Source organism: Thalassotalea ganghwensis (assembly GCF_053485795.1).
Window position 1 is genome coordinate 1 of sequence record NZ_JBQRUM010000015.1, and the last position, 113,802, is coordinate 113,802.

The following is a 113,802-nucleotide window of genomic DNA, read 5'->3' on the forward strand; positions in this document are numbered from 1 at the left end:
AAAATGCACTAACGAAGATAAAAATCAGCAGGTTTAGTCAGTAGCCAACTAAGAGCTTATCGCTCGCTTAATAGATTTGACAACCTGTTCGCGTAAATATCAAAGAGCCAGAGATAGCTTCTCAATGTAGAGCTCGTACATAAGTATGCATTTATTTCTTTGTACTTGATTTTTGTTGTTGACGAGAGGGAGTCCACATAAGTTGGCTAAAATAACGAACGCAGTGAGGAAAAGCCAACTGTTAAAAGTCCCACACTGCAATGGCTTGTTATGAATCACCGACTTTAGGCAAAGAACTTTTGTTTCTGACCTTGAACGTAATTAAATCTATAACCATTGAATACACTTCATTATTAGTAATGAATACAACAAAAAGGTTACCTTCAGAATTTAAGCTAGATTCAACTATGCGATTGTACCCTGAAATAATTTCTGTATACCCTGAGCCGTCAACTTTGCTTAAAGCGAAAGTACGTTTATCGGTGTAGTCCAATTTAGTATCTTTATTTGTATCGCTATTAATGACCTCATAGGAAATTCCACGCGTAATGGTGTTATCTTTAAATTCACGATCAACTAGTGGTTTAATATCAATAATTAATTGTTCAATCGAATCAAACAACCATACCGCTTGGTTTGTATTTCCATTAATTAAAAGAACATTTTTTGACCGAGTGGGAGTGTAACTTCCACTACTAAATTCGTACATTCTTCCTCGTTCTTTTTTCTCTACTGAAAGTTTCTCTGACTCTAGTGGGATAAAATAGAAATCAGTATTACCAACTTTACTCGGGTAACCCAAACTCCATTTTTCTTCTTTCTTTTCATCCTGAGCCAAATTTAATGTCGGTTGGTCTACAACATCATCTTTAAGAAATGCCGATATTAATTGATAGGATATAAGTAGCGTACCTATAACAATCCCAATGAATAAAATTAATCCATTAAAATTCCAAATCCATTTAAAAAATCTATCCGTCTTCATATGACTCCATGTGATTCATAACGCTTATTATCGAGAAGTACACTTTTGCATTTTGTGTAAATCAAAATCAAAGTTAAACGCATCGATAATAATATATTGATTTATATTGAAATATTCCATCACATTAATATCATCCTTGCAAACGAATTAAAAAACAAAGCGAGACCTTATTTAACGAGACTTACTTTACTTCCTATTAAATCAAAATTACAGGTGAATTTTATTATTAATATTAGCGGCTTATGATTTGTTAAAAAACAAAGCGAGCGTGGTTGAGTTTATTTAGTAGGAAGCAAAAGTTGGCATTTTGGAAAACCTGAATTATACCTGCATATATACACAGTTGTGATAGTTGGGAAGTATCTGATGACTAAACCACCATTTATCGAATCAATTCGAAATACGACTTAAGGACGAAACGATATCATTTAAAAGCTGAAAAACCTTATTTGTACTAGGTAAAACGCTTTATCTTTTTTCATTCTAGACGGCATCCTAAGATTCAACCTTTACCGCAAGTTTTCAGATTAAACTTAGCTTAGCTTATAGGTAACTAATTTTACAGGTCTGCTCTCGGGCAATTGTTGCTACCATTTTTGTCAGCTCGAAGGTCCGTTTCTCACTCATATCTACCAGTCAGACTCAGTCCTACCTACTTAGCAAAAGTGTAAGATCAGATATGAACTATTGCAGTTCAAAAATTTTAAGCAACTTGCACTTGGTTTCTGCCTAGGTGTTTGGCGCGATACAAAGCGTCATCAGTGCGCTTGAGTAATTCATCACTACTGATCCCTTTAGTTAGGCTCGCAACGCCTAAACTGACGGTAATATTCAGTGTATCTTGTTCAATTTTAAAGCGATGCTCTTCTACGGCTTCTCTGATCCTACTTGCCAAGCTAACAGCACTTTCGGTATTTTTACCTAAACAAGTGATGGCAAATTCTTCGCCGCCGATACGAGCGATATTCTCTGATGGTCGGGTATTTTTAGTAAATATTTCAGCAAGCTCTTTCAGTATCCGGTCACCGGCAGCATGACCATAAGTGTCGTTGACGGTTTTAAATAAATCGATATCAATATAAATGATCGAGAGATCCATATTATTACGCTCAGCTATCGACATATCATGCTCTATTGATTCTAGGAATTTTCGTCGGTTAGCTAATTGGGTTAATGGGTCGGTTCGAGCATCTCGCTCAGCTTGCTCTTTTGCTTGTTGTAGTAATTTAGTATGTTGTTTTATTTCAATTTTTAAGCTGCGATTATGCCATATAAGTCCTACACCAAAGATGAGGATCAACGCCGCTAGAATTTGAGAACGATATTGGCGAATTAATGCTAATGAGCTCTGTGGTTTTGGTGGGCTGTATATAAATCGGTTTAAGTCAACAGATTTGCCTTTAAAGCTTCCCAGTTCTCTTAGGGCATGTTCAATGCGCTGCCAGCGTTTTGGGTTCATATAACCAACGGGAATGATATCTGCGTAAATTAATTTGATTAATGAGTCTGCTTCAAACGCTAATTCCTGTTGACTCTTATTCTGTGTATTGTACTTTTCTCTAATAAGTTCAATAGCTTCATCAACATGGTTAATGGCATACTCCCATCCTTTTATGGACGCAGCAATAAAGGCTTCAACTTCTTGGGGATTATCACGAATATTTTTTTCCATGGTTAGTAGGACATCACCATAAAAGTCGATCCCATAGTCACCTGGATAAAAAACGTAAAATTTAAGATCGGATTGATTCAGCTGATATAACTCATTAGAAGAATAAATATTATAAGCGTCGATATTACCATCAGTAAATTCAGACAATGCTTGTGTCGTTGGCACAATATTAAGTTGCTCTATTGCGATATTGTTTTGTTTAAATAGGGCAATGATTTCGGCATTCATGAGCCCTTTAGTGAGCATTACTTTATTGTTGATCAAATCAGCGAGTTTTGGGTAGCGACTAATTAATATCGAAGGTGATTTTTGGAAAATGGTCGCCAATGCGGATAAAGGCACATCATTAGCGCGATAAATCATGGCACCAACACCGCCAATCGCATAATCAGCTTCACCGTACATCAGCTGCTCAATGGGGCCTGGCCCAGGTAATCGCTCTAATAGTTTGACGTCTAAACCTGCTTGCTGATAAAAGCCTTTTTCCTTGGCAATATAGTAGCCCGCAAATTGAAACTGATGACGCCACTTTAATTGTAAAGTAACCGTTTTTAGCGTTTTATTGTCGATATCTTGCTGATAAGAGAGCGCCTGACACGTATGTATCAGCACAAGAAATACAATTAAAAATAGGTTAAATGCTTTGGCGATCATCCCGTATCCATCAAACTAAAAACCATCCCAAATTTTAGTATAGGTGTTTTTAGAATGATCGCTATTTAGGTGCGGATAATTTATTAATCCATTTGCGTGTTAGCGTAGCTTTCTTGGTTTAAGGTGAGAATGTTTTGTTCGGAACGCTCACTAAATCCAAAAGTAGAATCAAACGTTGAGCCGCTTTCTTCCAGAGTTTGCACGAGTCGCTGATGTATCACTTGGTAAGTTGAACGACTAAACCCATGAGCTTTAACGCTTAAAACAATATAGGCTCGACCTTTTCCAGAGAAAGTTAATTCGGAGGATATAGGAACACCTTCATCATCAATAACCACTTCAAAGTTACTCGAGAACTTACTCACGTATTCCCGAGTTCTTTTATCGTTAATGATGGCTTGCATTGGTAAATCAAATGAAAGTTTTCGCAAGGTTTGGTTATCTTGCTCAAAAGACTGTTCACCAATATATGTAGCTTGCGCAATCATTCTTTCTATTGATGAGGCCGCAGATAAGGTGTTTTTTAATTCGGTAGCGCTATTACGATTGATAGCATTTAAGGTAGGAGTTGGCGCATTTTCATCTTTTATCTGGGCACGGGCTTCTTGTTCTAATTTTAGCAATGTCTCATCACTGTAGGTCACCTGTAATCCAGTAGTATTGGCACTGAGGATAACTTCTCCTAAACCATTTTTTATCACTTTATCTTTACCGTCACCTTGCTGATAAGAGGTTTGGGTATTTAGGGTAGCTTTGATTGGTTGAGAACCTTTGAGTAAAGCAAGTTTTGACGTTAAGTCAGAGAGTCCATCGGCTAATGCGATTGGTGTTATTGAGACAGAAATAAAAACGCTAAGTGCTAACGGGATAAAACGCATGAAAAATCCTTACAGTCGATAAAAGCTAAATATTAGGCGGTATCACATTATTGGTAGTTAATGCTTATCTGGTTTTACGTTGAAACAGTATTTTCTTTGTTACCTACTATGTTTCTGTAACAATTCAAGCATTAACTGTCGTGTTTATTGTTAATATTACGGCTTGATACACTAAAAGTTCAACCGGCCTATCATCTTAATAAGAGTAGAGAACCGTTAAAAAGTTTCCTTTAGCTTTTACTTGGTTAACTAAGCGCTAAAAAGGTGCTTTACGATGTTTAGTTGCCTGCTCGTATGAAAATGCAGCCTCGATTAGCGTTGGCTCAGAAAGCTTAGTACCAAAAAAAGAAATGCCAACAGGTAATTTATGAATGTAGCCCATCGGAACGGTGATGTGTGGATAACCAGCAACGGCCGCGGCCGACGAAGCAGCGCCGAGGTAATGATCACCATTTACCCAGTCAATTTTCCAAGCTGGGCCCGTTGTCGGGGCAATAAGAAGATCTAATTTATGCTCAGCGAGCAGTTTATCTATGCCATCCGCTTGGCTCGCCTGTTTAGCTTGTTTAAGCGCAGTCAAATATTCTTTTGAAGTCAGATCTCCCTTAGCTTGGGCCATTTCAAAAATTTCTTGATTAAAGTATGGCATCGCTTTTGAAGCATTAGCCTGATTGAAGGCTATCAGTTCATTGAGTGATTTTGGTAGCTCACTTTTCGTTGTTTTTAAATACGCATTAAGGTCGGTTTTAAACTCATAAAGCAAAATATCAAATTCGGCAGAAGCCCAATCTTTCTCACTTTCAATAGCCAGTTCATCAACGATAATTGCGCCTTGCTCCCTTAAATCAGCGATTGCTTGCTCGAATACTTGGTCAAGTTGATGATGATAGCCGGTTAAGCTGCGCACAACACCAATACGTTTCCCTTTAAGACCATCATGCTTTAAGTGCTGGCTATAACGAGTAGTCACCTTTAGCGCATCACGGTCGTTATGATCAAATGCGGTGATGGCATCAAGTAAAATCACTGCGTCAGAGACAGTTCTGGCCATTGGCCCCGCGGTATCTTGACTATGAGCGATGGGGATAATGCCATCGCGACTAACGGTTCCTAAGGTAGGCTTTATCCCTACAATGCCATTAATGGCTGATGGGCAGGTGACTGAGCCGTCGGTTTCTGTGCCGATAGCCACAGTGGCAAGCTCTGCCGCCACAGCGACACCAGATCCCGAGCTCGAACCACACGGTGAACGCGTGATATCATAGGGGTTTTTAGTTTGTCCATAAAGGCTACTCCATCCACTTGACGAGGCAGTTGAGCGAAAGTTAGCCCATTCACTGAGATTAGTTTTACCAAGAATAATAGCCCCAACGTTTTTTAGTTGTTGCACTAAAAATGCGTCATCTGCAGGAAAGTGTTGTGCTAAGGCAATGGAACCTGCGCTGTTGCTCATGTCGTCAACGGTATCGATATTATCTTTGAGTAATACAGGAATTCCATGCATCTCACCTAAAAGCTCACCTTTTTTACGCATAGCATCAAGCGCTTTTGCTCTCGTTATCGCGTTAGCATTCAGCTGAGATACAGAATTTAACGTGGGTCCTGCTTGATCAACCTGCTTAATGCGAGTGATGTAATAGTTGACCAATTGTTCACTGGATATCGTTCCTTCAGACAATTGTTGTTGAAGACCTTTTATCGTGCTGGCAGGTTGTTCTATAGCGTTAGTATTAAGTGCGTAAAGGGCAGTAATGAGTACAACAAAGCGAATGAGCGACATAACCAATCCAATTAAATTTTTTATTGATGTTATACCGTGGCTTACGATTGCTGTCTAGCGCTAACCCATTAATTCGCGTTAGGGTCTGTTTACCTATGTTTACCTATGTTTACTGCAATAGGCTATGTTTGCGGATAGTTAAGCGGGGAAAATGAGGCTGTGCCCAGTGAGTTTCTAAGCACAGATTCATCATTATTTTTGCATAAAAGCCGTGATTTTATCGATAATACCCTGGCTATCTAAGCCAAGCTCTTGATGGATTTCTTGCTGGGTACCATGCTTTATAAATTGATCAGGAAGACCAATGTTCAGTACTTTTTTAGCAATACCTTGGCTGAGCACATATTCATTTACTGCTGAGCCTGCACCACCAGCAATGGCATTATCTTCAACCGTAACCAAGAGCTGATGACTTGATAAAAGGTCGTCAATTAATGCTTGATCAAGCGGTTTGACAAAACGCATATCCACTAGGGTCGCATCTAAGTGCTGGGCGGCAACTTGAGCTTCAGCTAACATGGTACCAAAGTTTAAGATAGCGATATCTTTTCCTTTTGATATCAACTTTCCTTTACCAACCTCGATTGTTTCATTGATATCAGGAAGGTCTGCGCCAGTGCCACCACCTCGCGGATAACGAACCGCAGCAGGTTGATTTAACTTGTGTCCGGTGGTGAGCATGAGTTGACATTCACGTTCATCACTTGGTGTCATGATCACTAAATTTGGAATGCAACGCATGAAACTTAAATCAAATGCACCTTGGTGGGTAGGACCGTCAGCACCGACAATACCAGCGCGATCTATCGCAAATAATACCGGTAAGTTTTGTATCGCGACGTCGTGAATAAGCTGATCGTAGCCACGTTGCAGAAAACTTGAGTAAATGGCAACAATGGCATTGTGACCACCAATAGCTAACCCTGCAGCATAGGTCACTGCATGTTGTTCGGCAATGGCAACGTCAAAGTACTTTTCAGGAAAGCGTTGACTAAATTCTACCATTCCTGAGCCTTCGCGCATCGCTGGCGTAATGGCAATTAACTTTTCGTCGAGCTCCGCGGTTTTACACAGCCAATCACCGAAGATTTGTGAGTAGCTTGGTAAGCTAGGCTTACTTTTTGGTAGCGAGGTATCTTCAGGATTAAATTTAGGTACGGCATGATATTTAATCGGATCTTGCTCTGCAGCTTGATAGCCCTTGCCCTTTTTCGTGGCAATGTGCAGTATCTGCGGGCCCTTAAGATTACGCATGTTGCTGATGGTATCAACTAAACCATTGACGTCATGACCATCAATAGGGCCAATGTAATTAAAGCCTAGCTCTTCAAAAAAGGTGCTAGGAACCACCATTCCTTTTAAGTGCTCTTCTGCTCTGCTTGCTAATTCTTTAATAGGCGGGATATTCTGTAATATCTTCTTACCGCCTTCGCGGATGCCAGCATAAAAGCTGCCAGATAGCATTCTCGCTAAGTGATTGTTTAACGCGCCAACGTTCTCAGAAATTGACATTTCGTTGTCATTCAATATGACTAACATGTCCTTATGAATATCACCCGCGTGGTTAAGGGCTTCAAACGCCATACCAGCTGTCATCGCACCATCGCCAATCACAGCAACGACTTTGCGATTTTCACCTTCTTTTTCTGCGGCGACGGCTAAACCTAATGCTGCAGAAATAGAGGTGCTTGAATGACCAACACTTAAAACGTCATATTCACTTTCTTCACGCCAAGGAAATGGGTGCAAACCGTCTTTTTGACGAATCGTATGTAATTGATCTCTACGTCCCGTCAGTATTTTGTGAGGGTAGGCTTGGTGTCCTACATCCCAAATTAAGTGGTCGAACGGCGTATTGTAAACATAGTGAAGCGCAACGGTTAATTCGATTGTGCCTAGGCCAGAGGCAAAATGGCCACTACTTTTACTTACTGAGTTTAATAAATAACGACGTAATTCTTCACTTGCTTGTGGCAACTGTGAACGACTCAGTTCACGCAAATCGCTTGGCAAATCAATTTTTGCCAATAATGGATAGTCGTTAAGGTTTATAGTCATATCTTTTTCTGCCAGCTTAACTGGTACGTTTTATTATAAAAGTGGCAAATTCTGCCAGAGATTGCGTATTGTAAGGCAAACGAGCCAAAGCTTGAAGTGCTTGTTGATATAACTGTTCAGCTTTTTGCTGAGCGCCCTCTAATCCAAGCAACATCGGATAGGTGCTTTTATTGGCTGCGACATCTGAACCGCTGGGCTTGCCTAACTCTTCTTCACTGGAGGTAATATCAATAATGTCATCTCGTACTTGATAGGCAATACCAATACAACGAGCGAAGGTTGTAAGGTGTTGTTTATCTGCGGCGCTAACGTTTTCAGCACATTCTGCTACCATCAAGACACTCGCTTCGAGCAGTGCGCCGGTTTTAAGCGAATGCAAGTGTTCAAGTTGTTCTATGCTAATTGCTCGATCTGTTGCTGCTAGGTCTAATGCTTGGCCACCGCACATGCCTTGGTAACCTGCGGCTTTAACTAATTGTCTTATTAATTCAAGTTGTTTGGTTTGACCAAAGTCAGAAAATTTGTGATTAGCAAGGATATCAAATGCAAAGGTTTGTAAACTGTCGCCAGCCAATATTGCTGTCGCTTCATCAAATGCCTTGTGACAGGTAGGTTTACCGCGTCTTAAATCATCATCGTCCATTGCAGGCAAATCATCATGCAATAACGAGTAGGCGTGAATACACTCTAACGCTGCGCCGATAGCATCAATATCTTGTGAGGCAACATTTAACGCATTGCCAGTAATATAAGCTAAATAGGGCCTCATTCGCTTACCGCCAATTAATAAGCCGTAGCGCATCGCTTCATACAATTTTTCGTCATTAACGACGAGTTCATTGAGCTTGCGATTTAAAAAACGGTCAATATGCTGCTGCAAATAATCGAGTTCGGGTAGTTTGCTCACGAATTATTCTCAGTGATATCCAAATCAAAATCGGTAAGTTGGGTTTGGCCATTCTTACTGACCAACATTTGGATCTTTTGCTCTGCTTGTTGAAGTTTTTGCTGGCTGGCATGGCTTAAAGACAAACCGCGCTCGAATAAACTCATCGCTTCTTCAAGACTAAGCTCACCAGCTTCGAGGTTATGAACAATTTGTTCAAGTTCACTGATGGATTCTTCAAAGCTCAAATTTTCAATCTTCTTTTTTGCCATAATCTCTTTCAGCACGTTAATAACTTGATGATAAATAGTGTAGGGCGCAAAGTTAACTTAGTCATTAAGTTGGGTCAATGTCCTACCAATGATATTTTACCTTGCTATGATACTAAATATTTTTATTTTTTTCGCCTATTTAAGTTAAGTTATTGAGATATTGGGCGATAATAAGAGAAGAACAATAATTTGCTCTTATTGAGCTTAATAGTCGCGCATCTTTTAAGGTTATTGTATTATCAAATGGCAAGGTGTTTAGCGCGATATATTTAGGAGACTTTTCGTGGATTTAGCTACGCTTCTGGGAATTTTGGGTGCCATCGGTTTCGTAGTCATGGCGATGGTGCTTGGTGGCGATATCAATATGTATATTGATACCCAATCAATTTTGATCGTATTTTGTGGCTCAATATTTGTTGTCTTATCGAATTATAATTTGGGGCAGTTTTTTGGTATCGGAAAAGTTATCGCAAAAGCTTTCATGTTTAAAATTGAACAACCAGAAGAGCTTATTGAAAAATCAGTTGAAATGGCTGATGCGGCTCGAAAAGGGGGGTTTTTAGCTTTAGAAGAAGCAGAAATTTCTAATTCATTTATGCAAAAAGGCGTCGACATGTTAGTCGATGGACACGATGCCGATGTTGTGCGAGGGACCTTGCAAAAAGATATTAATTTGACTACGGAGCGTCATGAAACCGGTATCGGTATGATGATGTCATTAGCAGAAATAGCACCTGCGATGGGGATGATTGGTACACTAATTGGTCTAGTTGCCATGCTATCGAATATGGATGACCCTAAAGCGATAGGCCCAGCAATGGCGGTAGCGTTATTAACGACGTTGTACGGTGCATTTTTAGCCAATATTATTGCGATTCCAATCGCCAATAAGTTGAAACTCAGACTTGCTGAAGAAAAACTAAATCAAGAGCTTATTTTAGACGCCGTGTTAGGTATTCAAGATGGTCAAAACCCGCGGGTTATTGAAGGGTTATTGAAAAACTATATTGCCGAAGGTAAGCGCGTCGTCAATACGACAGAAGAGTAGGAATAAAGCATTATGGCTAGTAATCCTCCAGAGTGTAAGTGCCCACCACCAGGCTTGCCGCCATGGATGGGAACTTTTGCGGATTTAATGTCACTATTAATGTGTTTTTTCGTGCTGCTGTTGTCATTTTCTGAAATGGATGTATTGAAATTTAAACAAATTGCTGGGTCAATGAAGTTTGCTTTTGGTGTGCAAAATAAAATTGAAGTTAAAGATATTCCTAAGGGAACTAGCATTATTGCTCAAGAGTTTCGTCCTGGAAAACCTGAACCAACGCCGATCGAAGTGATTCAACAACAAACCGTCGAAATGACTCAACAAATGCTGGAGTTCCAAGCGGGGGATGAAACCTCGGCGGGGGGGCGTCAGGAACAGCGCGGTACAGAACGCGGTGGTCAATCACAAAGTACTGCTGATGAGCAATCCGCTCAAGCCAATCAACAAGCAAAAGACGAGCTAGAGCAGGCATCGCAAGAGCAAGTAAATGAGCTGGTGAAAAAAATCGCAGAGCAAATGGAACAGCAAATTCAAGATGGCGCTATTGAATTAGAATCCCTTGGTCAGCAAGTGATTATTCGCATTCGTGAAAATGGCTCCTTTGCCGCAGGTTCAGCATTTTTACAACCTCAGTTTAAACCTATTATTCAGGAAATAGGTGAGCTGCTGGCAACTATTCCTGGAGAAGTAACAGTTTCAGGTAATACCGATAATCAAGGGATAAATACTGAGCTGTATAGTTCTAATTGGGATTTATCGAGTAAAAGGGCGGTTGCTATTGCTCATGAACTTATTAAAGTCTCAGGGTTTGATCCTACTCGGATGATGGTTGTTGGCCGCGCTGATACCAGACCACTAGTGCCTAACACCAATGCACTTAACCGTAGGCGTAATCGCCGTGTTGAAATTGCGATTAATCAGGGGAAGGCGAAGGAATCTCAACCAATTTCAATCTCTGCTGATAGTTCGACTGAGAACCAGTAACCATTGAACCAAAAGATGATCATAGCCCATGTGTTCTGCTAGAGCACATGGGCTATTTGCTTTAGCTAATTTAGTCAAACTTGTGTATAATCCGCGCCACTAAATTTTACTGGGTCGTTGTTAACATGAAGTTTATCGTTAAATTACAAGCTGAAATCACTATCAAAAGCCGTCCTGTGCGCAAACGTTTCACAAAGATCTTAGAGTCTAATGTGAAAAACGTGCTGCGCCGTGTTGATGAACAAGTCACAACACGCATGCACTGGGACAGTATTGAAGTTAACAGTAAAAACGAAAGCCCAGAAAATCGCGATAAACTCATTGAGACGTTAAAGTGCATACCCGGTGTACCGGCCTTTATTGAGGTAGAGCAGCTAGAATTTACCGATTTACATGATATTTTTGAAAAAACTCTCGCGGTTTATGCAAAAGCCATTGAAGGTAAAACCTTTTGTGTTCGTGTTAAACGAACCGGAACGCATGATTTTTCTTCATTGGAAGTTGAGCAATATGTTGGTGGAGGTTTAAACCAAAATGTTGAGAGTGCTCGCGTAAAATTAAAAGATCCACAAGTAACGGTTCGCTTAGAAATTCGCAATAATATCGTCAGTATTGTTACCAATAGCTTTAAAGGTTTAGGTGGTTTTCCAATTGCAACCCAAGAAGACGTTTTATCATTGATGTCTGGTGGATTTGACTCTGGCGTTGCTAGCTATCAGATGATTAAAAAAGGCTCTCGTACTCACTTTTGCTTTTTTAATTTAGGTGGCACGGCACATGAAGTTGGTGTTAAACAAGTGAGTTATTACTTGTGGGATAAGTTTGGTGCATCTCATCGGACAAAGTTTTATTCGGTAGACTTTGATCCTGTCGTCGCCGAAATTCTAGAGAAAATCGAAAATGGTCAAATGGGGGTGATCTTAAAGCGAATGATGATGCGTGCCGCATCTAAAATCGCTGAGAAGAAAGGCATCCAAGCATTAGTAACAGGCGAGAGTGTAGGACAAGTGTCCAGTCAAACATTGACTAACCTAAATGTCATAGATCGCGTCACTGAAACATTAATTCTTCGCCCGTTAGTCGCTTATGATAAGCAAGAAATCATTGATATAGCCAGAGCCATCGGCACTGAAGATTTTGCTAAAACTATTCCTGAGTATTGTGGCGTAATTTCAAAGAAACCGACAGTTAAAGCGGTATTAAGCAAAATTGAAAAAGAAGAACAAAACTTCGATTTCTCCATTTTGGATAAAGTGGTTGAAGAAGCGCGGGTTTATGATGTTCGCGATATTGGGCAAGAAACAGAAGCGGAAATTAGCGCCGTTGATACTGTCGAAGAAATTGGTGCCAATGACATTGTGTTAGATATTCGTAGTGCTGAAGAAGAGGATGAAAGCCCATTAGCGATCGATAATGTTACCGTTAAGCATATCCCATTTTATAAGCTTGCGAGTAAATTTGGAGATTTAGATCAAAGCAAACAATACTTACTGTATTGTGATCAAGGGGTAATGAGTAAGTTGCAAGCCTTGATTTTAAAAGATAACGGATACCAAAACGTTAAGGTATATCGTAAATAGCGATACAATGGCGTCTGTAGCACTATATCAGACGTTCACCGTTTTTCGTTACTCGCAAAACGGTGAAGCTTGAGATAACGCTAAAATTTGTTGTGTAACTTGATGATGGGCTGTCGTTTCGATGCCATGCTTTTGTCCAAGCTGACATATATAGCCGTTGATGGCGTCAATTTCTGTTGGTCGTTTAGCAAGGATATCCGCACGCATCGAAGAGGTGTTTTTGGCGGTTGCCTCTGCTACAGATTTTACCTGAGTAAGCAAAACCTCTAGCGTTAAGTTAACTCCTTGTTGATGAGCTGCAACAGCGACGAGCTCGGTTAATAGTTGTCGCGTAATCGATCGGTATTTTGCTTGATTAATTACGCCATTGTTAACGTTGTCGATAGCTGTTAGTGGGTTTATCACACAATTAATCGCCAGTTTTTGCCATTGCATTTGTAACATGTTGTTTTGCCAAAGCACTGGTTCTACCGCGTTATTGAGAACGTTGACCAATTCAATTTTACGTTGGTGAGTTAATGTGCCATTAACAAGGCCAATATCTGATTGTCCGTAACCTGTGTGTTGAACATAAAAGGGTGAAAGTCGTTTAGCACCATGAGTGGTGACCATCGCCAAAAACGTATAGCGCTTAAGCCATTGCTCTGGCATGTTATCGAGCACCCCTAAGCCATTGTGACAGAGTACGATAATAGCCTTGTCATTGTCAGTTGTTGTTAATGGTTGTAGTGCGTTGACGACATCAAATGATTTCACGCAGCAAAGCACCAGATCAGCATTCCTTAAGTGTTCAATTGAGGAACGGCGGCACGCTGACTGCTCCTCTTGTTGATTTTGATTTAAAAACTTTATCGATTTTGGCACCGCTTTGATACGAGGAGAGCATTGTAAAGAGATTGCGCTGTGTAGCTTGGCGAGCTGGTGATACCATAAAAGACCAACAGCGCCTTGGCCAATAACGACGATATTCATATTCGTTGTTGCCGACGATAAAGCGTGGCGCCCCATTTGATAACCGCAAAGAAGCCAATGCCAACCAGATCCGCAAAAAAATCGCTTAGTTCGCCATTTCGAAAGCCTAAATATAGCTGTGCAAGCTCGGTAAGCCCTGCGTAAATACTCAGGGTAATGATAATGTTTATCAGGGGAAATCGACCAACGCTGCACAATAGCCAAGAAAGTAAGAAGAACCCAATGATGTGTCCTATCGAATCAAGCTTGGTGGCTCGAATATAAATTGCTTGAATATCACTCGACAAAAAATAGCCAGCAATAACAACGATAAAAAGCAGTAAAAAAGAGATTAATAAAAAGTGGCGCTTCATGATCAAAAGGGTTGTTGAGCAGGTGCGAGTAGTTTATCAGCCTGAGATGAAACAACAACATTTATAGTTTGGCATGTTTTAAGATTTTGCTAGAATCATGATTATTTTTAGCTACAACCTGTAGTAAATCATTTTTTTTACCGAGGAGCTTGTTATGCCGTCAATGGACATAGTGTCGGAAATTAACTTAGAAGAAGTACGTAATGCGACCGAAAATGCGAGTCGAGAATTAGACACCCGTTTCGATTTTCGAGGGGTTGACGCAAGTTTTGAATGGAAAAAACCTAATGTGGTTATTACCGCAGAAGGTGAGTATCAAGTTCGCCAGTTAACCGATATGTTGAGATCTCAGCTAACTAAACGCAACGTAGATGCTAAGGCGATGTCTGTCGGATCTCCAGAAATCACCGGTAAACGTTGTACGGTTAATGTCACCTTTAAAGAGGGCATTGAGCAACCTGTGGCCAAAAAAGTGGTAAAGTTGATTAAAGATAGCAAACTTAAAGTGCAAGCAGCGATTCAAGGTGAGCAAGTGCGTGTCACCGGCAAGAAAAGAGATGATTTACAGATGGTTATGCGATTGGTTAAAGACGCCGATTTAGAGCAAACCTTTCAATTTACAAACTTTAGAGATTAAACGCTAACTCCATCCTTTTATTCGTAAATCGAAGCGGTGCGTTTTTAACGTACCGCTTTTTTTATAACAGTAGGCTAGGGTCTGTAGGCCTTTGTTTAAAATTTATGCTGAGTGATAAAATGACGTTAATCGAGGCAAGGCCATATAAGATTTGTCAGCACAACAACAATGTTTATCGATAAGATAGTGCTTGAAATGATATACATTGAACTTTTTTTTATGCCTAACGTATTTAACAACAATAGTTGATTAAAACGGAGAATGATGTGAAAAAGTTAGTCAACTTTGGCTTTTTCTATTTGATTTGGTTTGCATGTGTCTTGTATGGCAATGCGGCGGTGCCCTTTGTTTTGCTTGCTGTTACCTTGCATTTATTCAAGTTTGGTGATCGTCAAGAGGTGATGTTGGTGATGGCGATAACGATACTTGGCATCATCGTCGACTCGTTCTTAATGTTTTTTGACGTCTTTGTTTTTGCTGAGCAAGTGTTGGTGATCCCGCTCTGGTTAATCGCTATATGGATGGCATTTGCTTGTACATTACGCCATAGCTTGAGTTTTTTTTATTCCCTTCCTCAATGGCAAATATTAGCGGGTGCGATTGCAGGTCCTCTTAGCTACTACTCTGGATACCTGCTTAATGCCGTCGAATTTGGTCGGAGCACAATGTTGACCTTAGGTGTATTGGCTATAATCTGGGGAGTTTTATTTAAATTATTTATGGTATTAGCAGCTTATTCTGTAAAGGAAGTGCGTTATGGTTAGGTTATTACAAGTTACGATACTAATTGGCTATTTATTGAGTGCGGTGAATGCACAACCGCTACAAATTAATGGCGCTTCATATACTCCGGTGGGTAAGGCGACGTTTTCAGTACTTTGGTTTGATATTTATCAAAGTGAGTTGTTCACGCGTTCCGGAAGATTTAGTGACGGTGAAGTCGATTTTGTTTTTAAAATCGACTACCTAAAAGCGATTTCTCGTGACGAGTTACTTGAGCGCACCATAGAGCAATGGCAACACATAAAATATCAAGAGCACCAGTACCAAAGTTACCTACCCACACTGAAATCTATTTGGCCAGATATTGACGCTGGCGATCAATTGATGATGGTTACCAGCCAAGATAAAAGTGAATTTTTTTACAATGGTCAGCCCATAGGTGAAATCAATGATGCTAACTTTGGTCGCATTTTTATTGATATTTGGGTTTCTCCAAATACCAGTCAACCGAAATTAAGAAAACGTTTATTAGGGGAAATTTAATTATGGTAGCACCAGTTGTTTCACGTTTTTTCATGGTAATGTTTTGCGTTTTCATATTCGGGTGTGGTGCTTCATTGTTAGATTACCGCAACACCACACCTAAATTAAAACTCGACGATTACTTTAATGGTCCAATAGTCGCTTGGGGGATGATACAAGATTACCAAGATAAGGTGACGCGACGTTTTTGTGTCGAGCTCAATGGTAGTTGGCAAAAAAATGAAGGGCTTCTTAAAGAGACATTTTATTTTGACGATGGTGAAGTATCTTACCGTGATTGGTATTTGACTAGACAAGTCGATGGAACGTATACCGGTAAAGCTGATGACGTCATTGGTCAGGCATCAGGGCGAAGTTCGGGCATGGCTTTTCGTTGGAACTACACCTTAAGTATTGATATCGATGGTAAAAACTATCAGTTCAATATGGATGATTGGATGTATCAGTTAGATGACTATCGTTTGTTTAATCGAACTGCGATGAAAAAATTTGGGATTGAAGTTGCCCACATCACCTTGTTTTTCGACAAAGAGCAGCCATTACGTCAATGCCAAGGTTAATGAAAACAGCGTGTTGAAGTTTTACCTTAGACTAAATCACTAAAGGCTTCTGTTAAGTGGCTAAAACGAAATTTAAAGTTTGTATCAATAAGTTTCTTTGGAACAACATGTTGACCGTAAAGGAGTAAGTCAGCCATTTCCCCAAATAGTAGTTTAGCGATGATCGTGGGCATCGGAAAAATACAGGGACGTCTTAATGCTCGAGCATAAGCCTTGGAAAATGCTAAATTTGTCGCTGGGTTAGGGGCCGTCATATTTATTGGGCCGTCTAGCGCAGGCGTATCGATAATATGGATGATAGCAGCAACCATGTCATCGATGTGGATCCAAGACATGTATTGCTTTCCTGTGCCGATAGCACCGCCAAGACCTAGTTTGAACGGCATTGCCATTTTTGCGAGTGCGCCACCATTTTTGGACAGTACTATGCCGGTTCTCAACAAACACACTCTCGTATTTTCGCTTTTTGCTTGTAAGGCTATTTCTTCCCAGCGTTGACAAACCGTGTGTGAAAACTCTTCATTGATATCTTGATAGTTTTCATCGATGTGCAAACAAGTTTGTCGACCATAATAGCCAATAGCACTACCTGAAATGAAGGTGGACGGCTGATTAGTTGCTTGTGCTATTTTCTCCACTAGCTGCTCGGTTAATTGCCATCTACTTTGACAAATCCGCTGTTTCTGTTGGTCAGTCCAACGCTTATCAGCAATTGGTTCCCCGGCTAGATTGATGACGATATCAACAGTGTTGAAGTCGACATCTTCTAAGGTGTCGACAAAGGTTATAGAGTTGCCATTATTATTTACGCTCGCTTTTTTGCCACGAGAGAGCACAATAACTTCTGTGTTATTTAGCTGCTTAATTAGTGCAGAACCGATTAAGCCAGTGCCACCAGTTAGTAAAAGCTTCATGACACCTCCACGCATCATTTATTAAATTTGCTAAATTTAGGGTTCAAAACGCCCTCGTTAATTCTAGTCCAATATGACTACGAACAATGACGAGTTTTAGTTCATCTCGCGATTAAACATTTATTTACTTTTCAACAAAAATTTGTGATCCGCTTGAATTGAAGTGCGTATTTTCGGATGAACTTAACTTAAGAGGACTAGGCAAGTGAAAACGTTAAAAACGACTTTGATAATATTGTTTAGCTTGGTTTGGCTACAAGCGTGTAACGATGATGATGACCCAATTACGACCCCTCAACCCGATCCGAATACCATTGTTGATGTTGCCGTTGCCGATGGTAATTTCACAACCTTAGTTGCTGCATTGCAAGCGACAGGCCTTGATGAAACACTTGATGATGAAAATGGTTCATTTACTGTTTTTGCCCCCACTGACGCAGCATTCGCGCTGTTGGGACAAGAGACGATTGACGCTTTATTGGCTGACACAGATACACTTAGCGATATTCTATCTTATCACGTGATCGCTGGTGAGGTTGATTCGAGCGCGGCGATTGCAAGTGCTGGTACAACTGTAGAGATGGTCAACGGTGACTTCGTCGGCTTATCACTTTCTGGTGATAACTTATTAATTAATACTGCAACCATTACCACCGTTGATATTACAACGGATAATGGCATCATTCATGTGATTGATGCTGTGTTAATTCCACCACAAGACAAAGGAACACCGACTGCAAACATTGTCGAAACTGCTGTGGCTGCAGGAACTTTTAATACATTAGTTGCTGCGCTCCAAGCGACGGGACTTGACGCAACGTTAGCAGACGAAAGCGCTTCGTTTACCGTTTTCGCTCCTACCGATGCAGCGTTTGCCGCGATTGGTGAAGAAACAATCGCGACATTGTTGGAAAATCCAGACGTTTTATCGAGTATCTTACTTCAACATGTCGTGGCGACAGAAGCTAATTCTATTGCTGCTTACAGCTTAAGCGGTAATGATCTTGAGACCGCTTCAGGTGCGATGATCCCACTAGCTATCAATGCTGACACCGACATGCTAACGTTTGGTGGCGCCAACATTGTCACTAAAGATATTTACACTACTAACGGTGTTATTCATGTTATAGACACGGTAATTGTTGCCGACGTTGAAATTCCAACAACAGCGCAGTCGATTGTCGATGTCGCTGTTGCAAATGGTAATTTCACTACCTTAGTTGCTGCCTTACAAGCAACTGGTTTAGACACTGTGTTAGCTGATCCAGATACAGATTTTACCGTATTTGCTCCAACGGATGATGCATTTGCTCTGTTAGGTCAGGAAACCATTGACGCTCTTCTCACTGATACTGACGCGTTACGTAATATTTTACTATACCATGTGATTGTTGGTGCAGAAGTGTTGCAAGATGCTGCCGTAACAGTGGCTCAAGGAAGTGACAGTAAGGTGACCATGGGTAATGAGCAACAAGTTGCTTTATCTTTTGCTGACTCGATGCTGTATGTGAATCAATCAAAAGTGTCTGCTGCCGATGTTATGGCGGACAACGGTGTTATTCATGTTGTCGACCAAGTTATCTTGCCACCAACAATGAAAGATGAACCTACGCAAAGTATCGTTGATGTTGCCTTAGCTGACGCTAAATTTTCGACGCTAGTTGATGCTCTGACTGCAGCTAACTTGGTTGATACTTTGGCCAATGAAGATGCTACATTTACCGTTTTTGCCCCAACGAACGACGCATTCAATAAAATAGAGTCTTCGACTTTAAATGCGCTTTTAGCGGATACCGACGCATTGACTGCGGTATTATTACAACACGTTGTTGCTGAACAAGAGATTAGCTCAATAGATGCCTATGCAGCCAATGGTGGCTCAGTTAATACCGTTGCTAATAACGATGTGACTGTACGCCTTGTCAATTTTACCGACTATGCAAATTCGAGTATGGATGAAGTTGCTTATGATGCTTCACATCAGATATTAGTAGGCGGACAAGGTTCATCAATGGCAGGTAAAACGCTCTATGTATTTGACAATGATTTAGGAACAGCAGGCAGTGTCTGTAATGACACGTGTGCAACTAACTGGCCTCCTGTGCTTGTGACAGACGGGCAAGTTTCTGCTTTACCAGGTTTGTCAGTTATCACACGAGATGACGACACAATGCAAGCCGCTTTCATGGGACGTCCATTGTATTTTTACATTGGTGATGAAGCAGCGGGTGATATGAATGGTGATGGCTTAAACGGCGTGTGGCATAAAGTCATGCAACCACAGGTGTCATTACAAATTCAAGGCAGTAATGTCATCACTAAGGATATCTACACCACTAACGGCGTTATTCATGTAATCGATACTGTGATTACTGAAACCCTTGAGTAGCGTATTTAATCTTAAAAAAGCTCTCAAATTTATTTGAGAGCTTTTTTTATTTTTTGTGATCTTAGTGAAAATTTTTGCGTATTTAAGATTAAGTGTTTAATTTAGGAACTACTATGCTTGAAATAGAAAACTCAAGATACGGCAATAACCCAAGGAATGTTAGTCCTAAATATATGTTAGATAATGAACAACACCAGCAACTCAGTGCGTGGCTTTGTGAAGTCGCCTCTGAACGAAGTAAAGTCGCTTTCACCCATTTGTTTAAGTTCTTTGCCCCAAAGATACAGCGGATATCGCAAAGTAAATTGAATAATGAAGCGTTAGCTTCAGAGGTCGTTCAAGAAACGATGAGTAACGTGTGGAGAAAAGCCCATTTGTTTAACGCCGACAAAGGAGCAGCGACAACATGGGTTTATACGGTCATGAGAAATGTGACTTTTGATTTACTCAGAAAAATTAAGAGTAAGAAAGAAGATAACTTAAGTGATGATATTTGGCCGGTTTTTGAAGCAGAATTAACGCAAGACGAATTGTTTGGTGACCATTTAGCAAGTGAACAAATGAGTAAAGCATTAAACAAATTACCAGAACAACAACAAGAAGTCGTTCGTGGTTTTTACTTTTTAGAGTTGTCTCAAGAGCAATTGGCGACGAATTTAAATATACCGCTTGGAACGGTGAAATCACGTTTGAGATTAGCTTTAGCGAAGTTAAAGCAAGAGATAGGAGCTGATCATGATTAAACATCATCCTAAAAGTGAACTACTTGAGGTCTACGTCAGTGGCGAATTACCTGCATCATTGTCGGCGGCAATTGCGATTCATGCAGATATGTGTCCAGAATGTCAGCGAAAAATCGCGGCGATGACTGAATATAACGCGAATGCATCTTTTGAAGAGGCTTTTTTACATACCTTTCAGGTTGATGACGCTAGTATTGATGTAGACTTTGACAGCATGATCGAGAGTATCACGTCAAATGACGATATTGCGTTAGCTAATGACGACGTTTCTGTAACGTTAAATATTAAAGGTAATCAATATCAACTGCCGCGTGCTTTAAATCATATGCCCATTGGTAGTTGGAACAGTATTGGCAAGCTAACCCGAGCTCGTGTTAATTTGGAAGAGGGCGAAATTCGCTCGAGCCTTTTGAAGATTCATCCAGGGGGAAGCGTTCCTGAGCACACGCATAAAGGTTTTGAGTTAACCGTGTTGTTAAGTGGTAGCTTTAAAGATGAGCTGGGAGAGTATGTTCCTGGTGACTTTATCATGCTCGATGGTTCACATACCCATCATCCAGTAAGCGAAAGAGGGTGTTTGTGCTTCACCGTTGCGAACGATGCACAACATTTTACCCAAGGTATTAATAGGTTATTAAATCCGATTGGAACCTTTATCTATTAAATAACGCACAACTTAACTTGAAAATAAAGTCCATCAACATCTTTATCATAGGCTAAAATTTTAAAAAGATTGATCTGAACAGGGAAGTTCCCCGTACTTAACTATTATTCGTTTGCTTTTAAGCAACGCCTTTGCTGGGAGTACAACTCATGACATCACCTATCAACATAGGTATCAGTGCGTGTTTAGTAGGACAACAAGTGCGCTATGATGCCAGTGCTAAAACCTCCAATTTTTGTGTTAAAGAACTAGGGAAACACGTTCAATATCGAGCGTTTTGCCCAGAGGTCGCTATCGGTTTGCCGGTTCCAAGACCAACGATTAGACAAATACGTAAGGGAGATGTGATCCGTGTATCACAACCTGATGGCAGTGGCGATGTGACTGAGGCTTTATCAGAATATGGTCAAAGAGTAGCTAAAATCGCTTCGAAATTAAGCGGTTATATATTTTGTGCCAAGAGCCCAAGCTGCGGAATGGAAAGAGTTAAAGTGTATCAAGAAGATGGCAAAGGGTCGAAATCCGATGGAATAGGTGCATTCGCTAAAGAAATTATGGCAGCGAATCCGCTATTACCCTGTGAAGAAAATGGCCGACTTAATGATGCGATTATTCGTGAAAACTTTGTTGCTCGAGTGTTTGCATACCGAGATTGGCAAGACTTAGTAAAATCAGGGTTAACTAAGCATAAATTATATGCATTTCACAGCCGTTATAAATATACGGTGATGAGCCACGACTTGGTTGCTTATAAAGATCTGGGGCGTTTACTAGCTGGGAATGAATTAGATTTAGAGACAGTAGCGCAACGTTATATTGCTGGGCTAATGGCTGCCATGAAAATAAAAGCAACCCGCAAAAAACACGCAAATACGTTACAACACATTCAAGGGTATTTCTCTAAAGAGTTAACACCGGAAGAAAAGCAAGAGCTGGTCACACAAATTGAAGAATACCGTAAGGGCTTGGTTCCCCTTGTTGTGCCGTTAACATTACTGAAACACCACCTGATGAAGTTTCCAAAGAAATACCTGGCAGAGCAGTTTTATTTAAACCCGTATCCACCAGAATTAAAACTTAGATATGGTTACTAGTACAAGGACGTTAAATGTTACTTTGGTTTCGAAACGACTTACGTATCGAAGATAATCCTGCGTTGTTGTATGCATTACAGCATCAAGCAACGACGGCTATCTACTTTACAACACCTAAACAATGGCAACAGCATGATATCTCGCCGATTAAGGTTGATTTTACCTTACGACATGTTCAACACCTTGCCATAGAGTTGCAGCGCTTTGGCATTAACCTTGTGGTAAAGGAAGTTGAAGATTTTCAACAGCTTCAGGATTATCTGTTATCGTTTTGTCATCATTATGGCTTTAAAGATGTGGTCGCGAACGCAGAACTTGAATTAAATGAACGCAAACGAGATCAACAGTTAATTGAAGGTGGTTTGTCACTGAAGTTATTTGAATCCGATGTGATTGTTAGCAAGGGCGAAATACTCAATAAAGATGGCCAAATGTACAAGGTTTTTACGCCATTTAAAAAGGCGTGGTTATCCTATGTTATTAAGCATGGCTATCAATGTATTGATGATCACGCCTTGGCACCTTTTGATAGTCAGCAAAAAGATATCAACCTAGAAGAAAAGCAAGCGATTAAAACGGGGTTTCCGCGAGTTTCTTCGGCTAACTGGCCTTTAGCAGATGTGTATTGTCAAGAGCAATTGCCGGCTTTTCTTGATGGTACAATTCATCGTTATCATCTCGATCGAGACATCCCAGGTATTGATGGTACCTCATCCCTTTCCCCCTACCTTGCAATAGGTGCCATTAGTGTACGAGATGTCTTTAGACGTTTGTTACTTAAAAACCCCAGCTTGCTTGTTGAACCAGACAATGAGGCTAACAAGGGGGCAATGACCTGGTTAAATGAACTGATTTGGCGGGAGTTTTATCGTCATTTACTTTTTCATCATGAAAAGCTTTGCCGTCATCAACCTTTTATTGAAAAGTACGTTCAATGGCAATGGCCTAATGACAAACAGTTAATCGAAGCTTGGCAGCAAGGAAAGACTGGCTACCCGATTGTTGATGCGGCGATGCGTCAACTGACGACAACAGGGTGGATGCATAATCGGTTAAGAATGATTGTGGCGAGTTTTTTAACAAAGCATTTGTTAGTCGACTGGCGAATAGGAGAGCGTTTTTTCTCTGAGCATTTAATCGATCTTGACTTAGCAGCTAATAATGGTGGCTGGCAATGGGCAGCAAGCACAGGTTGTGATGCACAACCTTACTTTCGTATTTTTAATCCGATAACGCAAAGTGAGAAGTTTGATCCTCAAGGTAACTTCATTCGTAAGTTTTTACCAGAGTTACGTGATATACCAGTAAAAGAAATTCACTTTCCTCACAACTATATTAAAAGGCATCAGCTTAATGTTTATTGGCCGGCGATAGTAGAGCATAAAGTTGCGAGGGAGCAAGCGTTAAGTTTTTATAAAGTTTAATGTTTTTCGAATAATATCAACGGTAAAACTCGCAAATTTCGCTCATTATTTCTACTATTACTAAAAGGTTGTTGAAAAGTTATGGAGACGGTAATTAATCAACCGCACGATGAACATCAAGTCCAAGCGAGCCACAATGATCCGCAAGGTCAGCCCGTTTGGCTGAAAAGATTTGTTGAAGCTTATCAACAGTTGGGGGTCAAAGACTTTACCAGCTTAGAACGAGTGTATCATGATGAGATTGTCTTTATTGATCCTTTACACCGACTGGTTGGTAAAGCGGTGTTACTTGATTATTTCAAGGGCTTATATACCCATCTGGTTTCATGTCAATTTAGTATCGACTCAGTCTTTGTTAGTGATGACCAAGCTGCCGTTTATTGGCGGATGACATATCAACATCCTAAGCTTAACCGGGGACAACCAGTAGAGGTTTCAGGCCACTCTCACCTTAAAGGGAATGGAGAGCAAGTATATTATCATCGCGATTACCTTGATGCAGGCGCCATGCTTTATGAGCATATTCCGTTATTAGGTTCATTAGTTAAATTGGTTAAGAAGAGAGCCGTGGCATGAAGCAGATTGTCATTACCGGAGCCTCGTCAGGTATAGGGCAAGCGTTGGCGAAAGCTTACGCTGAGCGAGGTGAAAATGTTTACGCTTGTGGGCGCAATCAGAGCAAGTTAGCACAAATGGCCAAAGATAATGAACACATTCATCCTGTAATCTTTGATGTCACCGAGCCAGAACAGATTAAACAAGCGGCTAGCGACGTTCCTACTATTGATTTGTTAGTGCTAAATGCTGGCGATTGCCAATATATTGATGATGTTATTAATTTTGAGTCAGAGAAATTCAAACAGGTCATTAAGGTAAACCTTCTTAGTTTAGGTGATTTGCTACACGAATTTTTGCCGAAACTGTCTCAAGGAGGGCGGGTTGTTTTTATTAGTTCGCTAGCCACGGTTTTACCTTTTACGCGCAATCAAGCCTATGGTAGTTCTAAAGCCGCTATTAATTATCTTGCTGAATCTTTAGCGGTAGATCTGGCCAACACATCAATAAATGTCACTCTCGTGCAGCCTGGTTTCGTTAAAACGCCATTAACCGATAAAAATGATTTTGAAATGCCTTTTATTATGACTCCCGAAGAAGCTGCTAATCGAATTATTTCTGGACTAGATCATGGAAAATCGTCAATTGTCTTTCCCAAACGGTTGGCGTGGTTACTAACGTTTTTGTCATGGCTCCCGTCAAGCTGGGTTCAGCCAATATTGCAAAAGGATAATAAATGAAGAAGATTGCTGTCATTGGCTCAGGAATATCGGGCTTGGTTAATGCTTACTTGCTTTCAAAGAAACATCAAGTAACAGTTTATGAAAAAAATAATTATATTGGTGGCCACACGGCAACCGTCGATATTGAGTATGGTGGACAAGCGTATGCCATAGATACTGGCTTTATCGTATTTAATGATAGAACGTACCCAAACTTTTTAGCGTTACTGTCGCAACTCGGCGTCGATAAGCAAGCAACTGAAATGAGTTTTTCCGTTCGTAATTGCCAATCTGGATTAGAATATAATGGCCATAACCTTAATACCTTGTTTGCTCAAAGAAGAAATGTTTTTAGCCCAAAGTTTATCGGCTTAGTCAGGGAAATATTGCGTTTTAATCGCCTGTGTAAGGATATTTATCATCACAATCGTTATCGCGATGCAATGACGTTGGGACAGTTTTTAACAGAACAAAAATTTAGTCAGTTTTTTGCTGAGCATTACATCTTACCGATGGGCGCTGCAATTTGGTCAAGTTCTATCGCGCAAATGGAAGCGTTTGAATTTAAGTTTTTTGTTCAGTTCTTTTATCATCATGGCTTGCTGAATGTCACCGATAGACCTCAATGGTATGTTATTCCAGGAGGTTCAAAGAATTATATTCCGCCTCTGGTTAAACCGTTTGAAGAGCGCATACACCTCAATAGTCATATAACTGAAATTAAAAGAGTTAATGATAAAATCGAACTTTATTTTGATGATAATAGCATGGAAGTTTTTGATGAGCTGGTACTGGCTTGTCATTCTGACCAAGCACTTGCTTTACTCGCGGATCCAACCGAGCAAGAACGTCAAATATTATCGGCAATGCCATATCGTGCTAATGATGTTGTTTTGCACACCGATGAGCGTTTATTGCCGAAGAGAAAACTAGCATGGGCCAGTTGGAATTATCAATTAAATCAAGATAGAAGTGTGCCAGCCAGCGTCACTTACAATATGAATATTTTGCAAGGAATAAAAAGTGATACCACATTTTGCGTTACGTTAAATCAGCGACATGCAATAGCAGAAGAGAAAATAATAAAATCATTTACTTATCATCATCCAGTCTTTTCAGTGACATCGTTAGCAGCGCAACAGCAACGATCACTTATATGTGGTAAAAACCATACGCACTTCGCTGGCGCCTATTGGTATAACGGATTCCACGAAGATGGTGTAAAAAGTGCCGTTGATATTGCTAATCGTTTCGATTGCTCATTAGAGGCGTAAAGTCGTAATGAAGATGGAAAGACGACATGATTGACCTCAACAGTGCGGTATATGAAGGACAAGTGCGTCATCGACGCTTTGCCCCCGCTGAGCTCGATTTTAGTTACCCCTTATATATGTTGGCCTTAGATATTAACGAGGTCGAGCAAGGCGTATTGGAAAACTGGCTTTTTGGTTGTCAATGGTACAAACCTTTGCGCTTTGTCGCTAACGACTATATCAAGGGTGATCCGAGTAGTTTGAAAGCCCGTATTACCGAAAAGATTGTTGCTTTAGGGGGAAAGGCGTTAAGCGGCAGGGTCGTGATGTTAGTCCAAGTGAGATGTTTTGGCTTGTACTTTAGTCCAGCCAATTTCTATTTTTGTTACGATGAAAATGATCACTGTCACTATATGCTCGCTGAAGTCAGTAACACCCCGTGGAATCAACGTCACTATTACCTGGTTGACGTTAATGACGAAGATAGTATTGAACCCACAGAAAAAGCCTTTCATGTTTCTCCATTTATGGATTTAAACATGAAATATCATTGGCAAATCAAGGCGCCTAAAGTGGACACTGATCGCTTGTTGGTTCATATCGAAAATCAAGTGGAAAAAAAAGGTAAAGTGTTTGATGCAACCCTGGCGTTAAAGAAGAAGTCGTTTGCATCTAAGGCATTGTTTAATGTTTGGAAAAAGCTACCAATAATGACATTGAACATCGTGTTAGGAATATACTGGCAGGCATTAAAGCTGTGGGTAAAGAAAGTCCCCTTTGTGCCTTATCAGTACCCAAAACAGCACTAATTTTGGAAAGTTTGAAGATAGGAGTAATTCATGGAATCAACTCAAGTATTAAGTAATTCGCTTAAAACATCTTGGTTCGCGAAGCGTTGTCGAGATGTTGTTTTTTCAACTTTTTCAAAGTTGTCATCGGGGCGTTTAGAAGTTTTTGAAAATGGTAAAAGTTATGTATTTGGTGATAACGCTCCTTCAAACCATGAGCAAAGGTTAGATGCTAAAATAATCATCCATCATGCAGATGTTTATATTGCGATGGTGCAACGAGGTTCTATTGGCGCTGCTGAAGCTTTCATTGAACAGCAGTGGACGACACCTGATTTAACTCAAGTGATACGTTTAATGGCCAGAGAGCAAAAGTCGCTTGACCAGCTAGAGAAGAAAAGTTCTTGGTTGAACCGTGTGAAAGAATTTTTGTTGCATGCGCGCAATCGAAACTCTGTTACTGGTTCTAAGAAGAACATTATGGCGCATTACGACCTTGGCAACGAGCTATACACTCGGTTTTTAGATCCTCAAATGATGTACTCTGCTGCGATATATCCGCATCAAGAGGCGTCCTTAGCTGAAGCTCAGTCACATAAGCTTGAAATGATATGTCAACGCCTTGAATTAAAGCCAAGCGATCATCTCTTGGAAATAGGCTCTGGCTGGGGAGGTTTAGCCATATATGCAGCCAAGAACTATGGCTGTAAGGTAACGACGACAACGATTTCTGAAGAGCAATTTGACTATGCTCAAGCGCAAATAAAAAAACAGGGGCTCGAAAACAAAATTACCCTGCTTAAAAAGGACTACCGATTACTCACAGGCCTTTACGACAAAGTGGTTTCTGTTGAAATGATTGAGGCTGTCGGTAAGCAATACATGAAAAGTTTCTTTGAGCAATGCAATGAACGTCTAAAACCTGGTGGTAAGCTGTTGATCCAAGCCATTACCATCGCTGATCAGCGCTTTGAACACTATTCTCGTAATGTTGATTTTATTCAGCGCTATATTTTCCCAGGCGGCTTTTTACCTTCAATTCATTTTATGAGTGAGCACATTAAAGAAAACACCCACATGGTTATCGAATCTTTACACGATATTGGTATTGATTATGCCCGCACCTTGGCTCACTGGCGAGATGCATTCCTCGATGCGTGGCCAGAAATTAAGCCTCATGGTTTTGACGAAAAATTTAAGCGCTTATGGTTGTATTATTTTGGTTACTGCGAGGGTGCCTTTCTTGAGAGGGCAATAAGTACGGTACACTTAGTTGCTCGAAAATAATTATCTTGAAAAACGTTGAAATTTACAAATTTGGTAAGTGATTCGTTACAAAATGATGCCTGTTTTTCGTTTATTACGCTGACAGAATCACAAAAGAACTGTTTTTTTGATGCAACATTAAGTAAATTAGTGCCATTAATAATAATAAAGATGGTTTTCAATGGCAGCTTCAAGAGGGGAGTTTAGCTCTCGATTAGGTTTTATTATGGCAGCGGCAGGATCTGCCGTCGGGTTAGGGAATATTTGGGGGTTTCCTACACAGACCGCCAGCAATGGCGGTGCAGCCTTTGTCTTGGTCTATTTATTTTTAGCCTTTTCTCTCGCATACCCAGCCTTTATGGCCGAATTATTGATTGGCCGGTATGGCCAAGCTAATGCGGTTACGTCTTTACAGAAAATGTCTCGTACATTATTTCATAAACGTTTTGCCTTCTTAGTTGGTTTTTCTGGTGTCGTTTGTGCGTCACTAATTTTAAGTTTTTATGGAATTATCGCCGGTTGGATGATGTCTTACGCAGTTGAACCGCTATTTAACGTTGCAGGCCTTCAAGATAGTGCTGGTTGGGTTATCAGCCAATCGATGGAGCGAAATATACTATTTACCGCATTATTTATGTTTTTGACCATTTATATTATTCGCCGTGGTGTTGAACAGGGGATTGAGAAATGGTCAAAGCGCTTAATGCCGATGTTAATTACATTATTAGTCTTGTTAATTATTTATGTTTTTACTTTAGATGGGGCTTCTGAGGGGTTAACGGCTTATTTAAACCCTGATATATCCCGCGTTCTCGAGCCTAATTTAATTATCAGTGCGTTAGGACAAGCATTCTTTTCTCTTTCTTTGGGAACCAGTGTCATGGTGATTTATGGTTCATATATTTCCAAGAAAGAAAATTTAGTGACAATTGGTGCTCAAGTTACCTTAATTGACGTATCTATTGCCTTTTTAGCCGGTTTATTAATTATTCCCGCAATGTATGTTGCGCAAGCGCAAGGCGTAGCAATATTTGCCGAAGACGGTAGTTTAATTTCTGGCTCGGGTTTGGTTTTCACTGTCCTTCCTGCGTTGTTTGACACCATGGGCAGTGTCGGTTTGTTTGTCAGTTTTGCATTTTTTGTTCTGATGTCAATTGCAGCGTTAACCAGTTCAATATCGATGTTAGAAGGCCCTGTATCTTATGTGGTTGAACGTCACAATGTTAGACGTGAAAAAGCAACTACCTTTATAGGTATTGCTATTTTTATCATCAGTGCGGTAATTATTAGTAACCTTGGTGTATTGCTTGATTTTGTTGCAATGTTAGCGACGCAATATGGACAACCCATTATTGCCATGCTGTGTTGTATTTTTGTTGGCTGGATCTGGCGCAGAAATGAAATACTTAAAGAGTTACAACAGGGCAATAGTGATGTCGAGCAGGGGATTTTTTGGAAAATTTGGCCTTGGTATACTAAATTCGTCTGTCCAACAGCAATCGCGATTGTTTTCCTTCATTCACTCTAAAGAAGAAGAGTAGAAGAGTTTAGTTTTAAATAGCGTCTCATGTAATCTCCATTTTTGTTTATTTGTGAAACCAAATTGAAGATTACTGTGAGCGGGTATAAACAATCATCACACCTGTATAAGCTAAGGACAGGTGATATCGTTATAAAATGTTAAGTAGCGGCGCTACTTTGTTGATTCAGTAGGAATTAACCAAAAAACAATCAAAAGTTAAGCCTGCTTTATCGGTGACAATAGAAGTCAAAAACGGGCTTGTGATAATGAACAGCCCTTCCTTGGTAGATCTTTACCCCTTTTTATGGGAGCGCATGACCACGAGCTGAAACATAAAGTGCGTACCAATCTTCGCGAGTTAACTTAACCTTAACTGCATCGACACAGCGTTTAATACGCTCTATATTCGTCGTACCGATAATGGGCTGAATATTGGCAGGGTGTCGCATGATCCAAGCAAGAACAATGGCATCACTATTGGTATGATATTTTTCCGCTAAATTTTCAACTAAGCTTGCCGTTGCTTGAATATGACTTGCTTGATTGGAGACATCTTTACCGGAGAAAAGCCCTTGCGCTAAGCTTCCCCAAGATTGAATTTGAACATTATTACCTTGACAATATTCAAGGGTACCAGCACAAAAATTACCATGACTCCCATTCGGGTTACCTGCTAATACCCCATGCTCTAGCCAGCCGAGTTGATTGAGACTAAGTTCAACTTGATTGATCAGTAAAGGTGAGCTTAACGCTGATTGCAAATATGCGATTTGATGATGATTCATATTTGAAACACCAAAGTACTTTACCTTTCCTGATTGGTTAAGCTGTTCAAGTGTTTCTGCGACGATATCAATTTCCATTAGGGGATCTGGGCGATGTAATAGCAGTATGTCTAATTGTTCGATATGTAAACGCGATAAAATTCCATCGACTGATTGCTTGATCCAAGTCGATGAAAAATCGTATCGGCCAGGTATAGAAGAATTTGCGAAACGAATACCACATTTAGATTGAATGATTATTTGATCTCTAAGGCTTGGTTGAGTTTTAAGAACTTCACCAAAGACCTGCTCGGCTTTACCATGAGTATAAATATCGGCATGATCAAAATAATTAATGCCATTTGCTAAGGTAACTTCAATGATTTCATGTGCTTGCTTAATATGTTCAGCAGTCACCGGGTTTTTATCCCAGCCGCCTCCTAAACCCATGCACCCATAGACCAATTCACTCGCTTGGTTAATGGTTTTGCTTATCGCTTGTTTGTTCATGATTGACTTCGCTTAAAGGTATTGATTGACGGATTTGATAGAAAAGTAATTACACCATAATCGAACAAGTAAAGCACATCGTGCTTTAGCAATGAGATGTTTTTCTATTGGTTAACAAAAAATTGAGGCGATCTGATGATAAATTGTAGAGTCAATTATAGAAAATCAGTACAATCTTTTGGTTAACGTTAAGACCGCAAGTTATACAATTAGTTTTAGAAGGGATTTCATTTGATCAATCGTAAATTGTTAAAATCGTTTTTAGATTTTAGTCAGCAACAAAAGCCTGCGCCGAGTTTTGTGTTAATTTACCTAACTACTTGGTTAGTTTGGCACAATCAACTATTTTCAGCGTTTTTTTTAACCCCAGGTAATGGAATTGAAAGGTTGATGGCGGCTTACCATTCCATCGAAAATAACCAATACGTTTTGGTATTATTTTTAACCACACTTTTTTTGACGATACGACTAGGTTACAACTATATCGTTTATAAATCCCACCAGGTCGTGATGAGTGTTGATGAAGATGAGTTAATGATCAGAGGTGATCAGTTAGCGAAAGAAAATGAAGATGTTAAAGCCTTAATGCAAACACTAGAGCGCACTAAAGCTAAGCTAGAAAAAGTGAAACTTAGCGAAGAGCAAGCGCAGCAAGAGAAAAAAGAAGCCATTGCTAAAATGCTCAATTATCAAGTGCAACTTGAAGAAGCGCAAGCCGACCTAGCCATACTACAAGCGTCAATTCAAGATGAAAATACTAAAGCATAGCAATAAGATAATCTTACTTAGTCCTTAGTCGCTAAGTACGAGAGTTATATTACATTTTTGACTACTTTTAGCGTAGCCTACAAAAAAAAATAGAATATGAAACTAAAATTACTGTTATTTCTTCTTCTGCTTCCATGTTTCTCATACGGACAAGAACTTCCTGTCGTGTTAAGTGAAACGGAGTTCGTTATTGGTAAATCGATTACCATCGAATCAACTATTCTAAATGAGAAAAGAAACTTAAACATATATTTACCAGCAAGCTATGCTAACGATAAGAATAAAAATTATCCTGTTATTTACTTATTCGACGGTTCAAAAGAAGAAGATTTCATTCATGTATCAGGCATAGTCCAATTTGGTTCTTTTTCATGGATAAACATGCTTCCAGAGTCCATTGTGGTAGGTATCAGCAATATTGATAGAAAAAGAGACTTTACTTCACCATCAGAGAATAAACTCGATCAAAAAGAGTTTCCTACCTCGGGTAAATCGGAACACTTCATTGCTTTTATCGAAAAGGAACTGCAACCATTTATAAACTCAACATATCGAACAGGGCATAACAATACGCTTATTGGTCAGTCTTTAGGTGGACTTTTGGCGACTGAAATATTATTTAAAACCCCCTACCTATTTGATAACTATATTATTGTTAGCCCAAGCTTATGGTGGAATGACGAAAAGTTACTCGACATAGCAATGCAAGAATACAGCGCTAATAAGTCCATATATGTAGCGGTAGGTAAAGAAGGCGAAGTAATGGAAAGAACGGCGAAAGCGTTATTTAACAAATTGACAAAACAGCAAAAACAAAATTCAAAGGTGTACTTTGAATTTTTGGAGGATAAATCACATGGGGATGCACTTCACATGGCGGTTTATAATGCTTTTGAAAAAATCTTTGCATCAGAAAAGAATTAAGTTGATTTGATCAAACGAGCAGGGGCTAAAAGTTTAACAATTATAGGTGTCTGCTTCTTCTATTTTTTTTTGGAGCGAGTCACAGGAGCAATTATGTGTATGAATCAATGAATAGAACCAGTGAGTACCAGTCAGGTAGTGTGGTGATATATAGTAGAGGAGATGCCCCTTGTTGACACCCAATACTCTTGTCTAGAAAATAACCAGTTAGCGAACTATACTCATACCTATTCTAATAAAATTAGCACTGTATCTTGTGTCTTAGTGCAATGGGTTGGTCGATGGATCCCAAACTAATCTCTGGATTTGCTTATCTATTCGTCGCTACGATGACAGGCGTCATTGCAACCTTGTATTTCTCGTTTAGCCCGTTGAAGTTTGATTATAATCAGCGAACGACTATTCGATACTTCTCTTTATTGTTTTTAAGCTACTCTTGCTTTTATGTTGTTTATGCTACACGCCCCTTTATTGATGCTGATTTATCGGTTCTGTTAGCGAATTTCTTTTTTACTTTAGCAATGCACTGTTTACGCTATGGTTTAATGTGGCGGGTTGGGCGAACCCACAAACATATCTATCAAGATATGGCTTTTTGGGTAAATCTAGGCGTAATTATTGTAATAAACTACATTCTATTGTTTAAACTAAGCGACTCATTGTCCTCCAGACAAATGGTCAGTTCTTGGAACCTATTTTTAGTTTACATTGCTGCTAGTCGATTTATCGTCGACAAAATTGATAACCCGAGTAAAGGCGAGAAAATATTTAGGACTACGGTTTGGGTGCTAATGCCTTTTCCCTTGATTGTGTTAATTCCGAGTGTTTTTTATCATGATCCTTTTATTAATGCGTCTCTTGTTTTGGTGTGGTTGACCTTACAAACGATTGCTTTGTTTGGTGGCTTAACGTTTCTTTTATTATCTGATGTTATTGATATGCACTACCGAAACTCGGTAACTGATCCATTAACTAAGCTGTTTAATCGCCGCCACTTTATGGCGCAGGCCAGTGCGATGATAAGTTCTGCTCATCGGCATGCTTTTCCGATGTCGGTTATCTTGTGTGATATTGATCACTTTAAACAAGTTAATGATAGTTACGGGCATAACATTGGTGATAAGGTGATTGTAAAGTTTGCTAATATTCTTAAAAATCAAGCTCGAGAAGAAGATGTTGTCGCGCGATTTGGTGGCGAAGAGTTTATTATTTTATTGCCGCAGACTAATGCGGATGGCGCTAAGGCGTTAGCCACGAGAATGTGTGAAGCAACAAGAAAGCTGGTGATTAATTGTCCACAAGGAGAGTTTCAATTTACCGCCAGCTTTGGTGTTGCTACCTTTGATAGCACCATTAATATCGAAGAAAATATTAAAAATGCTGATGAAGCATTGTATTTAGCAAAAGAGAGTGGTCGAAATCAAGTCGTGGTATACTCTTCATTGTCTTTTGCTCGATAAACATAAGTTAATTCATGAAATATTCAAACTATTTACTTTTATTTATTGTCACTATTGTATCCATTGGTTGCACTCAAAAACGGTTTGATGACGACATTAGTGAATGGGACTTTGATCATCATGTTCGTTTTGAGCAGAAGAAGCTGAGTGATAACCGTTTTTATATTAAAGTTCATCGTTTTGATAACACGCATTTTCCTCAACTGGCGACATTTTTACTGAGGCAGTCTTTTAAGGTTTGTCAGGGATATGGTTATACCATTGAAGTCCTCGATGGGGTAGAAGCTTTTGATGATAAAAAAGCTCGTCCTAATTGGATCCCACCTTCTTTAGCTGCCAATGTTGAGTGTTTGTCAAAATAGGCTATCTTTACACTACGGTAGACATGAGTGTGGTTAACCAGTTGATTGGCTAACATTATGATAAATAATGTTTATTCATGGTGGTTATAACAACTATAACCACCATGATTAATTGTTTGATTTAAAAGCTAATCTGCTTCACGTATAATCACGCCGAAAATTTTCTAATCAAGACTCTGACAGACATAGCACAATGTCTAACATCAGATCTTTTATATTAAGGGAGATCGCTGTGCTTCAAGAATATCGTAAACACGTAGAAGAACGTGCTCAAGAAGGTATTGTTCCTAAGCCACTAGATGCAGAACAAACGGCTGCTTTAGTTGAATTAATTAAAAACCCACCTGCAGGTGAAGAAGAGTTTATTTTAGACCTTTTGACTAACCGTGTCCCGGCTGGTGTAGATGACGCTGCTTATGTGAAAGCCGGATTTTTAGCTGCAGTTGCCAAAGGCGAGACGAGCTCTCCAATCTTGTCTGCTGAAAAAGCGACGGAATTATTAGGTACGATGTTGGGCGGTTACAACATTCAGCCGATGATCGACCTATTGGATGATGCTGACCTAGCTGATACAGCAGCAAAAGGCTTATCTCACACATTATTGATGTTTGACGCGTTTTTTGATGTTAAAGAAAAAGCTGAAGCAGGTAATGCTGCCGCCAAAAAAGTAATGCAATCATGGGCTGAAGGTGAATGGTTTACTTCGAAGCCGAAAGTTGCAGAAAAAATCACGGTTAAAGTATTTAAAGTAACAGGTGAAACCAACACCGATGATTTATCTCCAGCGCCAGATGCATGGTCTCGCCCGGATATTCCATTACACGCAAAAGCGATGTTAAAAATGGAACGTGAAGGTATTACTCCTGATGAAGACGGTGTTGTTGGTCCAATCAAACAGATTGAAGCATTACAAGAAGATGGTATCCCATTAGCTTATGTAGGTGATGTTGTTGGTACCGGCTCTTCACGTAAATCTGCAACTAACTCAGTGTTGTGGTTTATGGGAGATGATATTCCTTGCGTACCAAACAAGCGCGCTGGTGGTGTATGTTTAGGTGGTAAAATTGCACCAATTTTTTACAACACCATGGAAGACTCAGGCGCTTTGCCAATTCAATTAGATGTTCGCAAAATGAACATGGGCGACATCATTGATATTTATCCATACGAAGGTGTGGTTAAAAAAGGCGATGAAGTTATCGCTGAGTTCAAATTAAGCTCAGTACTATTAGATGAAGTACGTGCCGGTGGCCGTATTCCATTGATCATCGGTCGTGGTTTAACGACTCGTGCACGTGAAGCGCTGGGCTTAGGTGATAGTGATTTATTTGCTAAGCCAGTAGATGTTGAAGGTTCAAGCAAAGGCTTTACTTTAGCACAAAAAATGGTGGGTAAAGCATGTGGTGTTGAAGGTGTTCGCCCAGGCCAGTACTGTGAACCAAAAATGACGACAGTTGGTTCTCAAGATACCACTGGCCCAATGACTCGTGATGAATTGAAAGACTTAGCTTGTTTAGGTTTCTCTGCTGATTTAACCATGCAGTCTTTCTGTCATACATCAGCCTATCCTAAGCCAGTTGATGTCAATACCCATCACACACTACCAGATTTCATCATGAATCGTGGCGGCGTTTCATTGCGTCCAGGTGATGGTGTTATCCATTCTTGGTTAAACCGTATGTTGCTTCCTGATACTGTAGGTACGGGTGGTGATTCACATACGCGTTTCCCATTAGGTATTTCATTCCCAGCAGGTTCTGGTTTGGTGGCATTCGCAGCAGCAACGGGTGTTATGCCATTAGATATGCCTGAATCAGTGTTGGTACGTTTTAAAGGTAAGATGCAACCAGGTATCACTTTACGTGACCTCGTTCATGCGATCCCATACTACGGTATTCAAAATGGCCTATTAACGGTGGAAAAATCAGGTAAAGTGAATGAGTTTTCAGGTCGCGTGCTTGAAATCGAAGGCTTAACTGGTTTAACGGTAGAGCAAGCGTTTGAATTGTCAGATGCTTCAGCAGAGCGCTCTGCAGCGGGTTGTACGATTAAGTTAGAAGAAGAGTCAGTTAAAGAGTACTTAGAATCTAACATTGTGATGCTTAAGTGGATGATCAGCGAAGGTTATGGCGATGTTCGTACGATTGAACGTCGTATCCAAGCAATGCAAGACTGGTTGGCTAACCCATCATTGATGGAAGCTGATAGTGATGCAGAGTATGCGCACGTGCTTGAAATTGACTTAAATGAAATTAAAGAGCCTATTGTTTGTTGTCCAAACGACCCTGATGACGCTAAGTTACTTTCAGAAGTCGCTGGCGCTCACGTAGATGAAGTGTTTATTGGTTCATGTATGACTAATATTGGTCACTTCCGTGCAGCAGGTAAGTTAATTGATAAATTCAATGGTACATTACCTACGCGCTTGTGGGTTGCTCCACCAACGAAAATGGACCGTGATCAATTAACTGATGAAGGTTACTATAGCATTTATGGTCGTGCTGGCGCGCGTATTGAAACTCCAGGCTGTTCATTATGTATGGGTAACCAAGCACGTGTTGCTGATAAATCAACAGTGCTTTCTACTTCAACGCGTAACTTCCCTAACCGTCTAGGTACAGGAGCAAACGTTTACCTAACATCAGCTGAGTTAGCCGGTGTCGGAGCGATTCTTGGTAAGTTACCAACTCCAGAAGAATACATGGAATATGCGAAGCAAATTGACGCGACAGCGGCAGATACCTATCGCTACTTAAACTTCCATCGCATGGAGTCTTACACGAAGAAAGCTGATTCGGTTATCTTACAACAACCAGCATAATGGTTGAGTAAAGAAAAAAAAGCATTGCTTAGGCAATGCTTTTTTTAGACCAAAATTCAAACGTTCATAATGTTCTTTATTGAATTTTAAAATGGGCAACCAGTTCAAATAAGCGTTTGTTGGCGCTGGAGAGTTGTGTTTGGCAAGCGACAAGTTGCTCTGAGCGTTCCATTTGACCATTCACTTCATCATTGAGTTGGTGTAGTAACTTATCTAATTCAGCACTGGTATTGGCCTGGTCTTTAGTTTGCTCTGCGATCACGCCATTATTGGCAACACAAGCTTCAACGTCGCTTTCAGCTGTACTGAGCGTTGATGCTATGCTTTGAGAATGCTGCTCAAAGGCATGAATTCTTTGGTTGGCCGCTTCCATGGATTTACTCGCTTCAAGCGCTTGAGATTGCAGCTTTTCGATAATCGCTTGAATTTGTCCCGTAGATTGCTGACTGGTTGCGGCCAGTTGTCTTACTTCATCTGCGACAACCGCAAAGCCTCTACCATGCTCGCCCGCTCGTGCAGCTTCTATCGCAGCGTTAAGCGCTAATAGATTGGTTTGTGCGGCAACACCCTCGATGACTTCGAGTACTTCGGTAATTGCCTGAGTATCTTTATGCAGCTGATTAACGACATTACCGGTTTGGGTAAAGTCATTTACTAACGACCTTAAATCATTTTGATTTTCAGTTAGTAGCGTGCTGCCCTGATTAATACCTTGTTTGGCTTGCAAAATCGATTGGTTTGCTTGAGCTGCTTGTTCATCAATATGTTGTGCTGATTGTGCGAGCTCTGAAATCGCATTAACCACCATATTCATGTTTTCTCGCATTTGGTGGTTGCTAGTATCATTGGCTTTTGCAAGATGATCGACATGTTGAACTGACTCGTCAAGTTCATTACTTGCTCCGACAATAAAGCCGATCATTTTTTGCAGTGACGAGAATATTCGGTTAACAGCATTTGCCATAAAGGCTGTTTCATCATTGCCTCTCACCGTTAAACGTTGGGTCAAATCACCTTCACCCTGAGATACTTCTTCGAGCGCTTGTTGAACACTGACTAACGGTTTACATAACCAACTAGCGATCACTTTGACTAAAACCCCGATAATAAATAATACAATAAAGGCGGCGACAACTATTTGCCCAACCGTTTCTTTAACTGGCGCATTAATCACGTCGATTGGTACCATTAACCCTAGCTGCCAATCCAAGCCAAAGCTCTCGTTGCTAACGTGATCGATAAATACGCGATACTCAGTATCGTGCCATAAGACGTTACTCAAAGGTTTTGACTGTTCAAGGCTTTGTTGTAGCGCTTTAAAGCCAGACGTTGCTTTTTCCTGATCAAGATCTGCTAACGTTCTGCCTGCTTTGTATTCTGAAAGTCCTTGAAAGTGTATAATCTCACCATGAGGGTCGATCAGAAAAGCCAAACCGTTGCCCTGATATTTTACTCGCTCGACAATGGATGAAATGGTATCTAGTAAGATGTCTGCTCCGGCTACACCGAGAAAACGTCCGTTATCAGTAACTGGCATATTAATGGCGGTGTAGAAGGTATTAAATGCTGGGTGAAACTCTATCTTAGAAACATTAGTTTTACCGGTTTTTTTGATCTCTTCCCACCAAGGGCGACCATAGACAGTATAGCCATCGTCGTTATAGATGCCTTGTTCAAAAAAGTATTCTCCTGATAATGCCGAACCAAAGAAAACTGACTTTATCGTCTTGTCATGACTTGATTCAACTGATAATTGGTCGATGAACTGTTGCAGGGTATCAGCAGCAATATCGCTTGGCTCAGTACGTTGCTTTATCCAGTTGAGCATAGGGGGTTGGCGAAATAGTGCTTGTAGTACCCGTACCTTTTCTCCGATGAATTGGCTGATTTTGTCGCTGTTTGCGCTCATCGTTAAGTGCACTTCATTAACAACTTCTTGTTCTCGCTTCTCTGCACTGGTAATGGCGACAGAAAACGTGATCAGTGTTAGCAGTAGAGAAAACGCTACTGAAATGGCAATGACAAGTTTGCGGCTGATTGAGCCTTGGCTAAAGAATTTCATTTATTACGACTTCATTTAATGGTGGTTACAGTTCTTCCTTGTACAAAGATCCTATATATTTTATACAATATAAGATGGCTGGGTATTATACCAATAATATTTAGTTATTTTATAGGAGTTATTTAAGCCTATTAGCGATAGTTGGTTGTTTATTAAGTGAGTAACTCGCATTATTATTAGAGTGTAGACAAAAAGAAGGAGTACTAGCAATGGCAGGCGTTAAATTTAATTTAAAAGAGCGGTTACCTGATATTCTGTTAGAGTCATTATTTATCGTCGTAGCACTATTGTTGGCACTTGGTCTTGATCAATGGCGTGATGACCAAAAAGCTCAGCAAGTCGCAGAGAATGCTCGAAAAGCGATTTACACTGAATTAAAAGATAATCAAAAAAAGTTAAACGATAAACTGTCTGTTCATCAGGAGATTTTGGCTCACTTAACTCACTATATTGAGGAGAAGGAGCAAGCATTAGCTAAGAACGATCTGGATGATGTTGAGATCTCATTTGAATATCAAATGGTCCTGATCTCCAGTGCGGCGTGGGACTCAGCTAAGGTCACTCAAGTTGTGCAAAATTTTGCTTTTAGCGAAATCACCAACTTTTCTCAAATCTATCAAATGCAAAGGTTATTTTTGAGCAATCAAACGCAAATTATTGAGAAAGTGATGGCAATGGGGGAGTTGCAACCTGAGCAATTGTTAGGATTTGCTAAAGGTTTGGCGCATCGATTAACGATTTTGATCGAGTTAAATCAAAACTTCGCTAAAGGCATATCATCCGTTCTTGCTGAGCAAAATAGTCAGACAAAATAATCATTTTTTGCAATGTTTGCTTACAGAATCTCGCTACCTTAAAAATAAATTTTTTTATAAAGTAACTCGGTTAGCGAGAGTGAGGGCTTAAAGCATGTTTAAATATATTATTTTGATATCGATGTTAATATTAAGCGTTGCAGTGAATGCGGAGCAGGCCGAATATCGAGTTGTAACTAACCACCCAATAAAAGTGTTTGATGGCGGCAGTATAGATGAAATGCTTTCTTTATCTCAACAATGGAAAAATAAAGTTTTACTTAAAAACCCTCATATGAAACAGGTTGATTACTTGTTGTCAAAACACTCTGAAGATCGGTATGACTTATTAGTGGTCTACCATTATCAAAATGAGCAACTGGCTGCATTAGCCAACCAAGAAATCCCCTCATTAATTGAAAACGCGTGGCCCGATGTTGAGCAGCGACAAGCGTTTTTTAAACGGATGCAGTCATATATTATTCAATCAGAAAAGACTACTCAGGCTTATCATGTTTTGCCTTAACGAAGGCGCTTTATTTCGTTTATTATTGCCTGTTTATTGAAATGACTATCCCAAAAAGTACCATATTATCAACAAATTATTGTAGTACCTTATATTGATTACTAAAGCGGTTAGGTTTTAACCAACTCACTATTGTTATCAATTTCGAGAGTGCGTATGTCTGGCTATCGTTTGGCATTAACAGTAAATTCTTGTCGAGCTGTGTTATTGAACGATTAATTTTTTCGGCAACTTGTTAGGTGTTCATTCGATAAAAATTAGCGTATCTTGTGTTGCATAGTGTAGGCAAAGATTTATCTCTGAACATGCGTAAAACCGATAAAAAAATTGATAATCAGCTAAGAAGAGTTTTGACGGATGTTTGTCAGCAAGCATTAGAAAGTATTGAGGGCTTCCAGTGGCTAACTCATCAAGTTAATTTTACTCGCTTTCCTAGTAGTTTGAAGATTGTTTGCGTGTTTGATACTACTCAGCAGCTGGAAAGTTTTCAAGCCTCTTCCGATAAAGCTATGCTTGAAGCAATGGTCAATGCAAAGTTGCGACAAATAGAGATTAATTTAACCGTCATCGGTAAACACCTTATTTATGATAGTGAAGAAGCTTGTCTAAAAGATCATAAAGGGAATTGGGCTAAACGATTAGCCTAACTAAATAAAAAAGGTTAAATAAGAAAGTGATTCATCAAAAAGTCGTGATTGTTACCGGTGGTGGTCGAGGTATTGGTGCAGCAACAGCTAAGTTGTTTGCACAACATGATTATGCTGTTTGCATCAATTATCGCTCAAATCATGAAAGTGCAAACCAAGTGGTAGAAGAGATTAAAGCCGCAGGAGGACACTGTGTCGCCCTGCAGGCTGATGTCTCAAAAGAGGCTGATGTTGTTAGATTATTTAACGAGGTTGATCAGCAACTTGGTATGGTTAACGTACTTGTTAATAATGTCGGTATGCTAAGACCTCAAAAAAGGCTAGAGCAGTTAACCGCAGAGCGCATCAATAACATGCTAATCAATAATGTTACGAGTTATTTTTTATGTAGCCGAGAAGCGGTCAAACGCATGTCGACTAAAAGCGGTGGTTTAGGCGGTGCGATCGTCAATGTCTCTTCAGCTGCATCCCGCACTGGGGCTCCTAATGAGTATGTTGATTATGCGGCTTCTAAAGGTGCTATTGATACCCTCACTACTGGACTCGCAATGGAAGTTGCTGCAGAAGGTATTAGAGTGAATTGTGTGCGTCCCGGACTCATTTATACAGACATGCATCGTGATGGAGGAGAGCCGGGACGAGTTGACCGATTAGCATCAAAAATTCCGTTACAACGAGGGGGACAAGCCAGTGAAGTAGCGGAAGCTATTTTGTGGCTAGCAAGCGATAAAGCGTCTTTCTCTACCAATAACTTTCTTGACCTTGCCGGTGGGCTTTAAGTTAGCATAATCTAGGCATGGTTTTTTTCTTATAGGATTTTTATGAAACGACTTTCGTTATCTCTACTGTTATTAGCATTTTTTATTCCAAAGCAAGCGAGTGCTAATCAAGCCATACCGCCACTAGAAATTAAGTCACTCACTGACGATGTTTACCTGCATATTTCTTATCAAAATATTGAAGGTTTTGGTTTAGTAAGCTCAAATGGCCTGATTGTGATCAATAACCATGATGCTTTTATCGTTGACACTCCTTGGTCAGAGCGAGACACAGCGCAATTATTGACGTGGTTGCAAGATAAAAACCTTAATCTCGTTGGTAGCCTGTCAACCCATTCACATGAAGACAGAACCGCGGGAATATCGCTACTAAATAATAAAGGGATCAGGACTTACGCGACACAACAAACCAATGAATTTTTAAAGATTAAACAACAAGCACAAGCAATTCATACCCTTAATACACCACAAGATACCTTATTAAATGACCAAATAGCGGTTTACTATCCTGGAGGAGGCCATGCCGCAGACAATATAGTTGTTTGGCTTCCCAATGAGAATTTGCTTTTTGGCGGCTGTTTGGTTAGAAGTAAACAAGCTAAAAGTCTTGGCTATACAGGCGAATCAAAATTAACTCAGTGGCCTTTGTCAATTGAAAAACTCTTGGGCAAGTACCCTAACGTTAGCCAAGTAGTGCCAGGTCACGGTAAGGTTGGTGGTCGAGAACTGCTCACACATACTTTAGCTCTGACTCGACAATCAAAGTAACCATCTTTGAGTTAAAGTTTTATTGAAATAAAAGTCAAGCTTAGCGATGCTGGTCAATCAATATTGAATTGCCATCAGGATCTTCCAGTGTAATGCTGGCCGGTCCTGTAGTGCCTTCATCGACTTCCTTGATCAGCGTTATACCTTGAGCTTTAAGTTTTTCTTGTAATTCTCTTACGTCATCAAATGCTGCTAATGCTTTAGCATCTTGATCCCAACCAGGGTTGAAGGTCAAAATATTTTTATCAAACATCCCTTGAAATAAGCCAATAATATGGTCGCCATTCTTCATTATCGCATAGCCATACTCGATATTGCCTGACCATTGCTCAAAGCCTAGTTTCTGATAAAAATCGATTGATTTAGTTAAATCTTTTACTGTTAAACTAATTGAAAAAGCACCTAGATTCATTTTGAATTCCTTGTGTTAGTTTTTATGTAATGAGTTTTCAGGCTAACTTAGTTTGACTGGCTGTCAAGTTTTTCGCAGAGAATCAGCTTGGAGCTCTTCTACTTAAATGATTTCCATATCAAGTGCTTTCAGTACAGCACGGGTGCGATCTCTGGCATCGAGTTTAGCCAAAATAGAAGAGACTTGATTTCTAATCGTGCCAACAGATTTATACATAGCGTCAGCTATTTCATTATTTGAATAGCCTGCTGCGACAAGCTTTAACACTTGTAGCTCTGTTTTTGTCAATGTAGGTACCGCTCCTTTGAGCCAACTTGTTGTTTCGGTCGTTTTTAAATGATTATTGGCATTGTGACTGATTCTATCGCTAAGACCAGGTTGCAACCAAGTATGACCTAAAGCAAGTTGTTCTATGGCATTAGTTAAATCATTAAAATTAACATCTTTGCGCAAGTAGCCCTTAGCGCCAAGTTTTATGCAGTTGAGTACCAACTCATGATCGTCAAAGGTGGTTAACACTAACACCGCTGGCGAGTAGGTCGCGCTGGCCAAAGACTCGAGCACTTCTACACCGTTCATTTGTGGCATACGAATATCAAGTAATAGAATCTGTGGGCGATGAAGCTGAACGAGCTCAATGGCTTCGAGGCCATTTTGGGCTTCCGCTATGACGTTAAAATGCGGCTTAAGCGCCAATAATGAGCGGATACCTTCTCGAACTAGTGTTTGGTCGTCAGCAATTGCGATTGAGATACTCATAAATATTCCTGCGGATCGGGTAAGGTAATCGTTAAACAGCAACCTGATGAATTAGTGGTGATCCTCACTTGGCCATCAAGGTGGTGAACTCTTTCATGCATGCCTTGAAGACCATTACCCAATTTGATTTCTTTTGTCGGTGCACCGTTGTCATGAACTTTTAAGTTGATAATGTCATTTACTCTTTCGAGCCTAATTTCACAGGTTGAAGCGTTACTGTGTTTGAGAATATTGGTTAATGCTTCTTGAATCGCTCTAAAAATAGCTTCGGCGACACGAGCATCATTAATCGTTAATTGATTTGATATGTGTAAATTAATCGTAATACCGTCAATATCTGCAGTAAGTGCTGCTAATGCCGCTTTTATATCCAGAACTTTTTCAGTACGCAGTTCACTAACGGCTTCACGGACATCACTTAATAGCAAGCGGGTGATGCTTTGAGCTCTGATTATATGTGTATTTGCAGGGGCAGGCGATAGTTGTTGGGCAACTTCGAGCTGTAAACTTAACGCGGTGAGATGATGGCCGATAACATCGTGTAAATCTCTAGCGATTCTCATGCGCTCGTCGCGTTTACTGGTAATGGCAAGCAATTGTTGAGTCGCTTTAAGCTCTCGAACAAGATGAGCAGATTGCTCTTTAGCTTTTTTCACTTGGCGTAACCTATCGCTAATAAAAATCGCAAAAAGGTTAAAAACGGTAAAAAGTGAAGCGTTAACCCATACATTTTCGTCGAGCGAAAGCGGAAAATAGGTAAATGGAATGACAATGCCGAGCATTACTGCATATTTTAATGGAATGTGCTCTGACAGATCTGACACAAAAATAATAGCCAAAATGAGGATAATACCGTTATTAAACTGCATCATTAACATCGCAAGCGCTGCCGCGGAAATGCCAAAACCTATCGATTTGATTTGGCTAAAGTGAGTTAGCAACCAACCGAAAGCATAACCAATAAACAGGAAAACCGCGATGGTTATGGTGTTAGTGGTTGCGGGCAAAATATTGCTTTGTGGGCTGGTATGGTTTAACCATTGATACATGCTGAAAATAGTGACTAGAAGCCAAGTTAAGAAGCCTAAACCTAATTCCCTTTTTGTTTTTATCATATTGATCTCTTTCATATTATTAGCATCTCATGAACGTTGGCTGTTATCCAATAGGTCAAATGTCACGTTATAGCATGTTAACGAAATAAAATGACATTTGTCACATGCAGCTTTTAACTGCAAGCCATAGGCTAATGCTTTATTTTTACTTTACATCTAGGAAGATTATGAAAATTGTTTGCATAGCCTTAGGCTTCATTTGTTCTGTGATAAGCTGTTTTAGTGCCGCATATGAACAGAATTGGTCGTTAGAGTATGGTGGATTGGTTAATTATCAAAGCACTATTTACCAAGGTCAACCATCAGAAATCCAAGCATTACCCTATATCAATGCTGCATATGGCCAATGGGAGTTTGGAATGAAGCATGGCATTGCTCGTTATCGACTTACCAACAGTGCTAACTCACTGCAAGCCTGGCTTGGTATTGGTTTACGAGATCAAACCTATGATGGACTTTTTAGCTCCGACAGTGATAAATCAGACCATCCGATTTTTTTCGGCTATCAAGACGGGGATTATGACATAACCGCCACGGCAAAACTTGCCTGGCAAGGGATTAATGTCCAACTGGAGCAAGATATTTCCAACCACTCTCAAGCGCTGGCTGGCGCGATTTCCTATGACGTTTTTAGCCAGCCACTGACCAGAAACTTGATCTTAAAAGCAAATATTGGAGCCCGTTGGTATAGTCAAGATTATGTTGATTATGTTTATGGTATCAATGGTAGCAACATCAATGAGCAGCTTGGCCGCGTAGCTTATCAAGGAGACGCAGCTCTGAATCCACTTATTAATTTGAGTATGATTTACCAAATTGATCGACAGTGGACAATCGTCGCTAGGTTAGAAGCAGAATCGATAGACGATGGCATCGTTGATAGTCCATTGGTAGATGAGGATAAGCGTTATGGCGCAACTATTTTACTAACCTACAGAGGAAACTAAACCAATGAAATGGATTGTGTTAAGTGTTTATTTATTCATGTTTACCGCTTGCAATAGTGAAGATATTGAAACGGCTAACTTTGGGAGTGGTTATTATAAAAATGACTATCAACTCGTGAATATGACGGATTCTTGGCTAACATTGTTTATCGCCAATACAGAATTGGGTGGTGAGCAAAGAAATCCTTTTGAAGTAAAATATCAGATCAGTAATGATGTACTGCGCTATGATTATTTGCGTTTTCGTCATGAACATAATGTTGAGCGCAAGTTTACTTTGGGTGTGCAATCTAGCACCGCACAGTATCGTCAACATATTAAGGTAGATAATGATAGCGAATATCACCTTGTCGTTTGGCAAGATAATAATCAGCTGGCTATTTCATCGTTTAAGCGTGCTAACCGCACTAAAAACAATTATATAACTGTACGGTTATTTTCCACCCAAGAAAGTGGTGTTGTTAAGCTTAATGACCAGCAAAAATTCGTTGAGCAAGGCAAAGTAAGTCAAGCATTTACTTTGGCAAATTGTGCCAACGAATTGTATTTCAACGATCAAATGATAGATGTGTGTGAAGGTGATTATGGACGGGCTTATTTACTTGTCATCGATCAGGAGGAGCAGCTATTGGTGCCAGAGCAATAACTTAATTCTCAATAACATCAACACGATCAGGGAAAGATAGCAGATAAACTTTATTGAAGCCGTTGGCTGATAATGAATGAAGCATTTGGTTATGTGTGTTACTTAATTTAAACAAGACATTACAAACCAATAGTAAACGAACATCATTGATATGCTTTGAATAGCGGTTCAGCTTAGCGGACTTTTCCTTAATTTTGTCGACGATTCTATTTTTGGTGAGAAAGGGGAGCTCTTGTTCATTGTCGGCCGCATAAAGCCAGCGTTCGTGGTTACTTGCATTGGTAGGTAATGCACAAATGTATAAATGCGTGTTTTTACATGGTGAAACACGCATCTGTTCAAAATCATTGAGTGTCAGCGCACATTGGTTTAGTGCTTTTATGATAGGTTGTGAATGATCAAGGTCGCCAATAAAGTTTACCCTTAAAGGTCGTAGATTATTGTGTTCGTAAGCTTGCTTTATTGCTTCAATTTTCGCTTGTTTGCCATCGGTGACTATCGCTTGACTATCAGCGAGTAGTTGCTCAGGATAGATTTCCCTTACCTCTAAACCAAAGTGCTCTTGTGGGCCAGTAACGAGAAGATCTGGCCAGTGTAATTCATTGGGTGCACTAGCGACTTGCCAATGATAGCCAAGTATTTTTGCAACTTGGTTGGCATAAGCCATTTCACTATTTTTCTGATAGCGCGTCGTCATAATAAGTGTCCATTAGCAAAAGAAGTACGCAAATCTCTTTATCCTTTCATTTGTTGACGCAGATTGCACGAGTATTGATAAAACGGTTAGCGCCAACCAACTGTAATTATTGCCGTTCTTTATTATGATAAGGTAACACGATTAACGTTTTTTATCTTTACCTAGTTTTGCTCTTACTTTTTCCATATGTTCTCTAAAATTACGATTAAACTTTGTCTCACCGCAGCTAAACGAGCTTACCGCGGTAATGCCCTCCATACCGACTGTCGATAAATCTTCAACCAAGGTACAACTGCCATCATCACCTTTAATGATTTGTTTGGATGGACCAACACTGCTGGTTGCATTCTTACGTTTCTCATCTGCTGACTCTTGTACTTGCGAATGAGGTACCAACTTTGGCGTTCCATGCAGTATCGAGCCACTATTGGGTTGGGCTCGCTCTAATTCAACTTGCTGGTAGTGTTGCTCATTTATACTCTCTCTGAGTTTACTTAATTGATTGATACTAAAGGCTGACCGAGTTGTTTTTGTTTTATTATCAAGGTCGAGCGCGCTAACGTGTTGGTTGTTGTTTTGTTGTGTGTTTGCATTATCAACGAGGGGGGCGGACTCCTGTTCGATTTTCGGTGCGGGGTCAGTTGGTGGTGGCGATTGATTTTCTTTTGATTTTTGGGCATTGATTTGCTCAGAGTTAGTTGCTGCTACATTTTGTTCTTGTTCTTGTTCTTGCTCTGGTTTTGATTCAACTTTTTGAGGTTCGGATTTCGGTTTTGGTTGTTGATAAAGGTAACTTTTTATTGGTGTTATCGGCTTTTCTTTGGGTATTTCAATAACGGTATGATAGCTGCCCAGCAAAAGCAACATAACGGCATGCACAGCGAGAGATAACGAAAATGAAAAAGAAGAACGACGATTCACAACAAAACTAATTGATAACTAAGGAATAACATAGACGCCTTATTTGATTGATAGTTCCCTCATTAACAAAGATAATATGTCTTTAAGGTAATTGAAGAGAAACGGTTTGGAATACGAATTTCGGCGTGATGTTGTTACCGGTAACGCAACGGTTAACTTTTCGGACGACCATCGGGCGTTCGGGGTATGGTTTGAAATTGAACTAGGTGCTGATCTCAATAGAATCGCTAAATTAATCGAAACAGTGAACCAAGTTATTGACGGAAGCTCATCAGAGCAAAAGTTTATTGGCAGTGAATATTCGCTTGTGATTAATCGAGATGATGTACTAGTTTATGCCAATGCTTTACACAATGGCTTAACCTTATTACCTGAGCATTTGCTTGAGCAACAACTTGCGTTAGACAGTGACGGAGAAGCGAGTTGCGGACCTGAAGATTTTCTTGAGTTATTAACTTCATGGCAGTCGTTTATCGCGTAACTGTATGGTTAATTAGGTCTGTAATACCAATTGAAATAAATAGTTAACTCAATTGGTATAAATTAGCGCTATCTTCTATCAAGTCTTGATATTGCTCTTCGTCGAGATCAAGCGTTGTCAAAATAGAATCCTTTAAGAACGCCCAATCAGCACAATCTCGAAAATGCTTGTGATTATGAACGAGATTTTCCGCCATTTTTAATGTCGCAAAGTAGCATTGTGGCAAGCTTTGATCGATAACATGTAAAAAACTGCGATCATGGTGCGACAATATTAATTGACAAATATCTTTGGGTAATCGCCACGAAGAAGCAACAAAATAGCCTATGGTTGCATGGTTGACTTGATAAACACTTTCTTCTATTGACGTTAAGGTTTCACTGGGCGTGTTATAAGCATGTTCATACGTTTCAGTGTAATCATTGTAGCGCATTGCCATCACAGGTATTCCACAGTCATGAAATAAACCTAAAGAAAATAACTTATCTTTTGACAATGATTGTTTTAAAGATTGTCCGATAAATACGCTGGTGTTGGCGATGTTGGTAGCATTTTGCCAAAATTCTTCTAGGGCAATATTGCAATCGTCTTGTTTGAAACTGTCTTTTAGCAAGGCATTACTGACCAACATCATAATGCCATTCAAGCCGATGTAACGTGTTGCTTTGTGTATATCAGAAATACTACGTGCTAAGCCGTAAATTGGCGAGTTAACGGTTTTTAGAATTGTCGCAGATACAGCAACGTCCTGACTTATCGTGTCAGCAATGGCAGACAAGTCCGGCTCTGGCTGTGCCATTAAGTTTTGCAGCTTTAACAGTAACTCAGGTTGAGCAGGTACTGAAAACCCTTTGCTTATATCTTCTAAGACCTTTTCATCAACGGTTAACATAATTGCTTTTATGGCTAATTTGAAGTTTGATAACGTCTGCAATAAGTATAGTAACGCTTGGACAGACTTATTGTTTTATTTTTATGCAACTACTATCGACTAAATTATATTTATTTGCAATGCTAACGCTTAAAAAGCTTTAAAAATAATATCTTACTAGTACTATTGAATCATCTTATTACTCAAATATTATCCAAGGACTTTTTGTGAATTCGACATTAAAAAAGGCTGCTATATTGGCAGCTATGATGTTGCTACCGACATATTCCAGTAATGCGACCTCTATGGTTGATTTACCTAAATGGCAAAACATTACCCTGAATGAAAATTTATCTTTTCGTGGTTCCGCTGTTTTTCAAAATACCTTGTGGGTGACGGGGTCGAAAAATAGTGTTTATGTGAGTTTTGATGCGGGTCAAACATGGCATGATAAATCAGTACAAGCTGAGTTAATTACTGATTTTCGTGATGTTGAAGTGTTTGATCAACAAACCGCTATTGTTATGGGGGTTGGCAGTGGTCAGCAATCAATACTTTATAAGACCATAGATGGTGGCGATAGTTGGCACTCACTTTATCAAAACACAGATAAAGAAGGTTTTTTTGATGCGATTGATTTTTGGGATAGAGATAATGGCCTTTTGATGGGAGATCCCGTGGATGGCTTCTATGTGGTAAAGAGAACAAGCGATGGTGGTAAAACATGGCAGCGAGTTGAAGAGCAAAACTTACCCAAAATACGTGAGAAAGAGGCCGCCTTTGCGGCGAGCGGTAATACCTTAATTGTCGGTAAACAAGGTAAAGCGTATTTAACCACTGGCGGCTTTTCAGCATCAGTTTATATTAGTGATGATTATGGTACGAGTTGGCAGCGTCAAAGTGTGCCATTGTACACAGAAACCCAAACTGCTGGGGGCTATGGGCTGGCATTAAATCATCAGCAGCAACTGTTTGTTGTTGGCGGTGATTATCTGCAGCGCCCTGCGAGCTACGCCAATATGGCCAGTTTAATCGATGGAAAATGGCAAGCAATTGATGCTGGTCAGCGAGGGTTAAGAACGGCGATGTCATGTCAGGGGAATTTGTGTATAGCAACGGGTAAGACAAGTTCTGATATTTCTTATAACGGGGGGAAATCGTGGATTCCGTTAGCCAATGAATCGGCTAAAGCAGGAGATAAGGGGTTTTATACGCTTGCGAGTGATCATCAGCTATTTTTAGCGGCGGGTGCTGACGGAAAAGTTGGCGTCTTATCGTTTCGAAAGTAAAGAGTTTTAGGAATAGAAACAATAAAGGCACTTCATAGTGCCTTTAAGTTTTTTTATGCGCTCGTACTAAGCGCGTTTACGTCGACTGCCCGCTAATCCTGCTAATGCTAGACCAAACATAACAATAGTGGTCGGCTCAGGAACCTCTGCTACATTGATATCCCAGCCCATAACGTCAAAGGCGATCAAATCCATTACGGTTACATCACCAAATTCACCAAAGGCAATAGACGGATCCATAATGCCAATGTCTAAATTGTCTTTAAAATGACTTGCTTGCCAACCATCGCCACCAAAACTACCCGTAGAAAAATCAGCTAAGTTGGTCATACCACCATCAATTGAAAAATAGGCCTCTGATCCAGGGGTCCAATCACGAACACCGGCTCCTGTGGCTACACTGGCTTCCGAGAAGCGAAATAAATCTAATACTGAAGCAACAGCGTAAGGGTCTACGTCAAATTCAGGATCTCTTTCGCCAGAGTTGTAGACGAAGTCGTAAGTATCTACACCACTAACAAAACCTAACGCATGACCGATTTCATGAATAGCTACCGCAACGAAATCCATTTTATCGAAATCGATACCATCAGTTCGGTCAAAATCAAAAGCAAATTCACTACTAAATGTTACTTGACCGTCTAAGTCACTCCAGCCACCAAAACCTTCGCCCAATCCTAATGCTTTTGCATTAGCTTGATTCACCACCATCGCAAAGTTATCAACTGAGCCATCTTGATCTTGCTCTGGAGAAACAGGGGCACTTGGGTTTTCTTGATCTAAAAAGCTTAAACTACATGCGCCAGCACCTTGATCTTCACAAGGTAAGCTATTTGTTGCCATATTATCTAATGCAGAGGTGCGATCATTAAATAAAGCCGTTGCAACGTCTTGATAGAGGTAGACATCTTGTGCAGAGCGTGTTTCACCGATAGTATTTGGCTTAAGAGCTGCAAAGCCTATTCCCAAATTAATAGTGATATCATCAGCAAATACACTTTCCCAAAACATTGCTGCTTCTTGAAAGCCAGCCAGTGCTTGTTGCCCTTTATCATCAGCAAATTGAGCCGGATCATAGTCGAGTGCTATAGTCGTAGCGTTTACAGACGAGGGTAATAATAGGAGACCCGCGATCAACGAGGCAACCGTTGAGATTTTACTTTTTAGCATAGTTTTACCTTTAGGTTATCTATTTTTATTTTATCTTATTGAGCCTTTACAAATAAGTTACCTTAAAAATACATCAATGACTTTTTTGTAATAAACTTGTTAATGCAATAAATAAGCCTTTTGTGTAAAGTTTTGTAATGTAATGAAAAAATTAGTGGGTGAAATGATTTTTCGAGGCGTGGTAAATGAAGTGTAAAAAATACTGACAATGAATAGTTAAAAGCTTTAGCGTGGTGCTAAAGCTTTTAACGTATCGAGAGCGGGTGGTTAAATTTTATTGCCTTTTCTATCCAATTGAATAACCTCTCCCATGTTAAGTTCTTTGAGGCGAGGTAATTGAGTTTTTGCATCACCGACCACTAAATAAATCATTTTATCAGGGTTGATATATCGATTTATGGTGGCTTTTGCTTGTGCTAGGGTTAGATCAGCTAACTGTTGCTGCTGTTGCTCGACATAGTTCGCTGGTAATTGATAGCTGCTAATATTTTGCACGACACCTAATAAACTGGTTGTTGTTTCAAAGGCGCTAGCATTGGCGCGCTTAAGTACTGATTGAGTTCCTTCAAGCGCGGCTTGGTCAAAGTTTTTACCGTAGTTACCAAGAATTTCTCTAAATGTTTGTAAAGACTCTAGGGTAACGTTAGAGCGAACACTTGATTGAGCGGTAAAAATACCGACGCCATTTCTTCTGTTAATTCCTGAATACGCGCCGTAGGTATAACCCTTTTGTAAACGTAGTATTTGGAAAAGCTGACCAGAAAAACTTCCACCTAACTGATGATTAACGGCAACCGCAGGGTAATAATCATCGGCACCCGCAGCCATTGCTGGGTTACCGATACGGATATACGATTGTTTAGCATTAGGTACATCAACAAAATAAAGCTGAGCTTTTTCAATTGATGGTAAGGCGGTGACTTGAGTTAACTTTACTTCTTTTTTAGTCAACCCTTTAGCAAGTTCATTTAACGATGCTTGAACTTTCCTTTGAGTAATATCGCCAGCGACGTGCACAGTCGTGAGGTTTGCGGCAATATTTTGTTGATAGAAACGTTTGACATCATCTAGGTTAATATTGCTAACAGACTCACTTGAACCAATTACTGGCGTGCCTAGTTTACTGTCACTGCCATAGATTAACTTGGCAAAGACACTTTCGGCGATTGAACCCGGATTAGCACTCGATTGTTGAATTTGAGATTGAGTCTCTTTTTTAATACGTTGCCATTCAGCCTCATCCCAACGAGGGTTTAGCAATATCTCTTGGGCAAGGCTAATAACTTCATTAAAGTTTTTACTTAAGGTATTGCCATACAGGGTGATGTATTCCTCTTCTGCAACAAAATTAAGATCTGCACCTAAATCACCTAGCCGTTGTTCAAGCTGTTGTGGGGTTTTGCTGGCAGTACCCTCCATCATGATTGATGTTAATAAGTTTGCGACACCATCTTTATTTTCAGGATCCAGTGAATGCCCGCCCATCATTCGAATAGAGAACGATACTAAAGGTAGTTCATTATGCTCGATACCCATAACCGTAACACCATTGTCGAGCTGAGATTGCCAGACATCAGGTAGATTGACTGATTTACTTTTACCATCTGCTGGCATCACTGAACGATCAAAAGAAGATTCAGGTAACGCAAGCGGCTTTAATTCATTTGCAGCGGTTTGTGCCGCCTCCGCCATAGATTGCTCGGCGCCTTGGACAATTTTTTCTTCAACCACATCAGCTTTAATAGCGCCCTCTAAAGCAAGTTCAATTTGTCCTTTTGGAACAAAACTCGTGGCAACGCTGTGCTTACCATCAATATATTGGTTAAATACACGCATAATATCTTCTTTAGTGACGGCGCGATATCGTTCAATTTCAGTGGTAATCAGGTGAGGATCGTTTGCAAATTCATTGTATCTTGCAATAGCGGCTGCTTTATTAAAAACACTAGTGAGGCCGTTATAGAAATTGGTTTCTCGTTGCGTCATGATACGCTGCAACTGTTCATCGCCAAAACCATTAGCTTTGAAGGTCGCTAATGCTTTATCTAAACTTGCTTTAACTTTATCCAAATCAACGCCATCAAAGGCGCGCACGGTAAAGCTGAATACGCCAGCAATTTCACCACTGTGATTGCTAGCCTGAACATCTGGCGCAAGTTTATCTTGTTCAACCAAGGTTTTGTACAAGATACTATCTTTACCTACGGCCAAAATATTAGCGAGTAAATCAAGTGCATAAGCGTCTTGATGATATTGCTCAACAGTTGGCAGGGAAATGGTTAGCTCAGGTAATCTGGCAAAGTTATCTTCATGGTAGAGCGATTTATCTTGTGTTAATGTCACAGGCATTGGCGGTAGTGGTGTAACATCACCACGTGCTTCTAAATCACCAAAATATTTAGCTATCCATGCTTTGGCTTGTTCGCTATCAAAATCGCCCGCGAGCACTAAGGTAGCATTGTTGGTACCGTACCATTTTTGGTAAAACTCCCTAACGTCTGCGAGGGTCGCGTTTTGTAAATCATCTAAACTACCGATAACATCCCAGCTATAAGGGTGGCCTTCTGGGTATAATGCCTTTAGGGTCACATACTCTGTATGGCCGTATGGGCGGTTATCTACACCCTGACGCTTTTCGTTCTTAACCACTTGTTTTTCGTTTTCAAGACCTTCAAGTGTTACGGTATTGATGAAGTAACCCATGCGGTCAGACTCCATCCATAATACTTTTTCTAAACCGTCACTTGGTACCACTTCATAATAAATAGTGCCGTCTTGCCAAGTACCACCATTGAGTGTACCGCCTAAATCACCGATATTTTTAATAAAATTTCCTGGCCCGACATGTTTTGAGTTTTGAAATAACATGTGTTCGAAAAAGTGAGCAAAGCCGGTTCGACCGGGTTTTTCTCGGTTAGAGCCGACATGGTATTGAATGGCAACTGCAACGATAGGATCTGACTTATCTTGATGTAAAACAACCTCTAAACCATTTGGAAGTTGGTATTTTTCAATTGCTAATTTTTTCTCTGTTGTTGAAGCCATTTTACTTGATGTTGTATTGGCTGATGCTGTTGAGTTTTGCTCTGTGGTTATACACCCTTGCATCGCCAGTACCAAAGTACTGACCGTAAAAAGTTTTTTATACATTGTTGATTTCCCGAGGTCGATGATTACTCGATAGACCTTTCTCGTGTTGTAAAAGTTTTGTTAACTGTAACTTAACTTAAAATTGGTCACTAGTTCAATAAAGCAAATACAACAAAAGGAGAATGGATATTTTTTTGAGGAAATAGTGCTTATGCTAATGATTTATATATGTTATTTTTTAAATAGTGAGAACAAATAAACCATAAAACTGTCAATTGACGATAAAACTGTCAAGCTTTATGCACAGATACGGTAATTATCTTTGCCGAGAATGATAGGGTTGACTACATTTAATCCACCACAGGCGATTAATAAAGGACAAAAAGATGAAAACAAAAGCAGCAGTAGCGTTTGGCGCCGGTCAGCCATTAAAAGTAATGGAAGTTGATCTCGAAGGCCCGAGAGCTGGCGAAGTGTTAATTGAAATTAAAGCCACGGGAGTTTGTCATACTGATGCCTTTACGTTATCAGGCGATGATCCTGAAGGGGCATTTCCTGCCATTTTAGGGCATGAAGGTGCAGGGGTTGTGCTAGAAGTTGGAGAAGGGGTTACGTCCGTCGTTCCTGGAGACCATGTTATCCCTCTTTATACGCCAGAATGTCGTCAATGTGATTTTTGTTTACATCCAAAAACCAATTTATGTCAGGCAATTAGAGAGACTCAGGGGCAGGGCTTGATGCCTGATGGCACATCACGCTTCTCAATTGATGGTAAGCCACTGTTGCATTATATGGGCTGTTCAACTTTTGCCAATCATACGGTATTACCAGAAATAGCGGTTGCTAAAATTAGAAAAGATGCACCATTTGATAAGGTTTGCTATATCGGTTGTGGTGTAACCACTGGGGTTGGTGCGGTTGCGTTTGACGCCAAAGTTGAGCCAGGTTCGAATGTGGTTGTGTTTGGTTTAGGTGGTATTGGTCTTAATGTTATTCAAGGCGCTAAGTTAGTCGGCGCGGATAAAATTATTGGTATTGATATTAACCCAAATAAAGTCGAGTTAGCGAAACAATTTGGCATGACTGATTTTATTAATCCAAATGAAGTTGACGATGTTGTTGCGACAATCATCGAGCGAACGGATGGTGGTGCCGATTACAGTTTTGAATGTATTGGTAATGTTAATACGATGCGCCAAGCATTAGAGTGTTGTCATAAAGGATGGGGGGAATCTTGGATTATTGGTGTTGCAGGCGCTGGCCAAGAAATCTCGACCAGGCCATTTCAGTTAGTAACGGGGCGTTCTTGGCGAGGTAGTGCTTTTGGTGGAGCGCGAGGACGAACAGATGTTCCTAAAATTGTTGATTGGTATATGGAAGGTAAAATCAATATTGATGATTTGATCACTCATACCATGCCGCTAGAAGACATAAATAAAGCCTTTGATTTAATGCATGAAGGTAAGAGTATTCGTTCGGTTATTATTTACGATTAATCGCTACAGGAAGCCATATGAAATTAATCAGTGAACATAAGTGCTTTGGTGGACGTCAGTTACGCTATCAACATCAAGCAACTTCGTTAAATTGTATGATGACGTTTTCGATTTTTTTACCCAAGCAAGCTGAAAGTACATCGGTGCCGATTATTTATTGGTTATCAGGGTTAACCTGTAGCGACGAAAATTTTGTCCAAAAGGCTGGCGCTCAGCGGTACGCGGCTGAACACGGTATTGCGATTGTATGCCCTGATACTAGCCCTAGAGGTGAGGGAGTGCCTGATGACGAAAATGGCAGTTATGATTTCGGGTTAGGAGCTGGTTTCTACGTCGATGCTACTCAGACTCCTTGGTCGTCACATTATCATATGTATAGCTACGTGACTGAAGAGCTCCCTAAGCTAATTGAAGACCACTTTAATGTTGATGGCAGTCGACAAGGGATCAGTGGGCATTCGATGGGGGGGCATGGTGCATTAACGATTGGTATTAAGCATCAGCAACGCTTTAAAAGTATTTCTGCTTTTGCACCGATCTTAGCGCCTAGTCAATGCCCTTGGGGTGAAAAAGCGCTTAGCGGTTACTTAGGCGAAGATCGAAGTACGTGGCAAACTTATGATAGTTATCAATTATTAAAGCAGGTCGGCTGCGCTGTACCGATTTTAATCGATCAAGGGCTTAAGGACGAGTTTCTTCAAGAGCAGCTTCATAATCATCTGTTGGATGAGTTTAGTTATTTGCCAGGTTTAACTGTCCGTCGACACCCTGGCTATGATCACAGCTATTTTTACATTGCGAGTTTTATTGGTGAGCACATTGCGTTTCATGCGCGCCATTTAAAATAAGAACTATGTTTAATCAGTCAACGGGGGCAGGGCTTCCCACTCTGCTTTCGTTGCTTGTGAAATATGTCGCTCCATCATCATCTGCCATTTTCCGGCATCTTTTGTCAGTAAGGCTTCAAAGTTAGCGATGAAGTCACTGCGTTTTCCGTTTTCATCTATTGAATAATAATAAAACATGCCAGTTTGGTGGGCACTGGTTTCTCCTATTAACGACTTTGAAAATCGAAACTCTACGCCAGCAGTGATTTTACCATTTTTAGTATCTTCAAATCCTTGTTGCCAACGCGCAAATGCCTGGCCGATAGGGTAGCTTTTATTCGCCATATCCGTCACCAATATCGCTTGTGGATGAAAGCTCGCTTTATAACTTACAAAGTCGCCCTCGGCAACACTGCGACTGGATTCTTGCCAATAATTGACGAGTTCTTGGTGGATAGCGCTGTTTGCTAAGCACAGTTGGCTAAACGAAAAAAGAAGTATGGCTAGCAGTGATTTCATTTCGGTTTATTACTAAAAGATAATGGTAAGTTAATATCGCATAAGTCGCTATTGATAAACAAGTTTTATCATCTATTCGATTATTTTAACCCCAGTCATTATCTGGCTTAATGGCCAAAACATCATAATCGAGTTTCTCGATGATATATTCTGAAGTGTGGCCTAGCATGGTATTTACCAAACTTTGTCGTTCAGTAGTACCTAATAACACCATGTTGACTTCGTATTGATATGCTAAAGCAGCGATTTCATCTTCAACAATACCGCAACGCAAGTGCAGTTTTTTGGGAATATTGTTGACCTGCTGATTGCCTCTTATCAATTCAACTAGGTGATGCCAATGTTGACGTTTTTCACTCATTTCCACGTTATCTGATGGCTCTTCTATTGAGACACTGGTATGTTCGCCTAAATAACAATTAAGAAAGTGAGCGTTGCTGTCAAGAAGCTTCGCCATATAACAACTGGTATTGATGAGGTGTTGATTGAGTTGTTGATGAGATTCATTATCTCGTTCAGTATCAATGGCGGTTAAAATATGTCCATGCGCTTGCCAAGCTTTGCTGGTCACCAATAAAACCGGTGTTTGGATATCGCGCAGCAAATGCCAATCATCACAAGTCGCAATACCCAAATAGTTATGGTGCTTTGCATCGCGCTCTTTAATGACCAGATCATAGCGTTGTTCGTTTAGTTCCTCTAAAACTGCCTTGTAGTCATGTTTGTGTTGTACTTGTTTAAGAATAACATCTAGGCCATCTTTTTTGGCTTGTTGACTGCACCTTTCAATATCGTCAAGTTGCTGGTTAAGTTCTGATGTGGATGGAGAGTTTGGCGCACAAATCATTAGCAGGGTGAGCTTTGCATTAGCGCGCCGAGCCAACGTCAACCCTTTTTCCAAAGCGTTTTGATTATTTTTATGCGGATTAACTGCGGCTAAAATATGCTGGTAATCTAGATTCATAAACTTATCCCCCGATATTGTGCTTATTAAACCATAGTACAATTATTCAGGTGGCGGGTAATATTTGTCGTTTTAGTTTTGCTCTCTAAGGGGCTAACTTACGGACTCAACGGTATCGGCACTAATTTCCTCTTTGACTTCAAAGTTTTGCTCTGACTCCATTGCTTCAATGTTAACAATCTTTGAACGATTGATGGTTAACTTATAGCGTTGACAAAATCGTCGTTTATGTTTGTCTTTTTGCATGACAACAAAGTTTATTTGATAGCGACGTTCAACACCTTGGTTCGATATTTTATTACCATCGAGAGAATATAAGCGACCTTCGCCCTTTTTCAAAAAACGAATGAATGGAGTAAGGGTAAATAATAACTGGCATTGGAGTTCTTCAAATCCTGGCATAAAATCTTTGGCAACCACTTTGGTTTCACAGCGAAAGTGCAATAACTCAGCAGATTGCTGGTTTTGCTGACGACGTTTTTGAAACAATGCATCGACTTCAGGTGGTAGGTCTTTTTCTCTAATGTATTCGAGCCAAATGGTCTGATATGCCATTTTGGCTTTTTTTAGGCTATCGCTGAACAGTAACTGCCACTTAGGTCGACCACGCTGTATCCAACGCCAAACTATGCGTACTAAGTCATCCCTAAAAATCTCTCTTAAGCCATATAAAATACCTAAAAAGACAACCAATAATAGGGTGACTTCGGTGTAAACCGTTCTAGAATTTAACACGATTGCCATCACTGAGCCCATGATAACCGCTGTGACACTACCTCGAACCAAACGGCGCAGGTTTTCATTTAAGTTAAATGTTTCCTTTTTAAATACGACGCCAATTTCACTTAAGCGCTGCAGCAAACGCATTTTATTGGTTATCCGGTTTGGATCATCCATGGTGAGGTGAGAGTTGTAATTACACTCGTCCCGATATCGGCTCTCACTACGACATAGTTCGAAAATTGCATCTCGACTCTCACTGAGTTCGCTACTTTTCGGGCCATTGGCGAGTAAATTCAAGAAAGACTGCTCGGTGTACCAACTAAGATAATTATCAACGTTTTCAAAGTATGAACTCAGTTTTTGGTCGGGTGGTGTATAACGGCGTAACTTCTTTAACAACGATTGGGTTTGTTCGAGCAACTCTGAAGCGGCTTGATAAAATAATTCAACATCCTGCTCTTGCAGGCATTGTTTTAAATCATTATCTAATGCTAGTCTAAATTGATAAGCATATAAGTTTAGGTTACTGCGATAATCTTGCTCTTCGCCTTTGGTTTGGCTGATAAAACGGCTTCGTACCAAGGGTAAATGCACAACTTCAGAAAAATAAGCAATGTTTGATTTGATGCTACTGTAAAAAAAACTGTCTTCTGGGGTTGTGATCGGATTAATACCCATTTCATCAGGTAGAGAAAAGTAAATATCGAGTCGTTGAATATCATTAGGGCGTAATTGTTGGTTGATTTTAAACGACAAGTTGTCATCCTGAGTAAGAGAGACAATTTTCACGTGTTATACTAGTTCCTAATCATTGTTATTTAACCTTAAGTATTTGTCATTTTTACCATTTATTCCACATTCATTGAAAGGTTTTTCGTTATTAGTTAAACATTTTTTTGATTGAAAACGTATTAAACTCGAATTTTTGTCGGTAGGAGGAACTTGTGTTAAACATGAATTTTGATCACAAGGTGGTCATTAATACTGAACTGCAATCTTGGCAAGAAAGCCCAAGTAAAGGCGTGCTTCGTAAACCATTGGCAAGAGAAGAAGCTGAGCAGGGACACGCGACCAGTATTGTCTGCTATCAACGCGGTGCGAGCTTTAGCGAACATGGGCACCCTAAAGGAGAGGAGATACTCGTGCTCAATGGGGTTTTCTCAGATCATACCGGTGATTATCCCGCAGGCTCCTATATTCGCAACCCACCAGGCTTTAAGCACAGTCCTTATAGTCAGCATGGTTGTGTATTGTTGGTTAAATTACATCAGTTTCAACAGGGTGATAATCAACAGGTACGAATAAAAACTCAAGATTCTCCATGGCTTGAAGGACAAGGGGGCTTAAAAGTTATGCCGTTACATGAATACGGATGTGAAGCTACTGCGCTGGTTAAGTGGCCAAAAAATAAACGCTTTAAGCCTCACCGCCATTACGGTGGTGAAGAGATTTTTGTGTTGTCGGGAGAGTTTATCGATGAACATGGTCGCTATCCGAAAGGTACATGGATACGTAGCCCACACCTAAGTGAGCATTATCCATATGTTGAGCAAGAAACGATAATTTTTGTAAAAACGGGTCACTTGATTTAACCGATCAGGTTAATGGAAAAGAGAGTGTTACCAAGGCACCTTGGCCATCGACTCTATTATCAAGATTTATCAACCCATCATGGTTAAACATAATTTGTCGGCAAAGCGCAAGTCCAATGCCGCTTCCGCTTGTTTTGGTGGTGTAAAAAGGAACAAACAGATTATCTCTATTGGCAATGCCTTTACCTGAGTCAGCAATGAAAATATGTAGCCATTGTGACGACCTTTCTTGGCTAATTGTCAGCGTTTTTTCACAGCATGCAGTCATTGCTTCATCAGCATTTTTAAACACATTTATCAATAGCTGGGCAAGTTGAGGCTTATCAGCAATTAATGTCAAACTGTCTTCAAGTTGATTTTCAAGTTGGCAGCTAGGAAACAATGCAATCTGTTGTTCTACCAGTGCATTGATGTCAATGGTCTGTTTATTGGCAGGTGGTAAATGTGAGAGTTGGCTGTAACTTTGTAAAAATGTCGATAGCGCATCTGCGCGCTCTGAAATAATAGCGATCCCTTCACTGAGCTTTTCATTGTCCGCAGAGGCAGGTTGCCCTGAAAGACGCTTGGCAATAGTTTGACTAATAGTAGCGATTGGCGTTAATGAGTTGTTCATTTCATGACTGAGCACCCGCAAGAGACTTTGCCAGCTTTTACGTTCTTTTTCTTTTAACAACCGCTCGGCATTACTTAACAAGTATAATTGGTGGGGCTGACCATCACTCAAAAACGTTTCTTTGATTAATAAGTGTTCGCCTCGAAGTTGTTGTTGGCCAAATTCAATGATGCCACTTGGGGCGTTGATAATTTGTTTTCCGATCGGATTGCTGGCGAGCAAGAATTCTTCATCTAGCTGCTCTTGTTCAAAAATAAGTCTTTTTGCCGAAGCATTCGCCATCACTACAGCACCGTTTGCGTTTGTTGCGATAACCATCGCATCCATTTGTTCTACGATTCGCTCGAGCAGCAATCGAGACTCTTTGGCTTCAATACGATGTTTTGCCAAAGATTCGGCTAACTCGTTAATTAAAACTAACAGCTCGCCGAATGCTTGATTGGTGTGTAAACGACCTCTGAGTGAATAATCACCGTCGATCATCGCTTCAACAATATTTGAAATGGTTCTTAGTTGATAGTCTGCTTGTTGCTGGCTGGCAACAACAACATAGAGGCATAACAAGCTTAAAATAATAAGAATAAAAGCGATTAAGTATATGGAAATATTAGCGATTAATAACGCTATCGCCGCAGTTAAAAAACAAGGTACACACACCAGCAACACTAAGGGCAGTTGCCGATAAAGCATCATTTGTTTAAGGTGCTTGCAAAGACGCTTAATCAAGCCCATATTTAGTTACTCTGCGATAGTATCCACTGCGGCTTAAGCCAAGAGATTTTGCTGTTTGAGTTGCGTTACCACTAAAGTGGGCTAAGCGCTGAAAAATTGCCGCTTTTTCTATTTCATCTAAGGTTAACTCATGCTGCAAGGCTGGGTTCTGTTCGATAGTTTGTGCTGACAGCATAAGCTGTTCAGCGTCAATTGTTGTGGACTTGCAAGTGAACAATACGCGTTCCATTAAATGACTCAATTCACGAATATTGCCAGGCCAATTATAGTCGGTCAACGCCATTTGAGCTGCTGTTGATAGTGTCGGGCAATCGCGATGATACTTCTGGCTGTAACTTGTTAAAAAATGCTCAGCAAGCGGTATGATATCTTCGTTACGCTCAGCTAATGCAGGTACTTTTAATTCAATGGTGTTAAGCCGGTAATATAGATCTTGACGAAATTCCTTATTGGCAATCGCGCTGAGCAAATCACCATTGGTGGCAGATATGATCCTGACATCAGCTCGTTGGGATTTACTACTGCCGACAGCTTCAAATTGACGCTGTTCTAACACCCTTAAAAGTTTAGCTTGTTGCGCCAGCGGAATATTAGCAATTTCATCTAAAAATAATGTTCCCTGCTCTGCCATTTCAAATCGACCGATGCGGTTTTCACGCGCATCGGTAAATGCCCCTTTGACATGACCAAACATCTCACTTTCAAATAATGATTCAGCGATGGCCCCCATGTTGACAGAGATAAAAGAATACTCTGAGCGGGGTGAGTTTTGATGAATGTAAGAAGCTAGCATGCTTTTCCCTGTGCCGTTATCTCCGGTGAGAAGAATGCTCATATCACTTTTGGCAAGCTCATCAAGTGTTGATAACAGTTGCTGCATTTTTCTGGAGTGCGCAATAATGCCTTGACGGTTGCTCGGGTGCTCCTTTGCGATTAATAGCTTGTTTTGTTGGTCGAGACGTGCTGCTTTTTTGGTGGTACTAGCCAGTTTGATTTGGGTATCAATAGCGCTCAGAATGCGTTCGTTTTTCCATGGTTTTTGGATAAAGTCTTTCGCGCCCGCTTGCATAGCCTTGACAGCGACATCGATAGTTGCCCAACCCGTCATCACGATAATCGGAAGGTTTTCATCGATTTGCATAACCTGTTTGACCAAGTTGATACCTTCTTCTCCCGAGGTAGTATCTTGCTCGAAGTTCATATCCAGAAGCAACAAATCAACGGATTGAGTTTTAAGGTTTTCTATTACTGCTTGAGGGGTAGTTACCGCGAGTACATCAAAGCCTTCATCACTTAACAAGTACTTTAAGCTGGCGATAACGTTCAAATCATCGTCAGCGATCAGGATATTTTTATTCACAATAAATTCAATAATTTTAATTTAGGTTAACTGTAAGAAAAATTATGGCTAAGCACAAGGAAACGCCACTTTGGTTTTGTTGCCAAAGCAGCGTTATTTTCTTTATTCGTAGCGCAGTGCCGCACTAGGCTCCATTTTTACTGCTGTTTTAGTAGGAGCCAAAATGGCAAGCATAACAATGGTTGAAAGACCAACAATAACGGTTATTACCACACCAAAATACATACTTACTGGGAATAAACGCTCGGTAAACTGATGAAAGCCAAAGGAAATTAAGGCGAAAAATGCCGTAGCTAACCCTAAACCGATGACCAGTTGTCGCGCCCCTTGTTTTAGAAACATCTTAATAATGGCGCTATCACTGGCACCCACAGCGCGGCGAATACCTACTTCATGTGTTTTTTGAGCAACGGCATTAGCGGTTAAACCATAGATACCTACCATGGCTAGCAGCAGAGCAAAGAAGCCGGTAACAAAAGTGACCTTTGACATTAGCTTCATGCTATCACGCATCATACTGCGGTTTCGATCTGCTGGTTGAACTGAGTAAGTTAACTCAATATTGCGATCAGTATCGTACATCGCCTGATAAAATATCTCTTCTGGATTTGCCGTGTTTGGCTCGATGCGATAATAAAGAATAAAGTAATTACTGCTAAATTGCAGGCCAGAAAGATAAACCTCATCGGCGCTATCGAGTTTACCAAATAGTGTGCTCGAGTTTAGTCTGTTGCTTACCACACCAATCACATAGACACGCACTTCTTCATCACCAATATTGATAATGAAGCTTTTTTCCAACGGTGATTCACCTGGCCAATAGCGGTTCGCCATGGATTGGCTGATAATAGCGGTTTTTCTGGCGTTAATGTCATCGCGTTGTTCAAATTGTCGTCCAGCAATTAGATTAACGCCATAGGTTTCAGTGGAGCCGATGACTGTTATTGTGTCTACTGAGGGTTTATCTTCTTCTCGCGAGAAGTCGTGTCCATCGATAGTCAGGGTACTTTTGCCAATCCAACTGCTTGCAATGACACCCGAAACTTGTGGGTGAGCGGCAATTTTATCTTTTAACGAAAGGTAAACGTTCAGTTGCTCTGCTTTGGTAACATATTTATCGTCGGGGACACCAAATCGCGCAGTAATCACATTGCTGTAATCATCGCCGAGATCAATATTGATTAATTTATGAGAAATATAAGCGGAAACAGCGCCAATCATCATTAAAGTGGCGACTAAGAAAATCTGGGTAGTGACTAAAATTTTTGACATTCGACCGGCTTTTTTGCCTTGGGCACCGCGTGTACCATCGCGCAAGGTTGCATTGACATCTTGATGGGCAGAGCGCCATGCAGGTAAAAAAGATGATAAAGCAATCGTCACCAAGGTAAAGACAACACCCATTAATAGTGTCGCGCCATCCATACCATATTGCCACCAAAAAGAACCGCCATTTGGAACCCAAGAGTGAAACAGGATATTAAAGTATTCTAGCGCGCCACCAACGAGTAAAACGGCCAAGACTCCGCCCAATACAGATATAATAATACCTTCCCACATTAAATGACTAACAAGACGTTGAGTTGTAGCGCCTATGGCTGCGCGTATCGCAGTTTCCTTTTGACGTTGTAAAGTGCGGGCGAGTAGTAAATTGCCCACATTAATACAGGCGAGTAAGAGGATTAAGCCAGCAATGCCATTAAGAAAAGCGAAAACAATACCGCCTTCATTACCAGTTTGTGCCATCGGAAACGTCAAAATTTTTGCCGTTTTAACGAGTTCAGGAAGGTCATAAAGCTTAACGTGTTGTTGATATAGCTGATTGACCGCTTGGCCAAGTTCTTGTTCTGCTTGCTCTATTGAAGCACCGTCTTTTAATCTGGCGTAAGCAAAAAACTGGTTGCTTAGGTTCGCTGGTTTATTAAAGATGGAATCGCGCAAAGGAAGCCATATTTGCGCTGTACTGGGGAAGCGGTATCCTTGTGGCATGACACCAATGATATCGGTGACTTCACCATTTAGCCTAAGTGTTTTACCTGAAAGATTTGTGTCACCTTGAAACTGTTCTTGCCAAATTTCAAAACTAATTAAAGCAACGGGCGCTGCATCAGGCAAAGTATCGGATGCCTCAATTGTCCGGCCATATAGCGGTTGTGTACGGCTAAATTTAAACAGTCCATCACGCACTAAACTGGCAGAGTAATCACGACCGGCTTGACCAACACTCAAGCGTATACTAATCGTGCCGTATATACCAAATTCTTCAAAGTGCTGGATATTATCTTTAACATGATGAAATTCATAGCCAGTGATATTTCGATATTTATCATTGTGGTAAATGGCTACCGCTTTCGCACTATCACCTTCAGGTAAAGGCAACGGCTTATAGACAGTTGTGTATAAAAATGAAAAGGTGAACAAACTAATAGATAATCCACCAATGAGCACCCCTAAAGTCATTGCCGTGAAGCGAGGTGACTTTAGTAGTAATCTCAGTGCATATTTTATATCAATAAGTGTAGACATAAGCATTGTTTTGCTACCTTCTCTAGTGATTATTTACAACTTGCTGCAATATGCGTTCATCTGAGCTGTCTTTGATTAACTGCCCGTCAAACATTTCAATGGTGCGCTGAGCACGTTTTGCGCTTGTTGGATCGTGAGTCACCATACAAATAGTTGCACCGTCTTGGTGAAGCTTATCTAAAAGATCAAGTACCGCTAGGGCGTTTTTTGAGTCTAAGTTACCGGTAGGTTCATCAGCGAGAATAATAGACGGGTCATTAACTAGTGCGCGAGCAACAGCAACACGCTGTTGTTGTCCACCTGATAATTGAGAAGGGTAGTGATGGATGCGATGGGTCATTTCCACTTTCTCGAGCACAGCGTTCACTTTTTGTGTGATGTCGTTTTTGCTCCACCCGGATTGATAAGTCAGTGGTAGCATAACATTTTCAAATACAGTTAAATCAGAAATTAAGTTAAATGATTGGAAAACAAAACCAATTTTTTCACTTCGCTTGATCGCTCGTTGATTGCGTGACAATTGCGAAACATCTTGATCTTCCATAGTGAAACTGCCCATCGTTGGCGTATCAAGCAAACCTAATAGTGAGAGTAATGTCGATTTACCGCAACCCGATTGACCACTAAGGGCTATATACTCTCCCTTGTTGATTTTTAAGTTGATCTGGTGCAAAGCTCGGGTTTCGATTTCTTCGGTAACAAAGGTTTTCCCAATGTTTTCTAAATTAAGTAATACGGTCATATCGGTTCCTTATCGATCTTATTTGGTACGTGTAACAACAAACGTTGTCTGTTAGTTAATTAATATTTGTTTATGGTCTTGCCAGTCGGAGGTGTCAGAGATGATGATGGTGTCTCCAACCGCTAAGCCCGACAGTATCTGTATTTTGTCAACTGAGCTGACACCCAAATCAACCGAACGTTTGTTGGCAAATTGCTGGTTTTGACTGAGTTGAAATAAATCAATGCGAGTATGCTTAGGCGCAAACATGGGTCGTTTAACAAATAGGGCATTGTCGATGTGGTTGATTTGTATCAATCCGTCAACGGTAAGCTCTGGGCGCATATCGCTAGGAAGTGGTTCAGTAAATTCGACATCAACCAATACCATGCCTGAACTTACTGCAGGATCAATGCGAGTAACATGGGCATTGTATTCATGGGTGCGGGTATCGATAATCACTTGTTGACCAAGCGCAATGTCTCTTGCTCGAACTTCTTGAACCTGCAGTTGCGCGTATAATGCTTGCTGATCTGCAACAAGCGCAACACTATCACCTACTTGAGCACGCTCACCAAGCTTTAGTGATACTTGCTGCACAATGCCTGACACTGTTGATCTAACACTTAATGCATTAACTTGCTCGACAATACGTTGATAGTTGTTTTCGACTAAGCCCAGACGAGCTTGTTGCGCTTGCTTAGTGGCGTCAATATTGGCTCTCATTTTCTTTGCTTTTTCTTTTTGGGCTTGCCAGGACTGCATTTGCTGCTTAACCAATAATTGACTTTTTTGGTAATCAAGCGCTGAAACCGTGGCGTTACCTTGTTCCATCAGTTGAGTTTCAGCATCTAACTTAAGCTTGGCTGATTGATAATTAAATTCTGCTGCAACAATTGAATTTTCTAAATCAAGCATTTGCGATTCAAGTTGCACGAGAGCGGCGTGGCTTTCAGCTTTAAAGGCTTTTAGTTCCCAACTCGCCTTTTCAAGATCGCGATGTAATTGAGGGTTAGAAAGCTGTGCCAGTATTTCCCCTTGTGAGACACGAGCACCGGGTTTGACATTAACCAATTCTACTCGCCCAGATACCTCTGACGACATCCAACGCTCAGTTAATGGTTTTAAAACGCCTGTTGCACGCACATTAACGCTGAACTCACCTTGTTCAACAACAGCAGTAACGAGTTCGTTTTTATCAACGATGTATGAGGCATTACCGAAGGTGGCGTTTAAAGCGTAGAGCGCAAAAATGACTAAAGATATTGGCAGTAGCCACCAGTACTTTTTCCATATAGGCGTTGGTTGAATTTGACGTCTTGTATCCATAATCTCATAACATAAAGTGAGTAATGGCGTTTACAAGTACAAGTCGCGTGCCAAACATAGAAAATTTTATAATCTGTTGTTATATATCGCTTTTTTGTTATTTTGGTTCTGGCTGATTGAAGATGACGTGTCAAGGTGTGTTGTTTTCGACACAGCAAAATAGTTTTAATTGTGTCGAAAGTGAAACAGGTCGGTAGTCTAAACGATGGGAACTGGTCAAAACTCTTCGCTAGTTACCCATGAACTGGTTAATAACGCTAATAAAAGTAAACTTGAGGACGCTACTAAAAATTCAAGGGATGAAAAAGCTGCTAAGTTCAATGTCAACAGCAATGGCATCGCTAAAAGTACTGCCGCAATTAATGCATAAATGACAAGCTTTTGTTTTAGTTTTTGTCGTTTGTTAATTTTGATGGTTATCTCTTGAATAAATGTTTCTTCTGGCAGTGTGCTGTGATATTGCAGTAGCTGCTCCAACAAAGCGTCGGTTTCTTTATTCATTATATTCCCCTTGGTTAGCTTGCTGAGATTGCATCTTTTCAATTAGCTTTTGTTTACCTCGATTAATGTGTGATTTGACCGTACCTAGTGGCAATTGGGTTATCGTTACTATTTCTTGATGGCTCATTCCGGCACTGATAGACAACGTGATGCAGGTTCGCTCTTCTATTGACAGTGATTTCATTGACTTTTCGATAATGATATCGTTTTCCGGTACGGTTTCTTGTGTCATTGTTAGCACTTCACTTAAATCAAAAACTTCATGTTGATAATGCACTTTTTCTTTTGCGCGTAAAAAACAGTGGTAGGCAATTTTATGTGCCCATGTACTAAAACTTGATTGCCCAGAAAAGCTTTCTATATGCTGATAGACCTTTAAAAATGCTTCTTGAGTAATATCATCAGCAAGTGCGTGGTCTCCGGCAGTTAACCTTCGAACAAAATGTCGAAGTGGTGACTGGTATTTGCGCACTAAACTGGTAAACGCATGCTGATCATTGTTGAAAACAACACGGGCGATTAGGTCGTTGTCAGCAATCATAACGCTCTCGATGATAGAACAACCAGCGGTTAGTCGTCACGTTGAGCAAGTTTCCATGCGATACCAAGGGCAATACCTATCATTAGTGGAAAAATAGCGATTGCAAACGCTACTTTAGGTAAATCGACTAGGTAGCCTGAAATAACACAAGCAACCGCTAGACTGATCAATACCAAGCACCGCTTTAAATCAACTTGCTTAGTCGTTTTATAGCTACCTAATTTTTCCAACACTTCGGGGGTTAGTTGCTGCCCTTGGTCGATCATTTGTCGAATGGTTTTTTGCACATCTTTTTTATTGCGGCTGCTCAAGTATAAGTTTGTGCAGATAATAATGGTGAAAGCGACGAGCAGTGATATCGGGATCATAAAGTCATACATAAAAAAACTCGCTAAAATTATTTGGGTTGTTATTGGTTAGATACGGCAGCATCCAATTTTGGATGCAGCTCAATATATTTTTGTAAATTTAACTTTTTTTCACAAAATTCATACCATCAAAGGTTAAACTATCTACCTGATTTGTGGTATTAAATGACAAGATTTCTCCAGACGTCGGTATAAAAGTTACTCTGAGTTTATCGGCTTTGTCAAAGCCTGTTGCTATTGTTGATAGCTGGCCCCAGCGCAATGCTAGCTGTTTGTTTGACGTTAAGCTGACTTCGATGTCACCTAATGTTGGGTGTTGGTAAACCCCTAAGTAAGCGCCTTTAGGTAGAGATAAAACTAATTGCCGGGCGGCTATTTTTTCTTGTTGTTTGGCACGCATTTTATTGATGACACTAAGTTTATTATTCAAAGAATCAAAACGTTGATTAACTCGTGTGACGGTATCTGGATCGTTTAGTAAAGTTCCGTAGATATAATCAGCGATAAGCGATGTTAGCTTACCGCTCAAAAAATCTTCATTATTAAGTATGATAACGGCAATTTTCTGCTCTGGTATAAAAGATAAGTGAGCATGAGTACCTGCAAAGCCGCCAAAGTGATGAAGCATTTTCTCATTTTTATACTGACCAATATACCATCCCCAAGCATAGCCATCGCGTTCAAAGTCTTCATAACGCGCTTCGGTTGTCGCTTGTTGTTGATGCGACTTAGCAATAACGTCAGCAGGAAATACTTGTTTTCCTTCCACTTTTCCAAGATTAAGTTGAGCAATCGCAAACTTGGCTAGATCCGATGTTGTTGACACCATGCCGCCTGCGGCTTGCATCGTTTGGTCTACTTTTTCTAGATAAAGTGGGGTGGTAGGCTCTGATGCCATCAAAGAGTAAGGTTTGGCAACGTTAACATGTTTATTTTGGTAGTCACTCATTCTTGCCGAGGTATTTGGCATGTTGAGTGGTTTAAATATCCCTGACGCAAGCCGTTCTTGCCAAGCGTTGTCAAAGTGTTTGTCGGCAAAAACGCTAAAAATATTATAACCGACATTAGTGTATTGAAAATTATCAATGGTGTTTGGCTCAACACTTGTGTTAATTAGCACCATTTGTTCGAGGGTTTTAGGTGAATGAACACCACTAAATGCTGTCGCTAAAACCAATGGCATGTTGTTAATGCCGCTGGTATGGGTAAGTAAGTGTTTAAGCGTAATATTTTGTTCGCTTTTCGCTGGCAGTGACAGGTTGGGAAACATGCTGGCGATGGGAGTATCTGCACTTAGACGTTGTTCGTTGATATCGAGCAAGGCATTTAATGCGGTAAAAGGTTTAGTAATTGAGGCGATATAGTAGGGGGTATGCTCAGTTACCGGGACTTGGCCTTCAATATCAGCATATCCCCAATTTGCGAGGTAAATAATTTGATCATTTTTAACCACGGCCACCGACGTGCCAGAAGGAAGTTTGGCTAATGACTTTGTTGCCGTGACTTGACGTTCAAGAGGTGAAAAATCCAATGTTTTATTATCAATTGCCAGTAAGGGGTGGCTAACAATGAGTGCACTAGTAAATAGCAAAGCTTGTTTTAAGTTCATGTAAGGTATCTCTATATTAAACAGTTAATGGTTAGATACCTTGAAAAAGCTCATTGGATGCAGATGAACTAAAATTTTTTTTTAAGCTATGAGGTGTTGATCTTTCGCGGTTAAATTTGTTCGAATTTAATGAATCTAAAGCACAGCGTTGCCTCTGATATAACCACCGTCAATTGCTGTAAAAATAGCCTCGAAAGGTCTTCACGTTTTAACTAAGCTTATGATAATGTGACGAATTTTGCTTCATTAACTTGAATCTTTTCCCAGACGTTGCCAACAACATAAGGGTCATTATCTAGCCATTGCTGTAGTTGCTCGCGATCAGCAAAATTGACATGAACTGAAGAGCCGATCATTTTTCCATGATCGTCTAAGAGAGCGCCGCCACTTAAAAATGTACCTTGTTTTATCATCTCGCTAATGCCAGCTAAGTGGGCTTCGCGGTTGGCTAAGCGGCGATTTAACGCTTCATTGTCGGTATAATCATAAGCGATAACAACGTATTGCATGGTATTTCCTCAAATTTAAGTTTTACAGTTAACTACTGATTTTATTGCGATTAAAGAATTTTTAGTAGTGAAAACTCGCCTATAATCGGAATGTTTTTGCCTTACTTAGCGTAAATTATCCTAAGAGGAAAGTTCAATAATTTGCAGCGACAATAATAGTGGCAAAATAATAAGTAATGCGCCGATTATGATCCGAATCGATTGAGTCGATGTTTTGCCTGGGTAAATGACATTATTATTTGGATCTTTAGGCTGATAATACACTTGGAACGGACGCATCTTTCTCAGGGTATCGAGCTTTTTTTGTGCGATAGTTTTTGATGAATAATTGTGACTAAAGTCTATCGAGCTGCCACTATATTTTACATCTGAGACAGTAAACTCGTAATGAATTATAGGCGCATATGACCTACTGCCACTATTTTTCGTTGTGTACGTTAGCGAACTCGAGGTTAATTTAGCTAAGGTTTTTGGCCAATGAACGCTCTCAATGGCAAGAGAGCGTAATATTAATCCTGTGGCTAAAATAAACAAGCCTAAGGTTATCAGCATTAACCAAGCAATAGCATCTAGCCATTTATAATCGGTAAATAATGCTATGGGCGCGATAATCATCAACAAAAACAGAAAATAGATTGAATACCGACTCTTACCCAGTGCTACGTTGATAAAGCGATTTTGAATCGACATATGACTTATATTTCGCTACTGATGATATTTACGGATCACGCCAACTTTACCATTGTCCATTTCTAGTACTTCCATCATGACATGCTGATACTCAATCGGTTGTTTACTTTGTGGATGAATTCCTTTAGCAGATTTTGTATAGCGAATAGCCACCGCAGATTGATTAAAAGTATAAATATCAAGTAGCTCACTAGTGAACTCAGAGTGAGCTCCTAAGTAAAAGGTCATACCTTCTCGATGTCCGTCTTTCGCATTCGGTGCTCTGCTGCCATCGGTCACCCAGGGTAAGTGAGTATGGCCAACATCTTCCGCTAACAGTTCCAAATAAGCCTCTATATCGGCTTTAGTGGCGTTAGGAGCTTGTGTTGCCGACATTCGCTCAAAATAAAGTTGCCCAAAAGCTTTTAAGTCGACCGTACTTTCATCAGCGAAAGTGAAAAATGCCATTAAGGTTAATAGCAACAATAGGGGTGTTTTTTTCATTTTTAGTTCCTTTAATTTGTCTTAGAGGTGTTATTTCAAAGGCGTAGTTCTTATTTTAATCGTTAATTTACCGGATAGTTGTTATCCTGTATACGAAGATTTTAGTATTGCAGCTTATCACTTCTTGATTTACCCAGTGTTTTTAAGTGGTAATCCTTGTGACCATCCTTTAGCCATCCCGTTAATCATCGCGTTGAAATCACTGCGTTTACTAGCCAAATTCCGTTGTTGGCAATAAAACTCATCCGAATTAAAAATTGATGATGCTAAGTTTCTCCCCGAGTTAATAATACTGGTTGTTTTTTCAAATCGTAGTGCTGTAAATCGTTGAAATACATTACCAATGTCAGAAGTATTGGCTTTAAGGCATTCGCTAAAATGCCAAGCGTCTTCTAAAGCCTGACAAGCACCTTGCCCTGAGGTTGGCAGTGGAGCGTGGGCTGAATCTCCCATTAATATGACATTATTTTTGTGCCAACACGAAATAGGCTGGTGATCATGGACAAAAATTTTGTTGATATCTTCGTTTGGCGTTAGCGCGATGGTATTCATTATCGGAGCAGGCCAATCACTAAAAATACTCATAAGCTCGTGCACATATTGGCTAGGATCTTTTGTGGTGATATGTTTCGCACATGCGCCACCTGCCCAATATGCAGAGTATGTTGATATCGGTACGATACCAAACCGATGGCCAACACCCCAAAAATCGAGCACTTGATGGTTTTTGAACAGTGGCTTGTTGCTGGTTGCAACACCCACCCAATTAATAAAACCTTGATAAATAGGGTAGTTGCTGCCATTAACATAAGTGCGAGCAGGAGAATTCATTCTGCCTTCTGCACCGATGATAATGTCTGCTGTCAGCGCTTTGCCTTGTGCAAAGTTGACCTTTGCGTTTCCACGCACTGTTTCAATAGTTTTTACCTCATGATCAAAATACGTTTTAATTCCCAATGTGTTAGCACGCTGCGCTAAAACCTTCATTAAATCGCGTCTCAAAATTGATAAACTTGGAAACCCCATTTGTTTATTGAGAAGTTGAACATCAAGGCAACCTAAAGATTCATTAGTCGAAGAAAGGCGCTGCATTTGCTTAATATGGCCTGCAAGTTGTTTCAGCTCAGTTAGCACGCCAAGCTGCTCTAAAACAAAACATGCATTAGGCCAACAAACTATCCCGGCCCCAATATCTTTTATTTGAGAGTGACGCTCATAAATTGTAACGTTAAAGTGTCGTTGCTTTAATGCTATGGCCGTGGCTAAACCCGTGACGCCACCCCCTAGTATCGCAATATCCAATTGATTCTCCGTTGACCACCTTATTTTGTATTTATTTGAGCGAAATCATTGAACTAAGTCTAGCGCTGAAGTGTAAATGTTCATGTCTAATCTCAGTTAGTGTGGGTTATTACGTTAAAAACAACTAGTGAGTTGTTTTTACCTGTGGCGACCAGCAAATACTGGCTATCTGGTGTTAACGTCAGTGATGCTATTTTTGCTAATGAGTGTTCGCCAATTGTTGATATTTTATCTAGCAAGTCGAGTTTGCCGTTATTGGCAACTTCGAAAATATGGACACCATTACCCGACTCGCCTGCAGCAAATAAAGTAGCACCATCAGGTGTTAGCGCTAAACTGCTCGCACCTTCTAATCCCAAACCAGCAATATCTTTGTTAGTTATTGCTTGTGAAAAGGTAAATTGGCCGTCTTCATTTTTGTTTAATACGATAAGGGCATTGCTACCAGCACAGGCGATATAGAGAGACTTTCCATTAGGTGAAACCACTACCTTTTGAGGATTCAATAGATGTTCAAACCCTTGCATTTCGTTGGTGAGTACTTGTTTGACGGATAACCTTCCTGCAGGTGTTCGATTGAAAATAGTGACCTGATGCTGGTCAAAACCTAAGACATATAATTCATCGTTTGCGGGTGATAAAGCTAAACTGATTGGTTTACCTAAGCTATCGCTTAAAGGTGCTGCACTGTGTATTGCTTGGATAAACTTTAATTGTTTATTAGGTAATACGGTAAAAACCGAAACGGCATTGCTCATGTAGCTTGCCGTCAGTAATTGTTTTTCATCGCGTGTTGAAATAACATCCCATGCGCCTAATAGCGCCAACTTATCGAGCTTTCCGACAGGTAAATCACTATCAAACACGCGATCATAACCTAATCCATCAGAGATTGTTTTCTGGTATTTATAATCACCTTTGACTTTAGAAAATAAGGCTAACGCACCATCATAAAAGCCACTTACTGCCACGTGCTTTTCTTGGCCGTATAGTGCTATTGCTGAAGCACCTTCAAGGCCAGTGATATCAACATCCGAATTTTTAAAGATGTGACTAAACGTGAGTGTAAAATTTTCATCCGCGTTAAATACTGCAAAGGCATTATCATCACCACTAGCGATAAAAACTTTTGAATTATCGGACAACACAGCGAGATTCCGAGGATTGCCCAAACCGTCGTTGCCATCTACGTCATCAATTAAAATTTGATGCAGTACTAGCGATTTAAAAGAGGCCCCTTTAGAAGGGAAGCTGCTGAGCAAGAGTGCCATACTCAACGCAAACGTGAAGATTTTAAAAATATACACAGATTAAATACCTCAAAGGAAAACAACGGGTGTAGTTTAGCAGCTAATAGTAGACCAAAATTAAAAGCAGTGGCATGTGCACTAATAATATCTGTAAAATTTGTCAATGTGCTATTGTTTTTTACAGTTTATGGCGCATTTTTAATGCTTTTTTGGTGATTGAATTAACTAAGTTATCAGCCACCGTATTGTATGGAGGAACAAACATTCCAGACTTAAAGTTGTCGATAGTTATGGGCAATTGATTCAATGTAGTAGAGTCTTTGCGGGCAGGAAACATGGTCAATGCATTGGCAACCCTATCTTGAGCCTGTTTACTGATAAAATAATTGGCAATAACTTCAGCAGCCTCTAGTTTTTTACCTTTTAGATGGCGTAGAAAGTTAATGGTGTCTAACCATACCATGTCCCCTTCAGTGAAATTAATTTTCGTCCATTCATTTTTTACTTTGTTTTGAGCGACCACTTCAGGTCCCCAACTCGCTACTACGTTTAATGGAGGTGCCAATGATGGCGATGTCTGCCAAAATGAGTGGGTGCTCTGATATAACTTGCTTAGTTTGGGCAGCAAAATGTCGTTAGCAAATTGATAGGCTGTTTCTCGTTGGTTACTTTCAATTAAGTCGTTTAAGTAAAATGGCGTTTTACCTAATGCCATTAAGGTCAATCCAATATTATACCAAGGTTGACTAGAGTTTAGGGCTAGCGGACGTAGCTGGTTATCTTGCCAAAGTGAGTTGACACTATAAGATTGACCCGTTTCCCCTCTTTTCCATAGACCATAAATCCCTCCACCAAATGGTATGTAAAGTGGCTTGTTATTTTTTAAACCCATTTCTAGGTGGGTTAAGCTTGGGTATAAATTGGGGTACTCTGATAAGCGTGGTGATTGAGTATTGATCGGCTGTAAATATTGTGCAATTTTTCCATAACGCTTCTTGATAAAAAACAGTGTTAAAAAGGTCATATCTGTTTTCCCTGAGCGAATGAAAGAGTACATTTGCTCGGGATCGCTCGCATAAGGTTCAATAACCTCAAGATGATACAAATATTTTTTTTGATTGAGTATATTGTTTATATTCGAGATATCTTGAGCGGTGATATATCCTTCCCAGGTCATCACTTTAATTGGAGATGTGTTTGCAAAACTAATCGATGTAAAAAGAAAGAGTAAAAAAGGAATAATCTTCATTAGCGCATGAGTTACTGTTAGCATCCATAAACGTTATAAGTGTGGACGATGTGCAGACTTTCTGCAAATTGTTTTGTGTAAGCAAACTACAGGGCGCTCGGTACTGAGCGTCCATAATTCTCATTTTTAGCTCAAGCGTCATTGAAGCAAGACTTCTTTTTCAAACATCGCTTTTAGATAGTTTTCATCTAAACTGTGGTGCCAAAGGGCTTGATTTTGGCCTTTATCTTTTGCAATTTCGCCAATTCTACCTGGGTTAAATTTGAAGATGTTAAGCGTTTGATATTGGGCGATCTCATCAGAATAGGCTTCTGAAATCGGGATGATCTTCCAGCCTTGTTGACGTAATTCGTTAACCAAATCACCAATAAACAGTGCAGAGACATCCATTTCATGGAGTAACAAGACATGTTTGGGAGAACGACCTAAATATTTAATTGCCATTTGGTCATAGTAGTTAATGCTTTCCATGAGTTGCTGTACATAGAAATTTCGAAGCCGAGATATATCAACAGTGATCCCGTCTTTTATGGCTTTTTGAAATAAACTTTCGATATACCAATCATAGTTATTGGCGGTGATGTACGCATTTACATATTTATGCTTTGTGAGGAGTTTTCGAAAACCATCGCGTTTTTTTAGTGTATCGCCTTCGCGCAAATAAGGAAAACGAAACCACGGTTTGAAGTTTTTAAATGTTTTTAGCTTGTGATCAGCCTCTAAAAAGTCGTCACTGAATTCTTTTAGTGACAGTCGGTTAAAGTTTGGGTGGCTATTGGTATGATTAGCAATGATATGACCAGCGTTAGCATATAAGTTTAATCGAGTAATACCTTCTTCATTTAGTCGCTGAGAAACTGAAAAAAACGCCACTTGCTCAACGTCATGAAGAGTCAATGCTTTGATAAGTTTTTGTGCTCTTGTTTGCCCATCCAAATAGCCATTTGCATGCCGTGGGGAATCATCAAAAGTAATGGCAATTTCTTTTTCAAAGGCATGCAGATTTGTGCTTGTTAGTAATAGAAATAATAATGAAAAATTTCTGACATAAGAGATAAGGTCTTTAATAATTGACAAATTAATGGCCACGGGAGTTATGTTGATAAAGTCCGTAATCTTCTGACTTTTAGTTGCTTATTACAACCCTTGATTTTTAGCGACTTCGCGACTTGCGTAATTAAAGGCTATATACCCGTGTTCAAGTGAAAGAAACAAGTTTGTTTGAAGTAAATTAAGATTAAGCGATTTAGAACAGATATATAAAACCGATACCTATTTCAGCTTCATAGTTATTTTGAGCTATTGGGCTATCTTTAATCTCGCCAAAATATTGTTCATATACAGCCTCTGCGAAGATTTGCCAATTGTCGTTAACGTTATGGCGAAAATTGTAGTTAATTCCGATTGAACGAAAACCGCCATCAAGATAAGTTTCGGTTAAGCCTGAGGCCGATGATTGCTCTTCATCTATTCCGAAATCTTTATTGGCGTAATCACTGTCGTGAAACACTACTGCGATGGCAATCTCATGTCCGCTTCCATCGCTCTTATCACCAAGCCTATAACCTAATCCTATCAGACCAAGGTTTCCGTTTTCACCAGCTACGATGCGACCGTCGAGCCAATATCGCCAATCGTCATCTAAGGTGTGACGTAATTGTAGCACCAATTCAAGTCCTTCTTCACCATCACCGAGTCCCGCTAAATGACCTTCATCAGAAGCACTTTTTTGCCGCCCTTCGTCGAACGATAATGCGGCTTCAAATAGCCAATTATTAGCGCGTAGACCACGCCACCCGATAGCTTCACCTGCCCAATAGAAAATATCATCACCACTTCGCCATTGAACTGCGCCAGCAGGATCTGCTTCTAAACCAAACTCATCTGAACCTTCATAGGCTGATTCATATTCGACGCCTAAGCCAAGGCCAATTGCCCAGCCATTTTGACCTTTTGTGAAATCATCAAGCGATGGTAAGGGCACTAACGCTGCGTTTTCACTTTGTAATGATGCCGCATGAGATAAAGCACTTTGCATGAACAAAATCACTAAGATAAGTTGAATGGTTTTCATTGGGATATCCTTAGTTTGGCTCCATGTCTTATTTATACAAGAGCGGCCTGATTTCTAGCTTAAGTATACGTTGATATTTGAAAAAGAAATCTTCTCTTAATTAATGAATTAGCCAAGAAACTATGCTAGATTACGCGAAAATTGTCTACTTAAAGGGATATACCATAATGTACTGGGAGTTATTAAGCTTTCCTTCAGTTAAAGTTTCTCTAACTAATCATATAAAAGCTTTCATCATTATATTCAGTTTGCTGATGGCTTTTCCATCTAATGCCGCTGACATTACACCGCCAGAGTTTAAAAATCTCGAGCTATCAACTAATACCATTGATGTAACCGATGGTAATCAAGAGCTTGATGTAACTCTTACCGTTATGGAAGCTGAATCGGAAATTAAGATTGCGAGGGTTAGAATATACCCAGGAACCAATGTTAACTCACCACACAGTAAAGATCTTGCTTTTGAAAGTGGCTGGGTAGCAAGTGGGGAAGAAAACACCTACACAAACACAGCTAAAGTTATATTTGACCAAGGTGATCCAACCGCCACATGGAATGTTACTATTTTCTATATCATAGATACTAATCAAAATACCGGCTCTGATTTATCTGCTTATGAACTAAACAGGCTAGGCTTCAACCCTTATATAACGGTAACTAACCCTAAATTTACCGATCTCACTCCTCCTGAGTTCAGAAGTATAGCGCTTTCTACTAACTATATAGATCTATCAAATGGTAGTAAGCAACTAACTGTTGATTTAACACTTTTCGATGCAGAATCTTCGATTAAGAGCGCTATAGTTGCAATAATGCCTCCTACAGAAATGGAACCACATCAAAAATTTGTCGACTTCGACACAGACTGGGTAGCTGGTGATGAAGCCAATACCTATACAGCATCGGGTAAAGTAACTTTTGATAGTGAAGATGTTGATGGAAAGTGGCGAGTTGTCATTTATAACATGACAGATACCAGTGGCAACACTGATTACTTTGGCGTGACGACACAAGAAATAGAAGAATCCGGTACTGACCCCTATATCAATATCACTAACACCGCAGATGTGGATACCACGCCACCAGCATTTAAAAACTTGGCTTTATCTACTCACAGTCTTGATGTGTCCAATGGCAGTAAACAGCTAGCTATAACCGTAACTCTCTCGGAAGCCGAATCTACCATTAGTGAAGCTTGGATGGAGATCCTGCCACCAGAGGGCGTTCCAGCTTCCCATACTAAGCGTATATACATAACTGATGGCTGGGAAGCAGGCGAAGAAGAAAATACCTATACTGCTACTGCTAATGTCACCTTTGATGATTCAGATATTGAAGGCACCTGGACAATACACGTGGGTCGCTTGATTGACAACAATCAAAATGCGGACTATTCAACCATCACAGCTAAAGGACTGCAAAAGTTAGGCATCACACCTCATATCTCTGTAAGAAGTAAAGCAGACTCAACTCCATTTGACTCAAAGGTCGAATACGACTTTGAAAAAAGTAGTTTTTCAACGACGCAAAATACGGTTTTGAATCTTACCATTGAAGATGGCGTGGAATATGAGTTCAATATATATACAAATGATTTAACTGAACTATCCAAAGTTAATTTTTTCCACACTGCAAGTTATGATATTGATTGTCACAATGCAAAGCATGAAATTAACTGTTCAATTACAGCAACACCCTATACTGATTTTATTTCGATAGAGATCTTAAGCGCTACAGCCAGCACTAACGATTTTAGTTTAATGACTTTTTTAGCGCCTAAGGGACTTGTTCTAGAAAGTGATTGGTCATCTAATCGCCTAGGCTCTTCAGACTTCGATTACGATGGTGATGGCATAGGTAACAACGCTGATACCGATGATGACAATGATGGTGTTCTCGATGTTGACGATGCCTTCCCGCTTGATAGTACAGAGTCTGTTGATACCGACGCTGATGGTATAGGTAACAATGCCGATACTGATGATGATAATGATGGCGTACTCGATACAGACGATGCCTTCCCGCTTGATAGCACTGAGTCTGTTGATACCGACGCTGATGGTATTGGCAACAATGCCGATACCGATGATGATAATGATGGCGTACTCGATACAGACGATGCCTTCCCGCTTGATAGTACAGAGTCTGTTGATACCGACGCTGATGGTATTGGCAACAATGCCGATACCGATGATGACGGTGACGGCATTCCTGATGAAGATGATGAAGCTCCTCTAGAACCAACGGTTGGCGACTCCCAGGCTCCTGTATTCCCTGAGCTTACTGACTTAACTTTTGAGGCTACAGGTACTACGACAGATATAATGCTAGTTGCGCCCGCAGTAACGGATAATAACCTAAATGCTCCGACTGTCGTGTCTAACTATCAAGGGCCATTAACACTTGGCCTACATGAGATTACATGGACGGCAACAGACTTTGTCGGCAATATTGCAACAGCTATTCAAAGGGTAAAAGTAATCGACACTACTCCGCCTTCTTTCCCTGATTTACAAGTTCAAACTATTGATGCCAAGGGAATATATACAGATATAGCAAGTAATATCACTTTAGTAGCCAATGACCTTGTTGATGGTGATGTAGAAGTCCAGCTGTTAGGTGACACCGTATACACTTCTGGATCATATACAGTTGCTATATCAGCAGAAGATTTTTCAGGTAATTACGTTGAATCTGCAGTTGAAGTTCATATTCAGCCGCAAGTTGTGTTAAATCAACAGCGTAAAGTAGAGCCTGGGGCTGAGCTAGCAATCCCTGTCTACTTATCAGGCAATGCAGCTGTTTATCCCGTTGATATTATCTATGAAGTTACAGGAGTAAATGCAAGCACTAACTACTTAAAGTCAACTATTGAAGAAGGTATCAAAGGCTCATTACATATCACTATTCCAGCTGATGCTGTAGACGGTGAAACAGTTAAAATATCCTTATTAGCCGCTACCAATGCCGTGTTAAGTCAGTCAATTGATAGCGAGCTAACCGTAGATACGTTTAATTATGCACCTAGCGTTGCAGTAACGGTTAAACAAAACCAACTGCCTATCAATGTTATTGATACTACCGCAGGTGTAGTCACAGTTACTGCAAACATTTATGACAGCAATAGTGGCGATACCCATACAGTTAATTGGAGTACTGGTGATACTCCGCTATCAGATTTAGCCAATGACGACAAAGCTAATACTTTTGAGTTTTCTCCTGAATTACTTAGCTCAGGCAATTACAGCCTTGTAGTTAATGTAACAGAGGGTAATACCAGTGAAACGTATGCAACTAGTCTTGAATTGAATTTGGTTGTTAAGTCCTCGTTAGCAACTTTAAGTGATACAAACGACAGTGACAATGATGGTATTTCAGACCTTGAAGAGGGCTATACTGATAGCGATCAAGACGGCATCTCTGACTATTTAGATGCTAGTAATAACCCAAGCCTTCTGCCCATTGATGGTAAAATGTCGTTTATGCGAACTATCAACGGGCTATCATTAAGTCTAGGTGATATTGCCAGAACATCTCGCGGAGAAACTGCAAAAACAGCCACCATTGAAATAGTTGATATTGTGACTGATGACTCATCTACAAATGCCAAAGATATTCATTTTACACAGTTATCTAACATTACAAATTTCAATATTACAGGTCTATTAACAGTTGGTGATGTTGTTCCTGTCGTTATCCCGCTCACTGAAGGAAAGAGCATACCTGAAGGGGCAGTATATCGTAAATATAGCCAAGAACACGGTTGGTTTGACTTTGTAATTGATGATAACAATGCACTGTTATCAGCATCAAAAGATAATGCCGGTAACTGCCCGCCACCTTTATCTGATGTATATCAATTAGGGCTAAATGTTGGCGATAATTGTATTGAATTACTGATAAAAGATGGCGGCAGTAATGACGCCGATGGACAGCTAAATGGCATGGTTAAAGATCCTGGCGTATTAGCAGTTGAAATACCAAATCAAGCACCTGTAATTGATTTAGACTCTCCTTCAGAGGTAAATGAAAATACAAATGTTACTATTGATGCTTCTGGAACAACAGATGCGGAAGGTGATAACTTAAGCTTTCAGTGGGAACAATTATCGGGTCCTTCGATCAATTTATCAGATACTATGTCGTCTAAACTTACTTTTATGGCGCCAGAAGTAACAAGTGCTCAGGAAATAGAACTTAAATTAACGGTTTCTGATGGCAGAGACTCGGTTTCTATCACCACATCTCTTACAGTAAAGAATGTGGAAGCTCCACCAGTAGAAAAAAGTAGTGGCGGTGGCTCTATGGGGTGGCTGTTGCTGCTTTCTCTTTTCGCAATGCAAAACAAAAGAAAGCTAAAGCTTGCAGCATAATGAAATAAAGAGGTCAGCACGCGTTATTATCACGCACTGACCTCTTTATTTAGCCTTCTTAAAAGCAAACTTAATTAATACTCACTAAGATATATTGGTATTGATGTAAAATAGCTAAGGTATAAGCTCCCATACTTCCTCTCAATCAATCCTACTTACTAGGCGTAATATACATAATATGCCAACTTTTAATTGAATAAAAAGACCGTAAAAATTAAGCTCCGCAAGCACCTTTATTCGTTACTCTACTTTGAACTATATCCTTTGCTAATAAGGCTCGGGCATCATCTCGTTTCTTTCTAGCATTTGCTATAGACACAAGAGGATATTGTCCTAAGCTTATATTTTTTCTTTTGTTGGTGTTTGGCTTGATGTAGTTGAATAACCAATGTTTATTACCATTAGGTTTTATGCGTAGTTGCAATCCAGCACCGTCAGCTAGGTTATATTCTTTACATTTTGCTTTCGCCGAACGTATTTTAGTATCTGTAAGTGGAGGAACGGCTTTGGGCAATGTAACACCATCCATTTAACAAAAAGGGTATGTTACAAAAAGTGTTACATTAGAAATGAGATTTCTCAAGAGCTTCTGAGAGGTTATGATAGATAAAATTTAAGAAAATGTTAATAAATATAGGTATTTATGATAATTATTAACTTTGCTGATATTTCTTGATAAGAAAAAATGGTGGCCCCTCCGTGACTTGAACACGGGACCTACCGATTATGAGTCGGGTGCTCTAACCAACTGAGCTAAGGGGCCATTTAGAGGTGCGTTTCATGGACAGAATTATGAAACGGCGTGCAGTATAAGCATTTTTTATTTTATTGTCACTAGCGGAAAATTAAAAAGTTGGTAAATTTGGTGCGTTAGATTATTTGTTGAACAATCATGATTTATTGGTTGCTAAGATCATGATTGTTCAACGGTCGTTATTTACTCTATTTTAATTGATAACGTCGCCCAATTCCGATTATTGATAACAAGATAAGTAACCAAGACGCTCCTCCACCACCTGAGGATGGCTGGTTTGTGGTAGGCGGTGTTGTTTGCGTCGGTGCCACTACTGTGATGGTGATGCTTTCGGATGTAATCGCTCCTTTACTATCAGTGGCACTAAATTCAAAGGTTAATGTTCCAGCGCTTGATGGTGCAGTAAAAGTAGCGTTGATTGTTGTCTCGTCACTTATGGATACGCTTTCTCCTGCGGATTGTGTCCAAAGGTAAGTCAGCGCATCTTGCTCCGCATCACTTGCCTGTGCAGTAAGGGTTACACTTTGGTTGGTATTGACTTCAAAATCTTCACCAAGGCTTACCGTCGGCGCCGTATTAGTATCATCATCTGATAGGGTGATCGTCAGTTCCGGATGGCTACCTAATTTACTTCCGTCAACACTAGTGAGTAACACGGTGAAATTTTCTTCTACTTCTTCTATCTCGTCATCAACTATGAATAATGTGATAGTTTTTGAAGCATTATCCCCATCGCTCCAAGTCAATCTGCCAGAAGCACTATCAAAATCTTCATCGGCAACGGCAGTGCCTGAAACTGTCTGATAATCAACGGAAACTTCACCCTCGATACTCCCCAATCTATTAACATTTATGTTTATAGAAGTTTGGTTTTCAGCAGTTATAAAAGTAGGGGCTTCAAAGCTGACAGAGCCTTGGTCGATGACACCTGCAATGTTGACCGTGATGTAGTTATTTTCTGATAAAACGACGCCATTTTGAGGATTGTGGAGACGTATGAAAAAAGATTCAGGAGCTTCTTGCCCGCTTTCATCTGGGGCAATTGATATGACTATTTCTTTGTTTGAAACATCATTTTCTTGCCAAGTTAGCGTCCCATTTTCTAGGACAAAATCTTCATTGTTTGTGGCGCTACCGGAAATAACTTGATATTGAACCGATGTAGCGGCAGCATTCTCTGCAACATTTTCACGTTGCACGCTAATGTTAAGCGTCGCATCTTGTTCGGTTTCAACAGATGTACTTGCAAAACCTATCTGACCGTTAATCGTGTCTTTGGTGTTGTCTTTAACTATATATAAACCACTATTAATGTCACTGACGATGATATTTCCTGAGGGTAAGTATGGATAAACCCCCCAAGCGCCATTGAACGAAGGTTCATCATTAGCAGGGAAGGTATCAAAAAAACCAACTTCTTGTGGGCTACTAGGATCTGAGATGTCTAATATTGTTAAGCCACGAGTGTAATTTGACATATAGTATCGGTTACCGCGAACATAGCCATTATGATCGATAGCGGTAGTAGGCCCAGTCCATTGGCCAACCTGGACTGGGTTTTTTAAGTCATTAATCGAGAAGATCCGTACGGTGCTATTTAAACCGCCTCGATATTCATCAAACTCATCATGAAGTAATACATATTGTTGATCTTCTGTACTCCAACCTGAATGCACATATTGGTTGCTCTTACTGACGTCATTGTATTCAGCTGTACCGAGTAAGGTCGTTTGCTGTGGATCTGTTATATTCCACAGTTTCATCTCTTTCTCATTAAAATCGATAAAAACTGTGCATTCAGAGCTACTCTCATTACACCCAGTTATCGCCCTTTGATCATTGATTGAGATAGATGAACCATCATGAGTATAGCCATCGCCAAAGTAACTACCGCTATTAGCTACTAATGTTCTTGGAGTATTTAGTGAGTAACTTTGAAATGCACCTAAATTGGTATTAGCACCTACCAGCTGCAAACTCGGCTCTCTGTTTGGTAATGCGATATTGAGTGTATGATCAACATTAGAAATATATATATTATGGGCTGTTGAAACAACACGATTGTTCTCTACTTTACTAATAGAGTGTGGCAAGCTGTTTAAATCAACTATGGTGACATAGTCTGTTAAACTCAGTTGTTTGTTACCTTCCGTTGTTACATAAGCGTACGCTTGCCAAAGGCCGATAGTATCATCGAAATATTGATAAACTTTTACGTCACGCCAGCCAGAATTAACACCGCTAATTGTTCCCACTTCAACAGGAGCTGTTGGTTCTGAGATATTGAAAATAGTGACGCCGTTGTTGGTGGTCATGATCGCATATTCATCGCCACTATTTAGATCAACATGTCCCCATATATCGCTACCTCCGCTTGGATTTGATGAAAACTCATTGAGAGGGACGTGAGCAAGTAAATCAATATTGTTACACGTAAAGGTGTCGGCAATGCCATTAACACACTCGACATTAGTTTGTCGTTCGCTAAGTTTTGCATGTTTTGCCAATAGGGCATTAAATTGGTCATCATTTTCAAATGCCTTGCCATCACTAATAATATTAAATCCTTGTGATCTGAGTTGCGAAGTCATTGAATCAGGGACGTTAGAAAGTCGTGTTATGTTTACGTTTGGGCTTTGGCTTTGAAAATGATCAAAGCGGTTGTATCCGCCTTTTACAGGAACCAATGCATTATTGAGATAAAATAGTTCATCTGCTGACGCTATTTTGTAGGTTCCTGATGCCACTAACACTTTATCGCCTTTATTAGCTTGTTTAACGGCATAGCCAATTGTTTTACATGGGCGTAAAACATTCTCACATTGCCCGACGTCTTGACCTGTTTCTGAAACAAATCGGGCTTTATCATGCTCAGAGTGCGCAAAAGCAGATGATGTTAACAATAAAGTTGTGGTTAATGTTGGTAGAACCAAATATCTAAACATAGGCTTTCCTAGCAATTATCAAGCGTTACAAGGCATATTGAACGAATTGGCTGTATTAATCATTCAAAATTAATTAAGTCAATGTTATATTCATGTGAATATAAATACAAATAGTTAAGTTATTGCCTAATGAAGCCGTCAAGTTTTTCTCATTTTTTTAAAGCCATATTAACTTTATGTTTTTTAGCCACTTTATTGGCTTCATGCTCACCAAGTATGAAAAAAGATAACTTACTCTTTGCGCCTTATTATGGTGAAAAACGTTTAAATTGTAAGCAAATGTTAGTGCTAGGTAATGACGACTGGCAAATTGATCAATTACAATTATTTGTCTCTAATATAGATGCGTTGGATAGGCAAGGTGAATGGCAGTCCCTTGATATGGCAAATAACGACTATCAGACGAAAAATGTTGCCTTGTTAGGTGGAGAATGTCATTCAGCTAGAGAGAAAAAGAATAATTGGCAAGTAGTGTTTGCTGATTCGGTTGTTTTATCACACTATCAGCGGATAAGATTTACGTTAGGTGTTCCTTTTGAGTTAAACCATTTAAACCCGTTAACTCAAGAAAGTCCGCTCAATATGCCAAGTATGTTCTGGGTGTGGCGTACGGGTCATAAGTTTCTGCGTTTAGAGATGAGTTCAACCAATGATGCGTGGGTTTTCCATCTAGGCAGCACAGGTTGTAAAGCAATTAGCCCGGTAAGACCTCCAACTTCGCCTTGCTTAAATCCAAATCAAGTGGTTATTGATTTGCCTATGCCATCAGACAATGCTGTTATTCTTGATTTAAAAGCTTTGCTGTCAGGCATAACGTTATCAGAGCAAACAAGTTGTCAATCTGATCCAGATAATCTTCATTGTCAGAGTTTGTTCGAGCGCATTGGCGTTAACGGCGAGCAACAGGTATTTGGAGTCAAAAGTGAGTAATAAATGGCTGATTGCATCGTGCTTTTTGGTGACTGCCTTGAGTGTCACTAGTTGTAGTCAAGATAAACCTACTCCTTACCAATGGCCTATTCTTGATGGTTTCCCTAAGCCTCAAGTACCTGCTGACAATCCAATGACAGTAGAAAAAGTAGCGCTCGGTAGAGTACTGTTTTACGATAATAACTTATCGTTTAATAAAAAGCAGTCGTGCGCTTCATGTCATCAGCAGCAGTATGCTTTTGGCGAAAATATCAGTCGATCTGTCGGTAGTACTGGAGAAGTGCATCGTCGTAATTCACCCGCATTAGTTAATATTGCTTATAACAAAACATTGACTTGGGCACATGACGAAATTACATCACTCGAGCAACAAATACTATTACCAATGTTTGGTGAATCTCCTATCGAGTTGGGGATAACGGGGCATGAGCAAGAAGTATTGGCACGATTTAAAACGAAAGAATACGAAAAAATGTTTGCACGAGCCTTTCCTGATGAAGAGGTCAGCTTTAATCATATTGTCAAAGCACTTGCTAGTTTCGTACGTAGTTTGGTTTCACTCAATTCTCCCTTTGATCGGTATGCATATTATGGTGAAGATGAAGCAATATCGGAATCAGCTTTACGGGGAATGAACCTATTTTTCTCTGAAAAGTTCGAATGTCATCATTGCCATGGCGGATTTAATTTTACCCAGTCAACATTTCATGAAAAACAAATATTGGATCGCAGACCATTTCATAATACAGGTCTCTACTATGTTGATAATGCAGGAGAGAAAGGGTACCCTAAAAATGATCCAGGGTTGAGCGAGATTTCAACCAAACCAGAAGATAATGGTCGCTTTAGAGCGCCGACGTTAAGAAATATAAGCCTTTCTGCCCCCTATATGCATGATGGCAGTATTAAAACACTCGCTGACGTTCTGGATTTTTATGCACAAGGTGGTAGAAATATTGAGTTAGGCGATCTTAAAGGTGATGGCCGTAAAAACCCCTTAAAAAGTCCTTTTGTTAAAGGCTTTGAGATGTCAGCACAAGATAAACAAGATTTATTGGCATTTCTTCAATCGTTAACAGATACATCATTCACTTCGAATCCAAATTTTTCAAAGCCGACACATTAATGTTACTGAGCGCACGATAAGTGTCGGCAAGTGTGAAATTGTATTGATGAATGTAATAGTTTTCCACAGAATGTAGAGCCGAAAATCAACCGAATTTTCAATTAATGTATTTTAAATTAATAGCTTATAAATTTTTAGAAGGGATTCTTTCTTGAAATTTATGTTTACATTTGCCTGTTATTTTTTAGCAACTTTCTTGGTGTTTTGAGCCACTATATGAGTGTAAGACATACACACGCAGGAGAAAGACCATGAATATCAGCAAAAAAATAGCATCAATTACAATCGCAGCAGTAACTAGTATTTTAGCTTTTTCGAGTCAAGCTGTTGAGCTTAAAGCCGGAGACGATAGTATTTATACTGATTTATGTATTACTGCCGCATCGGGTAACCGTGCGGTATTACATAATGCGATCAAAGCAACAGGAATGAGTAAAAAGTTTATCTCAACAAAAGTACAGTGTAATAGTAAAGATATGATCAGCTTTGTTAGTCAGTACGGTGAAAATAAAGAGGATATGATCAGAGCATTAAATCATTATGGTACTAAAGTTTCGATAAGAGATTTGGCTATGCTTGGTAAAAAGTATAGATAATGTGAATACCTGATAAACGTCTTTGTAGGCAAATAACGATAAAAAAAGCTCCATTTTATGGAGCTTTTTGTTTTGTTTATTTTATCTTTTATTCACCATCTAAGAAGCTTTTAAGCTGCTCAGAACGAGAAGGGTGGCGAAGCTTTCTTAACGCTTTAGCCTCGATTTGACGAATACGTTCACGAGTTACGTCAAACTGTTTACCAACTTCTTCTAGTGTGTGGTCGGTATTCATATCAATACCAAAACGCATTCTAAGCACTTTAGCCTCTCTAGCGGTTAATCCGGCTAAAACTTCGTGAGTAGCGTGCTTTAAGTTTTCAGCTGTTGCAGAATCTACTGGCAGCTCACCACTACCATCTTCAATAAAGTCACCTAAGTGCGAATCTTCATCATCACCAATTGGGGTTTCCATTGAAATTGGCTCTTTCGCGATTTTTAACACCTTACGGATTTTATCTTCTGGCATTACCATGCGTTCAGCAAGCTCTTCTGGCGTTGGTTCACGACCCATTTCTTGAAGCATTTGACGAGAAATACGGTTTAGTTTGTTAATGGTTTCAATCATATGCACAGGGATACGAATGGTGCGAGCCTGATCCGCAATCGAGCGTGTTATAGCTTGGCGAATCCACCAAGTGGCATAGGTAGAGAACTTATAACCACGACGATATTCAAACTTATCAACTGCTTTCATCAAACCAATATTACCTTCCTGGATCAAATCCAAAAATTGTAAACCACGGTTGGTATATTTCTTTGCAATTGAAATAACTAAACGCAAGTTTGCTTCAACCATTTCTTTCTTCGCACGGCGTGCTTTTGCTTCACCGATTGACATACGACGGTTAATGTCTTTAATGCCGTGAACGTTTAAGAAAGTTTCTTGCTCTAATTGACCGAGTTTGAAGATACAACGCTCAACATCAGCTTCAACGTCTGCCAATTTAGCTGACCAAGGATGACCTGCCGCTTTTTGTTCTTCGAACCATTCTTTCGAGGTTTCATTGCCAGGGAAAATTTTAATAAAGGTTTCTTTTGGCATGCCAGCACCGACAACACAGTGCTTCATGATCAAACGCTCTTGAACACGCAAGCGGTCCATGATTTCACGCATGTTTTTAACTAAACGATCAAATACTTTCGGTACTAAGCGAAACTCTTTAAATACTTCAGCTAATTCGTCTATTGCAGATTGCGCTTCTTTGTGTCCACGGCCTTTTTCAGCGATGACAGTATTGGCTTTATCATAAGCCGCACGAAGCAAGGTAAATTTCTCACGTGCTAACTCTGGATCTGGTCCTGTATCCTCTTCGCTTTCATCATCATCTTCATCACTGTCAACTTCATCGTCATCTTCATCTTCTAATTCTTCATCAGAAAGTTCAGAGCCGATATGCGTTGCAGCAATTGGAATGTCGTCTTCTAGTGCATCAGGATCTAAAAAGCCAACAATAATATCACTTAAGCGACCTTCTTCTGCTTCGAAGTTATCCCATTGCTCTAATAAATAATTAATCGCAGGTGGATATTCAGATACCGAGCGTTGAACCTCTTTGATACCTTCTTCGATACGCTTAGCGATAACGATTTCGCCTTTACGTGTTAAAAGCTCAACGGTACCCATTTCACGCATATACATGCGGACAGGATCGGTTGTTCTACCAATTTCACTTTCTACCGTAGCTAAGGCTTGCGCAGCTGCTTCGGCAGCGTCTTCGTCGGTATTAGCTTCGCTCATCATTAACGTATCGCTATCAGGTGCATTTTCAAATACCTGAATACCCATATCGTTAATCATGCGGATGATGTCTTCAACTTGATCAGAATCAATAATATCCTGAGGAAGATGATCATTAACCTCGGCAAACGTTAAGTAACCTTGCTCTTTACCTTTGGTGATGAGCTCTTTTAGTCTAGATTGTGGGGCTTGATCCATTGACGATTGTCCACCTTTTTGGCTATCAAATTACGAACAGTAAAGCTGAAAATTTTAGCAAATTGCTTGATAAATTACCAGCTAAAATATTTTTTTAACAACGAACTGTGCCTATAGCTACGTTGCATTCAAAAGAGCTTGAAGCTCTTGTTTTTCGACTACATTTATATCGCCCATACGAGCTTTTTGCAGTAAAAGTTCTGTTCTTTGTTCAACAAAACTGTCTAAAATTTTTTCTATGCTATCTAAAAATACACTTTCAGCATTATCGGCAACAACATGATGTTGCCAACACATCAGTTTAGCGAGCTGCTCACCTTGCTCAGTACCTCTAAAATGTTCAAGTAGCTGACCACTATTTATTGACTCATAACGTAAACAGATATCAACCAAGGTATTTAATAATGAAATACCGGGCAAATCCATTTGAGCGAGTACCGAAGGCTCAGGTAATGCTTTTACTATATGGGGGTACTCTAATAATAATGCAATAGCAAGTCGAACAGGCGTTACTTTTTGACGTTTAGGTTGTTGAATGTTAGTTGTTTTTTTTGTAAACGCCTTATTTAGTTTTGCTAATTGCTGTTCACTACTATGCCCAAACTGATTGGCAAGTTGGGTAATGATTGAGTCTTTTAAAACGCCATCGGGTAATTTAGCTAAATAAGGTTGAAAAGAGTCCATCAATGCGGCTTTACCTTCTGCAGAGTTAATGTCCACTTGCGCCATTAAGTGTTCAAATATAAATCTTGATAACGGTGTTGCTTGCTCTAATAAGTGTTCAAAGTGTTGTTGACCCTGCTGACGAATCAATGAGTCAGGGTCTTCACCATCGGGTAGAAAAATAAACTTTAAGGAATAACCATCTTGGATTAGCGGCAGCGCATTGTCCATTGCTCGCCATGCCGCTTCTCGGCCAGCGCGATCGCCATCGTAGCAAAGAATGACTTCTTTAACGGTTCTAAAAAGTACCTGACACTGCTCTGCTGTAGTTGAAGTACCAAGCGAAGCAACGGCATAATCAACACCATGTTGAGCAAGTGCCACTACATCCATATAACCTTCAACAACGACTAATCTTGTAAGGTTCTTATTAGCTTGCTTTGCTTCCCATAAGCCATATAGTTCTTGTCCTTTGTGATAGATTCGTGTTTCTGGCGAGTTAAGGTATTTTGGCGTACCATCCCCCAGTACTCGGCCGCCAAAACCAATGACACGGCCTCTTTTATCGTGAATAGGAAACATGATACGACCACGGAAGCGATCATAAGGCCGATTTTTATCGCCTTGAATCGCCATACCTAGGTCAATTAATTGCTGATTTGCTGATGAAGAGTTACCAAACTGTTTGATGAGTCCATCCCAGTGATCACTGATATAGCCAATACCAAAGCGTTTGGCGATTTCTCCACTAAGCCCTCGACCTTTTAAGTATGCAATAGCGGTATCTTTGTCTTCGGCAGTCTTCAATTGTTGTTGATAAAAACGACTAATCTGTTGCATTAACTCATAGTCATCTTGTTTTTGCATGAATGCTTGTTGTTGTTGCTTTAACTGAGCTGGACTTTGATGACTTTGCTCTCGAGGTACATCTAAATTATAAAAGCCTGCTAGCTCCTCAACGGCATCTGGAAACTCTAAACGGTCGAATTCCATCAAGAACGAAATAGCGTTGCCATGCTCGCCACAACCAAAACAATGATAAAATTGCTTATCTTGACTAACGGTAAAAGAAGGAGATTTTTCAGTGTGGAAAGGGCAACAGGCTTGATAGTTTTTTCCTGCTTTTTTTAAAGGAAGACGAGCATCAATAATTTCAACAATATCGGCTCGAGCGAGCAAATCATCGATAAATTGTCGAGGGATCATTCCTGCCATTTATTGCCAAACCTCTATAAAGCATAATTCAATAGTGTACACCTGAGTGTTAATTTTCTACAACCCAAAACAATGGATTGTCACTCTACTATTAGTGATCAAAAAGCCGCATATCCTTACGAACATGCGGCTTTTTATTGAAAAATAATACAATTAATTGTTTAACGCTGCTCTAACTTGGCCGCTTACCGCACCCAAATCTGCTTTGCCTTGCATTTGTGGCTTCAATATCGCCATAACCTTACCCATATCCGCCATTGATGTGGCACCTGAGTCAGATATTGCCTTGCTTATTAATTGTTGAATTTCTTCGTTTGATAATGGCTGTGGGAGAAACTCTTCTAAAGCAGCAACTTCTGCTTTTTCGTTTTCTGCCATATCATCACGACCACCTTCAGCAAACATTTTTATTGACTCTTTGCGCTGCTTAACCATTTTAGTCAAGATTGCAATAACATTATCATCTGTTGCTTCGGTATGGTTATCTATTTCGGCTTGCTTAACAGCTGATAATGCCATACGAATAACACTAAGACGTAATTTGTCTTTGGCTCGCATGGCATTTTTCATTTCATCTTTGAGTTGCTCAAGTAGTGTCACTTGTCTCTACTCAATGTGATTAGCTTAAAACTAAGGTCGACTTAGTACATGCGAATGCGACGAGCATTCTCACGAGAAACTTTCTTAGCAGCACGCTTAACAGCGGCAGCTTTTTTACGCTTACGTTCCCAAGTTGGCTTTTCGTACGACTCACGACGACGAACTTCTGAAAGGATACCTGCTTTTTCACATGAACGTTTGAAACGACGTAATGCTACGTCAAATGGTTCGTTTTCTCTTACTTTAATTACTGGCATGTTGCCTCTTACCTTAGTTTATATCTATATAAATCGGCGATCGTTTCAGCTATTTTGCTTAACTCTCACCCGCTCTATCAAAAATGGGTGCAGTATTCTAATGCCATCAACGGCCTAATGTAAAGTTTTAATTCTCTTTAGACTGGTTAATTTGGCTTAAGACGGGTAAAATCGCCGCTAATTTATCAGTTTTTGCCGAATAGAACTAAAAAGATATGAAAATTTTAGGTATTGAAACATCCTGTGATGAAACAGGTATTGCTATTTATGATGAGCAACAGGGCATTTTGGCTCACCGCTTGTACAGTCAAATAGCAGTGCATGCTGATTATGGGGGTGTAGTACCTGAGCTCGCTTCACGAGATCATGTTCGAAAAACAATCCCATTAATTCAAGAGGTGTTCAAAGATGCACAATTGACGCCTGATGATCTGGATGGGGTTGCTTATACTGCTGGACCAGGACTCGTCGGTGCGTTATTGGTGGGGTGTTCTATTGGGCGAAGTCTAGCTTATGGCTGGGGTATCCCTGCGGTTCCTGTGCATCATATGGAAGGGCATCTGCTTGCACCAATGCTTGAAGAAGATGTGCCTGAGTTTCCTTTCGTCGCTTTATTAGTTTCAGGTGGACATACCTTATTAGTTCGTGTTGATGGCATTGGTCACTACCAACTATTAGGTGAATCCGTAGATGATGCAGCTGGTGAAGCTTTTGATAAAACAGCAAAGCTTTTAGGGCTGGATTATCCTGGTGGGCCAGCACTTGCGAAAATGGCCATTAATGGCACGCCTGGACGTTTTAAGTTTCCACGACCGATGACAGATAGACCGGGATTAGACTTTAGTTTTAGTGGTTTGAAAACCTTTGCAGCCAATACTATTGCAAAAAGTGAAATGGATGAGCAAACTCACGCGGATGTCGCTTACGCTTTTCAAGAAGCGGTTGTTGATACCATTGCGATAAAATGCAAAAGAGCACTCAAAGAGTGTCAGTTAAAGCGTTTGGTTATAGCGGGTGGTGTTAGTGCAAATCAAGAACTAAGAGTTAAACTCGCTGAGATTACCAAAAAACTTGGCGGTAAAGTGTATTACCCACGTCCCGAGTTTTGTACAGATAACGGTGCAATGATAGCCTATGCGGGTATGCAACGATTAAAAGCAGGTGTTTCAGGGGATTTGTCGTTCAAAGCAACACCACGTTGGCCGTTAGATACACTAGCGCCAATTTAATCTGTAAGTAGACGATACAGGCAACTAAATGACCTTATGCTTGGAAGAAATTTTAGGTTCAGTTCCTTTAAGTAAACGAATAATGTTCGCTTTGTGCCTGAAAATAATCAACCCAGAGAGCATTAAAACAGGGTAAGTATAAATTGGCTTTAGCAGCCAAGTATAAAGTGGTGCCAAGCTAACTGCTGTTATTGCTGCAAGACTTGAGTAGCGGGTGAATTTAGCCACTAAATACCAGGTGAATACTAACAAACCAGCCAAATCTAATCCGATTGGGAGTAATACGCCAAACGCTGTTGCGACGGCTTTTCCTCCTTTAAAGTGAAAAAATATTGGGTACATATGTCCTAAGCAAGCTGCTAAGGCAATTAAACCGAGGTAAATTGGCTCTATGCCAAGAAAATAGGCTCCCCAAACAGGTAGGGTTCCTTTTAAAATATCAAATACTAAAACAGCAACAGCGGTGCGTTTGTTGGCAATTCTTAAGACATTAGTGGCCCCCGGATTTTTAGAGCCTTCACTTCTGGGATCGGGTAGGTTGAGCAGACGACAAATCAAAATTGCGCTCGAGATAGAGCCTATTAAATAAGCAAGCAATGTCAATAATGCCGTCAAAGCTATCATCGTTAGTCACATTCCATGTGCAAGTTCAATGCTAGTGTTGTCAATTTTCCAACCTTGAGCAAAAAATTTAAGTAAGTTTCTCTATTCTATCGCTTACTTAGCTAGTTTTTCTACTCTTTGAGAGGTAAACTCGCCAATTAATTATGTTATTGGGATGTTGAGTGCTTGTTAGTTGACTTAATGCTGGATAGCCAAACGTCCTAAAATTAACGAAATAGTGAGATAGAAGTTTGGATATCGTATATATTCAAGGCCTTTCAATTCAAACCACGATTGGCTTTTACCCTTGGGAAAAAGAAATTAAGCAAACGCTAGTCATCGACTTATCGATGGCGTGGGATACGTCAGCTGCAGCTGCCAATGATGAATTGGCGAAAACATTAGACTATGCAGAGATTTCAGAAAAAATCGCCGAGTTTGCTAATGACAACCCAGTTGATTTACTTGAAACCTTGGCTGAAAGGTTAGCGGCCTATTTAATGGCCCAATACCATATTCCTTGGCTGAAACTTCGCATTGGAAAGCCAGGGGCGGTGCATAATGCTTTCACTGTTGGTGTCGAAATTGAACGAGGTTGTAAAAGCTAATGCCTCGAGTGTATATCTCACTGGGAAGCAATATAAATAAGCAGCAAAATGTCGCCAATGGATTAAATGCATTAGCAGAACTTTATGGTGAACTAACCTTATCTTCTTTATATGAGAGCCAATCATTAGGCTTTGACGGCAATGACTTTTATAACATGGTGATTGGTATCAATAGCGAGTTACCGATAGAAGATATTGCTAGCCAATTACGAGAAATTGAGTTTCGATTTGGTCGAGAGCCCAATGCAACCAAGTACAGTTCTCGTACGCTAGACCTCGATATATTGCTTTATGATGATTTAGTGCTCTCAACACCAGTGCAAATTCCCCGCGATGAGATCCTCACTAGCGCTTTTGTTTTATGGCCATTAGCGGAAATCGCACCGGATCATAAACATCCAATTATCCAAAAACGTTTTTCAGAAATCTGGAATGAATTTAATTTAAAACAGCAACTTAAACCCATTGCCTTTCAATGGGAAATATCGGCGAGTAGTATTGAAGTATGAGTACATTAGAAACCATTATTTTAGCATTGATACAGGGACTGACCGAATTTCTTCCTATTTCCAGCTCAGCTCATTTAATTTTACCTTCGGCGGTTCTTGGATGGCAGGACCAAGGACTGGGCTTTGATGTTGCAGTACATGTCGGAACGTTATTGGCAGTCATGATTTATTTTCGTCATGAAGTTGCCACCATGTTTACGGCTTGGCTAACCACGCTTGGCGTTGGCCAAAAAAACGAAGCGACGGTTTTTGATGGTCGCTTGGCTTGGTGGATCATTTTCGCCACCATTCCCGCCGGTTTATTTGGTTTATTTGGAAAAGACTTTATTGAAGCGCATCTACGCTCAGCGTTAGTCATTGCAGCAACCACATTAATTTTTGGTGTACTGTTAGGCTATGCGGATATTAAGGCTAAGCAAAATGTTAGTATCGACAAGTTAGGTTTTAAAGGTGCATTTTTAATTGGTATTGCACAGGCGTTTGCGTTAATACCCGGTACATCTCGTTCAGGTATTACCATGACTATGGGGTTGATGCTTGGCTTGGATAGATTAAATGCCGCACGATTTTCATTTTTGTTATCGATTCCGGCAATTGCCATGGCCGGTGGTTATTTAACCATGAAGCTAATTACCGGAACGGAAAATGTTGACTGGAATGCTATGGTGCTTGGAACCATTATTGCCTTTGTGAGCGCTTATGCCTGTATTCACTACTTTCTGATTTTGGTAAACAAAGTTGGCATGATGCCGTTTGTAATTTATCGGTTACTGCTTGGTATAGGCTTACTGGGTTTTATTTGGTTGAGCTAACATCATAAAAAGCATAATTGAAAAACGCACCTCATCCGGTGCGTTTTTTTTATCTACCATGATTTTTAATTACCACTTTACGTAAACGTTAAATTTATGGGTGTTTAAATAACAAAATTTGGTTAGAATTAAGTTATATCGTTTACGCCTAATTAAGACTAAATCACGACAAGGGGCATGGCACCATGAATTTATCGTTAACCGAAGAGCAGATGATGATCCAAGATATGGCAAGAAAGTTTGCCGAATCTGAATTGGCGCCTGTGGCTAGCCAATTGGATGAAAAACCGGATCAAGCATTGTTTTTAAGTAATTTAGCAAAACTGACTGAGCTTGGCTTTATGGGCTTGAACATTAAAGCGGAATACGGTGGAGTGGAAGCTGGCTCTGTCGCATTTAGTCTAGCAATAACTGAATTGGCTAAAGCTTGTGCATCTACTGCGGTGACAACTTCTGTTACTAATATGGTCGCTGAAGTGATTCAAGCGGTCGGCAGTGAAGAACAAAAACAAACCTATTTACCTAGGCTGTGCGGCGGCGAGTATCGCGCTGGAGGATTTTGTTTAACAGAAAATGGTGCCGGTTCTGATCCTGCGGGGATGAAAACATCAGCGGTAAAAGACGGCGATGACTATATTATAAACGGTAGTAAACTTTATATCACAAGTGCAAGCTTTGCTGATTTATTTGTGGTTTGGGCGGTGACTGATCCGTCTGCTAAAAAAGGCAAGGGCATTTCATGTTTCTTGGTGGAAGCGAATACACCAGGAATTAATGTGGCAAAACCAGAAGACAAAATGGGGCAGAAGGCATCTCCAACCAATGAAGTGCATTTTGAAAACTGTCGAGTTCCAGCATCAGCTTTGATGGGCGAGCTTAATAAAGGCTTTGCTGTTGCCGTTGGTGAGCTGGCTGGTGGGCGAATCGGGATCGGATCACTTGCATTAGGTATTGGGTTAGCAGCGATGGATTACGCGCGTCAACACTTAACTGAGCGTCAGCAGTTTGGACAACCGTTGGCAAATTTCCAAGGCCTGCAATGGGTGCTTGCTGAACGTTACACTGAATTAGAAGCTGCTCGATTGTTGTTAATGCAAGCGGCCTACACTAAAGAGCAAGGACAACCTTTTGGTATGCAAGCTTCTATGGCGAAGTTATTTGCTGCAGAGAAAGCCAACAAGGCTTGTTACGATGCTTTACAGCTAATGGGTGGCGCTGGTTACATTAAAGAATATCCATTAGAGCGTTTTGCTCGAGATGTTAGGGTGACTTCAATTTATGAGGGAACGAGTGAAATCCAAAAAGTCATTATTGCTCGTGAGCTGTTGAAAAATATTTAAATCAATTACTGGAAATATTAATGTCTTGCCCAGTTAGAGTAAAAACTGGGCTTTGAAGTTTCGTATTAATCTTTCATCATAAATGCAACGATTAAAAAGCAGTTAACATGCACGACTTTTAGCGTCAGCCCTGTGTTTAATCAAATGAGCAATGAACATTTTTCGTGTTAGTAGCATGTGCATTTGCTCATTTGGAATAACTCAACATTGTTCATGATACTTTGTAATTCCTCCCAAGTACCTACTAAACGAGAAATATACTGCTATGAGTAGCGCTAGTTATTCGAGCCTTTGTCTTTTTTATCAATTGGACATTCAGGTGAAATACCATCAGGACCAATAGGACAATCGGTTATTGTTGCCGTACCCGTTTGCTCTGGAATATGCAATGAAAATACATTGATATAGCCATTTATCACATTAGCGTTTTCTTTACTGGTAACTCGTATACGCATGTTTTTTAGCTTTGAACTGGAAGGCGGTACACTATTATTATCAATGTCAATATAATTCAGTACTTTAACATCAATTTGAATCGGAGCGTTGGTGATTTTTACTTTGACTATAATTTTACCACCTGCTTCTAATGGAATTATATACGTATCTGGAGTACTGGTATTAATCAGCCCAAACATAAGGATAAAATGTTCAAGAACATGTTGTGCGGTAGCGATTTTTCCAGCAGTTTGCTGATTTACGTAATCATTTATCTGATTTGTACAATAAGCACAATTAACCGACTCCCAAGCATTGGCGAGAATAGTTTTTGGAATAGTCAGTGACTCCGCTTCTTCTTTAACGGCCTGTAAGGCATTTTTTAAGTCGTTAATCTCGGCTATTAGGTGACTTGGTGTCGTGATTAATCGAGAGTCAGGCACATAAATAGGGGGGAACGGATTAGATGGTGGCGGCTTAGGTTGCGTTCTAAGGCTTACTTGATAGGATGTGATTGACCTATAGTATAAGTCGATTATATGTACGTCTTTGTAAATTCTTCTATCGGCTTCACTCTGTGTTACATTTTTTTGGGCCCATGCATCAGCTGACCATTTTGTTTCGGTTGATGAGCATTTATAGCATTCAATATACGCTTCGGCGTGTGTCGTGTTTATTTTTAGAAAAGCGAGAACAACAAAAAGTACTGTAATCAGGGGGTAACGTCTATATTTCATTTTTAGTCCTTTAATTTTAGTCCTTTAATTTCATTCACTGAGAAACATTGAGTTTATGTTCTTTTTATATTGTATGCAATGTAGGGGCTCAGATTTTTCGAATAAGTATTTAGAGCGTGTTGAGCTTTCGAGACTACATTAATTGAATACTGTTCTTACCAGTGCTTTTGGCTTGATACATAGCTTGATCTGCACGTTTAAACCAATCGCTAGCGCTACTATCGTTATCTAATTTAGCAATACCAATACTGCAAGTAATATTGTTTACTTTCTCTGTCGCTGCAACCTTCAATGCGTTCTGAAAGCGTTTGGCTAAATTATTGGCTTGCTCAATTGTAGACTCAGGACAAATAACAACAAATTCTTCACCTCCCCACCGGGCAACGGTATCGGTATCACGAGCGATGGCGGATAAGGTATTAGCTATTTCAATCAGTACTTGATCGCCATGCTCATGACCGAATCTATCGTTAATTTTTTTAAAGTCATCGACATCAATCATTAACATACACGCGTCTTTATCATAACGAGAGACCAACTTTAATTGTTGATCTATTATTGTGCTCAGATGAGCGCGATTAAAAAGTTTTGTCAAAGGATCACGCATGGCGAGTTCGGTCAGTTGTTTATTTTTGCTGTCCAGTTCACTGTGAAGCTGTTCAAGTACCTTATTTTTTTGAGAAAGCAGCTTTCCGTAAATGCTCAGTTTGACATACCTAAAGGTAAGCAATGCGGTGATAATTAAGAAAACTAACGCCACTTGCATGGCCGCTTTATAATTTGCACGTTCTACGATTTTTATTGATTTTAAAAAGTTAAATATTTCTACTCGCTCTTCAGGGGTAATCTTTTCAATCGCTTGATTAATTATCGGGAGAAGGTGTTCTTTTCCTTTACCTACACCAATTCGCAGTTGATCTTCTAAGGTTGCAATGCCGGTGATCCTTATGTCGCTTAGATTGTGTTGTTCGATTAGTCGGTTAGATGAGTGAAAAGAGCCAACAAAGTAATCTACCTTTTTGTTGTTAGCCAGTTTTAGACCTTCGAGACCATTTGAAACCGCGACAATGTTAGCACCAGCGAAATTGTCGAGTAAATGTTGATGTAAACGATAACCGCTAACGACAGCAATCGTTTGTGAGGATAACCCTGATAGATTGCCTATGATCGGCTGATCATAATGACCATACAATACGTTGGGGGCTCGAAAGTAATCGTTACTGAAGCTAAGAAATTTTTGTCTTTCTTCGCTGCTGTTTAACATTGGCAGTATGTCACACAGCCCTTGTTTGGCATAATCAAGCGTTTGTTGCCAGTTTTGCGTAGGCACTAACTGAAACGTAAGTGGCGACTTTTGTTCTATTAATGCTAAAAATAGTTTCGATATTCCTTGATGTTGACCATCAACAATCGATTCATATGGTGCCCAATCAGGATCGACACAATAGGTGACAGTTTGAGCACGAGCAAGAACATCACCGCTAGATAATGCTGTAACTAATACAGAATATAGTAGAAATATTCTCACTCATCGCCCCAATTATCATTCTCAATAGCTAATTATCGGTAGTTAGCTCTATTCAATATAAAAGTAACTCGGCGAAAAAGAAACGCTATAATTTGATCTTTTTACCTTGTTTCGTTATTAAATGCCCCCAAATCTTAAACAAATAAATTAATTAATGGACGCTAGCGTGATAAAGCACCCTATTGAGTTAACGATTGAAAATTTTCAACAGGTTATTTTAGAGCAGTCAAAACAAACACTCGTTTTAGTCGCTTTTTGGGCAGAGCAGGTACCAGAAAGTATAGCGCTAAAAGATGCATTGATTGAGAAAACCGCAAGTTTTACTGACCACATAGTGTTAGCAACTGTCGATTGTGCTGCTCAGCAACAAATCGCAGCACAATTTGGTCTGCAAGCGCTGCCTACTGCTGTGGTGATTAAAGATGGCCAACCAATTGATGGTATATCAGGTCCTCAAACGGAAGAAATGATCAACACATTTTTAGAAGCTCATTTGCCCAAACTTGAAGACAATTTACTTGAACAAGCCAGAGAGCATTTAGCACAAGGGCAAGCTAATGAAGCATATACAGCTGCCATACAAGCGCATCAGCTAGCAGGGGAACGTGCAGACATCACCCTAGTACTCGCAGACGTCAGTGTAGAGTTAGGAAAGTTAGCAGAGGCAGAAACATTGCTCGCAACTGTGAAAATGGTTGACCAAGATAGTGTCTATCACAGTATTGTTGCTAAGTTGGAATTAGCGCAGCAAGCAGCCGACTCTCCAGAAATTAACGCTCTGGAACAACAATTGGTACAAACGCCAGAAGATACCGATTTAAAAAAGAAACTCGCGGTGCAATATAGTCAAGTTAATCGCAATGAAGAGGCGTTAGCGTTATTATTTTCCATTGTCAGCACTAATGGTGATCAGGGCGAAGCAAAGCAGTTATTGTTAGACGTATTAAAGCAATTACCGGAAGGAGATCCTTTAGCAAGTCAATACCGTCGTAGACTGTTTTCTTTGATGTACTAACATAGTACTTATCGTTAAGAATTTAAAAAGCTGGCTAAATGCTAGTTTTTTAAATTCACTCTTTTTAAGCCACCAACTTTAATTATTATTGAAAAATTTTGCCTTTAATACCAATTCAATATTGTTAAAATTAGCACTGTTTGATTTCACTGCCTTTCTATACGTGGTCGAAGTAGATGCGATACGTAGACGACCAGATAGGGTAATTAACTTCGATAAGATAACAAACAAAATCCTGACTATCTAAATCTGCATATTGAAACATATAGTTAGCTAGTGCTTTATCTTTGCTATTGTCAGGTAAGGAATTGAGATTAACAATTTTAACATCAGGGGTGTTACTCATTTGCTCATAGCTGATATCGGCATCTCTTAGGCGCTTGTCTTCAACTTTTTCATTACTTAAATAACAACCGACACTAACACTACTGCGCATATCTATTTTGCGCTCTAAAAAGACCATCATCGTCAACTTTTTAGTAGGACTTTTAACAGTTAAAAATGTTGAACTGCATTGGCTGCGGTTTACTAAAGGATTAACCAATTCATCAGGGTTACTCATTAGGAATGTCGCATCGAAGGGCCTGCCCTGATTATTTAAATCGTCAAATATTAACCCAAGGTTGCTTGGTGAAAAACGATTGTAGGCTTGATTAAGATCTTTTGATGAATACTCATCAACGATGCCGATATTGAAGCGTTGCTTATCCAAACGACTATCACTTGTGATAAGCTCAGGCCCATTAAATTGACTGGGGTGAGGGTGAGAATAATGCAGTAAGCAGGGTAAAGCGTGCTTGTTTCGGTAAACCCCTTGCTTAGAAATCATGGCAATTTCATGCAAGTATTCATCCTCAAAGGTGTTTATGGTTAAGATGTGACCGCAAAAAATATGGTCTATAGATGCGCCTAATAAATCTTTCGCAGCGTAATATAAGTTTTCACGCTTACAGGTTTTTGATGGGGATGATGCTCCTACCTTAATCACTTTTGGTTGTAATAAGCTTTTCAGCTTCGCGTGACTTTTACCTGATGCTTTTAATGTGTCAGCAAACTCTTGTACTAAATGAGAAAAGTGCTCATGTAGATTATCATTAATATGCGTTTTTGATTTTAATGAAAATTCTTCTAATGCTGCGACACCAGGCAGGGCAGTAATTACGTTTATTCCATCGTTTTTAATCGATAATGCTTTTAACAAGCGTTGGCAATTAGAGTTGTTGTAGCCAATTAACTGACTTAGCCCTTTGATCGTTCTTGCGTCATTAGGTAGGCCATTAAAAATCGTTGTCAGGCAAGCATTGATTTCTTGCCCAAGCTGCTCTAAATGATGAAGTTCTTGTTCAGATATTGGCATAATTCGATATGTATGATTAATGTTAATAAACTATAGCACGAAGATTAATTGCGTTAAAAGTAACAATTGTGATTATCAGTAAACTTATCTCTACTCCAATTATTAAAAGGCTTGAGCCATATTAGTAATATCTCACTCAAAAAATATATTTTAACAAATGTTCAAAAGCGTTTAAATTAAGTAATAACTTGTTACCGAGGCTTTGAACCGTTTGCTTTCAAATTTTTAAGGTATTGAAGTGCGACAACTTTTAAAACATCTCTCCATGTGATGATCCCCTGAGCATGATAATTATCGTCGACTATCGGTAAGCAAGATATATGGTGTTGATGAAATAACAATACGGCTTGATTGATATTACAATCAGGTGTTGTTGTCACCAAATCGCGACTCATGATTAAGTGCACTTTCTTGTTCAGCAAAGAAGTATCTCGAGGTGTTTCTTTACTTGTACCTATGTAAGGGCTGAGGTGTTTGTAGAGATCTCTATCGGTAATGATGCCAGCAAGCTCTTTTCCATTGAGTACTAATATATGATGAATTTTATGTTTATCAAAAAGTTGCTTAGCTAAAGCTAAGTCATCATCAATATTCATGGTAATTAAGTCTTTTGACATGAGTTGTTCAATGCTCATTACTATATCCTTGTGTGTTATTAGACTCTTTTAAGCGCATCACACCTTATCGTCTGCGAATTATAGCCATTGAATAAACGTTTTATTTCAATAGGTATTAGATGATTTGTTACCCATTTATAACGCAGAAATAATCCTGAGAAAAGCTTTTATCATCAATAATTTCGCGGTTTGAATTACATTTTTACCATTATTAATTTGGACATAAAAAGTCACGCTGTCACAAAAGTGTCACATAACTGTCTTATAATCTCCGCAGTCGTTAAAAAACTATTTTTTAGGATGTTGAAGTGACAATTGCGTTAAAGTCAGCTGGCCCTAGGCAGTTGAAAAATACCTTGGCGAGATGGCTCATTACCCTGGGTGGGGTTAGTGTGCTATTTACGTTAGTGCTGATATTTCTTTATTTGTTGTATGTGATCGAACCTATTTTTGCTGATGCAACTGTAGAGCAAGAACATAAATTTTCGATTCAATCTTCGTCAACACCGTCAACCATAGGTATTGATGAATTGAAAGAACTCGCGTATGTCATTTCCTCTGAAGGGCAAGTTGATTATTATCAATTAAAGGCGAGTGATGAATATCAAATCGGTGATAAAAGCTACTCTCAAGATCTACTCGATAGTGAATATGCACTTGAACAAGTGGTCAATATTGGTATTGATAAGAAATTATTGGTAGCTGAATCAGGAAAAGTTAAGTTACTCGCACCCAAGTTTATCGCTCAGTTTGAAGACGGTAAACGTACCATTTTACCTAATTTAGTGTGGCCATTGGGCGAAGAGTTTATTAACGTTGATGCTGATGGTGAGTCGTTACGACTAGCTTCGTTCGCCATGAACGATGAAAAAGCAGTATTTGTAGCCTTTACCGATGACTATCGTTTAATTAAGACGACATTGATAGCTGAAGATGATTTTAATTATGATCCTAGCCATGAAATCGTTTATCAAACCATTGCAGAACAAGTAAAAAAGGTTAATGAATTATTGGTAACGCCAGACTTGCAAATGGCATTTGTTCGCTCGGGTAATCAAGTAAAAGTTTTCGATTTAACCGATGACGAAGAGGTTGAGTTAAAAACCATTATTGCGCCGAAACTCAATCGTGGAAAAGCTAAACCAGCAGAAATAACCAGCATGGCCCTGTTATCTGGCGGTAGTTCATTGTTGCTAGGTGACAGCAATGGTCAGGTGAGTCAGTGGTTTGAGATCGCCACAGAAAATGGCGATCGTGAATTTAAACAAGTTAGAACGTTTGCTGCAGCGAATAGTGAAGCGATCACCGCTATTTATACCGAGCAGTATCGCAAAAGTTTTTATACCATGACAGCATCGGGGCAACTTGGGGTTTTTTATACCACCAGTGAGGCTGAATTGTGGCAAGGTAAAATAGCGGATAAAGCGCCACTCAATATCGTTATTTCTCCACGCGCGGATGCGTTGCTGATGCTAAAAGATCAGCAGTTAGCATTATATAATGTTGAAAATGAGCATCCAGAAGTTACCTGGAAAGCACTTTGGCAAGAAGTTTGGTATGAAGGTTACCCAGAACCAGAGTACATTTGGCAGTCAACTTCAGGCTCTGATGATTTTGAAGCGAAGTTCTCTTTAGTACCGATTTCATTTGGTACGATAAAAGCGGCACTCTACGCAATGTTGTTCGCTGTGCCGATTGCGTTAACGGCTGCGATTTATACCGCCTATTTTATGACACCAGCGATGCGTAAAAAAGTTAAACCAACCATTGAAATTATGGAAGCATTGCCGACAGTAATCTTAGGCTTTTTAGCTGGGTTATGGTTAGCGCCGCTAATTGAAAAGTATTTGCCAGCTGTTGCACTGTTGTTGCTGTTTTTGCCATTATCGGTGTTTATCACTGCCTATGTTTGGTTCAGGTTACCTAGAGAATTCAAGCTTAAAATCCCAGAAACGTTAGCACCCATTTTGTTGATACCTGCAATGATTATTGCAGCCTATGCGGCTTTTGCTTTATCACCTTTGCTCGAAACCTACCTATTTGGTGGCGATGTGCGTCAATATATTACAAATGACTTAGGTATAGATTTTGATCAACGTAACTCTTTAGTGGTTGGTATAGCGATGGGGTTTGCAGTCATTCCAACGATATTTTCGATGGCAGAAGATGCAATCTTCAGTGTACCTAAACATCTTACCAGTGGCTCGTTGGCCTTAGGTGCAACACCTTGGCAAACGTTAATTAAAGTCGTGTTGCTCACGGCAAGTCCAGGGATATTTTCAGCAATAATGATGGGCTTAGGCCGAGCTGTTGGTGAGACGATGATTGTACTAATGGCGACAGGTAATACGCCAATACTTGATTGGAGCTTATTCCAAGGGATGCGCACATTATCGGCGAATATCGCTGTTGAGATGCCAGAGTCAGAGGTTGGCAGTTCACATTACCGTATCTTATTTTTAGCGGCGTTTGTGCTGTTTGTATTTACATTTGTTTTTAACACGCTTGCTGAGTTTGTTCGTCAGCGATTACGTGAAAAATATAGCTCGTTATAAGGTGAGGAACTAAACAATGAATAAGTGGTTTAAATCTGGTTCCCCATGGATTTGGTTGTCTGCTGGTGGCGTTAGTATCAGTTTGATTTCAGTTATTGGTTTATTGTGGTTAATTGCATCTCGCGGTTTATCATATTTTTGGCCAGCCGATTTATATCAATTTGATATGGTGGACGAGAATGGTAAATCGTTAACGGTTATTGGTGAGATATATGACAGAGAGCAGATACCGGCAAGTCAATTAAATCATTTGGATCTTAACTTAGATCCAGACGAAGAAATGGTTGACCGTTATTTAGTCAAAACGGGTAACCGTGAATTGGTTAGTTTAGATTTTCGCTGGATTTTGGTACCGCAAATTACGGATATGTCTACGCCAGAATCTTTAGTGGTGATAGAGCGTCGCACTAACGGAAACTTTTATGGCTTTATTGAAGATATCATTTTAGAAGGTAAACCGGTATCACTTACTGAGATGCCTCAGATGCTTGAGCGTGTTGAAGCGTTTCAAGACCAAATAGAAGAGTTACAAAAAGTCGATATAGGGGCAATTAACTATCAAATAGAACGTTTACGTCTTAAAGAGCGAAAGTACCGTTTAGAAAATAGCTTAACGGCAGAGCGTGAACGTGAAATCAATGACGAAGTAACCGCGCTTAAAAATGACTATCAAAAACTTGAAGCTGAGTTAATGAGCTTACGAGAGAAAGTATCACGTGATCAGTTAGTCGTGCGAGCAATGGACGGTACGAAAGTAACCATAGGTTTTGAACATATCTTAAAGATATCGTTCAACAACCAAATGGGAACGTTTGATAAAATCGGTATGTTTTTATCGCAAATTGGTAATTTTATCGGTGGAGACCCGCGCGAAGCAAATACTGAAGGTGGGGTATTTCCTGCGATTTTTGGTACGGTTTTAATGGTATTGTTAATGACCGTGATTGTTTCTCCACTAGGCGTTGTTGCAGCGATTTACTTGCATGAGTATGCGGGGAAAAATGCCCTTACAAGATTATTGCGTATCGCGGTAATTAACCTTGCTGGTGTACCATCGATTGTTTACGGTGTCTTTGGTTTAGGCTTTTTCGTTTATATGGTGGGTGGTACCTTAGACCAATTATTTTACCCAGAAACGTTGCCTAGCCCTACGTTTGGTACACCAGGGGTTATGTGGTCTGCGATTACCTTAGCAATATTAACATTGCCAGTTGTGATTGTATCAACCGAGGAAGGTTTAGCCCGTATCCCATCAGCGATGCGCCACGGCAGCTTAGCTTTAGGGGCCACTAAAGCAGAAACGCTTTGGCGTATAATCTTACCGATAGCAAGTCCAGCGATTATGACAGGGATCATTCTTGCGATTGCACGAGCTGCTGGTGAAGTAGCGCCACTAATGTTAGTTGGTGTTGTTAAAATGGCACCTAACTTACCGCTCGATGGCAACTTCCCATTTTTACATCTTGATCGTAAGTTTATGCATTTAGGTTTCCACATTTATGATGTGGGGTTCCAAAGTCCGAACGTTGAAGCGGCAAGACCCTTAGTTTATGCAACCGCTTTACTACTTGTTACCATCATTGTTGCATTAAACATGACGGCGATTTCTATTCGAAATCGATTACGTGAAAAATATCGCATGTTGGAACACTAATCAGTTTTACTGATATTGGTAATTCGAACAGCTAAAGTTTAAAAAAGTTTAAAGAGAAAATTATGATTTCTGTTAGCCCAAAAAACATTTTAGAGCCGGGAAATAAGTTAGACTTAAACAATTTGTCACCAGAGCAAGTGGCATTAGAGATTAAGAACCTTGATTTATACTATGGAGAAAAACAAGCACTGCAAAATATCTCCATGTCTATTCCTAAAGGGCAAGTCACAGCTTTTATCGGTCCAAGTGGTTGTGGTAAATCAACTTTATTGCGTTGTATTAACCGTATGAATGATTTGGTTGATATTTGTCGTATTGAAGGTGAGATTAACTTAAATGGCGAAAATATTTACGGCAAACATGTTGATGTTGCAGCGCTTCGTCGTAAAGTCGGCATGGTGTTTCAACGCCCGAATCCATTTCCTAAGAGTATTTATGAAAATGTGATTTATGGTTTGCGCATTATGGGTGAAAATAACCGCCGCGTCTTGGATGAAAAGGTTGAGCAAGCACTTAAAAGTGCCGCGCTTTGGAACGAAGTAAAAGATCGCTTGCACGAGAGTGCCTTAGGTTTATCAGGTGGTCAGCAACAGCGTTTGGTTATCGCGCGAGCGATTGCCATTGAACCTGAAGTGTTATTATTAGATGAACCTACGTCAGCGCTAGATCCGATATCAACACTGACCATTGAAGAATTGATTAATGACCTTAAGAAACAATTTACTGTTGTTATTGTTACTCATAACATGCAACAAGCGGCACGTGTTTCAGACCAAACGGCGTTTATGTATATGGGGGATTTGATTGAGTATAGCGATACAAATACCTTGTTTACTACACCAGCTAAAAAGAAAACTGAAGACTATATTACTGGTCGTTACGGCTAAACCTAACCGGTTAATGGGAGATTTTTATGGATAATGTAAATATTGGCCGTCACATTTCTGGCCAGTTTAATGAAGATTTAGAACGTGTAATTAACCATGTCATGCAAATGGGCGGCTTAGTACAAAAGCAACTGACTGATGCCTTAGAAGCAGTACATAACTCGGATGAAGAGTTAGCAAAAAAAGTTAATGCTAATGATTATCAGGTCAATAATTTGGAAGTCAGTATTGATGATGAATGTACAAGAATTATCGCTAAACGACAACCTGCGGCGGGTGATCTTCGCTTGATTATGGCGATCGTCAAAACCATAGCGGATTTAGAGCGTATTGGCGATGAGGCACAAAAAATTACTCAGGTAGCGCTTGAGAGCTTTTCAAGTAAACAACAAGACTTGTTGATTAATTTGGAAAACTTGGGACGCAAAGTACTCGAAGTGATGCAAGCGACGCTTGATGCATTTACTCGTATGGATGCAGAAGCGGCGATAGAAACGCATCAGAGTGATATTAGGATTGATCGCGAATATGAAGCGTTATTACGTCAATTGATGACATATATGATGGAAGAACCACGCAGTATTCCACAAATCATGAGTGTTATTTGGTCAGCAAGGGCGTTGGAGCGTATTGGCGATCGTTGTCAAAACATCTGTGAATACATCATTTACTTTGTAAAAGGTAAAGATATTCGCCATATAACGTCGGATGACATAAAAAAAGATCTAATGTAGCAGGTATATTCGCCTATAGTTAAATCTTATAAAAAACAAAAGATTGTTGGAATAGCTTAATTGTTGCTCTAACAATCTTTTTGCCGTTTATTAATCAGATTGCAATAAAAGTCGTTTTATCTGTGGGCTAAATAAGTTAATATCCGCCGCGCAAAGAAACGAAAAATCATAAACCTGGAAATAACATTATGACCAGAAATTCAATTTTAGGTGTATTTGCTAAATCACCTATCAAGCCATTAGAAAAACACATTCGAATGGTGAATAAGTGTTCGCAGCAGCTTGTTCCTTTTTTTGAAGCAGTTCATGCTCAAGATTGGTCTACAGCTGGCAAAATAAGAACAAAAATTTCAAAGTACGAACGTGATGCAGACGCATTAAAAAGACAACTTAGGTTAGAGTTACCTGGTGGTTTGTTTATGCCTGTTGATCGCGCAGATTTGTTAGAGCTTTTATCACAACAAGATAAAATTGCTAACAAAGCGAAAGATATTGCTGGCCGCATTTTAGGTCGTAATCTAGCGATACCCGAAGCTTTACAAGAGCAGTTTGCTGTCTATGTTCAACGTAATATTGAAGCGGTTGGAAAAGCAGCTGAAGCGGTAAATGAATTGGATGCACTATTAGAAACTGGATTTCGCGGTAGAGAAGTAGAACTCGTTGATAAAATTATTCATCAGCTTGATGAAATTGAAGATGAAACTGATTCACTTCAAATTACGATTCGTAAAGACTTATTAGCTATTGAGTCAGATATGAATCCTATTGATGTCATGTTCTTATATCAAATTATCGATTGGGTAGGAGACCTAGCTGATTTAGCCGAAAGAGTCGGTGCTCGATTAGAAATATTACTGGCTAGGAAATAAGGGTTTAGCTAATGGAAATTTTAATCTCACATGGCTCAACTTTAGTCATGCTTGCCGCTATTGTCGGCTTTTTTATGGCATGGGGTATTGGTGCCAATGATGTTGCAAACGCGATGGGGACATCGGTTGGTTCAAAAGCATTAACCATCAAGCAAGCGATTATCATCGCAATGATTTTTGAGTTTGCTGGTGCCTATTTAGCGGGTGGTGAAGTAACATCTACCATTCGTAAGGGCATTATCGATGCTTCTTACTTTGTCGATACGCCAGAACTACTTGTCTTTGGTATGATCTCGGCACTATTAGCGGCTGCAAGCTGGTTGTTAGTGGCTTCGATATTAGGTTGGCCAGTATCAACCACTCACTCAATTGTAGGCGCAATCATTGGTTTTGCCGCTTTTGGGGTCAGTTTTGATACAGTAGCGTGGGCAAAAGTTGGTGGTATCGTTGGTAGCTGGATCGTAACACCGCTCATCTCTGGTGTTATCGCTTTCGTTATTTTTAACAGTGCGCAAAAGCTCATTTTCGATACCGATAAGCCATTAGAAAATGCCCGACGCTATGTGCCATTTTATATGTTCTTAGCCGGTTTTGTATTGTCACTGGTGACCATTAAAAAGGGCTTAAAGCACGTCGGTTTGGATATCGCTTCTCCGCATGATTATTTCTTAGCGATTGGTGTAGCAGTTATCGTTGCCATCATTGGTAAGGTATTTATCAATCGTATTAAGTTTGATGAAAAAGCAGATAAAACAATGCACTACGCTAATGTTGAGAAGGTATTTGCTGTCTTAATGGTGGTAACTGCATGTTGTATGGCGTTTGCTCATGGTTCAAATGACGTTGCTAACGCTATTGGGCCATTAGCTGCTGTAGTGAGTATTGTTGATAACGGTGGTGAGATTGTTAAGAAAGCGCCATTAGCGTGGTGGATTCTTCCGTTAGGTGGCTTTGGTATTGTTGCAGGTTTGGCATTATTTGGACATCGAGTTATCGCAACGATTGGTAAAGGAATTACACACTTAACACCAAGCCGAGGTTTTGCTGCTGAACTTGCTGCAGCATGTACTGTGGTAATCGCGTCAGGAACAGGCCTTCCTATTTCAACAACCCAAACCTTAGTTGGTGCTGTATTAGGGGTTGGAATGGCAAGAGGTATTGCTGCAATCAATATGGGTGTTGTTGGCAACATCGTTGTTTCTTGGGTGATCACGCTACCAGTCGGTGCTGGTTTATCGATTTTATTCTTTACGATAATGAAAAGCATGTTCTAATTCGCGTGATCGAGAACATTAAAAAGGCCAGCATTATTGCTTAATGCCGATCAGTTAAGAAATATTTAATGATCCATTGACCGATCAACTGGTTAGTTTATAAAGGCTTCTGAATTTATTCAGGAGCCTTTTCTTTTGCAATTAACAACAGCACTTTCTCTTGC

General features: G+C 40.0%; 102 protein-coding genes and 1 tRNA gene. 51 read left to right on the forward strand and 52 right to left on the reverse strand.

The window, feature by feature from the left end; all coding sequences use genetic code 11:
• Positions 1–268: 268 nt before the first annotated feature.
• The 7 genes from ACSLUH_RS14400 to xseB all read right to left on the reverse strand — a co-directional run bounded on the left by ACSLUH_RS14400 (position 269) and on the right by xseB (position 9,185).
• The gene (locus tag ACSLUH_RS14400) at positions 269–985 is read right to left on the reverse strand and encodes a hypothetical protein (protein ID WP_448568204.1); all 717 of its coding nucleotides are present in this window, start codon (positions 983–985) and stop codon (positions 269–271) included.
• A 703-nt stretch (positions 986–1,688) separates the two neighbouring features.
• Positions 1,689–3,311 (reverse strand): diguanylate cyclase, encoded by a 1,623-nt coding sequence (locus ACSLUH_RS14405; RefSeq protein ID WP_448568206.1) that lies wholly within the window; start codon positions 3,309–3,311, stop codon positions 1,689–1,691.
• Positions 3,312–3,394: 83 nt separating this feature from the next.
• On the reverse strand, positions 3,395–4,189 hold the full coding sequence (locus ACSLUH_RS14410; RefSeq protein ID WP_448568208.1) for a hypothetical protein: 795 nt from the start codon (positions 4,187–4,189) through the stop codon (positions 3,395–3,397).
• A 256-nt stretch (positions 4,190–4,445) separates the two neighbouring features.
• The gene (locus tag ACSLUH_RS14415) at positions 4,446–5,969 is read right to left on the reverse strand and encodes an amidase (protein ID WP_448568210.1); all 1,524 of its coding nucleotides are present in this window, start codon (positions 5,967–5,969) and stop codon (positions 4,446–4,448) included.
• A 192-nt stretch (positions 5,970–6,161) separates the two neighbouring features.
• Positions 6,162–8,027, reverse strand: a complete 1,866-nt coding sequence (dxs, locus tag ACSLUH_RS14420; RefSeq protein ID WP_448568212.1) for a 1-deoxy-D-xylulose-5-phosphate synthase — start codon at positions 8,025–8,027, stop codon at positions 6,162–6,164.
• A 16-nt stretch (positions 8,028–8,043) separates the two neighbouring features.
• Positions 8,044–8,934: a (2E,6E)-farnesyl diphosphate synthase gene (ispA, locus tag ACSLUH_RS14425; protein WP_448568214.1), complete on the reverse strand. Its 891-nt coding sequence runs from the start codon at positions 8,932–8,934 to the stop codon at positions 8,044–8,046.
• Positions 8,931–9,185, reverse strand: coding sequence for an exodeoxyribonuclease VII small subunit (xseB, locus tag ACSLUH_RS14430; protein WP_448568216.1), 255 nt, complete (start codon positions 9,183–9,185; stop codon positions 8,931–8,933). Before xseB ends, ispA begins: the two co-directional genes overlap by 4 nt.
• Positions 9,186–9,468: 283 nt before the next feature.
• Between xseB and pomA the strand changes: the two genes are divergently transcribed.
• From pomA to thiI, 3 genes are all read left to right on the forward strand, one after another.
• Positions 9,469–10,233 carry a flagellar motor protein PomA gene (gene pomA, locus ACSLUH_RS14435; RefSeq protein WP_448568218.1) on the forward strand — a complete coding sequence of 255 codons (765 nt, stop codon included), beginning with the start codon at positions 9,469–9,471 and terminating at the stop codon, positions 10,231–10,233.
• A gap of 12 nt (positions 10,234–10,245) precedes the next feature.
• On the forward strand, positions 10,246–11,214 hold the full coding sequence (locus ACSLUH_RS14440) for a flagellar motor protein MotB (protein WP_448568220.1): 969 nt from the start codon (positions 10,246–10,248) through the stop codon (positions 11,212–11,214).
• A 125-nt stretch (positions 11,215–11,339) separates the two neighbouring features.
• On the forward strand, positions 11,340–12,794 hold the full coding sequence (gene thiI, locus ACSLUH_RS14445) for a tRNA uracil 4-sulfurtransferase ThiI (RefSeq protein ID WP_448568222.1): 1,455 nt from the start codon (positions 11,340–11,342) through the stop codon (positions 12,792–12,794).
• 48 nt (positions 12,795–12,842) lie between these two features.
• On the opposite strand, the gene ACSLUH_RS14450 is transcribed toward thiI, so the two are convergent.
• Together ACSLUH_RS14450 and ACSLUH_RS14455 are read right to left on the reverse strand one after the other, a co-directional pair.
• Positions 12,843–13,766: a ketopantoate reductase family protein gene (locus tag ACSLUH_RS14450; protein ID WP_448568224.1), complete on the reverse strand. Its 924-nt coding sequence runs from the start codon at positions 13,764–13,766 to the stop codon at positions 12,843–12,845.
• Complete coding sequence (locus ACSLUH_RS14455) at positions 13,763–14,119, reverse strand: VanZ family protein (protein ID WP_448568226.1); 357 nt, start codon at positions 14,117–14,119, stop codon at positions 13,763–13,765. Before ACSLUH_RS14455 ends, ACSLUH_RS14450 begins: the two co-directional genes overlap by 4 nt.
• A gap of 154 nt (positions 14,120–14,273) precedes the next feature.
• On the opposite strand from ACSLUH_RS14455, the gene ACSLUH_RS14460 reads away from it, so the two are divergent.
• The 4 genes from ACSLUH_RS14460 to ACSLUH_RS14475 all read left to right on the forward strand — a co-directional run bounded on the left by ACSLUH_RS14460 (position 14,274) and on the right by ACSLUH_RS14475 (position 16,582).
• Positions 14,274–14,756, forward strand: coding sequence for a YajQ family cyclic di-GMP-binding protein (locus ACSLUH_RS14460; RefSeq protein WP_448568228.1), 483 nt, complete (start codon positions 14,274–14,276; stop codon positions 14,754–14,756).
• 266 nt (positions 14,757–15,022) lie between these two features.
• On the forward strand, positions 15,023–15,520 hold the full coding sequence (locus ACSLUH_RS14465; protein WP_448568230.1) for a DUF2878 domain-containing protein: 498 nt from the start codon (positions 15,023–15,025) through the stop codon (positions 15,518–15,520).
• The gene (locus ACSLUH_RS14470; protein ID WP_448568232.1) at positions 15,513–16,022 is read left to right on the forward strand and encodes a chalcone isomerase family protein; all 510 of its coding nucleotides are present in this window, start codon (positions 15,513–15,515) and stop codon (positions 16,020–16,022) included. The genes ACSLUH_RS14465 and ACSLUH_RS14470 overlap by 8 nt, the downstream gene beginning before the upstream one ends.
• 2 nt (positions 16,023–16,024) lie before the next feature.
• On the forward strand, positions 16,025–16,582 hold the full coding sequence (locus ACSLUH_RS14475) for a DUF3833 domain-containing protein (RefSeq protein ID WP_448568234.1): 558 nt from the start codon (positions 16,025–16,027) through the stop codon (positions 16,580–16,582).
• Between the two features lie 26 nt (positions 16,583–16,608).
• Here ACSLUH_RS14475 and ACSLUH_RS14480 read toward each other — a convergent pair whose 3' ends face one another.
• Entirely contained in the window at positions 16,609–17,496 is an 888-nt protein-coding gene (locus ACSLUH_RS14480) for a TIGR01777 family oxidoreductase (protein WP_448568236.1), read from the reverse strand.
• Between the two features lie 205 nt (positions 17,497–17,701).
• Here ACSLUH_RS14480 and ACSLUH_RS14485 point away from each other — a divergent pair, with 205 nt between their 5' ends.
• The 11 genes from ACSLUH_RS14485 to ACSLUH_RS14535 all read left to right on the forward strand — a co-directional run bounded on the left by ACSLUH_RS14485 (position 17,702) and on the right by ACSLUH_RS14535 (position 29,922).
• Positions 17,702–19,885: a fasciclin domain-containing protein gene (locus ACSLUH_RS14485; RefSeq protein WP_448568238.1), complete on the forward strand. Its 2,184-nt coding sequence runs from the start codon at positions 17,702–17,704 to the stop codon at positions 19,883–19,885.
• Between the two features lie 113 nt (positions 19,886–19,998).
• Entirely contained in the window at positions 19,999–20,628 is a 630-nt protein-coding gene (locus tag ACSLUH_RS14490; RefSeq protein WP_448568240.1) for a sigma-70 family RNA polymerase sigma factor, read from the forward strand.
• Positions 20,621–21,292: a ChrR family anti-sigma-E factor gene (locus tag ACSLUH_RS14495; RefSeq protein ID WP_448568242.1), complete on the forward strand. Its 672-nt coding sequence runs from the start codon at positions 20,621–20,623 to the stop codon at positions 21,290–21,292. The genes ACSLUH_RS14490 and ACSLUH_RS14495 overlap by 8 nt, the downstream gene beginning before the upstream one ends.
• A gap of 149 nt (positions 21,293–21,441) precedes the next feature.
• Positions 21,442–22,386 carry a YbgA family protein gene (locus ACSLUH_RS14500; protein ID WP_448568244.1) on the forward strand — a complete coding sequence of 315 codons (945 nt, stop codon included), beginning with the start codon at positions 21,442–21,444 and terminating at the stop codon, positions 22,384–22,386.
• Between the two features lie 14 nt (positions 22,387–22,400).
• Complete coding sequence (gene phrB, locus ACSLUH_RS14505) at positions 22,401–23,810, forward strand: deoxyribodipyrimidine photo-lyase (protein ID WP_448568246.1); 1,410 nt, start codon at positions 22,401–22,403, stop codon at positions 23,808–23,810.
• A gap of 81 nt (positions 23,811–23,891) precedes the next feature.
• Positions 23,892–24,386, forward strand: coding sequence for a nuclear transport factor 2 family protein (locus ACSLUH_RS14510; protein ID WP_448568248.1), 495 nt, complete (start codon positions 23,892–23,894; stop codon positions 24,384–24,386).
• On the forward strand, positions 24,383–25,105 hold the full coding sequence (locus ACSLUH_RS14515; RefSeq protein WP_448568250.1) for an SDR family NAD(P)-dependent oxidoreductase: 723 nt from the start codon (positions 24,383–24,385) through the stop codon (positions 25,103–25,105). Before ACSLUH_RS14510 ends, ACSLUH_RS14515 begins: the two co-directional genes overlap by 4 nt.
• A complete protein-coding gene (locus tag ACSLUH_RS14520) occupies positions 25,102–26,361 on the forward strand; it encodes an NAD(P)/FAD-dependent oxidoreductase (protein WP_448568252.1) in 1,260 nt (419 codons plus the stop codon). The genes ACSLUH_RS14515 and ACSLUH_RS14520 overlap by 4 nt, the downstream gene beginning before the upstream one ends.
• 26 nt (positions 26,362–26,387) lie before the next feature.
• On the forward strand, positions 26,388–27,149 hold the full coding sequence (locus ACSLUH_RS14525; protein ID WP_448568254.1) for a DUF1365 domain-containing protein: 762 nt from the start codon (positions 26,388–26,390) through the stop codon (positions 27,147–27,149).
• Between the two features lie 30 nt (positions 27,150–27,179).
• Positions 27,180–28,415: a class I SAM-dependent methyltransferase gene (locus ACSLUH_RS14530; RefSeq protein ID WP_448568256.1), complete on the forward strand. Its 1,236-nt coding sequence runs from the start codon at positions 27,180–27,182 to the stop codon at positions 28,413–28,415.
• Positions 28,416–28,575: 160 nt separating this feature from the next.
• Entirely contained in the window at positions 28,576–29,922 is a 1,347-nt protein-coding gene (locus ACSLUH_RS14535; protein WP_448568258.1) for a sodium-dependent transporter, read from the forward strand.
• 296 nt (positions 29,923–30,218) lie between these two features.
• On the opposite strand, the gene ACSLUH_RS14540 is transcribed toward ACSLUH_RS14535, so the two are convergent.
• Positions 30,219–31,190 carry an aldo/keto reductase gene (locus ACSLUH_RS14540; RefSeq protein ID WP_448568260.1) on the reverse strand — a complete coding sequence of 324 codons (972 nt, stop codon included), beginning with the start codon at positions 31,188–31,190 and terminating at the stop codon, positions 30,219–30,221.
• A gap of 231 nt (positions 31,191–31,421) precedes the next feature.
• Here ACSLUH_RS14540 and ACSLUH_RS14545 point away from each other — a divergent pair, with 231 nt between their 5' ends.
• The 5 genes from ACSLUH_RS14545 to acnB all read left to right on the forward strand — a co-directional run bounded on the left by ACSLUH_RS14545 (position 31,422) and on the right by acnB (position 37,525).
• A complete protein-coding gene (locus ACSLUH_RS14545) occupies positions 31,422–31,958 on the forward strand; it encodes a hypothetical protein (protein ID WP_448568262.1) in 537 nt (178 codons plus the stop codon).
• A 96-nt stretch (positions 31,959–32,054) separates the two neighbouring features.
• On the forward strand, positions 32,055–32,882 hold the full coding sequence (locus ACSLUH_RS14550; RefSeq protein WP_448568264.1) for an alpha/beta hydrolase: 828 nt from the start codon (positions 32,055–32,057) through the stop codon (positions 32,880–32,882).
• Positions 32,883–33,163: 281 nt separating this feature from the next.
• Positions 33,164–34,342: a GGDEF domain-containing protein gene (locus ACSLUH_RS14555; RefSeq protein ID WP_448568266.1), complete on the forward strand. Its 1,179-nt coding sequence runs from the start codon at positions 33,164–33,166 to the stop codon at positions 34,340–34,342.
• Between the two features lie 14 nt (positions 34,343–34,356).
• Positions 34,357–34,704, forward strand: coding sequence for a hypothetical protein (locus ACSLUH_RS14560; RefSeq protein WP_448568268.1), 348 nt, complete (start codon positions 34,357–34,359; stop codon positions 34,702–34,704).
• Between the two features lie 232 nt (positions 34,705–34,936).
• Entirely contained in the window at positions 34,937–37,525 is a 2,589-nt protein-coding gene (gene acnB, locus ACSLUH_RS14565) for a bifunctional aconitate hydratase 2/2-methylisocitrate dehydratase (protein ID WP_448568270.1), read from the forward strand.
• Between the two features lie 76 nt (positions 37,526–37,601).
• On the opposite strand, the gene ACSLUH_RS14570 is transcribed toward acnB, so the two are convergent.
• Positions 37,602–39,587 carry a methyl-accepting chemotaxis protein gene (locus ACSLUH_RS14570; protein ID WP_448568272.1) on the reverse strand — a complete coding sequence of 662 codons (1,986 nt, stop codon included), beginning with the start codon at positions 39,585–39,587 and terminating at the stop codon, positions 37,602–37,604.
• Positions 39,588–39,796: 209 nt separating this feature from the next.
• Here ACSLUH_RS14570 and ACSLUH_RS14575 point away from each other — a divergent pair, with 209 nt between their 5' ends.
• The 5 genes from ACSLUH_RS14575 to bla all read left to right on the forward strand — a co-directional run bounded on the left by ACSLUH_RS14575 (position 39,797) and on the right by bla (position 43,101).
• Positions 39,797–40,402: a hypothetical protein gene (locus ACSLUH_RS14575; RefSeq protein ID WP_448568274.1), complete on the forward strand. Its 606-nt coding sequence runs from the start codon at positions 39,797–39,799 to the stop codon at positions 40,400–40,402.
• 94 nt (positions 40,403–40,496) lie between these two features.
• Positions 40,497–40,907, forward strand: a complete 411-nt coding sequence (locus ACSLUH_RS14580; protein WP_448568276.1) for a hypothetical protein — start codon at positions 40,497–40,499, stop codon at positions 40,905–40,907.
• A gap of 305 nt (positions 40,908–41,212) precedes the next feature.
• On the forward strand, positions 41,213–41,554 hold the full coding sequence (locus ACSLUH_RS14585) for a Fis family transcriptional regulator (protein ID WP_448568278.1): 342 nt from the start codon (positions 41,213–41,215) through the stop codon (positions 41,552–41,554).
• 26 nt (positions 41,555–41,580) lie between these two features.
• On the forward strand, positions 41,581–42,333 hold the full coding sequence (locus tag ACSLUH_RS14590) for an SDR family oxidoreductase (RefSeq protein WP_448568280.1): 753 nt from the start codon (positions 41,581–41,583) through the stop codon (positions 42,331–42,333).
• Positions 42,334–42,375: 42 nt separating this feature from the next.
• A complete protein-coding gene (gene bla, locus ACSLUH_RS14595) occupies positions 42,376–43,101 on the forward strand; it encodes a subclass B1 metallo-beta-lactamase (protein ID WP_448568282.1) in 726 nt (241 codons plus the stop codon).
• A gap of 40 nt (positions 43,102–43,141) precedes the next feature.
• On the opposite strand, the gene ACSLUH_RS14600 is transcribed toward bla, so the two are convergent.
• The 3 genes from ACSLUH_RS14600 to ACSLUH_RS14610 form a co-directional block, all read right to left on the reverse strand.
• The gene (locus ACSLUH_RS14600) at positions 43,142–43,513 is read right to left on the reverse strand and encodes a VOC family protein (RefSeq protein WP_448568284.1); all 372 of its coding nucleotides are present in this window, start codon (positions 43,511–43,513) and stop codon (positions 43,142–43,144) included.
• A gap of 102 nt (positions 43,514–43,615) precedes the next feature.
• Positions 43,616–44,272: a response regulator transcription factor gene (locus ACSLUH_RS14605; protein WP_448568286.1), complete on the reverse strand. Its 657-nt coding sequence runs from the start codon at positions 44,270–44,272 to the stop codon at positions 43,616–43,618.
• On the reverse strand, positions 44,269–45,387 hold the full coding sequence (locus ACSLUH_RS14610; RefSeq protein ID WP_448568288.1) for a sensor histidine kinase: 1,119 nt from the start codon (positions 45,385–45,387) through the stop codon (positions 44,269–44,271). The genes ACSLUH_RS14605 and ACSLUH_RS14610 overlap by 4 nt, the downstream gene beginning before the upstream one ends.
• 167 nt (positions 45,388–45,554) lie before the next feature.
• Between ACSLUH_RS14610 and ACSLUH_RS14615 the strand changes: the two genes are divergently transcribed.
• Both ACSLUH_RS14615 and ACSLUH_RS14620 read left to right on the forward strand, forming a co-directional pair.
• Positions 45,555–46,334: a MipA/OmpV family protein gene (locus ACSLUH_RS14615; RefSeq protein WP_448568290.1), complete on the forward strand. Its 780-nt coding sequence runs from the start codon at positions 45,555–45,557 to the stop codon at positions 46,332–46,334.
• 4 nt (positions 46,335–46,338) lie between these two features.
• On the forward strand, positions 46,339–46,980 hold the full coding sequence (locus ACSLUH_RS14620) for a hypothetical protein (RefSeq protein WP_448568291.1): 642 nt from the start codon (positions 46,339–46,341) through the stop codon (positions 46,978–46,980).
• 1 nt (position 46,981) lies between these two features.
• Here ACSLUH_RS14620 and ACSLUH_RS14625 read toward each other — a convergent pair whose 3' ends face one another.
• Together ACSLUH_RS14625 and ACSLUH_RS14630 are read right to left on the reverse strand one after the other, a co-directional pair.
• Complete coding sequence (locus tag ACSLUH_RS14625; protein WP_448568293.1) at positions 46,982–47,677, reverse strand: hypothetical protein; 696 nt, start codon at positions 47,675–47,677, stop codon at positions 46,982–46,984.
• A gap of 141 nt (positions 47,678–47,818) precedes the next feature.
• Positions 47,819–48,598, reverse strand: a complete 780-nt coding sequence (locus ACSLUH_RS14630; RefSeq protein WP_448568295.1) for a hypothetical protein — start codon at positions 48,596–48,598, stop codon at positions 47,819–47,821.
• Positions 48,599–48,704: 106 nt separating this feature from the next.
• Here ACSLUH_RS14630 and ACSLUH_RS14635 point away from each other — a divergent pair, with 106 nt between their 5' ends.
• Positions 48,705–49,079: a YacL family protein gene (locus tag ACSLUH_RS14635; RefSeq protein WP_448568297.1), complete on the forward strand. Its 375-nt coding sequence runs from the start codon at positions 48,705–48,707 to the stop codon at positions 49,077–49,079.
• 43 nt (positions 49,080–49,122) lie between these two features.
• Here the strand turns inward: ACSLUH_RS14635 and ACSLUH_RS14640 are convergent, their stop codons facing one another.
• A complete protein-coding gene (locus ACSLUH_RS14640) occupies positions 49,123–49,971 on the reverse strand; it encodes an HDOD domain-containing protein (RefSeq protein ID WP_448568299.1) in 849 nt (282 codons plus the stop codon).
• 206 nt (positions 49,972–50,177) lie between these two features.
• Here ACSLUH_RS14640 and ACSLUH_RS14645 point away from each other — a divergent pair, with 206 nt between their 5' ends.
• A complete protein-coding gene (locus tag ACSLUH_RS14645) occupies positions 50,178–51,239 on the forward strand; it encodes a DUF6242 domain-containing protein (RefSeq protein ID WP_448568300.1) in 1,062 nt (353 codons plus the stop codon).
• Positions 51,240–51,305: 66 nt separating this feature from the next.
• Here the strand turns inward: ACSLUH_RS14645 and ACSLUH_RS14650 are convergent, their stop codons facing one another.
• Together ACSLUH_RS14650 and ACSLUH_RS14655 are read right to left on the reverse strand one after the other, a co-directional pair.
• Positions 51,306–52,409 (reverse strand): NF038122 family metalloprotease, encoded by a 1,104-nt coding sequence (locus tag ACSLUH_RS14650; protein WP_448568302.1) that lies wholly within the window; start codon positions 52,407–52,409, stop codon positions 51,306–51,308.
• Between the two features lie 267 nt (positions 52,410–52,676).
• On the reverse strand, positions 52,677–55,559 hold the full coding sequence (locus ACSLUH_RS14655; protein ID WP_448568304.1) for a M16 family metallopeptidase: 2,883 nt from the start codon (positions 55,557–55,559) through the stop codon (positions 52,677–52,679).
• Positions 55,560–55,885: 326 nt separating this feature from the next.
• Here ACSLUH_RS14655 and ACSLUH_RS14660 point away from each other — a divergent pair, with 326 nt between their 5' ends.
• Together ACSLUH_RS14660 and fghA are read left to right on the forward strand one after the other, a co-directional pair.
• Positions 55,886–56,995 carry an S-(hydroxymethyl)glutathione dehydrogenase/class III alcohol dehydrogenase gene (locus ACSLUH_RS14660; RefSeq protein ID WP_448568306.1) on the forward strand — a complete coding sequence of 370 codons (1,110 nt, stop codon included), beginning with the start codon at positions 55,886–55,888 and terminating at the stop codon, positions 56,993–56,995.
• 17 nt (positions 56,996–57,012) lie between these two features.
• Entirely contained in the window at positions 57,013–57,843 is an 831-nt protein-coding gene (gene fghA / locus ACSLUH_RS14665) for an S-formylglutathione hydrolase (protein WP_448568308.1), read from the forward strand.
• A gap of 9 nt (positions 57,844–57,852) precedes the next feature.
• On the opposite strand, the gene ACSLUH_RS14670 is transcribed toward fghA, so the two are convergent.
• The 3 genes from ACSLUH_RS14670 to ACSLUH_RS14680 form a co-directional block, all read right to left on the reverse strand.
• Positions 57,853–58,341, reverse strand: a complete 489-nt coding sequence (locus ACSLUH_RS14670) for a nuclear transport factor 2 family protein (RefSeq protein WP_448568310.1) — start codon at positions 58,339–58,341, stop codon at positions 57,853–57,855.
• A gap of 85 nt (positions 58,342–58,426) precedes the next feature.
• The gene (locus ACSLUH_RS14675; RefSeq protein ID WP_448568312.1) at positions 58,427–59,305 is read right to left on the reverse strand and encodes a universal stress protein; all 879 of its coding nucleotides are present in this window, start codon (positions 59,303–59,305) and stop codon (positions 58,427–58,429) included.
• Positions 59,306–59,398: 93 nt separating this feature from the next.
• A complete protein-coding gene (locus ACSLUH_RS14680) occupies positions 59,399–60,817 on the reverse strand; it encodes a hypothetical protein (RefSeq protein WP_448568314.1) in 1,419 nt (472 codons plus the stop codon).
• A 155-nt stretch (positions 60,818–60,972) separates the two neighbouring features.
• Here ACSLUH_RS14680 and ACSLUH_RS14685 point away from each other — a divergent pair, with 155 nt between their 5' ends.
• Complete coding sequence (locus ACSLUH_RS14685) at positions 60,973–61,620, forward strand: cupin domain-containing protein (protein WP_448568316.1); 648 nt, start codon at positions 60,973–60,975, stop codon at positions 61,618–61,620.
• 4 nt (positions 61,621–61,624) lie between these two features.
• On the opposite strand, the gene ACSLUH_RS14690 is transcribed toward ACSLUH_RS14685, so the two are convergent.
• The 17 genes from ACSLUH_RS14690 to ACSLUH_RS14770 all read right to left on the reverse strand — a co-directional run bounded on the left by ACSLUH_RS14690 (position 61,625) and on the right by ACSLUH_RS14770 (position 79,477).
• Positions 61,625–62,965, reverse strand: coding sequence for a sensor histidine kinase (locus ACSLUH_RS14690; RefSeq protein WP_448568318.1), 1,341 nt, complete (start codon positions 62,963–62,965; stop codon positions 61,625–61,627).
• Positions 62,952–64,325 carry a sigma-54-dependent transcriptional regulator gene (locus ACSLUH_RS14695; RefSeq protein ID WP_448568320.1) on the reverse strand — a complete coding sequence of 458 codons (1,374 nt, stop codon included), beginning with the start codon at positions 64,323–64,325 and terminating at the stop codon, positions 62,952–62,954. Before ACSLUH_RS14695 ends, ACSLUH_RS14690 begins: the two co-directional genes overlap by 14 nt.
• 102 nt (positions 64,326–64,427) lie before the next feature.
• Entirely contained in the window at positions 64,428–66,851 is a 2,424-nt protein-coding gene (locus ACSLUH_RS14700) for an FtsX-like permease family protein (protein ID WP_448568322.1), read from the reverse strand.
• 22 nt (positions 66,852–66,873) lie between these two features.
• The gene (locus ACSLUH_RS14705; protein WP_448568324.1) at positions 66,874–67,593 is read right to left on the reverse strand and encodes an ABC transporter ATP-binding protein; all 720 of its coding nucleotides are present in this window, start codon (positions 67,591–67,593) and stop codon (positions 66,874–66,876) included.
• Between the two features lie 51 nt (positions 67,594–67,644).
• Complete coding sequence (locus ACSLUH_RS14710; RefSeq protein WP_448568326.1) at positions 67,645–68,901, reverse strand: efflux RND transporter periplasmic adaptor subunit; 1,257 nt, start codon at positions 68,899–68,901, stop codon at positions 67,645–67,647.
• A gap of 216 nt (positions 68,902–69,117) precedes the next feature.
• On the reverse strand, positions 69,118–69,402 hold the full coding sequence (locus ACSLUH_RS14715) for a hypothetical protein (RefSeq protein ID WP_448568328.1): 285 nt from the start codon (positions 69,400–69,402) through the stop codon (positions 69,118–69,120).
• On the reverse strand, positions 69,395–69,943 hold the full coding sequence (locus ACSLUH_RS14720; RefSeq protein ID WP_448568330.1) for an RNA polymerase sigma factor: 549 nt from the start codon (positions 69,941–69,943) through the stop codon (positions 69,395–69,397). Before ACSLUH_RS14720 ends, ACSLUH_RS14715 begins: the two co-directional genes overlap by 8 nt.
• A 29-nt stretch (positions 69,944–69,972) precedes the next feature.
• Entirely contained in the window at positions 69,973–70,323 is a 351-nt protein-coding gene (locus ACSLUH_RS14725; protein WP_448568331.1) for a DUF6249 domain-containing protein, read from the reverse strand.
• 88 nt (positions 70,324–70,411) lie between these two features.
• Entirely contained in the window at positions 70,412–71,920 is a 1,509-nt protein-coding gene (locus tag ACSLUH_RS14730) for a serine hydrolase domain-containing protein (RefSeq protein ID WP_448568333.1), read from the reverse strand.
• Positions 71,921–72,138: 218 nt separating this feature from the next.
• On the reverse strand, positions 72,139–72,429 hold the full coding sequence (locus ACSLUH_RS14735) for a YciI family protein (protein ID WP_448568335.1): 291 nt from the start codon (positions 72,427–72,429) through the stop codon (positions 72,139–72,141).
• 120 nt (positions 72,430–72,549) lie between these two features.
• Complete coding sequence (locus tag ACSLUH_RS14740) at positions 72,550–73,119, reverse strand: DUF3592 domain-containing protein (RefSeq protein WP_448568337.1); 570 nt, start codon at positions 73,117–73,119, stop codon at positions 72,550–72,552.
• 15 nt (positions 73,120–73,134) lie between these two features.
• A complete protein-coding gene (locus ACSLUH_RS14745; protein ID WP_448568339.1) occupies positions 73,135–73,602 on the reverse strand; it encodes a nuclear transport factor 2 family protein in 468 nt (155 codons plus the stop codon).
• 129 nt (positions 73,603–73,731) lie between these two features.
• On the reverse strand, positions 73,732–74,904 hold the full coding sequence (locus ACSLUH_RS14750) for an FAD-dependent oxidoreductase (protein WP_448568341.1): 1,173 nt from the start codon (positions 74,902–74,904) through the stop codon (positions 73,732–73,734).
• A 92-nt stretch (positions 74,905–74,996) separates the two neighbouring features.
• Positions 74,997–76,211, reverse strand: a complete 1,215-nt coding sequence (locus tag ACSLUH_RS14755; RefSeq protein WP_448568343.1) for a beta-propeller fold lactonase family protein — start codon at positions 76,209–76,211, stop codon at positions 74,997–74,999.
• Positions 76,212–76,332: 121 nt separating this feature from the next.
• The gene (locus tag ACSLUH_RS14760) at positions 76,333–77,427 is read right to left on the reverse strand and encodes an ABC transporter substrate-binding protein (protein ID WP_448568345.1); all 1,095 of its coding nucleotides are present in this window, start codon (positions 77,425–77,427) and stop codon (positions 76,333–76,335) included.
• A 114-nt stretch (positions 77,428–77,541) separates the two neighbouring features.
• Positions 77,542–78,480, reverse strand: coding sequence for a polysaccharide deacetylase family protein (locus tag ACSLUH_RS14765; protein WP_448568347.1), 939 nt, complete (start codon positions 78,478–78,480; stop codon positions 77,542–77,544).
• 169 nt (positions 78,481–78,649) lie between these two features.
• Entirely contained in the window at positions 78,650–79,477 is an 828-nt protein-coding gene (locus tag ACSLUH_RS14770; protein ID WP_448568349.1) for a MipA/OmpV family protein, read from the reverse strand.
• Positions 79,478–79,731: 254 nt separating this feature from the next.
• Here ACSLUH_RS14770 and ACSLUH_RS14775 point away from each other — a divergent pair, with 254 nt between their 5' ends.
• Positions 79,732–83,850, forward strand: a complete 4,119-nt coding sequence (locus ACSLUH_RS14775) for a thrombospondin type 3 repeat-containing protein (protein ID WP_448568351.1) — start codon at positions 79,732–79,734, stop codon at positions 83,848–83,850.
• A 214-nt stretch (positions 83,851–84,064) separates the two neighbouring features.
• Here ACSLUH_RS14775 and ACSLUH_RS14780 read toward each other — a convergent pair whose 3' ends face one another.
• From ACSLUH_RS14780 to ACSLUH_RS14790, 3 genes are all read right to left on the reverse strand, one after another.
• Positions 84,065–84,364, reverse strand: coding sequence for an Arm DNA-binding domain-containing protein (locus ACSLUH_RS14780; RefSeq protein ID WP_448568353.1), 300 nt, complete (start codon positions 84,362–84,364; stop codon positions 84,065–84,067).
• Between the two features lie 172 nt (positions 84,365–84,536).
• Positions 84,537–84,613, reverse strand: a tRNA-Ile gene (locus ACSLUH_RS14785).
• Positions 84,614–84,792: 179 nt separating this feature from the next.
• Positions 84,793–87,549: a choice-of-anchor B family protein gene (locus ACSLUH_RS14790; RefSeq protein WP_448568355.1), complete on the reverse strand. Its 2,757-nt coding sequence runs from the start codon at positions 87,547–87,549 to the stop codon at positions 84,793–84,795.
• A 216-nt stretch (positions 87,550–87,765) separates the two neighbouring features.
• On the opposite strand from ACSLUH_RS14790, the gene ACSLUH_RS14795 reads away from it, so the two are divergent.
• From ACSLUH_RS14795 to ACSLUH_RS14805, 3 genes are all read left to right on the forward strand, one after another.
• Entirely contained in the window at positions 87,766–88,479 is a 714-nt protein-coding gene (locus tag ACSLUH_RS14795) for an MbnP family copper-binding protein (protein ID WP_448568357.1), read from the forward strand.
• Entirely contained in the window at positions 88,472–89,605 is a 1,134-nt protein-coding gene (locus ACSLUH_RS14800) for an MbnH family di-heme enzyme (RefSeq protein WP_448568359.1), read from the forward strand. Before ACSLUH_RS14795 ends, ACSLUH_RS14800 begins: the two co-directional genes overlap by 8 nt.
• Positions 89,606–89,856: 251 nt before the next feature.
• A complete protein-coding gene (locus tag ACSLUH_RS14805) occupies positions 89,857–90,201 on the forward strand; it encodes a DUF3718 domain-containing protein (RefSeq protein ID WP_448568361.1) in 345 nt (114 codons plus the stop codon).
• A gap of 88 nt (positions 90,202–90,289) precedes the next feature.
• On the opposite strand, the gene rpoD is transcribed toward ACSLUH_RS14805, so the two are convergent.
• From rpoD to rpsU, 4 genes are all read right to left on the reverse strand, one after another.
• The gene (gene rpoD / locus ACSLUH_RS14810; RefSeq protein WP_448568363.1) at positions 90,290–92,140 is read right to left on the reverse strand and encodes an RNA polymerase sigma factor RpoD; all 1,851 of its coding nucleotides are present in this window, start codon (positions 92,138–92,140) and stop codon (positions 90,290–90,292) included.
• 117 nt (positions 92,141–92,257) lie between these two features.
• Positions 92,258–94,018, reverse strand: coding sequence for a DNA primase (dnaG, locus tag ACSLUH_RS14815; RefSeq protein ID WP_448568365.1), 1,761 nt, complete (start codon positions 94,016–94,018; stop codon positions 92,258–92,260).
• Positions 94,019–94,171: 153 nt separating this feature from the next.
• Entirely contained in the window at positions 94,172–94,618 is a 447-nt protein-coding gene (locus ACSLUH_RS14820; protein ID WP_448568367.1) for a GatB/YqeY domain-containing protein, read from the reverse strand.
• A gap of 41 nt (positions 94,619–94,659) precedes the next feature.
• Positions 94,660–94,875: a 30S ribosomal protein S21 gene (gene rpsU / locus ACSLUH_RS14825; RefSeq protein ID WP_184420901.1), complete on the reverse strand. Its 216-nt coding sequence runs from the start codon at positions 94,873–94,875 to the stop codon at positions 94,660–94,662.
• Positions 94,876–95,090: 215 nt separating this feature from the next.
• Here rpsU and tsaD point away from each other — a divergent pair, with 215 nt between their 5' ends.
• Complete coding sequence (tsaD, locus tag ACSLUH_RS14830) at positions 95,091–96,104, forward strand: tRNA (adenosine(37)-N6)-threonylcarbamoyltransferase complex transferase subunit TsaD (RefSeq protein ID WP_448568369.1); 1,014 nt, start codon at positions 95,091–95,093, stop codon at positions 96,102–96,104.
• Positions 96,105–96,128: 24 nt separating this feature from the next.
• On the opposite strand, the gene plsY is transcribed toward tsaD, so the two are convergent.
• The gene (plsY, locus tag ACSLUH_RS14835; RefSeq protein ID WP_448568371.1) at positions 96,129–96,728 is read right to left on the reverse strand and encodes a glycerol-3-phosphate 1-O-acyltransferase PlsY; all 600 of its coding nucleotides are present in this window, start codon (positions 96,726–96,728) and stop codon (positions 96,129–96,131) included.
• 230 nt (positions 96,729–96,958) lie between these two features.
• Here plsY and folB point away from each other — a divergent pair, with 230 nt between their 5' ends.
• The 4 genes from folB (at position 96,959) to ACSLUH_RS14855 (ending at position 99,976) form a co-directional block, all read left to right on the forward strand.
• Entirely contained in the window at positions 96,959–97,315 is a 357-nt protein-coding gene (gene folB, locus ACSLUH_RS14840) for a dihydroneopterin aldolase (RefSeq protein WP_448568373.1), read from the forward strand.
• Complete coding sequence (gene folK / locus ACSLUH_RS14845) at positions 97,315–97,824, forward strand: 2-amino-4-hydroxy-6-hydroxymethyldihydropteridine diphosphokinase (protein ID WP_448568375.1); 510 nt, start codon at positions 97,315–97,317, stop codon at positions 97,822–97,824. Before folB ends, folK begins: the two co-directional genes overlap by 1 nt.
• On the forward strand, positions 97,821–98,636 hold the full coding sequence (locus ACSLUH_RS14850) for an undecaprenyl-diphosphate phosphatase (RefSeq protein ID WP_448568377.1): 816 nt from the start codon (positions 97,821–97,823) through the stop codon (positions 98,634–98,636). The genes folK and ACSLUH_RS14850 overlap by 4 nt, the downstream gene beginning before the upstream one ends.
• A gap of 185 nt (positions 98,637–98,821) precedes the next feature.
• Positions 98,822–99,976: an acyl-CoA dehydrogenase family protein gene (locus ACSLUH_RS14855; RefSeq protein ID WP_448568379.1), complete on the forward strand. Its 1,155-nt coding sequence runs from the start codon at positions 98,822–98,824 to the stop codon at positions 99,974–99,976.
• Between the two features lie 275 nt (positions 99,977–100,251).
• Here the strand turns inward: ACSLUH_RS14855 and ACSLUH_RS14860 are convergent, their stop codons facing one another.
• On the reverse strand, positions 100,252–101,148 hold the full coding sequence (locus tag ACSLUH_RS14860) for a hypothetical protein (RefSeq protein ID WP_448568381.1): 897 nt from the start codon (positions 101,146–101,148) through the stop codon (positions 100,252–100,254).
• A 133-nt stretch (positions 101,149–101,281) separates the two neighbouring features.
• A complete protein-coding gene (locus ACSLUH_RS14865) occupies positions 101,282–102,676 on the reverse strand; it encodes a diguanylate cyclase (RefSeq protein ID WP_448568383.1) in 1,395 nt (464 codons plus the stop codon).
• A gap of 166 nt (positions 102,677–102,842) precedes the next feature.
• Here ACSLUH_RS14865 and ACSLUH_RS14870 point away from each other — a divergent pair, with 166 nt between their 5' ends.
• Entirely contained in the window at positions 102,843–103,691 is an 849-nt protein-coding gene (locus tag ACSLUH_RS14870; RefSeq protein WP_448568385.1) for a tetratricopeptide repeat protein, read from the forward strand.
• A 157-nt stretch (positions 103,692–103,848) separates the two neighbouring features.
• On the opposite strand, the gene ACSLUH_RS14875 is transcribed toward ACSLUH_RS14870, so the two are convergent.
• Positions 103,849–105,048, reverse strand: coding sequence for a hypothetical protein (locus ACSLUH_RS14875; RefSeq protein WP_448568387.1), 1,200 nt, complete (start codon positions 105,046–105,048; stop codon positions 103,849–103,851).
• Between the two features lie 191 nt (positions 105,049–105,239).
• Positions 105,240–105,683 carry a CBS domain-containing protein gene (locus ACSLUH_RS14880; protein WP_448568389.1) on the reverse strand — a complete coding sequence of 148 codons (444 nt, stop codon included), beginning with the start codon at positions 105,681–105,683 and terminating at the stop codon, positions 105,240–105,242.
• A 290-nt stretch (positions 105,684–105,973) separates the two neighbouring features.
• On the opposite strand from ACSLUH_RS14880, the gene ACSLUH_RS14885 reads away from it, so the two are divergent.
• The 6 genes from ACSLUH_RS14885 (at position 105,974) to ACSLUH_RS14910 (ending at position 113,638) form a co-directional block, all read left to right on the forward strand.
• A complete protein-coding gene (locus ACSLUH_RS14885) occupies positions 105,974–108,220 on the forward strand; it encodes an ABC transporter permease subunit (protein WP_448568391.1) in 2,247 nt (748 codons plus the stop codon).
• A 16-nt stretch (positions 108,221–108,236) separates the two neighbouring features.
• Positions 108,237–109,874, forward strand: coding sequence for a phosphate ABC transporter permease PstA (pstA, locus tag ACSLUH_RS14890; protein WP_448568393.1), 1,638 nt, complete (start codon positions 108,237–108,239; stop codon positions 109,872–109,874).
• A gap of 62 nt (positions 109,875–109,936) precedes the next feature.
• Positions 109,937–110,761 (forward strand): phosphate ABC transporter ATP-binding protein PstB, encoded by an 825-nt coding sequence (pstB, locus tag ACSLUH_RS14895; RefSeq protein ID WP_448568395.1) that lies wholly within the window; start codon positions 109,937–109,939, stop codon positions 110,759–110,761.
• 26 nt (positions 110,762–110,787) lie between these two features.
• On the forward strand, positions 110,788–111,495 hold the full coding sequence (gene phoU / locus ACSLUH_RS14900) for a phosphate signaling complex protein PhoU (protein WP_448568396.1): 708 nt from the start codon (positions 110,788–110,790) through the stop codon (positions 111,493–111,495).
• A gap of 188 nt (positions 111,496–111,683) precedes the next feature.
• Positions 111,684–112,364 (forward strand): TIGR00153 family protein, encoded by a 681-nt coding sequence (locus tag ACSLUH_RS14905; RefSeq protein ID WP_448568398.1) that lies wholly within the window; start codon positions 111,684–111,686, stop codon positions 112,362–112,364.
• A gap of 11 nt (positions 112,365–112,375) precedes the next feature.
• A complete protein-coding gene (locus tag ACSLUH_RS14910) occupies positions 112,376–113,638 on the forward strand; it encodes an inorganic phosphate transporter (protein ID WP_448568400.1) in 1,263 nt (420 codons plus the stop codon).
• Positions 113,639–113,802 lie beyond the last annotated feature (164 nt).

Coding starts and splice junctions, on each gene's coding strand:
- ACSLUH_RS14400 (WP_448568204.1), bottom strand. CDS start 985: ATGAAGACGGATAGATTTTTTAAATGGATTTGGAATTTTAATGGATTA.
- ACSLUH_RS14405 (WP_448568206.1), bottom strand. CDS start 3,311: ATGATCGCCAAAGCATTTAACCTATTTTTAATTGTATTTCTTGTGCTG.
- ACSLUH_RS14410 (WP_448568208.1), bottom strand. CDS start 4,189: ATGCGTTTTATCCCGTTAGCACTTAGCGTTTTTATTTCTGTCTCAATA.
- ACSLUH_RS14415 (WP_448568210.1), bottom strand. CDS start 5,969: ATGTCGCTCATTCGCTTTGTTGTACTCATTACTGCCCTTTACGCACTT.
- dxs (WP_448568212.1), bottom strand. CDS start 8,027: ATGACTATAAACCTTAACGACTATCCATTATTGGCAAAAATTGATTTG.
- xseB (WP_448568216.1), bottom strand. CDS start 9,185: ATGGCAAAAAAGAAGATTGAAAATTTGAGCTTTGAAGAATCCATCAGT.
- ACSLUH_RS14440 (WP_448568220.1), top strand. CDS start 10,246: ATGGCTAGTAATCCTCCAGAGTGTAAGTGCCCACCACCAGGCTTGCCG.
- thiI (WP_448568222.1), top strand. CDS start 11,340: ATGAAGTTTATCGTTAAATTACAAGCTGAAATCACTATCAAAAGCCGT.
- ACSLUH_RS14450 (WP_448568224.1), bottom strand. CDS start 13,766: ATGAATATCGTCGTTATTGGCCAAGGCGCTGTTGGTCTTTTATGGTAT.
- ACSLUH_RS14455 (WP_448568226.1), bottom strand. CDS start 14,119: ATGAAGCGCCACTTTTTATTAATCTCTTTTTTACTGCTTTTTATCGTT.
- ACSLUH_RS14460 (WP_448568228.1), top strand. CDS start 14,274: ATGCCGTCAATGGACATAGTGTCGGAAATTAACTTAGAAGAAGTACGT.
- ACSLUH_RS14470 (WP_448568232.1), top strand. CDS start 15,513: ATGGTTAGGTTATTACAAGTTACGATACTAATTGGCTATTTATTGAGT.
- ACSLUH_RS14475 (WP_448568234.1), top strand. CDS start 16,025: ATGGTAGCACCAGTTGTTTCACGTTTTTTCATGGTAATGTTTTGCGTT.
- ACSLUH_RS14480 (WP_448568236.1), bottom strand. CDS start 17,496: ATGAAGCTTTTACTAACTGGTGGCACTGGCTTAATCGGTTCTGCACTA.
- ACSLUH_RS14490 (WP_448568240.1), top strand. CDS start 19,999: ATGCTTGAAATAGAAAACTCAAGATACGGCAATAACCCAAGGAATGTT.
- ACSLUH_RS14495 (WP_448568242.1), top strand. CDS start 20,621: ATGATTAAACATCATCCTAAAAGTGAACTACTTGAGGTCTACGTCAGT.
- ACSLUH_RS14500 (WP_448568244.1), top strand. CDS start 21,442: ATGACATCACCTATCAACATAGGTATCAGTGCGTGTTTAGTAGGACAA.
- phrB (WP_448568246.1), top strand. CDS start 22,401: ATGTTACTTTGGTTTCGAAACGACTTACGTATCGAAGATAATCCTGCG.
- ACSLUH_RS14510 (WP_448568248.1), top strand. CDS start 23,892: ATGGAGACGGTAATTAATCAACCGCACGATGAACATCAAGTCCAAGCG.
- ACSLUH_RS14515 (WP_448568250.1), top strand. CDS start 24,383: ATGAAGCAGATTGTCATTACCGGAGCCTCGTCAGGTATAGGGCAAGCG.
- ACSLUH_RS14520 (WP_448568252.1), top strand. CDS start 25,102: ATGAAGAAGATTGCTGTCATTGGCTCAGGAATATCGGGCTTGGTTAAT.
- ACSLUH_RS14525 (WP_448568254.1), top strand. CDS start 26,388: ATGATTGACCTCAACAGTGCGGTATATGAAGGACAAGTGCGTCATCGA.
- ACSLUH_RS14530 (WP_448568256.1), top strand. CDS start 27,180: ATGGAATCAACTCAAGTATTAAGTAATTCGCTTAAAACATCTTGGTTC.
- ACSLUH_RS14535 (WP_448568258.1), top strand. CDS start 28,576: ATGGCAGCTTCAAGAGGGGAGTTTAGCTCTCGATTAGGTTTTATTATG.
- ACSLUH_RS14540 (WP_448568260.1), bottom strand. CDS start 31,190: ATGAACAAACAAGCGATAAGCAAAACCATTAACCAAGCGAGTGAATTG.
- ACSLUH_RS14550 (WP_448568264.1), top strand. CDS start 32,055: ATGAAACTAAAATTACTGTTATTTCTTCTTCTGCTTCCATGTTTCTCA.
- ACSLUH_RS14555 (WP_448568266.1), top strand. CDS start 33,164: ATGGATCCCAAACTAATCTCTGGATTTGCTTATCTATTCGTCGCTACG.
- ACSLUH_RS14560 (WP_448568268.1), top strand. CDS start 34,357: ATGAAATATTCAAACTATTTACTTTTATTTATTGTCACTATTGTATCC.
- ACSLUH_RS14570 (WP_448568272.1), bottom strand. CDS start 39,587: ATGAAATTCTTTAGCCAAGGCTCAATCAGCCGCAAACTTGTCATTGCC.
- ACSLUH_RS14575 (WP_448568274.1), top strand. CDS start 39,797: ATGGCAGGCGTTAAATTTAATTTAAAAGAGCGGTTACCTGATATTCTG.
- ACSLUH_RS14580 (WP_448568276.1), top strand. CDS start 40,497: ATGTTTAAATATATTATTTTGATATCGATGTTAATATTAAGCGTTGCA.
- ACSLUH_RS14585 (WP_448568278.1), top strand. CDS start 41,213: ATGCGTAAAACCGATAAAAAAATTGATAATCAGCTAAGAAGAGTTTTG.
- bla (WP_448568282.1), top strand. CDS start 42,376: ATGAAACGACTTTCGTTATCTCTACTGTTATTAGCATTTTTTATTCCA.
- ACSLUH_RS14600 (WP_448568284.1), bottom strand. CDS start 43,513: ATGAATCTAGGTGCTTTTTCAATTAGTTTAACAGTAAAAGATTTAACT.
- ACSLUH_RS14605 (WP_448568286.1), bottom strand. CDS start 44,272: ATGAGTATCTCAATCGCAATTGCTGACGACCAAACACTAGTTCGAGAA.
- ACSLUH_RS14610 (WP_448568288.1), bottom strand. CDS start 45,387: ATGATAAAAACAAAAAGGGAATTAGGTTTAGGCTTCTTAACTTGGCTT.
- ACSLUH_RS14615 (WP_448568290.1), top strand. CDS start 45,555: ATGAAAATTGTTTGCATAGCCTTAGGCTTCATTTGTTCTGTGATAAGC.
- ACSLUH_RS14620 (WP_448568291.1), top strand. CDS start 46,339: ATGAAATGGATTGTGTTAAGTGTTTATTTATTCATGTTTACCGCTTGC.
- ACSLUH_RS14625 (WP_448568293.1), bottom strand. CDS start 47,677: ATGACGACGCGCTATCAGAAAAATAGTGAAATGGCTTATGCCAACCAA.
- ACSLUH_RS14640 (WP_448568299.1), bottom strand. CDS start 49,971: ATGTTAACCGTTGATGAAAAGGTCTTAGAAGATATAAGCAAAGGGTTT.
- ACSLUH_RS14650 (WP_448568302.1), bottom strand. CDS start 52,409: ATGCTAAAAAGTAAAATCTCAACGGTTGCCTCGTTGATCGCGGGTCTC.
- ACSLUH_RS14655 (WP_448568304.1), bottom strand. CDS start 55,559: ATGTATAAAAAACTTTTTACGGTCAGTACTTTGGTACTGGCGATGCAA.
- ACSLUH_RS14660 (WP_448568306.1), top strand. CDS start 55,886: ATGAAAACAAAAGCAGCAGTAGCGTTTGGCGCCGGTCAGCCATTAAAA.
- fghA (WP_448568308.1), top strand. CDS start 57,013: ATGAAATTAATCAGTGAACATAAGTGCTTTGGTGGACGTCAGTTACGC.
- ACSLUH_RS14670 (WP_448568310.1), bottom strand. CDS start 58,341: ATGAAATCACTGCTAGCCATACTTCTTTTTTCGTTTAGCCAACTGTGC.
- ACSLUH_RS14675 (WP_448568312.1), bottom strand. CDS start 59,305: ATGAATCTAGATTACCAGCATATTTTAGCCGCAGTTAATCCGCATAAA.
- ACSLUH_RS14690 (WP_448568318.1), bottom strand. CDS start 62,965: ATGGGCTTGATTAAGCGTCTTTGCAAGCACCTTAAACAAATGATGCTT.
- ACSLUH_RS14700 (WP_448568322.1), bottom strand. CDS start 66,851: ATGTCTACACTTATTGATATAAAATATGCACTGAGATTACTACTAAAG.
- ACSLUH_RS14705 (WP_448568324.1), bottom strand. CDS start 67,593: ATGACCGTATTACTTAATTTAGAAAACATTGGGAAAACCTTTGTTACC.
- ACSLUH_RS14710 (WP_448568326.1), bottom strand. CDS start 68,901: ATGGATACAAGACGTCAAATTCAACCAACGCCTATATGGAAAAAGTAC.
- ACSLUH_RS14715 (WP_448568328.1), bottom strand. CDS start 69,402: ATGAATAAAGAAACCGACGCTTTGTTGGAGCAGCTACTGCAATATCAC.
- ACSLUH_RS14720 (WP_448568330.1), bottom strand. CDS start 69,943: ATGATTGCTGACAACGACCTAATCGCCCGTGTTGTTTTCAACAATGAT.
- ACSLUH_RS14725 (WP_448568331.1), bottom strand. CDS start 70,323: ATGTATGACTTTATGATCCCGATATCACTGCTCGTCGCTTTCACCATT.
- ACSLUH_RS14730 (WP_448568333.1), bottom strand. CDS start 71,920: ATGAACTTAAAACAAGCTTTGCTATTTACTAGTGCACTCATTGTTAGC.
- ACSLUH_RS14735 (WP_448568335.1), bottom strand. CDS start 72,429: ATGCAATACGTTGTTATCGCTTATGATTATACCGACAATGAAGCGTTA.
- ACSLUH_RS14740 (WP_448568337.1), bottom strand. CDS start 73,119: ATGTCGATTCAAAATCGCTTTATCAACGTAGCACTGGGTAAGAGTCGG.
- ACSLUH_RS14745 (WP_448568339.1), bottom strand. CDS start 73,602: ATGAAAAAAACACCCCTATTGTTGCTATTAACCTTAATGGCATTTTTC.
- ACSLUH_RS14760 (WP_448568345.1), bottom strand. CDS start 77,427: ATGCTAACAGTAACTCATGCGCTAATGAAGATTATTCCTTTTTTACTC.
- ACSLUH_RS14770 (WP_448568349.1), bottom strand. CDS start 79,477: ATGAAAACCATTCAACTTATCTTAGTGATTTTGTTCATGCAAAGTGCT.
- ACSLUH_RS14775 (WP_448568351.1), top strand. CDS start 79,732: ATGGCTTTTCCATCTAATGCCGCTGACATTACACCGCCAGAGTTTAAA.
- ACSLUH_RS14790 (WP_448568355.1), bottom strand. CDS start 87,549: ATGTTTAGATATTTGGTTCTACCAACATTAACCACAACTTTATTGTTA.
- ACSLUH_RS14795 (WP_448568357.1), top strand. CDS start 87,766: ATGAAAAAAGATAACTTACTCTTTGCGCCTTATTATGGTGAAAAACGT.
- ACSLUH_RS14805 (WP_448568361.1), top strand. CDS start 89,857: ATGAATATCAGCAAAAAAATAGCATCAATTACAATCGCAGCAGTAACT.
- rpoD (WP_448568363.1), bottom strand. CDS start 92,140: ATGGATCAAGCCCCACAATCTAGACTAAAAGAGCTCATCACCAAAGGT.
- dnaG (WP_448568365.1), bottom strand. CDS start 94,018: ATGGCAGGAATGATCCCTCGACAATTTATCGATGATTTGCTCGCTCGA.
- rpsU (WP_184420901.1), bottom strand. CDS start 94,875: ATGCCAGTAATTAAAGTAAGAGAAAACGAACCATTTGACGTAGCATTA.
- tsaD (WP_448568369.1), top strand. CDS start 95,091: ATGAAAATTTTAGGTATTGAAACATCCTGTGATGAAACAGGTATTGCT.
- plsY (WP_448568371.1), bottom strand. CDS start 96,728: ATGATAGCTTTGACGGCATTATTGACATTGCTTGCTTATTTAATAGGC.
- folK (WP_448568375.1), top strand. CDS start 97,315: ATGCCTCGAGTGTATATCTCACTGGGAAGCAATATAAATAAGCAGCAA.
- ACSLUH_RS14850 (WP_448568377.1), top strand. CDS start 97,821: ATGAGTACATTAGAAACCATTATTTTAGCATTGATACAGGGACTGACC.
- ACSLUH_RS14855 (WP_448568379.1), top strand. CDS start 98,822: ATGAATTTATCGTTAACCGAAGAGCAGATGATGATCCAAGATATGGCA.
- ACSLUH_RS14860 (WP_448568381.1), bottom strand. CDS start 101,148: ATGAAATATAGACGTTACCCCCTGATTACAGTACTTTTTGTTGTTCTC.
- ACSLUH_RS14875 (WP_448568387.1), bottom strand. CDS start 105,048: ATGCCAATATCTGAACAAGAACTTCATCATTTAGAGCAGCTTGGGCAA.
- ACSLUH_RS14880 (WP_448568389.1), bottom strand. CDS start 105,683: ATGAGCATTGAACAACTCATGTCAAAAGACTTAATTACCATGAATATT.
- pstA (WP_448568393.1), top strand. CDS start 108,237: ATGAATAAGTGGTTTAAATCTGGTTCCCCATGGATTTGGTTGTCTGCT.
- pstB (WP_448568395.1), top strand. CDS start 109,937: ATGATTTCTGTTAGCCCAAAAAACATTTTAGAGCCGGGAAATAAGTTA.
- phoU (WP_448568396.1), top strand. CDS start 110,788: ATGGATAATGTAAATATTGGCCGTCACATTTCTGGCCAGTTTAATGAA.
- ACSLUH_RS14905 (WP_448568398.1), top strand. CDS start 111,684: ATGACCAGAAATTCAATTTTAGGTGTATTTGCTAAATCACCTATCAAG.
- ACSLUH_RS14910 (WP_448568400.1), top strand. CDS start 112,376: ATGGAAATTTTAATCTCACATGGCTCAACTTTAGTCATGCTTGCCGCT.